The organism is Pelomonas lactea (assembly GCF_043555885.1).
GTDB lineage: Bacteria > Pseudomonadota > Gammaproteobacteria > Burkholderiales > Burkholderiaceae_C > Pelomonas > Pelomonas lactea.
Map to the genome: position 1 here is coordinate 675,043 of NZ_JBIGHX010000001.1, position 109,388 is coordinate 784,430.

General features: G+C 71.7%; 107 protein-coding genes, 1 pseudogene and 1 riboswitch (1 of these 109 running past the window's edge). Of the genes and pseudogenes, 70 read left to right on the top strand and 38 right to left on the bottom strand.

Translation table 11 applies throughout. The features are described from left to right. The first annotated feature begins 114 nt into the window (after positions 1-114). The gene (locus ACG04Q_RS02970; RefSeq protein WP_394509328.1) at positions 115-633 is read left to right on the top strand and encodes a hypothetical protein; all 519 of its coding nucleotides are present in this window, start codon (positions 115-117) and stop codon (positions 631-633) included. 232 nt (positions 634-865) lie between these two features. Here the strand turns inward: ACG04Q_RS02970 and ACG04Q_RS02975 are convergent, their stop codons facing one another. Beyond that, positions 866-1,822, bottom strand: a complete 957-nt coding sequence (locus ACG04Q_RS02975; RefSeq protein ID WP_394509329.1) for a LysR family transcriptional regulator — start codon at positions 1,820-1,822, stop codon at positions 866-868. A 9-nt stretch (positions 1,823-1,831) separates the two neighbouring features. Then, positions 1,832-3,307 carry a M20 family metallopeptidase gene (locus ACG04Q_RS02980; RefSeq protein ID WP_394509330.1) on the bottom strand — a complete coding sequence of 492 codons (1,476 nt, stop codon included), beginning with the start codon at positions 3,305-3,307 and terminating at the stop codon, positions 1,832-1,834. An 80-nt stretch (positions 3,308-3,387) separates the two neighbouring features. Here ACG04Q_RS02980 and ACG04Q_RS02985 point away from each other — a divergent pair, with 80 nt between their 5' ends. The 4 genes from ACG04Q_RS02985 to ACG04Q_RS03000 all read left to right on the top strand — a co-directional run bounded on the left by ACG04Q_RS02985 (position 3,388) and on the right by ACG04Q_RS03000 (position 8,640). Then, positions 3,388-5,163, top strand: a complete 1,776-nt coding sequence (locus tag ACG04Q_RS02985; protein WP_394509331.1) for a GGDEF domain-containing protein — start codon at positions 3,388-3,390, stop codon at positions 5,161-5,163. Positions 5,164-5,243: 80 nt separating this feature from the next. Next, entirely contained in the window at positions 5,244-6,578 is a 1,335-nt protein-coding gene (locus ACG04Q_RS02990) for a hypothetical protein (RefSeq protein WP_394509332.1), read from the top strand. After that, complete coding sequence (locus tag ACG04Q_RS02995) at positions 6,578-8,368, top strand: MORN repeat-containing protein (protein WP_394509333.1); 1,791 nt, start codon at positions 6,578-6,580, stop codon at positions 8,366-8,368. Before ACG04Q_RS02990 ends, ACG04Q_RS02995 begins: the two co-directional genes overlap by 1 nt. A gap of 77 nt (positions 8,369-8,445) precedes the next feature. Then, positions 8,446-8,640 carry a hypothetical protein gene (locus tag ACG04Q_RS03000; protein ID WP_394509334.1) on the top strand — a complete coding sequence of 65 codons (195 nt, stop codon included), beginning with the start codon at positions 8,446-8,448 and terminating at the stop codon, positions 8,638-8,640. Between the two features lie 160 nt (positions 8,641-8,800). On the opposite strand, the gene metW is transcribed toward ACG04Q_RS03000, so the two are convergent. From metW to ACG04Q_RS03015, 3 genes are all read right to left on the bottom strand, one after another. Further along, the gene (metW, locus tag ACG04Q_RS03005; RefSeq protein WP_394509335.1) at positions 8,801-9,376 is read right to left on the bottom strand and encodes a methionine biosynthesis protein MetW; all 576 of its coding nucleotides are present in this window, start codon (positions 9,374-9,376) and stop codon (positions 8,801-8,803) included. Beyond that, the gene (gene metX / locus ACG04Q_RS03010) at positions 9,373-10,548 is read right to left on the bottom strand and encodes a homoserine O-succinyltransferase MetX (RefSeq protein WP_394509336.1); all 1,176 of its coding nucleotides are present in this window, start codon (positions 10,546-10,548) and stop codon (positions 9,373-9,375) included. The genes metW and metX overlap by 4 nt, the downstream gene beginning before the upstream one ends. Positions 10,549-10,596: 48 nt before the next feature. After that, positions 10,597-10,672, bottom strand: a riboswitch (SAM riboswitch). A 235-nt stretch (positions 10,673-10,907) separates the two neighbouring features. Then, positions 10,908-12,467: a methyl-accepting chemotaxis protein gene (locus ACG04Q_RS03015; RefSeq protein ID WP_394509338.1), complete on the bottom strand. Its 1,560-nt coding sequence runs from the start codon at positions 12,465-12,467 to the stop codon at positions 10,908-10,910. 109 nt (positions 12,468-12,576) lie between these two features. Between ACG04Q_RS03015 and ACG04Q_RS03020 the strand changes: the two genes are divergently transcribed. From ACG04Q_RS03020 to ACG04Q_RS03035, 4 genes and pseudogenes are all read left to right on the top strand, one after another. Next, positions 12,577-13,206 carry a TetR/AcrR family transcriptional regulator gene (locus tag ACG04Q_RS03020; RefSeq protein WP_394509339.1) on the top strand — a complete coding sequence of 210 codons (630 nt, stop codon included), beginning with the start codon at positions 12,577-12,579 and terminating at the stop codon, positions 13,204-13,206. A gap of 11 nt (positions 13,207-13,217) precedes the next feature. Further along, entirely contained in the window at positions 13,218-14,162 is a 945-nt protein-coding gene (locus ACG04Q_RS03025; RefSeq protein WP_394509340.1) for an HlyD family secretion protein, read from the top strand. A gap of 68 nt (positions 14,163-14,230) precedes the next feature. Continuing rightward, positions 14,231-14,977: pseudogene (gene ccmA / locus ACG04Q_RS03030) on the top strand (heme ABC exporter ATP-binding protein CcmA); the annotation flags it as partial. A gap of 80 nt (positions 14,978-15,057) precedes the next feature. Further along, positions 15,058-16,185 (top strand): ABC transporter permease, encoded by a 1,128-nt coding sequence (locus ACG04Q_RS03035; RefSeq protein ID WP_394509670.1) that lies wholly within the window; start codon positions 15,058-15,060, stop codon positions 16,183-16,185. Between the two features lie 17 nt (positions 16,186-16,202). Here the strand turns inward: ACG04Q_RS03035 and ACG04Q_RS03040 are convergent, their stop codons facing one another. Continuing rightward, a complete protein-coding gene (locus ACG04Q_RS03040) occupies positions 16,203-16,823 on the bottom strand; it encodes a glutathione S-transferase (protein ID WP_394509341.1) in 621 nt (206 codons plus the stop codon). Positions 16,824-16,865: 42 nt separating this feature from the next. On the opposite strand from ACG04Q_RS03040, the gene ACG04Q_RS03045 reads away from it, so the two are divergent. Further along, positions 16,866-17,345, top strand: coding sequence for a hypothetical protein (locus tag ACG04Q_RS03045; RefSeq protein ID WP_394509342.1), 480 nt, complete (start codon positions 16,866-16,868; stop codon positions 17,343-17,345). Positions 17,346-17,371: 26 nt separating this feature from the next. On the opposite strand, the gene ACG04Q_RS03050 is transcribed toward ACG04Q_RS03045, so the two are convergent. Both ACG04Q_RS03050 and ACG04Q_RS03055 read right to left on the bottom strand, forming a co-directional pair. Then, positions 17,372-18,760 carry an amidase gene (locus tag ACG04Q_RS03050; protein ID WP_394509671.1) on the bottom strand — a complete coding sequence of 463 codons (1,389 nt, stop codon included), beginning with the start codon at positions 18,758-18,760 and terminating at the stop codon, positions 17,372-17,374. Continuing rightward, entirely contained in the window at positions 18,760-19,302 is a 543-nt protein-coding gene (locus ACG04Q_RS03055; protein WP_394509343.1) for a peroxiredoxin, read from the bottom strand. Before ACG04Q_RS03055 ends, ACG04Q_RS03050 begins: the two co-directional genes overlap by 1 nt. A gap of 96 nt (positions 19,303-19,398) precedes the next feature. Between ACG04Q_RS03055 and ACG04Q_RS03060 the strand changes: the two genes are divergently transcribed. Then, positions 19,399-20,259, top strand: coding sequence for a hypothetical protein (locus tag ACG04Q_RS03060; protein ID WP_394509344.1), 861 nt, complete (start codon positions 19,399-19,401; stop codon positions 20,257-20,259). On the opposite strand, the gene ACG04Q_RS03065 is transcribed toward ACG04Q_RS03060, so the two are convergent. The 3 genes from ACG04Q_RS03065 to bufA2 form a co-directional block, all read right to left on the bottom strand. Next, positions 20,241-21,026, bottom strand: a complete 786-nt coding sequence (locus ACG04Q_RS03065; protein WP_394509345.1) for an HvfC/BufC family peptide modification chaperone — start codon at positions 21,024-21,026, stop codon at positions 20,241-20,243. The genes ACG04Q_RS03060 and ACG04Q_RS03065 overlap by 19 nt on opposite strands. Next, positions 21,023-21,841, bottom strand: a complete 819-nt coding sequence (bufB, locus tag ACG04Q_RS03070; RefSeq protein ID WP_394509346.1) for an MNIO family bufferin maturase — start codon at positions 21,839-21,841, stop codon at positions 21,023-21,025. Before bufB ends, ACG04Q_RS03065 begins: the two co-directional genes overlap by 4 nt. 200 nt (positions 21,842-22,041) lie before the next feature. Beyond that, positions 22,042-22,296 carry a BufA2 family periplasmic bufferin-type metallophore gene (gene bufA2, locus ACG04Q_RS03075; RefSeq protein WP_394509347.1) on the bottom strand — a complete coding sequence of 85 codons (255 nt, stop codon included), beginning with the start codon at positions 22,294-22,296 and terminating at the stop codon, positions 22,042-22,044. A 224-nt stretch (positions 22,297-22,520) separates the two neighbouring features. Between bufA2 and ACG04Q_RS03080 the strand changes: the two genes are divergently transcribed. The 4 genes from ACG04Q_RS03080 (at position 22,521) to ACG04Q_RS03095 (ending at position 27,137) form a co-directional block, all read left to right on the top strand. Beyond that, positions 22,521-23,402 carry an N-acetylmuramic acid 6-phosphate etherase gene (locus ACG04Q_RS03080; protein WP_394509348.1) on the top strand — a complete coding sequence of 294 codons (882 nt, stop codon included), beginning with the start codon at positions 22,521-22,523 and terminating at the stop codon, positions 23,400-23,402. Positions 23,403-23,515: 113 nt separating this feature from the next. Further along, positions 23,516-24,751, top strand: coding sequence for an MFS transporter (locus ACG04Q_RS03085; RefSeq protein WP_394509672.1), 1,236 nt, complete (start codon positions 23,516-23,518; stop codon positions 24,749-24,751). Continuing rightward, positions 24,748-25,881, top strand: a complete 1,134-nt coding sequence (locus tag ACG04Q_RS03090; protein WP_394509349.1) for an acyltransferase family protein — start codon at positions 24,748-24,750, stop codon at positions 25,879-25,881. The genes ACG04Q_RS03085 and ACG04Q_RS03090 overlap by 4 nt, the downstream gene beginning before the upstream one ends. Further along, positions 25,878-27,137, top strand: coding sequence for a glycoside hydrolase family 10-like protein (locus tag ACG04Q_RS03095; RefSeq protein ID WP_394509350.1), 1,260 nt, complete (start codon positions 25,878-25,880; stop codon positions 27,135-27,137). Before ACG04Q_RS03090 ends, ACG04Q_RS03095 begins: the two co-directional genes overlap by 4 nt. 10 nt (positions 27,138-27,147) lie before the next feature. Here ACG04Q_RS03095 and ACG04Q_RS03100 read toward each other — a convergent pair whose 3' ends face one another. Beyond that, positions 27,148-28,926 carry a S8 family peptidase gene (locus ACG04Q_RS03100; RefSeq protein ID WP_394509351.1) on the bottom strand — a complete coding sequence of 593 codons (1,779 nt, stop codon included), beginning with the start codon at positions 28,924-28,926 and terminating at the stop codon, positions 27,148-27,150. A gap of 88 nt (positions 28,927-29,014) precedes the next feature. Then, positions 29,015-29,956, bottom strand: a complete 942-nt coding sequence (locus ACG04Q_RS03105) for a LysR family transcriptional regulator (protein ID WP_394509352.1) — start codon at positions 29,954-29,956, stop codon at positions 29,015-29,017. A 75-nt stretch (positions 29,957-30,031) separates the two neighbouring features. Here ACG04Q_RS03105 and ACG04Q_RS03110 point away from each other — a divergent pair, with 75 nt between their 5' ends. Then, entirely contained in the window at positions 30,032-30,988 is a 957-nt protein-coding gene (locus tag ACG04Q_RS03110) for a sodium-dependent bicarbonate transport family permease (RefSeq protein ID WP_394509353.1), read from the top strand. A 48-nt stretch (positions 30,989-31,036) separates the two neighbouring features. Here the strand turns inward: ACG04Q_RS03110 and exaC are convergent, their stop codons facing one another. Further along, positions 31,037-32,560, bottom strand: a complete 1,524-nt coding sequence (gene exaC, locus ACG04Q_RS03115; protein WP_394509354.1) for an acetaldehyde dehydrogenase ExaC — start codon at positions 32,558-32,560, stop codon at positions 31,037-31,039. Between the two features lie 305 nt (positions 32,561-32,865). On the opposite strand from exaC, the gene ACG04Q_RS03120 reads away from it, so the two are divergent. From ACG04Q_RS03120 to ACG04Q_RS03160, 9 genes are all read left to right on the top strand, one after another. Then, on the top strand, positions 32,866-34,893 hold the full coding sequence (locus ACG04Q_RS03120) for a sigma-54-dependent Fis family transcriptional regulator (RefSeq protein ID WP_394509355.1): 2,028 nt from the start codon (positions 32,866-32,868) through the stop codon (positions 34,891-34,893). A 202-nt stretch (positions 34,894-35,095) separates the two neighbouring features. Continuing rightward, the gene (locus ACG04Q_RS03125) at positions 35,096-35,671 is read left to right on the top strand and encodes a hypothetical protein (RefSeq protein WP_394509356.1); all 576 of its coding nucleotides are present in this window, start codon (positions 35,096-35,098) and stop codon (positions 35,669-35,671) included. Between the two features lie 167 nt (positions 35,672-35,838). Then, on the top strand, positions 35,839-36,366 hold the full coding sequence (locus tag ACG04Q_RS03130; RefSeq protein ID WP_394509357.1) for an LURP-one-related/scramblase family protein: 528 nt from the start codon (positions 35,839-35,841) through the stop codon (positions 36,364-36,366). 20 nt (positions 36,367-36,386) lie between these two features. Beyond that, entirely contained in the window at positions 36,387-36,695 is a 309-nt protein-coding gene (locus tag ACG04Q_RS03135; protein ID WP_394509358.1) for an HNH endonuclease, read from the top strand. Between the two features lie 165 nt (positions 36,696-36,860). Next, positions 36,861-37,256: a response regulator gene (locus ACG04Q_RS03140; RefSeq protein WP_394509359.1), complete on the top strand. Its 396-nt coding sequence runs from the start codon at positions 36,861-36,863 to the stop codon at positions 37,254-37,256. Continuing rightward, a complete protein-coding gene (locus ACG04Q_RS03145; RefSeq protein WP_394509360.1) occupies positions 37,253-38,167 on the top strand; it encodes a transporter substrate-binding domain-containing protein in 915 nt (304 codons plus the stop codon). Before ACG04Q_RS03140 ends, ACG04Q_RS03145 begins: the two co-directional genes overlap by 4 nt. After that, positions 38,164-39,828 carry a sensor histidine kinase gene (locus tag ACG04Q_RS03150; protein WP_394509361.1) on the top strand — a complete coding sequence of 555 codons (1,665 nt, stop codon included), beginning with the start codon at positions 38,164-38,166 and terminating at the stop codon, positions 39,826-39,828. Before ACG04Q_RS03145 ends, ACG04Q_RS03150 begins: the two co-directional genes overlap by 4 nt. 132 nt (positions 39,829-39,960) lie before the next feature. Beyond that, a complete protein-coding gene (locus tag ACG04Q_RS03155) occupies positions 39,961-40,626 on the top strand; it encodes a type 1 glutamine amidotransferase domain-containing protein (RefSeq protein ID WP_394509362.1) in 666 nt (221 codons plus the stop codon). A gap of 30 nt (positions 40,627-40,656) precedes the next feature. Beyond that, a complete protein-coding gene (locus ACG04Q_RS03160) occupies positions 40,657-41,928 on the top strand; it encodes a phospholipase D-like domain-containing protein (RefSeq protein ID WP_394509363.1) in 1,272 nt (423 codons plus the stop codon). Positions 41,929-42,003: 75 nt separating this feature from the next. Here the strand turns inward: ACG04Q_RS03160 and ACG04Q_RS03165 are convergent, their stop codons facing one another. Then, positions 42,004-43,266 carry a diguanylate cyclase domain-containing protein gene (locus ACG04Q_RS03165; RefSeq protein ID WP_394509364.1) on the bottom strand — a complete coding sequence of 421 codons (1,263 nt, stop codon included), beginning with the start codon at positions 43,264-43,266 and terminating at the stop codon, positions 42,004-42,006. A gap of 146 nt (positions 43,267-43,412) precedes the next feature. On the opposite strand from ACG04Q_RS03165, the gene ACG04Q_RS03170 reads away from it, so the two are divergent. From ACG04Q_RS03170 to infA, 7 genes are all read left to right on the top strand, one after another. Beyond that, a complete protein-coding gene (locus tag ACG04Q_RS03170; RefSeq protein ID WP_394509365.1) occupies positions 43,413-43,724 on the top strand; it encodes a DUF1330 domain-containing protein in 312 nt (103 codons plus the stop codon). Next, positions 43,721-44,893, top strand: coding sequence for a serine hydrolase domain-containing protein (locus ACG04Q_RS03175; RefSeq protein ID WP_394509366.1), 1,173 nt, complete (start codon positions 43,721-43,723; stop codon positions 44,891-44,893). Before ACG04Q_RS03170 ends, ACG04Q_RS03175 begins: the two co-directional genes overlap by 4 nt. Before the next feature lie 230 nt (positions 44,894-45,123). Beyond that, on the top strand, positions 45,124-46,443 hold the full coding sequence (locus ACG04Q_RS03180; protein ID WP_394509367.1) for an MFS transporter: 1,320 nt from the start codon (positions 45,124-45,126) through the stop codon (positions 46,441-46,443). 88 nt (positions 46,444-46,531) lie between these two features. Next, positions 46,532-47,008: a DUF1203 domain-containing protein gene (locus ACG04Q_RS03185; RefSeq protein ID WP_394509368.1), complete on the top strand. Its 477-nt coding sequence runs from the start codon at positions 46,532-46,534 to the stop codon at positions 47,006-47,008. 278 nt (positions 47,009-47,286) lie between these two features. Further along, positions 47,287-47,493 carry a cold-shock protein gene (locus ACG04Q_RS03190; RefSeq protein WP_394509673.1) on the top strand — a complete coding sequence of 69 codons (207 nt, stop codon included), beginning with the start codon at positions 47,287-47,289 and terminating at the stop codon, positions 47,491-47,493. Positions 47,494-47,560: 67 nt separating this feature from the next. After that, positions 47,561-47,779: a hypothetical protein gene (locus tag ACG04Q_RS03195; protein WP_394509369.1), complete on the top strand. Its 219-nt coding sequence runs from the start codon at positions 47,561-47,563 to the stop codon at positions 47,777-47,779. 61 nt (positions 47,780-47,840) lie between these two features. After that, the gene (infA, locus tag ACG04Q_RS03200) at positions 47,841-48,086 is read left to right on the top strand and encodes a translation initiation factor IF-1 (RefSeq protein WP_394509370.1); all 246 of its coding nucleotides are present in this window, start codon (positions 47,841-47,843) and stop codon (positions 48,084-48,086) included. Positions 48,087-48,156: 70 nt separating this feature from the next. On the opposite strand, the gene ACG04Q_RS03205 is transcribed toward infA, so the two are convergent. Both ACG04Q_RS03205 and dmeF read right to left on the bottom strand, forming a co-directional pair. Beyond that, complete coding sequence (locus ACG04Q_RS03205) at positions 48,157-49,251, bottom strand: threonine aldolase family protein (RefSeq protein WP_394509371.1); 1,095 nt, start codon at positions 49,249-49,251, stop codon at positions 48,157-48,159. 20 nt (positions 49,252-49,271) lie between these two features. Beyond that, positions 49,272-50,228, bottom strand: coding sequence for a CDF family Co(II)/Ni(II) efflux transporter DmeF (dmeF, locus tag ACG04Q_RS03210; RefSeq protein ID WP_394509372.1), 957 nt, complete (start codon positions 50,226-50,228; stop codon positions 49,272-49,274). A gap of 130 nt (positions 50,229-50,358) precedes the next feature. Between dmeF and ACG04Q_RS03215 the strand changes: the two genes are divergently transcribed. From ACG04Q_RS03215 to ACG04Q_RS03245, 7 genes are all read left to right on the top strand, one after another. Next, complete coding sequence (locus tag ACG04Q_RS03215) at positions 50,359-51,036, top strand: DUF3348 family protein (RefSeq protein WP_394509373.1); 678 nt, start codon at positions 50,359-50,361, stop codon at positions 51,034-51,036. Then, positions 51,033-53,738, top strand: coding sequence for a coiled-coil domain-containing protein (locus ACG04Q_RS03220; RefSeq protein WP_394509374.1), 2,706 nt, complete (start codon positions 51,033-51,035; stop codon positions 53,736-53,738). The genes ACG04Q_RS03215 and ACG04Q_RS03220 overlap by 4 nt, the downstream gene beginning before the upstream one ends. Further along, complete coding sequence (locus tag ACG04Q_RS03225; protein ID WP_394509375.1) at positions 53,731-54,372, top strand: OmpA family protein; 642 nt, start codon at positions 53,731-53,733, stop codon at positions 54,370-54,372. The genes ACG04Q_RS03220 and ACG04Q_RS03225 overlap by 8 nt, the downstream gene beginning before the upstream one ends. Before the next feature lie 2 nt (positions 54,373-54,374). Next, entirely contained in the window at positions 54,375-54,926 is a 552-nt protein-coding gene (locus tag ACG04Q_RS03230; RefSeq protein ID WP_394509376.1) for a DUF2894 domain-containing protein, read from the top strand. Positions 54,927-55,191: 265 nt separating this feature from the next. Continuing rightward, a complete protein-coding gene (locus ACG04Q_RS03235; RefSeq protein ID WP_394509377.1) occupies positions 55,192-56,025 on the top strand; it encodes a pectate lyase in 834 nt (277 codons plus the stop codon). Beyond that, on the top strand, positions 56,025-56,924 hold the full coding sequence (locus ACG04Q_RS03240; protein WP_394509378.1) for a hypothetical protein: 900 nt from the start codon (positions 56,025-56,027) through the stop codon (positions 56,922-56,924). The genes ACG04Q_RS03235 and ACG04Q_RS03240 overlap by 1 nt, the downstream gene beginning before the upstream one ends. 75 nt (positions 56,925-56,999) lie before the next feature. Next, the gene (locus ACG04Q_RS03245) at positions 57,000-57,809 is read left to right on the top strand and encodes a hypothetical protein (RefSeq protein ID WP_394509379.1); all 810 of its coding nucleotides are present in this window, start codon (positions 57,000-57,002) and stop codon (positions 57,807-57,809) included. 4 nt (positions 57,810-57,813) lie between these two features. Here the strand turns inward: ACG04Q_RS03245 and ACG04Q_RS03250 are convergent, their stop codons facing one another. Beyond that, entirely contained in the window at positions 57,814-58,227 is a 414-nt protein-coding gene (locus tag ACG04Q_RS03250) for a GNAT family N-acetyltransferase (protein WP_394509380.1), read from the bottom strand. A 139-nt stretch (positions 58,228-58,366) separates the two neighbouring features. Here ACG04Q_RS03250 and ACG04Q_RS03255 point away from each other — a divergent pair, with 139 nt between their 5' ends. The 5 genes from ACG04Q_RS03255 (at position 58,367) to ACG04Q_RS03275 (ending at position 63,407) form a co-directional block, all read left to right on the top strand. After that, entirely contained in the window at positions 58,367-59,299 is a 933-nt protein-coding gene (locus tag ACG04Q_RS03255; RefSeq protein ID WP_394509381.1) for an N-acetylmuramoyl-L-alanine amidase, read from the top strand. Continuing rightward, a complete protein-coding gene (locus tag ACG04Q_RS03260) occupies positions 59,299-60,312 on the top strand; it encodes an ABC transporter permease (RefSeq protein WP_394509382.1) in 1,014 nt (337 codons plus the stop codon). The genes ACG04Q_RS03255 and ACG04Q_RS03260 overlap by 1 nt, the downstream gene beginning before the upstream one ends. Further along, a complete protein-coding gene (locus ACG04Q_RS03265; RefSeq protein ID WP_394509383.1) occupies positions 60,312-61,205 on the top strand; it encodes an ABC transporter permease subunit in 894 nt (297 codons plus the stop codon). Before ACG04Q_RS03260 ends, ACG04Q_RS03265 begins: the two co-directional genes overlap by 1 nt. Before the next feature lie 308 nt (positions 61,206-61,513). Beyond that, positions 61,514-62,464, top strand: a complete 951-nt coding sequence (locus ACG04Q_RS03270; protein ID WP_394509384.1) for an ABC transporter ATP-binding protein — start codon at positions 61,514-61,516, stop codon at positions 62,462-62,464. Further along, positions 62,457-63,407: a peptide ABC transporter ATP-binding protein gene (locus ACG04Q_RS03275; RefSeq protein WP_394509385.1), complete on the top strand. Its 951-nt coding sequence runs from the start codon at positions 62,457-62,459 to the stop codon at positions 63,405-63,407. Before ACG04Q_RS03270 ends, ACG04Q_RS03275 begins: the two co-directional genes overlap by 8 nt. 19 nt (positions 63,408-63,426) lie before the next feature. On the opposite strand, the gene ACG04Q_RS03280 is transcribed toward ACG04Q_RS03275, so the two are convergent. The 3 genes from ACG04Q_RS03280 to ACG04Q_RS03290 all read right to left on the bottom strand — a co-directional run bounded on the left by ACG04Q_RS03280 (position 63,427) and on the right by ACG04Q_RS03290 (position 65,567). After that, positions 63,427-63,678 carry a glycine zipper domain-containing protein gene (locus ACG04Q_RS03280; protein WP_394509386.1) on the bottom strand — a complete coding sequence of 84 codons (252 nt, stop codon included), beginning with the start codon at positions 63,676-63,678 and terminating at the stop codon, positions 63,427-63,429. Positions 63,679-63,838: 160 nt separating this feature from the next. Further along, entirely contained in the window at positions 63,839-64,138 is a 300-nt protein-coding gene (locus ACG04Q_RS03285; RefSeq protein WP_394509387.1) for a PsiF family protein, read from the bottom strand. A gap of 82 nt (positions 64,139-64,220) precedes the next feature. Beyond that, entirely contained in the window at positions 64,221-65,567 is a 1,347-nt protein-coding gene (locus tag ACG04Q_RS03290; RefSeq protein WP_394509388.1) for a serine/threonine-protein kinase, read from the bottom strand. Positions 65,568-65,597: 30 nt separating this feature from the next. On the opposite strand from ACG04Q_RS03290, the gene ACG04Q_RS03295 reads away from it, so the two are divergent. From ACG04Q_RS03295 to ACG04Q_RS03335, 9 genes are all read left to right on the top strand, one after another. Next, positions 65,598-65,996, top strand: coding sequence for a VOC family protein (locus ACG04Q_RS03295; protein ID WP_394509389.1), 399 nt, complete (start codon positions 65,598-65,600; stop codon positions 65,994-65,996). Positions 65,997-66,050: 54 nt separating this feature from the next. Beyond that, positions 66,051-67,754 (top strand): arginine--tRNA ligase, encoded by a 1,704-nt coding sequence (argS, locus tag ACG04Q_RS03300; RefSeq protein WP_394509390.1) that lies wholly within the window; start codon positions 66,051-66,053, stop codon positions 67,752-67,754. Next, positions 67,751-68,425, top strand: a complete 675-nt coding sequence (locus tag ACG04Q_RS03305) for an SPOR domain-containing protein (RefSeq protein ID WP_394509391.1) — start codon at positions 67,751-67,753, stop codon at positions 68,423-68,425. The genes argS and ACG04Q_RS03305 overlap by 4 nt, the downstream gene beginning before the upstream one ends. A gap of 26 nt (positions 68,426-68,451) precedes the next feature. Beyond that, positions 68,452-69,114: a thiol:disulfide interchange protein DsbA/DsbL gene (locus tag ACG04Q_RS03310; protein ID WP_394509392.1), complete on the top strand. Its 663-nt coding sequence runs from the start codon at positions 68,452-68,454 to the stop codon at positions 69,112-69,114. Beyond that, complete coding sequence (locus tag ACG04Q_RS03315) at positions 69,111-69,773, top strand: thiol:disulfide interchange protein DsbA/DsbL (RefSeq protein ID WP_394509393.1); 663 nt, start codon at positions 69,111-69,113, stop codon at positions 69,771-69,773. The genes ACG04Q_RS03310 and ACG04Q_RS03315 overlap by 4 nt, the downstream gene beginning before the upstream one ends. Positions 69,774-69,818: 45 nt before the next feature. Further along, on the top strand, positions 69,819-70,421 hold the full coding sequence (gene lptA, locus ACG04Q_RS03320) for a lipopolysaccharide transport periplasmic protein LptA (RefSeq protein WP_394509394.1): 603 nt from the start codon (positions 69,819-69,821) through the stop codon (positions 70,419-70,421). Continuing rightward, a complete protein-coding gene (lptB, locus tag ACG04Q_RS03325) occupies positions 70,421-71,176 on the top strand; it encodes an LPS export ABC transporter ATP-binding protein (RefSeq protein WP_394509395.1) in 756 nt (251 codons plus the stop codon). Before lptA ends, lptB begins: the two co-directional genes overlap by 1 nt. Before the next feature lie 154 nt (positions 71,177-71,330). Continuing rightward, positions 71,331-72,824, top strand: coding sequence for an RNA polymerase factor sigma-54 (locus ACG04Q_RS03330; protein ID WP_394509396.1), 1,494 nt, complete (start codon positions 71,331-71,333; stop codon positions 72,822-72,824). An 8-nt stretch (positions 72,825-72,832) separates the two neighbouring features. After that, a complete protein-coding gene (locus ACG04Q_RS03335) occupies positions 72,833-73,330 on the top strand; it encodes a hypothetical protein (RefSeq protein WP_394509397.1) in 498 nt (165 codons plus the stop codon). 2 nt (positions 73,331-73,332) lie between these two features. Here the strand turns inward: ACG04Q_RS03335 and ACG04Q_RS03340 are convergent, their stop codons facing one another. After that, positions 73,333-74,169: an AraC family transcriptional regulator gene (locus tag ACG04Q_RS03340; protein WP_394509398.1), complete on the bottom strand. Its 837-nt coding sequence runs from the start codon at positions 74,167-74,169 to the stop codon at positions 73,333-73,335. 125 nt (positions 74,170-74,294) lie between these two features. Here ACG04Q_RS03340 and ACG04Q_RS03345 point away from each other — a divergent pair, with 125 nt between their 5' ends. Both ACG04Q_RS03345 and ACG04Q_RS03350 read left to right on the top strand, forming a co-directional pair. Further along, positions 74,295-74,657, top strand: coding sequence for a DUF4148 domain-containing protein (locus ACG04Q_RS03345; RefSeq protein ID WP_394509400.1), 363 nt, complete (start codon positions 74,295-74,297; stop codon positions 74,655-74,657). Positions 74,658-74,699: 42 nt separating this feature from the next. Then, positions 74,700-75,638 (top strand): alpha/beta fold hydrolase, encoded by a 939-nt coding sequence (locus tag ACG04Q_RS03350; RefSeq protein ID WP_394509401.1) that lies wholly within the window; start codon positions 74,700-74,702, stop codon positions 75,636-75,638. A 37-nt stretch (positions 75,639-75,675) separates the two neighbouring features. On the opposite strand, the gene ACG04Q_RS03355 is transcribed toward ACG04Q_RS03350, so the two are convergent. Beyond that, positions 75,676-76,545, bottom strand: a complete 870-nt coding sequence (locus ACG04Q_RS03355; protein WP_394509402.1) for an alpha/beta hydrolase — start codon at positions 76,543-76,545, stop codon at positions 75,676-75,678. A gap of 67 nt (positions 76,546-76,612) precedes the next feature. Here ACG04Q_RS03355 and ACG04Q_RS03360 point away from each other — a divergent pair, with 67 nt between their 5' ends. The 3 genes from ACG04Q_RS03360 to ACG04Q_RS03370 are packed head-to-tail and all read left to right on the top strand — an operon-like array spanning position 76,613 to position 78,901. Then, entirely contained in the window at positions 76,613-77,098 is a 486-nt protein-coding gene (locus tag ACG04Q_RS03360) for a hypothetical protein (RefSeq protein WP_394509403.1), read from the top strand. A 26-nt stretch (positions 77,099-77,124) separates the two neighbouring features. Beyond that, positions 77,125-78,405 (top strand): THUMP domain-containing class I SAM-dependent RNA methyltransferase, encoded by a 1,281-nt coding sequence (locus ACG04Q_RS03365; RefSeq protein ID WP_394509404.1) that lies wholly within the window; start codon positions 77,125-77,127, stop codon positions 78,403-78,405. Continuing rightward, complete coding sequence (locus ACG04Q_RS03370; protein WP_394509405.1) at positions 78,395-78,901, top strand: hypothetical protein; 507 nt, start codon at positions 78,395-78,397, stop codon at positions 78,899-78,901. Before ACG04Q_RS03365 ends, ACG04Q_RS03370 begins: the two co-directional genes overlap by 11 nt. On the opposite strand, the gene ACG04Q_RS03375 is transcribed toward ACG04Q_RS03370, so the two are convergent. The 5 genes from ACG04Q_RS03375 to ACG04Q_RS03395 all read right to left on the bottom strand — a co-directional run bounded on the left by ACG04Q_RS03375 (position 78,883) and on the right by ACG04Q_RS03395 (position 82,708). Then, positions 78,883-80,046 carry an MFS transporter gene (locus tag ACG04Q_RS03375; protein WP_394509406.1) on the bottom strand — a complete coding sequence of 388 codons (1,164 nt, stop codon included), beginning with the start codon at positions 80,044-80,046 and terminating at the stop codon, positions 78,883-78,885. The two genes, ACG04Q_RS03370 and ACG04Q_RS03375, sit on opposite strands and share 19 nt — an antisense overlap. Next, positions 80,043-80,705 carry a 16S rRNA (uracil(1498)-N(3))-methyltransferase gene (locus ACG04Q_RS03380; protein WP_394509407.1) on the bottom strand — a complete coding sequence of 221 codons (663 nt, stop codon included), beginning with the start codon at positions 80,703-80,705 and terminating at the stop codon, positions 80,043-80,045. The genes ACG04Q_RS03375 and ACG04Q_RS03380 overlap by 4 nt, the downstream gene beginning before the upstream one ends. A 206-nt stretch (positions 80,706-80,911) precedes the next feature. After that, a complete protein-coding gene (locus ACG04Q_RS03385) occupies positions 80,912-81,148 on the bottom strand; it encodes a hypothetical protein (protein WP_056266878.1) in 237 nt (78 codons plus the stop codon). Between the two features lie 94 nt (positions 81,149-81,242). Continuing rightward, a complete protein-coding gene (locus ACG04Q_RS03390) occupies positions 81,243-81,992 on the bottom strand; it encodes an enoyl-CoA hydratase/isomerase family protein (protein ID WP_394509408.1) in 750 nt (249 codons plus the stop codon). Further along, a complete protein-coding gene (locus tag ACG04Q_RS03395; RefSeq protein ID WP_394509409.1) occupies positions 81,989-82,708 on the bottom strand; it encodes a hypothetical protein in 720 nt (239 codons plus the stop codon). Before ACG04Q_RS03395 ends, ACG04Q_RS03390 begins: the two co-directional genes overlap by 4 nt. Positions 82,709-82,773: 65 nt before the next feature. On the opposite strand from ACG04Q_RS03395, the gene ACG04Q_RS03400 reads away from it, so the two are divergent. Further along, positions 82,774-84,435 carry an alkaline phosphatase family protein gene (locus ACG04Q_RS03400; protein WP_394509410.1) on the top strand — a complete coding sequence of 554 codons (1,662 nt, stop codon included), beginning with the start codon at positions 82,774-82,776 and terminating at the stop codon, positions 84,433-84,435. Here the strand turns inward: ACG04Q_RS03400 and ACG04Q_RS03405 are convergent. Beyond that, entirely contained in the window at positions 84,410-85,051 is a 642-nt protein-coding gene (locus ACG04Q_RS03405; protein ID WP_394509411.1) for a hypothetical protein, read from the bottom strand. The two genes, ACG04Q_RS03400 and ACG04Q_RS03405, sit on opposite strands and share 26 nt — an antisense overlap. A gap of 25 nt (positions 85,052-85,076) precedes the next feature. Beyond that, a complete protein-coding gene (locus ACG04Q_RS03410; protein WP_394509412.1) occupies positions 85,077-85,874 on the bottom strand; it encodes a head GIN domain-containing protein in 798 nt (265 codons plus the stop codon). A 128-nt stretch (positions 85,875-86,002) separates the two neighbouring features. Between ACG04Q_RS03410 and ypfJ the strand changes: the two genes are divergently transcribed. The 5 genes from ypfJ to ACG04Q_RS03435 all read left to right on the top strand — a co-directional run bounded on the left by ypfJ (position 86,003) and on the right by ACG04Q_RS03435 (position 90,020). Then, entirely contained in the window at positions 86,003-86,875 is an 873-nt protein-coding gene (ypfJ, locus tag ACG04Q_RS03415; RefSeq protein WP_394509413.1) for a KPN_02809 family neutral zinc metallopeptidase, read from the top strand. A gap of 163 nt (positions 86,876-87,038) precedes the next feature. After that, complete coding sequence (locus ACG04Q_RS03420; RefSeq protein WP_394509414.1) at positions 87,039-87,692, top strand: hypothetical protein; 654 nt, start codon at positions 87,039-87,041, stop codon at positions 87,690-87,692. A 5-nt stretch (positions 87,693-87,697) separates the two neighbouring features. Continuing rightward, on the top strand, positions 87,698-88,024 hold the full coding sequence (locus ACG04Q_RS03425; RefSeq protein WP_394509415.1) for a hypothetical protein: 327 nt from the start codon (positions 87,698-87,700) through the stop codon (positions 88,022-88,024). After that, positions 88,021-88,938 carry an HprK-related kinase A gene (locus tag ACG04Q_RS03430; RefSeq protein ID WP_394509416.1) on the top strand — a complete coding sequence of 306 codons (918 nt, stop codon included), beginning with the start codon at positions 88,021-88,023 and terminating at the stop codon, positions 88,936-88,938. Before ACG04Q_RS03425 ends, ACG04Q_RS03430 begins: the two co-directional genes overlap by 4 nt. Then, positions 88,935-90,020 carry a nucleotidyltransferase domain-containing protein gene (locus ACG04Q_RS03435; protein WP_394509417.1) on the top strand — a complete coding sequence of 362 codons (1,086 nt, stop codon included), beginning with the start codon at positions 88,935-88,937 and terminating at the stop codon, positions 90,018-90,020. Before ACG04Q_RS03430 ends, ACG04Q_RS03435 begins: the two co-directional genes overlap by 4 nt. Positions 90,021-90,070: 50 nt before the next feature. On the opposite strand, the gene ACG04Q_RS03440 is transcribed toward ACG04Q_RS03435, so the two are convergent. Then, complete coding sequence (locus tag ACG04Q_RS03440) at positions 90,071-90,298, bottom strand: hypothetical protein (RefSeq protein WP_394509418.1); 228 nt, start codon at positions 90,296-90,298, stop codon at positions 90,071-90,073. Between the two features lie 292 nt (positions 90,299-90,590). Here ACG04Q_RS03440 and ACG04Q_RS03445 point away from each other — a divergent pair, with 292 nt between their 5' ends. Further along, complete coding sequence (locus tag ACG04Q_RS03445; RefSeq protein WP_394509419.1) at positions 90,591-90,764, top strand: hypothetical protein; 174 nt, start codon at positions 90,591-90,593, stop codon at positions 90,762-90,764. Here ACG04Q_RS03445 and ACG04Q_RS03450 read toward each other — a convergent pair whose 3' ends face one another. Beyond that, a complete protein-coding gene (locus ACG04Q_RS03450; RefSeq protein ID WP_394509420.1) occupies positions 90,765-91,670 on the bottom strand; it encodes a LysR family transcriptional regulator ArgP in 906 nt (301 codons plus the stop codon). It abuts the gene before it with no gap. Between the two features lie 74 nt (positions 91,671-91,744). Between ACG04Q_RS03450 and ACG04Q_RS03455 the strand changes: the two genes are divergently transcribed. Further along, positions 91,745-92,380 carry a LysE/ArgO family amino acid transporter gene (locus ACG04Q_RS03455; RefSeq protein ID WP_394509421.1) on the top strand — a complete coding sequence of 212 codons (636 nt, stop codon included), beginning with the start codon at positions 91,745-91,747 and terminating at the stop codon, positions 92,378-92,380. A 7-nt stretch (positions 92,381-92,387) separates the two neighbouring features. Then, positions 92,388-93,662: a D-amino acid dehydrogenase gene (locus ACG04Q_RS03460; RefSeq protein ID WP_394509422.1), complete on the top strand. Its 1,275-nt coding sequence runs from the start codon at positions 92,388-92,390 to the stop codon at positions 93,660-93,662. On the opposite strand, the gene prsT is transcribed toward ACG04Q_RS03460, so the two are convergent. After that, the gene (gene prsT / locus ACG04Q_RS03465; protein ID WP_394509423.1) at positions 93,663-96,449 is read right to left on the bottom strand and encodes an XrtA/PEP-CTERM system TPR-repeat protein PrsT; all 2,787 of its coding nucleotides are present in this window, start codon (positions 96,447-96,449) and stop codon (positions 93,663-93,665) included. An 83-nt stretch (positions 96,450-96,532) separates the two neighbouring features. On the opposite strand from prsT, the gene ACG04Q_RS03470 reads away from it, so the two are divergent. Next, positions 96,533-97,819, top strand: coding sequence for a heat-shock protein (locus ACG04Q_RS03470; protein WP_394509424.1), 1,287 nt, complete (start codon positions 96,533-96,535; stop codon positions 97,817-97,819). 58 nt (positions 97,820-97,877) lie between these two features. Next, positions 97,878-100,280, top strand: coding sequence for a S9 family peptidase (locus ACG04Q_RS03475; protein WP_394509425.1), 2,403 nt, complete (start codon positions 97,878-97,880; stop codon positions 100,278-100,280). 39 nt (positions 100,281-100,319) lie between these two features. On the opposite strand, the gene ACG04Q_RS03480 is transcribed toward ACG04Q_RS03475, so the two are convergent. Further along, positions 100,320-100,976, bottom strand: coding sequence for a YecA/YgfB family protein (locus tag ACG04Q_RS03480; protein ID WP_394509426.1), 657 nt, complete (start codon positions 100,974-100,976; stop codon positions 100,320-100,322). A 224-nt stretch (positions 100,977-101,200) separates the two neighbouring features. Between ACG04Q_RS03480 and ACG04Q_RS03485 the strand changes: the two genes are divergently transcribed. After that, on the top strand, positions 101,201-103,372 hold the full coding sequence (locus ACG04Q_RS03485; RefSeq protein WP_394509427.1) for a putative bifunctional diguanylate cyclase/phosphodiesterase: 2,172 nt from the start codon (positions 101,201-101,203) through the stop codon (positions 103,370-103,372). On the opposite strand, the gene gshA is transcribed toward ACG04Q_RS03485, so the two are convergent. The 4 genes from gshA to ACG04Q_RS03505 form a co-directional block, all read right to left on the bottom strand. After that, on the bottom strand, positions 103,342-104,835 hold the full coding sequence (gene gshA / locus ACG04Q_RS03490) for a glutamate--cysteine ligase (protein ID WP_394509428.1): 1,494 nt from the start codon (positions 104,833-104,835) through the stop codon (positions 103,342-103,344). The two genes, ACG04Q_RS03485 and gshA, sit on opposite strands and share 31 nt — an antisense overlap. Positions 104,836-104,879: 44 nt before the next feature. Then, positions 104,880-106,541 carry a SulP family inorganic anion transporter gene (locus tag ACG04Q_RS03495; protein WP_394509429.1) on the bottom strand — a complete coding sequence of 554 codons (1,662 nt, stop codon included), beginning with the start codon at positions 106,539-106,541 and terminating at the stop codon, positions 104,880-104,882. A gap of 156 nt (positions 106,542-106,697) precedes the next feature. Next, positions 106,698-107,846, bottom strand: coding sequence for a Bug family tripartite tricarboxylate transporter substrate binding protein (locus ACG04Q_RS03500; protein ID WP_394509430.1), 1,149 nt, complete (start codon positions 107,844-107,846; stop codon positions 106,698-106,700). After that, positions 107,843-109,388, bottom strand: the 3' portion of a protein-coding gene (locus ACG04Q_RS03505) for a diguanylate cyclase (protein WP_394509431.1). The gene runs 464 nt beyond the window's last position; 1,546 of the gene's 2,010 nt are visible here — the last part of the coding sequence; the start codon falls outside the window, past its right edge; the stop codon is at positions 107,843-107,845. Before ACG04Q_RS03505 ends, ACG04Q_RS03500 begins: the two co-directional genes overlap by 4 nt.

Sequence of the window (109,388 nt, forward strand, 5' to 3'; positions counted from 1 at the left end):
GGCGCGGCACGGGCGGCAAGGAGGCGCGAAGTCAGAGGGTTGCCGAGGCCGGCTTCTTAAAATCGATTATCCACGAGGGCCCCTCTCCCCTCCTCTGTCTTCCCCTTGCCTGCCATGACATCCCCGACCGACGACGCCGACCAGGCCATGCGCACCGCCTGCGCCGCACTGCGCGAGCAGCCGCCCGCCCTGCTGCCCCCCGAACCGGCCGCGCTGGCCGCGGGCCTGGCCCGCATCGCCGATGCCGGGCTGGACGTGGTGCTGCAGCGCCTCGTGGCCGACGCACCGACCGGCAGCGTCACCGACGCCCTCGCCACGCTGCTGCGCCCGCCGGAGCAGGCCTGGGACGAGGCGCAGGAGATCGACTGGGCGGTGCGCCACTGGCAGGCCTGCCGCGCCGCGGAGCAGCTGGACGAAGAGCTGGCCGCCGACTTCGGCGAGTACTGGCGGCGGCTGGAGTGGAGCGCGCTGCGGCAGCACCTGGTGCTGCTGGGCCAGGGCCATGCGGAGGAACGCCGGCTGCTGGCCCGCATCGCCAAGACGTCGGCGCGCTATGTCGCCCTCGGGTTCCTGAAGCGGGCGATGGAGGCGCGCCATCCGGAGTTCTTCGACCTGGGCTTCAGCTTGAGGTAGCGCCGCGCGAGGCCGCACGGGCCGGCGCCGGGCCGCCCCAAGCCGGCCCGTCTGGCGATGTGCTTGCGGCTCGATGCCGCAAGCATCGCCGTCCCCTCGGGGGCTGAGGCCGGGCACGGCAAGTCCTGTGGACTTGCCGTGCCTGCCGAAGAGCAGCCGTTCCGTCGGCTGCGCGGTCTGCAAGACCGACCAGCCGGGCCCGCGTTCAGCGGCGCCAGGCTGGGCGAGGGGCTCAAGGACAGGTCGCGCACCCGGCCGCCACCAGCCACGGGTCCTTGTCCTCGCCGCCGAAGATCTCCAGCAGGAAGTCCAGGAAGGCGCGCGTGCGCGCCGGCACGTATTTGCGCGTCGGCATGCCGGCCCACAGCGTGGTGCCGAACAGCCGCCACTGCGGCATGACACGCTCCAGCGCCTGCTCCAGCAGCGCGTCTTCCACCATGAAGCTGGGCAGGCCGGCGATGCCCAGGCCGTGCAGCGCGGCGGCGTAGTTGGTGTCCATGTGCGTCGTCGACAGCGTCGCGCGGTGGGGTGACATGGGCAGCGTGATCTCCTCGCCCCCTTTGCTGGGGTCGCCGCGCTGCAGCGTCAGGCCGCGCATCATCGCGGGCGTCGGCGGCACCAGCGCGTCGTGCTGCTTGAGCTCGTGCGGGTGCTGCGGCCGGCCGCGCTGGTCCAGGTAGTCGGGCGACGCACAGAGGATGAACTCGCTGCGCGCCAGCCGCCGGGCAATGAACTCGCCGTCGGGCGCTTCGCGGGTCAGGAAGATGGTCAGGTCGTAGCTGTCGTCCACCGTGTCCACCGGGCCGGGCGACGTGATCTCCAGCGTCACGGCCGGGTAGTCGCGGTGGAAGCGCGGCAGGTGCTTGGCGAGCTGGTGCACGGCGATGGCTGGCGGGCACAGCACGCGCAGCAGGCCGCGCACCTCCTGCGTGGCGGAGGCTGCCAGCGCCGCCGCCTCGTCCACGTCGGCCAGGATGCGCCGCGCGCGCTCCAGATACGCCTCGCCGATCTCCGTCAGCGCGAGGCGCCGCGTCGTGCGGTTCAGCAGCCGCGTGCCGAGGTGCTCCTCCAGTTCGGCCACCAGCCGGGTCACGACGGCGGGCGCCAGGTCCAGCGCCCGCGCCGCGGCGGCGAAGCTGCCCTCGTCGATGACGCGGACAAAGACCTTGATGGCGCGCAGCTGGTCCATTCGTTCAGTTCAGGGGTGAGCCGCCATCACCTGCGCGACCGCCGCCGTCAACCGCTTGCCGTACGGCACGTGCAGGAACTCGTTGGGGCCGTGCGCGTTGCTCTTGGGGCCCAGCACGCCGCAGACCATCATCTGCGCGGCCGGGAAGCCCTTCTGCAGCATGCTCATCAGCGGGATGGTGCCGCCCTGCCCGATGTAGCCCACCGGCGCGCCGAAGTGGGCCTGGCTGGCATCGTTCAGCGCCTGGCTGAGCCAGGGCGAGAGGTCCGGCGTGTTCCAGCCCGTCGCGCCGTAGGCACCGGCGCGGCCGTCGGGCACGAAGCTGACCTTGGCGTTGTAGGGCGCGTTGTCTTCCAGCAGCGTCTTCAGTTCCAGCGCGGCGGCGTTGCCGTCGACCAGCGGCGGCAGGCGCAGGCTCAGCTTGAAGGCCGTGTACGGGCGCAGCACGTTGCCGGCGTTCTTCAACTCGGGGAAGCCGTCGACGCCGACGACCGACAGCGTCGGCCGCCACGTGCGGTTCAGCAGCACCTCCACCGGGTCGGTCGTCACGGGCAGCACCGGGCCGCCATCGGCGCCGCAGGCCCAGGGCATGCGCTTGTAGACCTCGTCCTTCAGGATGGCCGCCGTCGCACGCGCCTGCTCCAGCCGCGCGCCGGGGATCTCGCAGTGGAAGCTCTCCGGCAGCAGCCGGCCGGTCTTGCTGTCTTCCAGCCGGTCCAGCACCTGGCGCAGGATGCGGAAGCTCGACGGCACGGCGCCCGACGCGTCGCCGCTGTGGATGCCTTCCGTCAGCACTTCCACCTTCAGCACGCCCGACACCATGCCGCGCAGCGACGTGGTGAGCCACAGCTGCTCGTAGTTGCCGGCGCCCGAGTCCAGGCAGACTACCAGCGACACATTGCCCAGGCGGGGGCGCAGCACGTCCAGGTAGGCCGGCAGGTCGAAGGAGCCCGATTCCTCGCAGGTCTCGATGAGGCCCACGCAGCGCGGGCGCGGGATGCCCTGCTTGTCCAGCGCCATGATGGCCGTCAGCGACGCGTAGATCGCGTAGCCGTCGTCCGCACCGCCGCGGCCGTACAGCAGGCCGTTCTCGTACTTGGGCGTCCAAGGCCCCAAGTCGCTGCGCCAGCCGCTGAACTCGGGCTGCTTGTCCAGGTGGCCGTACAGCACGATGGTGTCGTCCGAGCCCGCCTTGGTGCCGGGCACCTCGAAAAAGATGACCGGCGTGCGGCCGGGGATGCGCACCACCTCCAGCTTCAGGCCGGCCACCTTCTGCGCCTCCACCCAGGCGGCGGCCTGGGTCAGCACCCGCTCGATGTGGCCGTTGGCCGCCCAGTCGGCGTCGAACATGGGGCTCTTGGCGGGGATGGCGATGTAGTCGGTCAGCGCAGGGACGATCTCGTCGTCCCAGACCTGAGCGGCAAACGTGCCGAGCGCGGTGGCCTCATCGGCTTGCAGCGGCAGCTGGGGATCTCGTGCATTCATGGCGGAACTCCTGTGTCGGCGCTTGTGGCGCCCGGAGGCCAGTTTAGGCGCTCCCATAATGGGCTGTTACACCTCGACCCATGCGCCTGACCCGCCTGTTCCTGCTGACGACCGGCCTGCTGCTGGCGCTTGTCTCCTCGCTGTTGCTGCGCTCCATCTGGACGGACGGGCGACAGGTGGCGGCGGCGGAGCTGGGGCTGGCGGCCATGCAGCGGGCCTACCTGGCCATGAAGGTGGCCGAGAAGGCCTCGGCCGAGCGGGGGCCCACCATCCCGGTGCTGAACGACACCGAGCCCGCCGCCCCCGCCAAGCGCGCGCGGCTGCAGGAGTTCCGCCGCGCCACGGACGCGGCCTTCGACGAGGCGCTGACGGCGCTGGCCGACTCCAGCGATGCCGCCTCGCTGTCCACGCTGGGCCAGCTGCAGAAGGCTCAACGCGAGCTGGCCCGTGCCCGCGTGGAGGTCGACCGCGTCGCCGCCCTGCCCCACGCCCAGCGCAGCGCACCGGGACAGCGGCTGACGCGCGCGCCCATCGACCTGATGTTCGCCGTCATCGACACGGTGCTGGCCGGCGTCACCACGCAATCGGCGGCCGCCGAGACGGTGTACCCCGAGCTGTCCATGCCGCTGGTCGGCGCACGCTATGCGGCCGAGCTGCGCGAGTACGCCGGCCGGCTGGGCTCGCAGTTCACGACGCCGCTGGCCACCGGGCAGCCGCCGGGCCGCGAGGAACAGCGCGAGATCCCGCTGCTGACCGGTCGGATCGAGCAGCTGCGCAAGCTCATCGCGCTGCAGGCACGGGCGGGCCACACCCCCGCGCCGCTGCTGGCGGCCATCGCCGACATGGAGGCGCAGTACTTCGCGGTCAGCCTGCCCTTCATCGAGCAGATCGCCGAACGCGGCATCGCCGGCCGCCCCTACGGCCTGGACTCCGCCGAGTTCGTCGCCCGCTACGTGCCGCCCATGAAGAGCATCGTGGCGCTGCGCGACGCACTGTTCGCTGCCGCGCGTGACAGCGCCACCCAGCGCGTCGCGGAGGCCCGCCAGCGCATGGCCATCAACGCCGCCCTGGGGCTGGCGGTACTGTGCATCGAGCTGACCGTGTTCCTGTTGATCCGCCACCGCGTGCTGCTGCCGCTGCTGCGCAGCACGCAGGCCATGAACGCCGTGATGCGCGGCGAGGTGGTGCAGCCCGCAGCCAACCCCGCCACCCTGCTGCGCACCGACGAGATCGGCGACATGGCCCGGGCGGTCAGCGCGCTGCAGGAGGCCACCCAGCACGGCCGCGCGCTGGAGGCCGAGCGCGAGCAGCTCATCGCCCAGCTGCGCCAGGCCAGCGACACCGACTTCCTGACCGGCCTGCTCAACCGCCGCGCGTTCACCGAACAGGCCGCGCGGTTGATCGCCCAGGCCCGCCGCCATGGCTGGCCGGTGGCCCTGATCGTGTTCGACATGGACCACTTCAAGCGCATCAACGACGAGCACGGCCACCCGGCCGGCGATGCCGTGCTGCTCGCCACCGCGGAGATCGCACGCGGCCAGGTGCGCCAGGGCGAGCTGCTGGCCCGCCACGGCGGTGAGGAGTTCATCCTGCTGGCTGTGGGCTGCCGGCCCGACGAGGCCCGTCAGCTGGCCGAGCGGCTGCGCCAGGCCCTGGCCGCACACCCGGTACCCCTGCCCGACGGCGCACCGCTGCGGGTCACCGCCAGCTTCGGGCTGGCATGGGTGGAGGCACGCCAGCCGGTCGAGCTGGACGAGCTGTACCGCAACGCCGACCGGGCGCTCTACCACGCCAAGTCAACCGGGCGCAACCGCATCTGTAGCCACGACGAGCTGCGATCTCCTACGCCGGATTGAGTACACCGGCACGCGACGGCGAAGCCTGATCGGGGAAAACGACGGCCCGACCGCCCGGACGCTGCACGTAGGCTCGCCGCATGCGTTCACTCCTGCTGTTGTTCGTCACGCTGCTGCTGACCGGCTGCGCCTCCGGCCCCAAGTTCACCGTCGACGACGGCCGCAAGGTCAACGAGGACCTGCTGACCGGCATGCGCGCCTATGGCGCGGGCGAGCGACTGATCCGCCCGGCCATCGCCCGCAGCGCGGCGCTGAAGGACAACGAGTGCGACAAGCAGTGGGAGCTGCCCTTCGCGGTGGCGACCAGCGCCGGCTGGGATGAGAACGACCGCGTCGCCTGGGTGCGCTCGCTGCAGGTGGACGAGCGGCTGACCGTCATCGCCGCAACAGCCGACTCGCCGCTGCCCATGGGCACGCGGATCAACCGCATCGGCGACCGCGCCAGCGACGACGGCGAGAAGCTGCTGGAATGGCTGGCCGAGGTGCGCGACGCCGGCAAGCCGTTCAACGTCGGCACCGCGGCGGGCAAGACGGTGCAGATCCGGCCGTTCGAAGTCTGCCGCGGCTACACGCGCTTCGCGCCGCCCAACACGCCGCAGATGCAGGACTACCACTGGCTGCTCAGCCTGCATCCGCTGGAGGTGACGCGCGCCGAGCCCACGCCCGACGAGGCGTTGTGGATGGTGCTGTGGACGCAGGGCCTGTCGGAAGAAGGCGGCGCGCGCATGAAGACCTACCACTACGCGGTCAAGATCGCCGGCACGCTCTACAACCTGGCCACGCTGGCCTCGGGCGTCAAGGCCGCCGCGCTGGCGGCCGACGCGGCCATCTCGGCCGCCAAGAGCGCCGCCGCCAACGTCGCCAGCGACTTCCTGAAGCAGCAGCTCATTGACCAGGGCCGCGCGCTGGCCGCGCAGAAGATCCGCGAAGGCCTGGTGGACGCCGCCCAGCAGCTGACGCGCCAGCAGGTGCTCAACGTCATGCAGGCCGCCGCCGCCAACCGCGGGTCGCTGGGCGGCATCTCGCGCATCGCGGCCACCGCGTTCGAGAAGGCCGACGCCTGGGCCTTCACGCGCATGGCCGCCCTGGGCGCGCCGCCGCTGGCCGGTTTCACGCTGCACCAGAAGCTCATCGAGCGCAGCCTGGCGCAGAACGCGATGCTGTTCGACGCCGACCGCCTCACCGCGCTGAACAAGGTGGCCGCCGCGCGCGGCTTCGAGCGCGAGGTGACCGCCATCCTGGGCGGCTTCCGCGCCGACGCGCTGGTGGCCGAGATCGGCGCCATGCCGCTGGCCTCCACGCAGGCCAGCTTCTCGTTCGACAGCCCCGACGACCCCGGCGCCGGCCGCTTCTCGCGCGGCCTGGTCGACGCGATGCTGGAGATGCCGGCCGAGTCCGGTGCACGCCGGAAATGATGAAGTTCGCCCTCACCCTCTGCCTGGCGCTGCTCGCCCTCACCCCGGCCCACGCGCAGACCCCGCCCGAGCCGGCGGCTTCGGCAGCCTCCGCGCCCGACGCGGCTGCCTCGGCGCCCGAGCCCGCCGCGTCCATGCCCGAACCCGCGCCGGCACCGCCGCCGCCCAGCTGCGCGCAGCTGACCAGCCGCGCGCTGTCCGCCGACCTGAAGGCCGCGACGGCGCAGTCGCAGAACCAGCCGCTGCAGACCCAGGTCAAGCTCTACGACGAGGCCGTGGCGCAGTGGGGCGCAGCCATCGCCACCTGCGACGGCCGCGCCCGCGAGCGCGCGCAGCGCAACCTGGCCGACAGCCAGAAAGCCCACGACGCGCTGACCGAGAAGCTGCAGGCCGGCAGCCAGTGCGAGAGCGCCCACCGCGACGCCGGCGCGCTGCAGGAACTGGCACGCACCGCGTTCAGCGAACGCCGCTTCGGCGATGCCGCCAGCCTCTACCGCAAGGCCGAGGGCATGTGGGACCTGGCCGTGGAGCAGTGCAAGGGCAGCCAGCAGGACGTCGCCCAGCGCCGCCGCGAGCAGAGCGAGATCGACGGCCACAACGCCGAGTTCTGCGCACCGCCTTTCGAGCGGGCGCGCGAGTTCTCCAGCAAGTTGCGCAACAGCGCCGCCGCGCTGCCGCTGGCCGAGCGCCAGACGCAGAGCCAGATCGGCGAGACGCTGTGGCGCGACACCGCCGCCCAGTGCAAGGGCGGCGCGCAGGAACTGGCCATGAACAACGCGCTGGCGCTGGCCCGCGAACGCGGCACGCCGTGGGTGTCCACGCCGCTGCCCGGCGCGCCGCCGGTGGCCAAGGCCGCTCCCGCACCCGCCACGGCCGCAGCCGCCGCGGCCAAGCCGGCCAGCAACGCGCCGGCCCCCACGGCCAGGCCGGCGGCGGCACCTGCCGCTGCAGCGGCCACCACGGCTGCCGCCGTCGCGACGGCCCCGCTGCGCCAGGCGGCGGCCACGCCCATCGCGCCATTGACAACGCCGCCCACGGCCACCGCCCCGGCGCCAGAACCCAAGCTGTTCGACCGCACGGCCGGCGACACACGCTACGTCGGCCAGTTCGTGCGCAACGACGACGACACCGTCAGCGGCACGGGCCGCGTCGAATGGAAGAACGGTGACGTCTACGAAGGCCCGCTGGTGCGCAGCCAGCGCCACGGCGTCGGCGAGATCCGCTGGGCCAACGGCCAGCGCTACAAGGGCGACTGGGTGACCGACCGCGCCACCGGCCGCGGCCTGATGGCGTTCGCCAACGGCAACCAGTTCGAAGGCACGCTGGTGGACGGCCAGCCCGAGGGCGAGGGCAAGATGACGTACGCGTCCGGCGACGTCTACACCGGCCAGATCAAGCAAGGCCTGCCGCACGGCCGTGGCAGCTACGCCTGGGTCAGCGGCCAGCGCTACGAAGGCGACTGGGTGGACGACAAGCCGCAGGGCATGGGCAAGATGCGCTTTGCCAACGGCAACCAGTACGAGGGCCAGCTCAGCGCCGGCCTGCCGCACGGCAAGGGCCGCATGGTGTTCCCCAGCGGCGACATCTACGAAGGCGAATTCGAGGTCGGCAAGGCGCACGGCCAGGGCAAGTACGCCTGGAAGACCGGGGAGCGCTACGAGGGCGCCTGGTCCCGCGGGCTCAAACATGGTGCCGGCACTTTCCACTGGCCCACCGGCGACCGCTGGGAGGGCGTGTTCAAGGACGACGAGCGCACCGACGACGGTCACATCATCCGCAAGGGCAGCTGAAGTCGGCGACGCAACAACCCGACGACCGCGCGCAAGCTTCAGCCGGGATACTGCTCACATCTGTGAAGGACACCGCCATGAAGACCCTGCTCACCACCGCCGCCCTTGCCCTCGCCTTCCTGGCCGCCCCGGCCGAGGCCCGTGTCGCCAAGCATCAGGACAAGCCCCACGCCAGCGCCACCGTCAAGGCCAAGGCCGCCAAGACGGGCAAGAAGGCCGGCGCCAAGGCCAAGCACAAGAAGTCGGGCAAGAAGGCCCACCGCAAGGGCTGACCCCGCGCCGCCCGCAGCCGCGGGCCGAGCGCCAGGCCGCTCCCAAGCCGGCCCGTCTGGCGATGTGCAAGCGGCTCAATGCCGCTTGCATCGCCGTCCCCTCGGGGGACCGATCAGACTTGCCGGCGTTCAGCCGGAGCAAGGCTGAGCGAGGGGCTCACTACTCCCTTTCGAACTTGAACACCGCCACGCTGGCCATCAGGTTGGGCAGCGTGCGCCGCACCTCGCCGTTCTGCAGGCCGAAGCTGTCGAGGATCTTGAGCCGGTTCTTGCGCGCCAGCACGCCGAAGTCGGCGAACGTGCCGACGCGGATGTTGGGCGTGTCATACCACTCGTAGGGCAGCGCCCGCGTCACCGGCATGCGGCCGAACAGCACCTGCAGCCGGTTGGGCCAGTGGGCGAAGTTCGGGAAGCTGACGATGCCCATCTTGCCGACACGTGCCGTCTCCTTGAGCATGGCCTCGGCATTGCGCAGGTGCTGCAACGTCTCCAGTTGCAGCACCACGTCGAAGCTCTGGTCCTCGAAGATGGACAGGCCCTCCTCCAGGTTGCGCTGGATGACGTTGACGCCGCGCTTCACGCAGGCCAGCAGGTTGGCGTCGTCCAGCTCCACGCCGTAGCCCGTGCAGCCCTTGTGCTTGATGAGGTGCTCCAGCAGCTCGCCCGTGCCGCAGCCCAGGTCCAGCACGCGCGAGCCGGGCGGCACGAGGGCCGCAATCGCCGGATCGAAGCTCATACGGCCACCCCCTGCAGCTGCACCAGCCGCGCCGCCGGGCACAGGTTGCCGGCGACGCGCTCGAAGTAGGCGCGCAGCACGCCGTGGTAGCGCGCGTCGTCCAGCAGGAAGGCGTCGTGGCCGTGCGGCGCATCGATCTCCGCGTAGGACACGTCCAGCCGGTTGTCCAGCAATGCCTTGACGATCTCGCGCGAGCGCTGCGGCGAGAAGCGCCAGTCGGTCGTGAAGCTGGCGACGAGGAACTTGGCCTTGGCCGCGGCGAACGCGCGCGTCAGGTCGCCACCATGCGCGGCGGCCGGGTCGAAGTAGTCCAGCGCGCGGGTGATGAGCAGATAGGTGTTGGCGTCGAAGTAGTCGCTGAACTTGTCGCCCTGGTAGCGCAGGTAGCTCTCGATCTGGAACTCGATGTCCTGCGTCGTGTAGCCCAGCTCGCCGGTCTTGAGCTCGCGGCCGAACTTCTCGGCCATGACGTCGTCGCTGAGGTAGGTGATGTGGCCGATCATGCGCGCCACGCGCAGGCCACGCTTGGGCACCACGCCGTGCTCGTAGAAGTGACCGCCGTGGAAATCGGGGTCCGTCACGATGGCGCGGCGCGCCACCTCGTTGAAGGCGATGTTCTGCGCCGACAGGTTGGGCGCCGTCGCAATGGCGATGCAGTGCGCCAACCGGTCGGGGTAGCGCAACGCCCAGTCCAGCGCCTGCATGCCGCCCAAGCTGCCGCCCAGCACCGCCGCCAGCTTCAGGATGCCGAAGCGCTCGACGACGCGGGCTTGCGCGTCCACCCAGTCGTGCACGGTGACGACGGGGAAGTCCGCGCCCCAGGCTTTGCCGGTCGCCGGGTTGATGTGCATGGGCCCCGTGGAGCCGAAGCAGGAGCCCAGGTTGTTGACGCCGATGACGAAGAACTTGTCGGTGTCCAGCGGCTTGCCCGGGCCGATGAGGTTGTCCCACCAGCCCTCGCTCTTGGCCTGGCCGGCGTAGGTGCCGGCGACGTGGTGGCTGGCGTTCAGCGCATGGCACACCAGCACCGCGTTGCTGCGCTCGGCGTTGAGCTGGCCATAGGTCTCGACCATGAGGTCGTAGGGCCCGAAGCTGGCGCCGCTGCGCAGCTTGAGCGGCTCGTCGAAATGGAAAGTCTGCGGCGACACGTCGCCGACGCTACGGCCCGTCATGGCCCACTCCAGAAAAGAAAAAACCGGCGCCACTTTTGCGGGACGCCGGTTGATTCTTGAGCGCCCTGTTTAGCGGCATTTGTAGAGCGCCCGCAATCCGGAACAAATCGGCGCTGATGAATTGTATGCCCCTCGCCTGGTCATGCCGCGCTGAACGCGCGCATGACCAGTCGGGACCGCTCTGCGACCAGTGGCCGCAGAGCTTCGGCAGGCACAGGCCGTCCACTGGACGCCCTGTGTCCGGCCTCAGCCCCCGAGGGGACGGCGATGCACGCGGCATTGAGCCGCATGCACATCGCCTGAGGGCCGGCTTGGGGCGGCCCGGCGCTCGGCCCGCGAACGCACGACGCCAGCCGAGTTCAGAACCTGAACTGCGCCACCGCCCCCGTCAGCAGCTGCAGCTGCTGGCGCAGGCTGTCGGCCGCCGCGGCAGACTCTTCCACGAGCGCGGCGTTCTGCTGCGTCATGTGATCCAGCTGCGTGATGGCGCCGTTGACCTGGCCGATGCGTGCGCTCTGGTCGGCCGCGCCCTCGGCCACCTCGCCGATCATGTCGCTCACCTTCTGCACGTTCTGCACGATCTCCTGCATCGTCATGCCCGCGTGCTCCACCAGCCGCGAACCCGCCTCGGCGCGCTCCACGCTGGTCGAGATCAGCGTCTTGATCTCGCGCGCGGCACCCGCCGAGCGCTGGGCCAGCGCCCGCACCTCGCTGGCGACGACGGCGAAGCCGCGCCCCTGCTCGCCCGCGCGCGCCGCCTCGACGGCCGCGTTCAGCGCCAGGATGTTGGTCTGGAACGCGATGCTGTCGATGAGGCCCACGATGTCGCCGATGCGGCGCGAGCTGTCGTTGATCTGGTCCATCGTGGTGACGACCTCGGCCACCTCCTGGCCGCCGCGGCGCGCCACCTCGGCGGCACCTTCGGCCAGCTGGCGCGCCTTGCCGGCCGCATCGGCGCCGTGGCGCACGCCGCTGGTCAGGTCTTCCATGGAGCTGGTGGTCTGCTGCAGGCTGGACGCGGCCTGCTCGGTGCGCTGGCTCAGGTCCTGATTGCCCGACGCCACCTCGCTGCTGGCCGTCTCGATGCTCTGCGCCGACTCCTTCACCTGGCGCACCAGATCGCGCAGGCTGGCCTGCATCGCGTCCAGCGCACGCAGCAGGTCCGACGCCTCGTCGCGCCCGACGATGCGGATGCTGTTGTTCAGGTCACCGCTGGCGATGGACTGGGCCACCGTACCCGCGTAGCGCATGGGGCTGGTGATGGTGGCTGAGTTGATCAGCGTCAGCGGCACCACCAGCACCATCACAACGGCCAGCACTGCCGCCGAGCGCCAGCCGATGCGCGCCATCTCGGCACTGAACGCTTCCTCCACGGCCTTGGCCTGCTGGTCCACCAGGACCGCCAGCCGCTCCACGCGCTTCTCGATCTCGCCCATCGCTGCCTTGGGCCGGTTCAGCATGCGGTCGGCCACCTTGGCCGTGTCGAAGCCACCGGACTCGATCTGGCTGAGCACCGGCAGCGCGCCGGCCCGGTAGTCCTGCAGAAACTTCAGCGCCTCGGTGGCCAGCGCCTTGTTGTCGTCCTGCTTGCCCCCCTGCAGCCCCTCCAGGCCCTTGGCCAGCCGCTCGGCCGCCGCGTTCCAGCGCTGGCGGTACTGCTTGACCTGGTCGGGGTCTTCGTAGGCGATGACCATCTGCTTCTCCTCCAGCCGCACCTCCGCCAGCGCCTGACGGATGCCGCTGAGCTGCTGCAGGTCGCGCATGCCGTGCGTCGTCACGTCGACGTTCAGCGCCGCCAGCGCCCGCCCGCCCAGCAGGCCCGTCAGGCCCAACGCCGCAAACATCACCAGCACCATCGCGATGGCGCCGTGCATGCGGGTTCGGATGGTGAAGCTGCGCATCCAGGTGGCCAGGTCCATCGCTTTTCTCCTCATTGGTGTGGCAGCCATGCTAGTGAAGCGCCCGGTGATGGCAAGCGGCTTTTGCCACGGCTTGCGGTTACTGAACGACTGACCAATAATTCAACCCATGCCACGTCCCAGCCAGGATCAAGACCAGGCACTGCTCGCCGCCGGTGCCGTGCTGTACCCGCAGCTGGGCTGCGCCGGGCTGTCGGTGCGTCGCGTCGCCGAAGCGGCGGGCGTGAACCCGGCCATGGTTCACTACCACTTCGGCAGCAAGGACGCCTTCCTGCGCGCGCTGCTGCAGCAGCACTACGAAGCCATGTTCGGCACCCTGCAACTGCACAGCCAGGGCGAGGCCGACGTGATGGCGCGCCTGGCGGCGGCGCTGCTGGGCGTGGCGCGCTTCGTGCGCACGCACCGGCCGCTGGTGGCCCGCGTGTGGGCCGACGCCCAGGCGGGCGAGGCCGTGGCGCAGGACTTCCTGCGCGCCAACACGCCGCGCCACCTCGGCGTGCTGATGGCTCTGCTGCAGGAGGCCGAAGCCCGGGGCCGGCTGCCGCCGCAGCCGCTGATGACGCGCTTCACCTTCCTCGTCGGCGCCGTCGTTGCGCCGCTGATCCTGGCCGGCGGCATGCAGGCCATCGGCGCCGTGCCACCGCCCATGCAGGCGCTGGTGGACGGCGATGTGCTGTCCGACGCCGCGGTGCAGCGGCGTATCGACTGGGCCCTGCTGGGGCTGGCCAGCGGGGTATGAAGGAGACGCCCATGAGACTCGCCCTCGCAGTGGCTGCGGCCGCGCTCCTGGCCGCCTGCAGCCCGCCGAATCCCACGGCATGGACGGGTTATGCCGAAGCCGAGCCGGTCTACATCGCGCCGCCCGTGTCCGGGCGCTTGGCCACGCTGCCGGTCCGGGCCGGCGAGGCGGTCGCGGCCGGCCAGCCGCTGTTCGAGCTGGACGCCACGCCCGAGCTGGCCGCCGATGCCGAGGCCGCCGCCCGCGCCCTCGGTGCGCAGGCCCAGGCACGGGATGCCGACAAGGGCCGCCGCGCGCCCGAGCTGGCGGTCACCCGTGCGCAGCTGGAGCAGGCCCGCGCCGCCGAGCGCCTGGCCGGGCTGGACCTGGCCCGCCAGCAGCAGCTGATGGCGCAGGGCTTCGTGGCCCAGGCCCGCGTGGACGACGCCGCCGCGGCGCGCGCCCAGGCACAGGCCCGCGTGGCCGAGCTGGAGGCCGCGCTGCAGGTGGGCCGGCTGCCGGCCCGCGACGACGCCCGCAGCGCCGCGCGCGCGCTGGCCGAAGCGGCCGAGAGCAGCCGCGTGCAAACGGCCTGGCGCGTGGAGCAGAAGCGCCAGACGGCACCCATGCCGGCCCGCGTGCAGGACGTCTTCCTGCGGCCGGGCGAATGGGTGGCCGCCGGCCAGCCGGTGCTGGCGCTGCTGCCGCCGGCCCACCGCAAGGCGCGCTTCTACGTGCCGCAGTCGGCCGTCGGCGGCCTGAAGCTGGACGCGCCCGTGCAGCTGCGCTGCGACGGCTGCGGCGCCGCCATTCCCGCGCGCATCAGCTTCATCGCGGCGGGGCCGGAGTACACGCCACCCGTCATCTACTCCAACCAGCAGCGCGACAAGCTGGTGTTCCTCGTCGAGGCGCGGCCGGTGAAGGCCGAGGACGCGGAGCGGCTGCATCCCGGGCAGCCGCTGGACGTGTCCAAATGACAAGCCCCCCGCCCAGCCCCGCCCCGCTGGACGCGGGCGCGCCTGGTCGGTCCCCCGAGGGGGCGGCGATGCTTGCCGGATCAACCGGCAAGCACATCGCCCCGCGGGCCGGCTTGGGACGGCCCGGCGCTCGGCCCGACGATGAACCCGCGACGCCGCCCGCCATCGACGTGAAGGGGCTGAGCAAGTCCTACGCCGGCCGCACGGTCGTCGACAACGTCGACCTGCAGGTCGCCACCGGCCGCATCGTCGGCTTCCTGGGCCCCAACGGCAGCGGCAAGACCACGTCGCTGCGCATGCTGTGCGGGCTGCTGACGCCGGACGCCGGCGCGGGCCGCGTGCTGGGGCTGGACTTCCGCCGCCAGGCCGCCGACGTGAAGCGCCAGGTGGGCTACATGACGCAGAAGTTCGGCCTCTACGAAGACCTGTCGATCCGCGAGAACATGGACTTCATCGCGCGGCTGTTCTCCATGCCGGAGCGCCGCCAGGCCGTGGACGGCGCGCTGGCGCGCCTGGGCCTGACGACGCGCGAGCGGCAGCTGGCCGGCTCGCTGTCCGGCGGCTGGAAGCAGCGGCTGGCGCTGGCGGCCTGCCTGCTGCACCGGCCCAGGCTGCTGCTGCTGGACGAGCCCACCGCCGGCGTGGACCCCAAGGCGCGGCGCGAGTTCTGGGACCAGCTGCACGAGCTGGCACAGGAGGGCATCACGGTGCTCGTCTCCACGCACTACATGGACGAGGCGCAGCGCTGCGACGAGCTGGTCTACATCGCCTACGGCCGCGTGCTGGCGCGCGGCACGGCGGCGTCCGTCATCGCCGGCGCCGGCGCGCACGACCTGGAGGACGCGTTCGTGCGGCTCGTCGCCCAGGCCACCGACAACTTCGGGGCTCACGCGTGATGCAGGCGCTGGCGCGAACTTTCGCCATCGCACTGAAGGAAGTGCAGCAGATGCTGCGCGACCGGCTCACGTTCGCGATGGCGGCGGGCGTGCCCATCCTGCAGCTCATCCTGTTCGGCTACGCGATCAACACCGACCCCAGGGGCCTGCCCACCGCCATCGTCAGCCAGGACACCAGCCCGATGGCGCGCAGCCTCGTCGCGGCGCTGCAGACCAGCGGCTACTTCCGCGTCGTCGAGACGGGCCTGTCCGAAGCGCGCGGCGACGAGCTGCTGCAGCGCGGCGACATCCAGTTCCTCGTCGTCGTGCCGGACCGCTTCGGCGCCCGCGTCGTGCGCGGCGAGCGGCCCGCCGTACTGATCGCCGCCGACGCCACCGACCCCTCCGCCGGCAGCAACGCGATGGCCGCGCTCAGCCAGCTGGGCCAGACGGCGCTGAACCGCGACCTGCGCGGCGTGCTGGCCGCACACGCGCCGGCGCCGCCGCCGTTCGAGGTGCGCGTACAGCGCCGCTACAACCCCGAGGGCCTGAGCCGCTACAACATCGTGCCGGGGCTGGTGGGCACCATCCTGACGATGACCATGGTGATGCTGACCGCGCTGGCCATGACGCGCGAGCGCGAGCGCGGCACGATGGAGAACCTGCTGGCCACGCCGGTGCGGCCCATCGAGGTCATGGTTGGCAAGATCCTGCCCTACGTCGTGCTGGGCTATGTGCAGCTGGGCGTCATCCTAGGCGCGGCCTTCCTGCTGTTCGACGTGCCCATGGTGGGCAGCGCCCCGCTGCTGCTGGCGATGATCGGCGTCTTCATGCTGGCCAACCTGGGCGTGGGCTTCACGTTCTCCACGCTGGCGCGCAACCAGCTGCAGGCGCTGCAGCTGACGTTCTTCTTCTTCCTGCCCAGCATGCTGCTGTCGGGCTTCATGTTCCCGTTCCGCGGCATGCCCGCATGGGCGCAGTGGCTGGGCGAGGCACTGCCGCTGACGCATTTCCTGCGCATCGTGCGCGGCGTCATGCTGAAGGGCTCGGGCGCCGCCGAGCTGCTGCCGGAGCTGTGGCCCATGCTGGCCTTCCTGGCCGTGGCCGGCGGCGTGGCGCTGGCGCGCTATCGGCAGACGCTGGACTGACAGTGTGAGAACGCCGCTCAAGGCCAGTGGCGCTGGAACACCGCGGCGACGTCCGGGTGCTGCTCCACGCGCAGCAGCTGCGCATGGAACGCCGGCCGCTGCGCCTGCAGGTGCGCCCGCGCGCCGGACCACTTGGACACCACCGTCGCCAGCAGCTCCAGCGCACCCGGCGAGCCCGCGTCGAAGCCGATGCCGAACTCGTCGGCGAAGGTCTGCCAGTGCAGGTGCAGCCGCGCCCGCGTGCCGGCGCGGATGCACTCCTTCATCGCGTCGTCGCAGGGCTCGCACCAGCGCTCCGGATAGTCGATGACGCTGATGGCCGCGTAGCAGTTGGCGGCGATGTAGACCAGCCCGCGCACGGCCCGCGCGCGTGCGCTCGCGTCCGCCGGCAGCAGCAAGCCCGGCGGCACCGTCAGGCCCAGGTGGATGAGGATGGCGGCGCTTTCCGTCAGCACGGTGCCATCGGCCAGCACCAGCGTCGGGATCTGCCCCAGCGGGTTCACGCGCAGCAGCTCATCCAGGCCGGGGCCGGGCGTCCAGGAGGCGGCGTCCACCGCCGTGAAGGCCAGGCCCGCGCGGGCCAGCGCGGCCTCGATGGCGGCGGCGCCGGAACCCTTGCAGCCGAACAAGGTCAACATGATCCTGACTCCTTCGTCGAGCGTGCAAAATCGTCGCACATCATGAGCCCCGCCCCCTCGCTGCCACCCCTGCGCCGCCCGCCGCCCCGACCCAGCTTCGGCCGCGTCATCGTCGGCGTGCAGGGCCGCGTGATGATGTCCATCGCCGAAGGCCCGTTCGACGCCGAGTTGATGGCAGCCACCAAACGCGCCATCGCGCTGGCCGGCAAGCGGCTGCCGGCGGACCGGCGCTTCGGCGACCTGCTGGAGATCCGCGGCAGCCTGCGCATGGACGCCGACGCGCTGGCCCAGCTGCGCGCCAGCATCGAGAGCTTCTCCAAGCGCGGCATCGTCGCCATCTCCACGGTCTTCCTCGTGCCGCCGGGCCTGCCGGGCATCGAGCGCCTCCCGGCGCTGATGGACATCTGGCGCGCCAGCCGACCGGTGCGCCGCGCCGACAACTTCGATGCGGCCTGGGCGCTGGTCAACGCCGATCTGAAGGCCGCCGGCCTGCCACCACAGGCACCGCCCCCGCGGCCTTGAGCGGCTCCCGGCCGCGCCCGGCCTCTTCAGGCGCCGTCGAGGGGCCAGGGCCGCTGCGCGGGCCGCAGCTGCTCCCACAGCGCGCCCAGCGCCAGCACGCCGGCGTCGTCGAAGCGGCGACCGATGATCTGCAGGCCGATGGGCAGGGGTTGAGGGCCCGCCGACGTGTAGCCGGCGTTGATGGCCAGCGCCGGTTGTTCGCTCATGTTGAACGGCAGCGTGAACGCGATGTGCTCGAACGGCCGGGCCGGGTCGTGCAGCGGGCTGGCCTGATGAGCCGGGTAGGCCGCCATGGGCGACACCGGCGACAGCACGAAATTGAACGGTTCGCAGGCCGCGTTGGCGGCCTCGCGCAGCGCCTGCATCTGGCTGTAGCCGTGGAAGACCGTCGCGCCGTCGTAGCCAGCGGCGGGCGCCACCCAGTCGAGGATGTAGGGCAGCACGCGCCCGCGCTGCGCGGCCGGCAGCGCCGAGATGTCCAGCCACGAGCGCATGCGCCAGAAGCGGTCGATGCCGTCGGCCATGTCGCGCGTCGTGAAGCCGGCCAGCGGTTCGACGACGGCGCCGGCCTGCTCGAAGGCGCGCGCAGCGGCCGTGATGGCGGCGGCCACCTCGGGCTGCACGGCGTCGCCCCAGCCGGCGTCCAGCATCAGGCCGATGCGCAGGCCGCGCACGTTCAGCGGCCGCGGGGCCACGTCGCCGGGCGGCAGCTGCGTCGGGTCGCGTGCGTCCGGCTGCGCGAGCACGGCCAGCATCGCGGCGGCATCGGCCACGCTGCGCGTCAGCGGGCCGGCCACTCGGCCGGCATAGCCCGGCTTGATGGGCACGCGGCCGTGGCTGGGCTTCAGGCCGACCAGGCCGCACCAGCCCGCCGGCAGCCGGATGGAGCCGCCGATGTCGGTGCCCAGGTGCAGCGGACCGTAGCCGGCGGCAGCCGCGGCGGCCGCGCCGGCGCTGGAGCCGCCGGGCGTCAGCGTGGTGTCCCACGGGTTGCGCGCCGGCTCGGCGTAGAGGCTGCTCAGCCCCGAGCTCAGCATGCCGTAGTCGGGCATGGTGGTGCGCGCCCACGCGATGGCGCCGGCCTCGCGCAGCCGCGCGGCGGGCGGGGCCTCGAAGCCGGCCACCGCGTCCTCGGGCGTGGCGGCCGTGCCCAGCCGGTAGGCGGCGCCGGGCACGGCGATGTTTTCCTTCAGCGTGACGGGCGCGCCGTCCAGCGCCCGCGGCGTGCCGGCCCGCCAGCGGGCCTCGCTGGCGCGGGCGGCGGCCAGCGCCCCGTCGGCGTCCACCGCGCTCAGCGCATGCAGTTGGCCTTCGCGCGCATCGGCGTGCGCGAGCACCGCCCGCACCACGTCCACCGGCGACAGCGAGCCGCGGCGGTACGCCGCCAGCAGCTCGGCAACCGACAGCGCGGCGATCACTTCTTCAGCTTCTCGGCGGCCTTCAGCATCGCGTCGATGTGGCCGTCGGGGCTCATGCTGGCGTGCACGGCGGCGACCTTGCCGTCGGGCGAGATCAGGTAGGACACGCGGTCGGCCATGGTGCCGGGCACCATCTTGAGCTCGACGTCATAGGCCTTGATGACCTTGCCCGCAGCATCGGCGCCGACGGCGAACTTGCTGCGGCAGGCCTCGACGCTGAACTTCTTCAGCGTGTCGATGTTGTCGTTGGACAGGCCGATGACGGTGGTGTTGAGCGCCTTGAACTTGTCGGTCGCCTCGGCGAACTGGTGGGCCTCGACCGTGCAGCCGCTGGTGAAGGCCTTGGGGTAGAAGTACACGACGACCGGGCCCTGCTTCAGCGCCTCAGCGAGCTTGAACTTGAAGGGCTGGCCGCCGACGGCGGCGTCGGTGCTGAAGTCGGGCGCGGGGGCGCCGACGGTCAGCGCGGCGTGGGCGGGCAGCGCCAGGCCCAGCAGCAGCGGCAGGGCAAGGAGCAGGCGGGCGGGGGACGTCAACATAACGACTCCAAAAGGTGAACAGTCACATCGGGCTGCCACAAGGCAGCCACCGGCGGGCGCCTAGTATCCGCGGCGGTGAATTCCGAGGTGCCCGACATGACTTCTCCCCGCCACGGCCTGCCGCCGTTGCTGGCCCTGCTCACCCTCGCCGGCTGCGGCGGCAGCAGCCCGACGCCAGACATTGGCGGCGCCATCGGGGACGCGCTGATCTGCGGCCTGCGCAACTGCACCGAATCCGCGACGCTGAATGTCGACGAGATCAGCCCGCGCTTCACGGCGATGCAGGCGGCCGGCGATGGCCACATCGTCGTGGAGGGCGACCTGGGCAAGTCCGCCAACGTGCTGACCACGGTGCTGATCGCGCCCGACGAGCGGCTGAGCGCGTCCGTCGATGGCGGCACCGAGGTCACGCTCGCGAGCCCGGACGGCAAGCGCCTCAACTACGCGGCCCGCATCGCCGCCGCCGGCGAGCAGCCGGTGGTGCGCGTGGTGTTCACGCGCGGCGGCACGCGGCATGTCAGCCAGGTCACGCTGCCGGCCGGCTTCACGGTGCTGCAGCCCACCGGCAGCCCGCTGCTGACGCGCTCCGGTGCCGCGCTGCCGGTGCGGCTGAGCCAGGCCACGGTGGGCGCCGCCAGTGCCTCGGCCAGCGGCAACTGCAGCCGCAGCGACGGCAGTAGCTTCGAGCTCAAAGGCACGTCGCTGGGCGCCCGCACCGAAACCAGCGTGGCCGGCGGCTACCGGCTGGAGCCGGCGGCGGTGGACGACAGCCTGAACGCGGCGAGCCGCAACGCGAACAACAACGACGCGCGCACGCCGGCCGTCACGCGCTGCGACCTGGTCGTCACGTGGACCGCGAAGGCCACGGGCAGCGTCGCGCCGACGATGAACGGCCACGGCAGCCTCACGGGGCTGCGCACCGCCTCGCACCCGCTGAGCTACGACGCGCGGCTCTGAAGCAGGCCGTCGGCCAGCCAGCGCTGCAGCAGGCCGATGACCGCTGGCGCCGCGGCGTCGGCGTCGCCCAGCTGAGCGGCGGCGGCCTCGCACAGCGCGGCGAACGGCTCGCCCCGCGCCACCGCGTCCAGCAACGCGGCCTCCAGCGGCTCCAGCGAGCGCCAGCGCGTTTCGCCGGCCTGGCGCCAGGCCAGCAGCACGTGGTCGTGCGGCAGGGGCTCGGGCAGATCAGGTTGATCATCGCCGGACTCGGGGGCCCACTCGCGCAGCACGCGCCAGGCGGGCTCGACGGCATGCGCCAGCGCCACGCGCCGCGCGCTGGGCTGCAGCTGCAGCACGAGGCCAGCCCAGTCGTCGGGTGTCAGCGCGGCGAGGGCCGCGCTGTCCAGCAGCGGCGCGTCGGCCGCATCGAAGGCGCCGCGCAGCGCCCAGTCCATGCGGGCGATGTCGACGAGGCTGGCATGCGGCACGAGGTCGTCGCCGGCCCGGGCCATGAAGTCGGCCAGTGCGTCGCCGAACCAGCGGATGGACGGATGCCGGCTGGGGTGGGCGGCGAGGTAGGCCCGGCCCAGCGCGTCGAAGGCGTCGTCGCCCAGCGCGCGGGCCAGCACGGTGAAGTTGTCGGCCAGCGCCGCGACGAGGCGGGCGCGGTAGGCATGGCGGTAGACCTCCAGGCCCAGCGCGAAATCGCCGGCCAGCAGGCCCGTGGCGTCGCCGTCGTCGCGGATGGCGGCGGCCAGCTGGCGCTGTTGCTGCGAGACGCTCATGCCGACGCCAGCCGCCGCGCGACGGCGAGTTCATCCAGCAGCTCGGGCAGCGGCGGGATGTGGTCGTCGCGCTCGATCATCGTGGGCACGGCGCCGAAGCGCTGCAGCGCGTGGCCGTACAGCGCCCAGACCTCGGGCCGCACGGGGTGGTCATGCGTGTCGATGACGATGTCGCCGCGGTCCTCGTGGCCGGCGAGGTGGATCTGCGCGACGCACCCGACGGGGAGGGCGTTCAGGTAGTCCAGCGGGTCGAAGCCGTGGTTGCGGCCGGACACGTAGACGTTGTTGACGTCCAGCAGCAGCCGCGCGCCGGTGGCGGCCAGCAGCTGCGCGATGAAGTCCCACTCGGTCATCTCGTCGGCCGCGAATCGCACGTAGCTGGACACGTTCTCGATGACCAGCGGCCGGCCCAGCAGGTCTTGCACCTGCGCGATGCGGCCGCCGACGTGGTCCAGCGCCGCGCGCGTCAGCGGCACGGGCAGCAGGTCGTGCAGCTGGCTGTGCGCGTCGGCGCTCCAGCACAGGTGGTCGGACACCCAGCCCGGTTGCAGCCGGTCGGCCAGCGCCTTGATGTCGCGCAGATAGGCCAGGTCCAGCGGCTCGGGCCCGGCGACGGACAGCGACACGCCGTGCATGACCAGCGGGTAGTCGGCGCGGATGCACTCCAGATGCGCCAGCGGCGGGCCGCCGGGCACGAGGTAGTTCTCGGAAATGATCTCCAGCCAGTCGGGCCGCACGGCGGCATCGATGCCGGCCTCGAAGGCGGCGTAATGCTCGGTGCGCAGGCCGAGGCCGAAGCCTTGAATCTTGGTCATCGTCAGAAGGGAAAACGGTGCGGCGCCGCAGGCGCCCGCACCTCATCCAGCATCAGCCGTGGAACTGGCTTTGCCAGGCCACTCAGTGCTGCCAAGGCCAGCGGCCTTGTCCTTCGCCAGGCACAAACAGTCCTCAGGACTGTTTGTGTCCGGGCTCAGCCCCCTTGAGGGGGAGGCGCGTCAAGCGCCTCGGGGGTGGGTCACTTTTCCACCTTGCCGCCGGCCTTGGTGCACTCGTCGGCCGACTTCTTGCTGACCCAGCCCTGGCCCTTGCAGCCGTTGTGGCCCTTGCACTCGCTCTTGGCGGTCTTGCACTCGGAGGTGCCCTTGCAGCTGTTCACACCGGAACACTTGACCATGCCGTCGGCGGCCAGCGCCGTGGTGGGCACGGCGGTGGCGAACAGGGCGGCAGCGGCGGCGGCAATGCCCAGGCCGGTCTTCAGGGATGCGTTCATGGGGAGTCTCCAAAAAGGAAAGAGTGGTTGAGATCGGGTTCACCACAGGTCGGCGCCGGAAGGCCCGGCATCAACTTGCCAGCGTCCGTCGGGGGCCCTGCCCTACTCCTTACAGCCGACGCGCAGATTCTGATTACCCGGCGTTATGGCTGCAATGGCGCGTGGCATTCGTCATGGTCGGAGGTGAGCCGCTAGAGTCCCGAGGCTTAGCGCCCCCATTCCCCATGCTGAACACCGAAACCCCGAGCACCCGGCATCCCGACCTGGACACCTACGCCACACCGGCGCTGCTGGATGCCTTCATCGACGACCAGACCGCCGCCGTCGCCGCCGTCAAGGCCGCCGCGCCGCAGCTCGCCGCGGCCGTGGACGCCGCGCTGCCGCGCATCCGCGCCGGCGGCCGGCTGCTGTACGCGGGGGCCGGCACCTCGGGCCGCCTGGGCGTGCTGGACAGCGTGGAGCTGTACCCCACCTTCTCGTGGCCGCGCGAACGGGCGGTGGCCGTCATCGCCGGCGGCCAGGGCGCGATGTTCGTCGCCGTCGAAGGCGCCGAGGACGACCGCCTGCAGGGCGCCGCCGACCTCGCCGCGCTGAAGCCCGGCCCCAATGACGTGGCGCTGCTGCTGGCCGCATCGGGCGGCACGCCCTACGTGCTGGGCGCCATCCAGGCCGCGCGGGACGCCGGCGCGCTGACCATCGGCATCGCCAACAACCCCGGCGCGCCGGTCGCGCAGCAGGCCGAGATCGGCGTCATCCTGGACACCGGCGCCGAGGTCATCTCCGGCAGCACGCGGCTGAAGGCCGGCACTGCGCAGAAGATCGCGCTCAACACGTTCTCGTCGGCGCTGATGGTCAAGCTGAACAAGGTGTACGGCAACCTGATGGTGGACCTGAAGGCCACCAACGCCAAGCTCGTGAAGCGGGCGCTGGCGCTGACGGTGCGCGCGTCGGGCGCGACCGAGGCAGACGCCGAGGCCGCGCTGGCGCAGTGCGACCACCATGTGAAGACGGCGCTGGTGATGTTGAAGCGCGGTGTGGGCGCTGACGAGGCACGGGCGCTGCTGGACGCGGCGGACGGCAGCGTGAGCCGGGCACTGGCCGTATGACCGAAGGGGCCGCAGCGCCGGGCCGTCCCAAGCAAGGCCCTATCCCCTCGGGGGATCGACCGCCGTACCCGGCGGGCGAGGGGCAGACATCCCCGTGGGCGTGGATACCCACGCTGTACTTCGGGCAAGGCATCCCCTACGTCGTCGTGATGACCTTGTCGGTCGTCATGTACAAGAACCTCGGCATCTCCAACACCGACATCGCGCTCTACACCAGCTGGCTGTACCTGCCCTGGGTCATCAAGCCGCTGTGGTCGCCGCTGGCCGAGCTGTTCGGCACCAAGCGCGCGTGGGTCACGGTGCTGCAGTTCTTCATCGGCGCGGCGCTGGCCGGCGTGGCGCTGACGCTGCCCGGCGAGCGTGCGTTCCAGATGACGCTGGCGGTGTTCTGGCTGATGGCGTTCGCGTCGGCGTCGCACGACATCGCGGCCGACGGCTTCTACATGCTGGCGCTGCCGCAGCACAGCCAGGCCGCCTTCGTCGGCGTGCGCTCCACGTTCTACCGCCTCGCCAACATCGGCGGCCAGGGTGGGCTGGTGTACCTGGCCGGTGAGCTGACCGAGCGCACCGGCAGCGTCGTGCAGGCCTGGGCCTGGGTGTTCTGGCTGCTGGGCGGGCTGTTCGTCGCGCTGGCGCTGTGGCATGCGTTCGCGCTGCCCCGGCCCGCGGCGGACGTGCGCGGCGTGGGCAGCTCCGCGGCGCGCGGGCTGGTGGCGGAGTTCTTCGCCGTGTTCGCGAGCTACTTCAGCAAGCCCGGCATCCTCGTCACGCTGGGCTTTCTGCTGCTGTACCGCTTCCCCGAGGCGCAGCTGCTGAAGCTGGCCACGCCCTTCCTGCTGGACCCCGTCAGCGACGGCGGCCTGGGCCTGTCGACCAAGGCCGTCGGCATTGCCTACGGCACCGTGGGCCTGACGGCACTGACGCTGGGCGGGCTGTGTGGCGGCTGGGTCATCTCCAAGGTGGGCCTGAAGAAGGCGCTGTGGCCGCTGGTGGCCGCCATGCATGTGCCCAACGTCGCCTTCCTCGTGCTGGCGCTGACGCACCCGACCAGCCTGGCCGTCATAAGCGCGGCGCTGGCCGTCGAGCAGTTCGGCTATGGCCTGGGGTTCACGGCCTATCTGATGTACATGATCCACGTGGCCGATGGCCCGCAGAAGACAGCTCATTACGCGATCTGCACCGGCTTCATGGCGCTGGGCATGATGATCCCCGGCATGTGGAGCGGCTGGCTGCAGGACCACCTCGGCTACGTGCCGTTCTTCGCGTGGGTGCTGGTGGCCACGGTGCCCAGCGTCGTGATGGCGGCGCTCATCAAGATCCCCGACGGCTTCGGGAAGAAGGTCGAGTGAACGGCCGCGTCCTCAGCCTGGATGCGTTCCGCGGCTTCGCCATGGGGGCGATGCTGCTCGTCAACAACCCGGGCGACTGGGGCCATGTCTACGCGCCGCTGCTGCACGCCCCATGGCACGGCTGGACGTTCACGGACTGGGTGTTCCCGTTCTTCGTCTTCATCAGCGGCATGGCGATGACGATCAGCCTCGCCCGCCGCGCGCAGGCCGGCGCCGACAAGACCGCGCTGCTGCTCGCCACATCGCGCCGCGCCGCGCTCATCATCGGCATCGGCCTGCTGCTGAACTTCATCCCCAGCTTCGACCTCGCCACGCTGCGCCTCCCCGGCGTGCTGCAGCGCCTGGGCCTGTGCACGCTGCTGGCCGCACCCATCGTGCTGTGGTGCGGCGCGCGCGGCGTGGCGCTGTGGGCGCTGGGGCTGATGGCCGTCTACTCGGTCATCCAGCTGGGCCTGCCGGTGCCGGATGCCGACGGCGTCGTCCACGTGGGCCTGCTGGAACCCGGCAAGGATGCCGGCGCGTGGCTGGACCGGCTGCTGATGGACGGCCACCTGTGGAAGCAGGCGAAGACCTGGGACCCCGAGGGCCTGCTCTCCACGCTGCCGGCCGTCGCGTCGCAGCTGCTGGGTGTGCTGGCGGGCTATGTGCTCGCGTCTCGCCGGCAACCCGCCGAGAAGGCCATGACCTGGGTCATCGCCGGCCTGGCCTCGCTGTGGCTGGGCCAGGTGCTGCACGCGTGGCTGATGCCCATCAACAAGTCGCTGTGGACGCCGTCGTTCGTGTTCACGATGGCCGGCTGGGCCTGCCTGGTGTTCGCCGTCTTCTACTGGCTGCTGGACGCGATGCCCCAGCCGCTGGCCCGCGCGCGCTGGGCACGCTGGCTGCACCCGCTGGTGGTGTTCGGCATGAACGCGCTGTTCCTGTTCGTGCTGTCGGGGCTCGTCGCCAAGCTGCTCCACACGGTCACGCTGGCCGACGGCCGCAGCCTGGGCCGGCACCTGTACCAACCCCTGCTCGACACGGGCCTCGCGCCCGTCAACGCGTCGCTGCTGCATGCGATCGCCTTCGTGCTCGTCATGTATGCCGTGGCGTGGTTCATGCACCGCCAACACTGGTTCATCAAGCTATGAAGCGCCGCGACCTCCTCAGCCTCGCCAGCCTGCCGCTGCTGGGCGCCTGCGCCACGCCGCCCGCGCCGCCGCCCGCCCCGCCGGGCGACACACCGGCAGATCCCTTACCCGCGGCCAGCGCCGTGGCTGCCCCACCCGCCGTGCCGCCGCGCGAGTGGCGCGCCGCCTGGGTGGCCACCGTCGCCAACATCGACTGGCCCAGCAAAAAGGGCCTCAGCGCCGAGGCCCAGCAGGCCGAGATCCGCGCGCTGTGCGACACGGCGCAGCGCATCGGCCTGAACGCGCTGATCCTGCAGGTGCGCCCCGGTGCCGATGCGATCTACGAATCGAACCTGGAGCCGTGGAGCGAGTACCTCACCGGCACGCAGGGCCGGCACCCGGGCTATGACCCGCTGGCCGTCTGGCTGGCCGAGGCGCGGCTGCGCGGGCTGGAGCTGCATGCCTGGCTCAACCCCTACCGCGCGCGGCACAGCACGGCCAAGTCCGCACCGGCGGCCACGCACCTGAGCCGCACGCAGCCCGACTGGGTGAAGCGTTATGGCGACCAGCTGTGGATAGACCCCGGCGAGCCCGCCGCCGCCGAGCACACGCTGGCCGTCGTGCGCGACCTGCTGAGCCGCTACGCGGTGGACGGCATCCACATCGACGACTACTTCTACCCCTACCCGGTGCAGGACGCGGCGAAGAACGACGTCGACTTCCCCGACGAGCCCAGCTGGCAGAAGTACCTCGCCGGCGGCGGCAGCCTGGCGCGCGCCGACTGGCGCCGCTACAGCGTGAACCGCCTCGTGCAGCGGCTGTACGCGGTGGCCCACGAAACGCGGCCCGGCACCCGCGTGGGCATCAGCCCCTTCGGCCTGCCGCGGCCGGACCTGCGGCCCGCCGGCATCACCGGCTTCAGCCAGTACGACAAGCTGTACGCCGACGTGGAGCTGTGGCTGCGCGAGGGCTGGCTGGACTACCTCGCGCCGCAGCTCTATTGGCCGCGGGCGCAAGCGGCGCAGGCCTTCGACGTGCTGCTGCAGTCGTGGCAGGCGCTGAACCCGCTGGACCGGCCGCTGCACCCGGGGCTGTTCACCAGCCGCATCGACAGCACGCCGCAGAGCTGGCAGCCCGACGAGGTCCTGGGCCAGATCGACAGCATCCGCCGGCTGGCGCCGGGCAGCGGCCACATCCACTTCAGCCTCGTCGCGCTGGCGCAGAACCGCAAGGGCATTGCGGACGCGCTGCGCACGGGGCCGTACGCAGCGCGCTGACGCGGAGTCGTCAGAAGGGATTGCGGGTCAGCTTCAGCTCGTAGGCCTTGTCGCCGGAGCCCAGCATCAGCGTCGTCTTGCCCTTCACACGCACGTACAGCGCCTGCGTCTTGCCCGACTTGTTGTAGTAGTTGATCTCGGGCTTGTTGTTGATGAGCGTGGACTTGGCCAGCACCTTGCCGGTGGCGTCCAGCAGCTCCAGCGACGCGCTGAAGTTGAAGTCCATCGCCAGCACCACGATGTTGGTGGACAGGCCCTGGCCGGCCGGCAGGTTCAGCGAGTACACGTCCACCTGCTCCGGGTAGGCCGCCTGCAGCGTGCCGATGACGCGAGCCGGGAACACGTTCAGGTACTGCGCGGTGGCGGCGGTGTCGTTGGGCTCGCGCTCGGCGCGGAAGCCGCGCGCGGCGATGACGGCGGCCTCGGCGTCGACGATGCCCGTGCCGCAGCCGCTGCAGCTGCCGGGGAAGCTGCGTGCCGTGGCCTTCATCAGGTAGGCCGTGTCGGACGGCATGATCAGGCTGTTGCTGGCCGTCATCAGCGCCGCCACGCCGGCCACGTGCGGCGCGGCCATGGACGTGCCCATCATGCCGGCCAGCGCGTCGGCGCCGGGCCCGGCCGTGCCCATGTTGGACAGCGACCAGACCAGGTTGTCCTTGTCACCGCCGGGCGCGGCGATGTCCACGCCGCTGCCGAAGTTGGAGTAGCTGGCGCGGGCGCCGGCACGGGTGGTGGCGGCCACGGCCATCACGCCCTTGCAGTTGGCGGGCGCGTGGTTGGACACGTCCTCCTCGTCGTTGCCCGCGGCCACCACGATGAGGGCGCCCTGCTTGCGGGCGTAGTCGATGGCCGACTGGTAGGTGCTGCCGCAGCTGTGCTGGCCACCCAGCGACAGGTTCAGGATGAGCGCCGGGTTGGGGTTCTTGGGCAGGTTGCCGACGCTGCCGCCGACGGCCCAGACGATGCCATCGGCCACGTCGGACTCGGCGCCGCCACACTTGCCCAGCACGCGCACCGGCACGATCTTGGCCTTGGGCGCCACGCCGCTGACCCACATGCCGTTGTTGCCCACGGCCGCGATGGTGCCGGCCACGTGGGTGCCGTGCCAGCTGCTGGCCTCGGCGGGCTCGAATAGGCCGCAGTCGCCGGCGGCCACGTTGTCGCCGGGGTCGCTGGCGTCGCTGTCGCGGCCGCCGCCGTCGCCGGCGCGGGTGCTGTCGCTGATGAGGTCGTAGCCGGGCAGCAGGTTGCCGACGAGGTCGGCATGCGGGCGCACGCCGGTGTCCAGCACGGCCACGCGTTCGCCGAAGCCCTGGCTCAGGTCCCAGGCCTTCTGGATGTTGATGCCGCCCGTGCCGCTGACGAAATCCCACTGCAGGTCCCAGCGGCCGTCGTTGGGCGTGAAGCTGGCCCGCGCCACATGGTCGATCTGCACCGACTCGATGCTGGGGTCGGACAGCTGGATGTCGCGCGCCAGCTGCACCAGATCGCGCGCCGGCACGCGGCGGTCCAGGCGGATGACGCGGCGGCCGAAGGCGCTCTCGCGGTCGAAGGCCACGCGCTGGCCGCGCGCCTCGGTCATCGCGCGGAAGCCCTGCACGGCGGCCTTGGCGGCCACCGGCGTGCGGCTGCCGTCCTTGAACTTGATGATGAGGCCGGCGGCCAACGGCTCGGCCGGGGCGCGGCGCGCCTGCGGCGCAGGCTGGATCAGCTGGGCCTGTGCCAGCGTGCTGGCGCTCAGCAGCGCGGCGGTGGCGATCAGGGTCAGGGTGTGGCGGGTCGAGGTCATGAAGGGCTCCGTGTCGAAAGAGCCTTCATGCTCGGCAGCCCGCGTTGCAGCGCCGCTTCAGCGCGGCCGCGGTTGCGTTTCGTTTGTTTCAGCGCGGCACGGCGCGCACGCGCAGCCGGGCGCGCAGGTCGTCCAGCAGCGTGCGCGCGGGCAGCGACAGCGCGCGGTCCTGCCGCCACACCAGCACCCACTGCCGCCGCAGCGGGAAGCCCGCCACCGGCAGCACCGCCAGCCCCTCGCCCGCCGGCTCGGCCGCCAGCGTGTGGCGGGACAGCAGCGCCAGCCCCAGCCCCGCGCGCACCGCGTGCTTGACGGCCTCGTTGCTGCCCAGCGCCATGCGTGGCGCCCAGTTGATGCCGCGCTCGGCCAGCGCCTCCTCCAGCACGGCCCGCGTGCCCGAGCCGGTCTCGCGCACCAGCAGCGGCTGGTCCACCAGGTCCTGCAGCCGCAGGCGCCGCCGCGCGGCGAGCGGGTGGTCCAGCGCGGCGATGAACACCAGCGGGTTCTCCAGGAACGGCCAGCGCGCCAGCGGCAGGTGGGTGGGTGGCCGCATCATCGCGGCCAGCTCGTCGTCGCCACGCTCCAGCCTTGCGACGACGGCGTCGCGGTTCTCCACCGCCAGCTCGATGCGGATGCCCGGGTACTGCCGCGCGAACGGGCCCAGCAGGTCGGGCAGGAAGTACTCGGTCGTCGTCACCGCGGCGATGCGCAGCCGCCCCTGGCGCAAGCCCTGCAGCGCGGCGGCGTCTTCTTCGAACTGCTGCCAGCGCTCGGCCATGTCGCGCACGGTGGTGGCCAGCTGCTCCGCCACCGCGGTGGGCACCAGGCCGCGGCCCTGCGGCTCGAACAGCACCAGGCCCAGGCTGGCCGCCAGCTCCTTGAGCTGCGTGGACACGGTCGGCTGCGCCAGGTGCAGCGCTCGCGCAGCACGACCCACGCCGCCCAGGCGCACGGTGGCTTCCAGGCTGCGCAGCTGCGGCCAGCTGGCCCGCCACGCCTTGTCCAGCCCCGGTGGCGGCGCATCACGCATTGGCGAATCCGATCAATGGCATCGACATAAATCAATTGTGCATATCAACTGGCCTGCGCACCATCGCGCCCCGTCATGCAGAACTTCCTCGATCCCGCCATCCTCTTCTTCGTCTTCGGCCTGCTGGCCGGGGCCCTCAAGTCCAACCTGGAGATCCCGGCGCCCATCGCGCGCTTCCTGTCGCTGTACCTGCTGATGGCGCTGGGCCTGAAAGGCGGCTTCGCGCTGGCGAAGTCGGGCCTCACCGCCGAGGTGGCGGTGAGCCTGGCCTGCGCGCTGCTGCTGGCCGTCGTGGTGCCGGCGCTGGGCTACCTGCTGCTGCGGCGCATGGTGTCGCGCTTCGACGCGGCGGCCATCGCGGCCACCTATGGCTCGGTCAGCGCGGTCACCTTCATCACCGCCACGCAGTACCTGGGCAACCAGGGCGTCGAGTTCGGCGGCCACATGGCCGCGGCCATGGCGCTGATGGAGTCACCCGCCATCGTGATGGCCGTGGTGCTGGCCAACCTGGCCCGCAAGCGGGAGGGCAGCACGGCGCATTCGCACAGCCTGAAGGCGGTGCTGCACGAGTCCCTCACCGACGGCGCGCAGCTGCTGCTCATCGGCGCGATGGCCGTGGGCCTGATCACCGGCGCCTCGGGGGAGGCCGTGATGAAGCCCTTCGCCGGCGACCTGTTCAAGGGGATGCTGGCCTTCTTCCTGCTGGACATGGGCCTGCTGGCCGCGCGCAACCTGGGCTCGCTGCGCGGCGAGTCGCCACGGCTGCTGGCCTACGCGCTGCTGGCACCGCCGGCCCACGCCGGCCTGGCGCTGGCACTGGCCTGGGCCTGCAGGCTGTCGGTGGGCAACGGCGCGCTGCTGATGGTGCTGGCGGCCAGCGCGTCCTACATCGCCGTGCCGGCGGTGGTGCGCATCGCCATCCCCGAGGCGCGGCCGGCGCTGTACTTCGGCATGTCGCTGGGGCTGACCTTCCCGCTGAACATCCTGGTGGGCATCCCGGCCTACACCGCAGTGGCGCAACGGGTGCTGTGATGACAAGGGGCCGCCGCGGCGGCCCCTGTCAGCCAGCGCAAAGGCCGGTCAGAAGAAACCCAGCGCGTTGGGCGAGTAGCTCACGAGCAGGTTCTTGGTCTGCTGGTAGTGGTCCAGCATGTCCTTGTGCGTCTCGCGGCCGATGCCCGATTCCTTGTAGCCGCCGAAGGCTGCGTGCGCCGGGTAGGCGTGGTAGCAGTTGGTCCACACGCGGCCGGCCTGGATGGCGCGGCCCAGCCGGTAGGCGCGGCTGCCGTCGCGCGTCCACACACCGGCGCCCAGGCCGTAGGGCGTGTCGTTGGCGATCTGCAGCGCCTCGGCCTCGGTCTTGAACGTCGTCACCGCCAGCACGGGGCCGAAGATCTCCTCGCGGAAGATGCGCATGTTGTTGTGGCCCTGGAACAGCGTGGGCTGGATGTAGTAGCCGCCGGCCAGGTCGCCGCCCAGCTGCGCGCGGCTGCCGCCGGCCAGCACCTTGGCGCCCTCTTCCTTGCCCAGCGCCAGGTAGGTCTCGATCTTGTCCATCTGCATGGCCGAGGCCTGCGCGCCCATCATGGTGTCGGTGTCCAGCGGGTTGCCCTGCTTGATGGCCGCCACGCGCTTGAGCGCACGCTCCATGAACCTGTCGAAGATGTTTTCCTGGATCAGCGCGCGGCTGGGGCAGGTGCACACCTCGCCCTGGTTGAACGCGAACAGCACCAGGCCCTCGATGGCCTTGTCGAGGAAGGCGTCGTCCTCGGCCATCACGTCGTCGAAGAACAGGTTGGGGCTCTTGCCGCCCAGCTCCAGCGTGGCCGGGATCAGGTTGGCCGCCGCCGCCTGCGCGATGACCTTGCCGGTGGCCGTGCTGCCCGTGAACGCGATCTTGGCGATGCGCTTGCTCGTCGCCAGCGGCGTGCCGGCCTCGCGGCCGAAGCCGTTGACGATGTTCAGCACGCCCGGCGGCAGCAGGTCGGCGATCAGCTCGGCGAACAGCAGGATGCCGATGGGCGTGCTCTCCGCGGGCTTGAGCACCACGCAGTTGCCCGCCCCCAGCGCCGGCGCCAGCTTCCAGGCCGCCATCAGCAGCGGGAAGTTCCACGGAATGATCTGGCCCACGACGCCCAGCGGCTCGTGGAAGTGGTACGCGATGGTGTGCCCGTCGATCTCGCTGAGCGCGCCCTCCTGCGCGCGCACGCAGCCGGCGAAGTAGCGGAAGTGGTCCACCGCCAGCGGGATGTCGGCATTCAGCGTCTCGCGGATGGGCTTGCCGTTGTCCACCGTCTCGGCGTAGGCCAGCAGCTCCAGGTTCTGCTCGATGCGGTCGGCGATCTTCAGCAGCACGTTGGCCCGCTCGGCCGGCGGCGTGGCGGCCCAGCCGGCGGCCGCCGCGTGGGCGGCGTCCAGCGCCCGCTCCACGTCGGCGGCGCCCGAGCGGGCGGCCTGGGTGTAGACCTTGCCGTTGATCGGCGAGATCACGTCGAAGTACTGGCCCTCCACCGGCGGCTGGAACTTGCCGGCTATGAAGTTGTCGTAGCGGGGCTTGTAGGCGATCTTGGCGCCAGCGGCGCCGGGGGCGGCGTAAACGGTCATGGGGCTTGTCTCCGGTGAAAGGTGGGCCCGGCTCGGACAGGCCGGGTCGCCCCGCTCAGCGCAAAGCGCATGCCAGCGCCGCTTGCGCCGGCCGCGCCGCCCGCCGGCGCAAAACCGGCCCCGGCGCCGGCCGGACTGTCACGAAATGGCACACCCGCGCCGGCACACCGTGCCAAACCGGCACAACCGCTTGACGCGCGGCGGCGTCAGGCTAGCGTCCGGCAGGCCGGGCATGCTGGCCCGGCACCGCAGAGCGCCCCAAGGCGCCACCCGGCCCCCATACGGGCCGCACCGGAGACAACGCCATGCCCGCATCCCAGGCCCCCACGCCGCCCGACCGCATCCGCCAGGCCCGCCGCCAGTGGCTGGACACCGGCACCGTCGCCGGTGGCCTGCTCAATGGCCCGCTGCAGGCCAGCTGGGCGCGCTGCCGCGACCACTTCGGCCTCGCCCCCGAAGGCCGCCCCCAGGGCGCGCCGCACGCCAGCGCCGCCCAGCTGGCGCGCGCGCTGGAGCACCGCCACACGCTGATGGCCCACGCCCAGCCCGTGATGGCCTTCCTGCACGACCAGGTGCAGGGCAGCGACAGCCTCGTGCTGCTGGCCGACGCCCACGGCCTGCTGCTGCACGCCAGCGGCGACGCCCCGTTTGCCGACCGCGCCGCCCGCGTCGCGCTGCGCCCCGGCGCGCTGTGGAGCGAGCAATGGCGGGGCACCAACGCCATCGGCACCGCGCTGGCCGAGGGCCAGCCGCTCGTCGTGCACGCCGGCGAGCACTACCTGTCGCGCAACGGCTTCCTGACCTGCGCCGCCGCGCCCATCGCCGACCCCGCCGGCCAGCTGCTGGGCGTGCTGGACATCTCCGGCGACCGCCGCGGCTACCACCGCCACACGCTGGCGCTGGCCCGCAGCGGCGCCCGCATGATCGAGCACCAGCTCTTCACCGCCCGCCACGCCGCCGGCCTGCACCTGCGGCTGCACACCCAGGCCGAGGGCCTGGGCACCGTCACCGAAGGCCTGCTGGCCGTCAGCGAGGACGGCTGGGTGACCGGCGCCAACACCGCCGCGCTGGACCTGCTGGGCCTGGCCCGCCACGACATCGGCGCCGCCACCGTGGAGCGTGCGCTGGGGCTGGACGTGCGCGCGCTGCTGGCCCTGGGCGCCACGCCGCGCCTGCTGCCGCGCGGCGGCGGCAGCGCGCCGCTGTGGCTGCGCGTGGAACGCGGCCAGACGCTGCGCCACGGCGTGGCGCTGTCCACGCCCGCGGTCGCCCCGGCCCGCGCCCCGGCCCCCGCTTCACCGGCCGCCGCGCCCGCGCTGCGCCCCCCACCCGCCGGCGCCCCGGCCGACGCCCTCGCGGCGCTCGACACCGGCGACGCCGCGCTGCGCACCGCGCTGGACCGCGCCCGCCGCGTGCTCGACAAGCCCGCCATCCCGCTGCTGCTGCACGGCGAAACCGGCACGGGGAAAGACGTGCTCGCCCGCGCGCTGCACGCCAGCAGCGCCCGCCGCGCCCAGCCCTTCGTCGCCGTGAACTGCGCCGCGCTGCCCGAGACGCTGATCGAGGCCGAACTCTTCGGCTACCGCCCCGGCGCCTTCACCGGCGCCAGCCGCCAGGGCGCGCCCGGCCGCCTGCGCGAGGCGCACGGCGGCACGCTGCTGCTGGACGAGATCGGCGACATGCCGCTGGCCATGCAGGCCCGGCTGCTGCGCGTGCTGGAAGAACGCACCGTCACGCCACTGGGCGGCGGCACCGCCGTGCCGGTGGACTTCCGGCTGATCTGCGCCAGCCACCGCCGGCTGGCCGACGAAGTGGCGGCGGGCCGCTTCCGCGAAGACCTGTACTACCGCCTCGCCGGCCTGACGCTGACGCTGCCGCCGCTGCGCGAGCGCAGCGACCTGGCGGCGCTGGTGGCCAAGCTGCTGCAGGCCGAGGCGCCGGCGCGGGCGCTGCGGGTGGACGACGCCGTGATGGCCTTGTTCAGCCGCTACCGCTGGCCGGGTAATGTGCGGCAGCTGGCGAATGTGGTGCGGACGGGTGTCGCGCTGCTGGAGGACGGCGAGGACATGCTGACGCCGAGCCACCTCGGAGATGAACTGCGCACGACGCTGGAGCGCTCTGCCCTACCGACGCCAGCGCCCACCGACGCTGCTTCAGGCGGCGGCGACCTGCGCCAACTCGCCGACATGCGCATCAGCGAAACGCTGTCCGCCGTTGGCGGCAATGTGTCGGAGGCGGCGAGGCGGCTGGGTGTCAGTAGGAATACGCTGTACCGACGGATGCGGCGATCCGGGAAGGACATCAAACATCAGTTTTACGCAACCTATCCCTGATCGCAATTGATCTAACCATGAAGCCAGACTTGCGCAATGACAACCCGCTGCATGAAAAGCGGTCGCTGCGACAACACAATCCTTAGCGACGATGGGCAAGGCCCATCTGTCCCTAATACGTGTGGCTACACGTGCTTCCAGCGCATGACCGAGCGGTAACAAACCACTAGACTGCTAACTTCAGTCCTTAGCGGAGACATCCATGTCAGCAATGATGAAGACCGTGGCCACAGTGTTCTATTGGGCGAGTGGATCTGCGGGTGGAAAAGGGCTAGGACATATGGCAGTCAAACTTGCCAATGGCGCTTATGTATCTCATTTTCCAGACAAGACTTCAACCGCCATTACACTGAGTCGGCGCAACGACATTCCAGGCCTCAAAGGTGTAAATGTTGTCGTTCAACGCTTTGGAAGCGACAGACACCGGACATTGGAAGCAGACCTAGAGCATTTCGGTTCGTGCACTGGAACAATGGAACTTCCGGCATTTTTCATAAATATTCTCATGCAGGAATTCGCCAAGGGGCGAATGCTTGCAACAGGGGATGCGGAAGGCATTGTCGAAGGCCCCATGCCTTATTATCAATTGGCAGACAGCACTGTCGGCAAGAAAGACCGGTCACAGTGCACAACCACAACAGCCATGCTGCTTTCCACCGGGGTTCCCGGAACGCACAAAAGATACCTCAGAGCAATTCAGAATCAATTCCAACCGGATGCGTTGTGGAAAGCGCTGAACGAAATCAAGAAAAACGCAGAAAAATCACTTGAAGAGTAGGCAAACGGATCCGGGTTAATTCTCAGATATAAACCCTCGGCGAGCAAGCGACTCAGAATCACCCATGACCGCCACCGGCGCTTCTAACCCCCGATGCGCTGCTCGTTGGAGTCGCGGACTCGACCCAACTTACTGAATTGCCACGACTCCTGCGTCCTCCTGCCCCCATGCCTCGCCACCTCAGCGTCGCCACCCAACTTCTGTCCCTGAAAGAGCGCTTCAAGATCCGCGAGGAGCGCGGCGACGGCAGCGAGCCGCGGGAGTTGTATGACTGCACCTGGCGCTTTGCGTGGTTCCGCGAGGTGTGGGTGCTGACGGCCGCGGGCGGGGCCGAGACGGTGATGCGGCGGCGCATCCTGAGCTGGGTGCCGCGGTGGGACATCAGCTCGCCGCTCGGGGCCTTCACGCTGTGTCAGCGCGTGTTCACGCTGCGGCGCACGCTGGTGGTGGAAGGCGGGCCGTTTGACGGCGCCACGTTCACCGGCAACTTCATCGACATGTCGTTCCGCGTGGAGCACCGCGGCCAGCTGCTGGCCACGGCGCAGGGCAAGTGGCTGACGCTGCGCAACCGCCACCTCGTGGAGCTGCTGAGCGACGACCCCGCCGTGGAGACGCTGGTGGCCCTGCTGATGGCGCGGCTGATGATCGACCAGGCGGCGCAGTCGCAAGGCTCGGCCGCCGGCGCGGGCGATTGAGGCAGCCTGGCGCGCACCGCATGGCCCCGCCCGAGCCCGTCATCTCCGTCATCTGCCCGCTGTGCGAGCGCCCCATCCCGCCCGCGCAGCGGGACGCGCATCACCTCGTGCCCAAGAGCTGCGGCGGGCGGCAGACGGCGTACCTGCACCGGGTGTGCCACCGGCAGATCCATGCGCTGCTGACCGAGGCGGAGCTGGCGCGGCAGTACGCGACGGTGGAGGCGCTGCTGGCGCACCCGCCGCTCCGCGCGTTCGTGGACTGGGTGCGCACCAAGCCCGACGACTTCTTCGTCGCCACGCGCAAGAGCGCGCGGGTGCGGCGGCGCTGAACGGCAGGCCGGCGCGCCTGCACCCGCGCTGCCGGTCGGCAGCCTCACTCACGCCCCCTGCACCGGCGCGCCGCTTGAGCCGCTGACGCATCCGTCAAGCGCACCCACGCAACGCCCTGCTGGCTACACTCAATTGCCGCGTAAGCACTCCCGGACCGACTGGCGATGACCATTCCCGTGCTGCTCGTCGATGACAGCGAGTTCGATCGCACCTACACCGGCATCATGCTGGACCGCACGGGGCTGCCGTGGGCGGTGCAGGAATGCGAGTCGGGGCCCGAGGCGCTGGACGTCATTGCGCAGGCGCCCGGCCGCGTGGGGCTCATCCTGCTGGACGTCAACATGCCGGGGATGAACGGTTTCGAGTTCATCGCGGCGTTCGAGCGCCTGCCCGCGGACGTCCGCGGTGCCACCGAGATCGTCGTGCTCAGCAGCTCGCCGCTGGACAGCGAGCGTCGCCAGGCGCTGGCGCATGCGGTGGTGAAGGACTATCTCGTCAAGCCGTTGACGCAGGCCCAGGCGCAGCGCCTGGGGCAACGCCAGGGGCTCGCCTCGGCATGACGGCCGGGCGCCGGCGCCTGCTGCTCGCCGCACTGGCGCTGGGCGCGCTGCCACCCGCCCAGGCGGCGCCCCCGGAGATCGTGCGCTTCGCGCCGGAGCGCGACTACGGCCCCTTCGTGTTCGCCGACGACCAGGGCCAGGTGAAGGGCCTGTCGGTGGACCTGCTCGCCCGCCTCGCGCCCGCGGCCGGGTTGCAGCTGCAGACGCTGCCGCCCGCCCCCCTGGCCCAGCAGCTGGCGCTGTTGCGCGCCGGCGGGGCCGACCTGGTGTCTTCACTGCGGCCCACGCCCGAGCGGGCCGAGTACCTGGCGTTCACCCGCCCCTACGTGAACGTGCCCGCCATCCTGGTGGTGCGCGGCACCGACGCCGGTGTTCCCCAGCGTGCCGACGGCCGGGCGGCGCTGCAGCAGCTGGCGGGCAGGGCCGTGGCGGTCGGTGCGGGCTATGCCGTGGAAGGGTTCGCGCGTGAGCGCTTTCCGCAGGTGGCCTGGGCGCCCGTGCCCGACGACGTGCAGGCGCTGCAGGGCGTGCGGGACGGACGCTTTCACGCCGCCGTGGTGGACGCCGCCAGCGCCGCCTTCATCACCCAGCGCCACCGCATGGGCACGCTGAGCTCGGCAGGCCCGGTCGGCTTCGACTACGCGCTCAGCCTGGCCGTGCCCAAGGCGCGGGCTGATCTGGTGCAGCGGCTGGACGACGCCATCGTCGCGCTGCCACTGCAGGAGCGCAGCGAGATCCAGCAGCGCTGGATGGGGCCGCTGAGCGGCAGCGCGCTGATGCAGCCGCCCTGGCACCGCATGGCCGGCTGGGCCGCCGCGTGGCTCGCCGCCGCCGCGTTGCTGCTGGGCGTGCTGTGGCACCGGCGCCGGCGGCGGGCCGCCCGCGAAGCCGATCCGCCCACGCTGACATGACGGCCACCCACCCGCCCGCGCCACCCACGCCCGGCACGCGCACCCCCGAGGCCTGGCTGGCGCGTCTGCCGCTCACGCCGCTGGCCGTGGGCCTGGCGCTGGCCTACGCGCTGGCGGCCGTGCTGTCGCTGCAACTGTCCCGCCAGCCCGGCAGCGTGGCCTCCGTCTGGTACGCCAACGCGCTGGCCGTGGCCGCGCTGGCCCACCGCCCCCACAGGGACTGGCCGTCCTTGCTGGCCGCGACGACGCTGGCCATCACGGCCGCCAATGCGCTGTGGGGCGACCCGCTGCTGCCGGCGCTGGCCTTCACGCCGGCCAACCTGGCCGAGATCAGCGTCGCGGCCGCGGCCCTGCGCCACGCGGGGCTGCAGCGCACGGGCATCGACTCCGCCCCCACGCTGGGCAAGGCCTTGCTGCTGGCGGCGCTGGCCGCCCCGCTGGCCGGCGCCGCCGTGGCGATGCTGACCGTGGGGCCGCTCATGGGCCAGAGCCTCGGCGCGCTGGGGCTGCAGTGGCTGGAGGGTGCCTCCATCGGCGCGCTTTCCACACTGCCGCTCGCGCTGCTGCTGGCGGGCGAGGGGCCGGCGCCGCTGCGGCAGCTCGCGGGTCAAGTGCTGGCCTGGGCGCTGCTGTGCGCGGCCATCGGCATCACGCTGCTGGCGGCCGGTTGGTTGCCGTATCCCATGGTGTACGCCACGCTGCCGCTGATTGCCGCCGCCGTGATGCTGCCGCTGGCCGGCGCCTATGTGCTGACGCTGGCCGTCTCCGTCACGCTGGTGGCCGCGCTCGGCAGCGGCCTGCTGCCCGCACCGCCGCTCAGCGCGGCCTGGCAGCAGGTGTTCATCTACATCGCCATCGCCGCGGCACTGCTGCCCGGCCAGCTGCTGGCCGCCACGCTGCAGGCGCTGCGGCGCAGCCAGCAGCGCCTGGCCCAGCACACCGAGGCGCTGAAGCGCGCCAACGACGGGCTGGAGCAGTTCGTGCGCTTCTCGGCCCATGACCTGCGCGAGCCGCTCAACACCATCGCCGGCTTCGGCGGCCTGCTGAGCGACGAAGCCACGGCGCTGGACCCCACCGCCCGCCAGCACCTGGCGCTGATGCTGCGCGGCACCGAGCGCATGCGCACGCTGCTGGACGACATGCTGGCCTACGCGCAGCTGCGGCAGCACGAGGCCCCGACGATGACGCGCGTCGACCTCGACCGGGCGCTGCAGGCCGCACGGGACGCCCTGGCACAGCAGATCGAGAAAAGCGGGGCGCGCATCACCACCGCGCCGCTGGGCGGCGTGACCGGCCACCCGGCCATGCTGCAGTTGCTGCTGCAGAACCTGCTGAGCAACGCGCTCAAGTTCGTCGAAGCCGGCAAGGCCCCCGACGTGGCGTTCAGCGCTTTCGACGACGGCCCTGACCGCGTGCTGCAGGTGCGCGACCACGGCATCGGCATCAGCGCCGAAGGCGCCGCCCGCCTGTTCAAGCCCTTTCAGCGCCTGCACACCCGGCGCCGTTACGAAGGCTCCGGCCTGGGCCTGGCCCTGGTGCGCAGCATCGTGGACGTGCACGGCGGCAGCATCAGCGTGGCCCCGGCAGAGGGCGGGGGGAGCTGCTTCACGGTGAGGCTGCCAAACGGGCGTGGGCTGGACGCGCCCCGTCGAGTGGACTGATTCACGGCGACGGGGGTTCCCGGCCCGCGCAACCAGCGCCGCCGCACGCTGCCACGGCGCCCCCGCTGACAGCCAGGGCGCCGGCGCCTGCCTAGAGTGCCAGCAGCCGATTCACCCGCCGAGGATCTCACCATGCATGCCCTGTTCGTCACCACCAGTGCCAGCCAGCTGGCGCCCGACCATCCGACCGGCCTGTGGCTGGAGGAGTTCGCCGTGCCCTACATGGCCGTGACGGCGGCCGGCATCGCGGTCACCGTGGCGTCGCCCCGCGGCGGCGCCGTGCCGCTGGACCCGAAGACCGCGCCGGACGACGAGCAGCGCCAGCGCTGGCAGCCCGCGCTGCAGGCGCTGCAGCACAGCGTGCCGCTGGCCGACGTGGCGGCGCAGACCTTCGACGCGCTGTTCCTGCCCGGCGGCCACGGCCCGATGGTGGACCTGGCGCATGACGCCACGCTGCACGCGCTGATCGCCCGCCACGACGCGGCCGGCAAGCTCATCGCCGCGGTGTGCCACGGCCCCGCGGGGCTGATCCACGCGCGGCGCGCCGACGGCCAGCCCTTCCTGCAGGGCCGGCGCGTGACGGGCTTCACCAACGCGGAGGAGTTCCTGGCGCGGCTGAAGGACGTGGTGCCCTTCCTGCTGGAGGACGAGATGAAGGCGCGCGGCGCCGACTTCCATTCCGCGCTGCTGCCGCTGCTCAGCCATGTGGAGGAGGACGGCAACCTCATCACCGGGCAGAACCCGCGCTCCAGCGAGGACGTGGCGGCGCTGCTGGTGAAGCGGCTGACGGCGCGTTGACGCGCGCGGGCCCCCATGGCGCGCCGCAAGATGGCTAGCGGGCTGCTGGTGCTGGCCACGGCGGCGGTCACGCTGCTGGCGGTGCTGCTGTTCCAGAACCTGTCGTCGGCCGAGAAGAAGATCGACGAGAAGCTGCCGCGCCTGTACGAGACGGACGACGCCGAGTTCCGCCGCTCGCTCAGCGCGCTGCTGGGGCCGCCGCTGGTGGAGGGCAACCAGGTGGAGACGCTGCTGAACGGCGACCAGATCTTCCCGGCCATGCTGGCCGCCATCCGCTCGGCGCACAAGACGGTCAACTTCGAGACCTACATCTACTGGTCGGGCAGCATCGGGCGCGAGTTCGTGGACGCGCTGACCGAGCGCGCACGCGCCGGCGTGAAGGTGAACGTGCTGCTGGACTGGGTGGGCAGCATGAAGATGGACACCGCGCTGCTGGACGAGATGAAGGCCGCCGGCGTGGCCTGCGAGCGTTTCCACGAGCCGCGCTTCGCCCACTGGGGCCGCCTGAACAACCGCACGCACCGCAAACTGCTGGTGGTGGACGGGCGCACCGGCTTCACCGGCGGCGTGGGCATTGCCGACCACTGGCGCGGCCAGGCGCGCCACCCGGGCGAATGGCGCGACACGCACTACCGCGTGACCGGCCCCGTGGTGGCGCAGATGCAGTCGGTGTTCCTCGACAACTGGATGCGCGCCACCGGCGAGGTGCTGCACGGCGAGGCCTATTTCCCGGCGCTGGCGCCGGCGGGCCCGCACATGGCGCAGATGTTCAGCAGCTCGCCCAGCGGCGGCAGCGAGAGCATGCACCTGATGTACCTGCTGGCCATCACCGCGGCGCGCCAGCGCATCGACCTGGCCAACTCCTACTTCGTGCCGGACGACCTGACCATCCGCACGCTGGTGGACGCCGCGCGGCGCGGCGTGAAGGTGCGCATCCTGACGCCCAGCGGCCACATCGACTCCGAGACGGTGCGCAAGGCCTCGCGCAGCAGCTGGGGCCCGATGCTGGAGGCCGGCATCGAGTTCGCCGAGTACCAGCCGACGATGTTCCATGTGAAGGGGCTGGTGGTGGACGGGCTGTTCGCGTCGGTCGGCTCCACGAACTTCGACAACCGCTCCTTCCGCCTGAACGACGAGGCCAACCTGAACGTGATGAGCACCGCGTTCGGCCGCGAGCAGCAGGCGGTGTTCGAGGCGGACTGGGCCCGCGCCCGGCCCGTCACGCTGCAGCAATGGCGCGACCGCCCGCGCACCGAGCGGCTGTGGGAGGCCGCCGCCCGCCTGCTGCGCACCCAGCTCTGACCGCCAACCACGCCCGGCGTGCCCGCGCCCCACCGTTGCGCGGCGGCCCGCCCTGGGCCTGACGACCGGCCGCGGTCAGCGCGCGGCCTTGGCGCGGTACATGGCCTGGTCGGCGCGCGCCAGCACGGCGTCGGGCTGGTCGTCCTGCGGCCCGAACACGGCCACGCCGATGCTGGCCGAGCCGTCGTGCAGCACGCGCTGCTCGCCACCGTCCGGGCCGGGCAGCCGCAGCTCGTAGGGCAGGGACAGGCACTCGCGCAGCTTGCCCGCGACGCGCTCGGCCTGGTGGGCGGCGTCGCCGGGGTCGGCCGGCAGCGGCGTCAGCATGACGACGAACTCGTCGCCGCCCAGCCGCATCACCGAGTCGGACGCCCGCACCGCGGCCTGCAGCCGCTGCGCCACGGCCAGCAGCAGCGCGTCGCCGGCCGCGTGGCCGTGGGTGTCGTTCAGCGGCTTGAAGCGGTCCAGGTCGATGAACAGCACGGCGCCGTGCAGGCCTGTGCGCGGGCCCTGGTTCACCGCCATGCGCAGGCGGTCGTCCAGCAGCCGGCGGTTGGGCAGGCCGGTGAGCGCGTCCACGAAGGCCAGCTGCCGCACCTGCTCCTCCAGCTCCTTGCGCAGCGTCACGTCGTTGATGGTGTTGATGGTGGCGGGGCGCCCCTGCCAGTCGATCAGCGAGCCACCCATCTCCAGCCAGCGCACGCCGCGGGTGCGCGTCTTCACGCGGTACTCGTAGCGCGTGGGCAGCGGCACGCCGGCCAGGCGCTTGCGGTGGTTGCTCATCACGAGCTCGTGGTCGTCCTCGAAGATGAAGTCGAGGAAGGGCCGCCCCAGCAACTGCTCCTCGGGGAAGCCGACGAACTCGCACAGATGGCGGTTGACGAAGCAGAAGCGGCCGTCCTGCACCACGGCCACGCCTTCGCTGGCGGTCTCGCCCAGCTCCAGGTAGCGGCGCTCGCTGTGCTGCAGCCGCTCCTGCAGCAGCTGCTGCTCGGAGACGTCGCGGGCCAGCACCCAGCGCCCGCCGGCCCCGGGCAGCGGCTGGGCGGCCAGCACCACGTGGCGCGGCGGCCGGCCCTGGCGCTGCAGCAGCGTCTGGCAGCCCGGCCGCCCGTCGGCCAACGCCTGCGCCAGCGCCTGGCGGGCCTCGGCGTCCAGCAGGCGGCTCACAGGCTGGCCCAGCAGCGCGTCGGGCGCCCAGCCGGTCAGCTCGGCGGCCGTGGCCGAGACCTGGCGCAGCACGCCGGCCTCGTCTTCCTGCCACCAGAGTTCGTGGCTGTGCGCCAGCAGCGCAGCCGGCGGTGCGACGGCCCGCTGGGCTTCGTCGTGTTGGCTCATTCCCCCCTCCTTCACGGCCACCCCAGGCCTCGTCGGGCCCGGTTGCGGTGTGCCGGGGGGCAGTGTGCCGCAAGACCTGGCACCGATCGCGGTCGGATGCCACGCCATGCGCTACAACCTGGGTTTCGCCACTGCCGCCCCAAGACATGCCCAAGGCCTACTGGATTGCCCGCGTCGACGTTGCCGACGCCGAGACCTACAAGCTCTACGTCCAGCGCAACGACGCCATCTTTGCCCGTTTCGGCGGCCGCTTCCTGGTGCGCGCCGGGCAGTTCGAGAGCCTCGAAGGCACAAGCCGCAGCCGCAACGTGGTCATCGAGTTCCCCAGCTACGAGGTGGCGCTGGCCTGCTACCGCTCGCCCGAGTACGCGGCACAGATCGCGCTGCGCCAGTCGGCCGCCGAGGCGGACGTCGTCATCGTCGAGGGCTACGACGGGCCGCAGCCCGGCGAACGGTGACGCCGCGCTGGCGACGGCGCCCCGGCCTGGCCGCGCTGCTGCTGGCGGGTCTCACGGCGGCGCACGCCCAGCCCGCGGGCAACGAAGCCACAACATCACGGCTGGACCGGCTGCGCCCGCTGCTGGCAAGCGCACCGCTGCCCGGCGGCTGCGTGGCGCGCACCCGCGGCAGCACGGTGGAGCTGCAGCACGCCTTCGGCCACGCCGATGTCGTCGCGCAGCGGCCCTACACGGTGGACACCTGGCAGCCGGTGGGCTCGGTCAGCAAGACCGTCATCGGGCTGACGCTGGCCCAGGCGGCCGAGCGCGGCCTGGTGGACCTGGACGCGCCGGTGTCGCGCTGGCTGGGCTGGCCGCTGAAGCACCCGGCCGCACCGGGCGCCGCCATCACGCTGCGCCAGCTCGCCCGGCACACGGCCGGCGTGGTGGACAGTGACGCCGGCTACCAGCAGGCCGCCTACGAGCGCCGCCGCGCCGACCCGCAGCGCCCGCGGCAGGCGCTGGGCGACTACCTGGCCGCCTACCTGCGCCCCGGTGGCCGGCTCTACCAGCGCGCGCATTTCTCCGATGCGCCGCCGGGCACGCGGTTCCAGTACAGCAACGTCGGTTCGGCGCTGGCGGCCCACGTGCTGGCGCGCGCCAGCGGGCAGTCGTTCGAGCGCCTGTCCACCGAGCAGGTGCTGCAGCCTCTGGGCCTGCGGGACAGCGCCTGGTTCATGCCCGCCAGCCGCCTGGCGCAGGCGGCGACGCTGTACGACGCCGAGCGCCGCGCGGTGCCGCCTTTTCTGCTCGCGACCTATCCGGACGGCGGCCTGCGCAGCACCTGCGGTGACCTCACCCGGCTGCTGCAAGGCTGGGCGGCGGCGCTGGACGGCCAGGCCCCCGCGCCGCTGACGGCCACGGCGCTGCGCGCGGCGATGGTGCCGCAGTTCCCGCCCGGCCAGGCCCCCGCCGGGCTGAACACGCGCGAGCCCAACCAGGGCCTGTTCTTCGCCATCCGCAAGGACGGCAGCGTGGGCCACACGGGCAGCGACGACGGCGTGACCGTCTTCCTGTTCCTGGACCCCGTCACCCGCGTCGGCCGGCTGTTGATGACCAACATCGACATCGGCGCCGACCCGCAGCTGCCGCCGGTCGCCGCAGCCATCTGGCAGGCGCTGGGCGACTGACGCCGCGCCGCAGCCGCCAACCCGGGCCCTCCCCGCGTAACCCTGGATGAGCCACGGGCGGTTACGCGCCTAGCATGTCGCCACGCTCGCCGCGCCCGCCTCCGGGCGGCGGGGTGAAGCGACTCCCCGGGCGCTGTCGCGGTCCAGGATGACAACGCTGTCCATCCGCTTGGAGACAACGCCGCGCCGTCCACCCGGGGCCCAGAACTATTTCAGCCAGTTTCATCCGCATGAGCACCCCATCACCGCGCATCCGCAACCCCTGGGCCTGGGTCCCGTCGTCCTACCTCGCGGAGGGCATCCCATTCGCGATGGTCATCTGGGTGGCCGGCACGATGTTCAAGGACCTGGGCCACAGCGACGGCGAGATCACGCTGGCCACGGCCAGCATCGGCATCGCCTGGTCGCTCAAGCCGCTGTGGGCCGCGTTCCTGGACATGTTCAAGACGAAGAAGTTCTTCGTGCTGTGGATGGAGGCGCTGATGGCGCTGCTGCTGTGCGGCATTGCCGTGGCACTGCCGCTGCCCAACTACTTCCAGATCACCATCGCCGTGCTGTGGGTGATGGCGTTCGCGTCGGCCACGCAGGACATCTGCGTGGACGGCATCTACATCACGTCGCTGGACGAGAAAGGCCTGGCGAAGTACATCGGCGTGCAGGGCGTGTTCTGGAACGTCGGCCGGCTGTTCGGCACGGCGCTGGTGGTGTGGCTGGCCGGCTCGCTGAAGGAGGACCACCACCTCAGCACGACGGCCGCGTGGAGCTGGGCGCTGGGCATGTCCGGCGCGACGCTGGCGCTGCTGGCCGCCTACCACTGGTTCTTCCTGCCCACCGGCAGCCTGGGCGAGCGGCCCGAGAGCGTCAAGGCGGCTTTCCGCACCTTCGGCGAGGCCGTCGTCGACTTCTTCAAGAAGGACAGCATCTGGGGCATGCTGCTGTTCGTCTTCCTGTACCGCAGCTCCGAGGGGCTGCTGCTGATCGAGGGCCCGCTGTTCCTGCAGGCCTCGCCCGACGCCGGCGGCGTGGGCCTGTCGCTGAAGGACAAGGGCCTCATCGACGGCACCATCGCCACCGTCGTCAGCCTGGGCGCGGGCCTGCTGGGCGGCGCCTTCATGGCCAAGTACGGCCTGAACCGCCGCACGCTGGTGTTCATGGCGCTGTGCCTGAACATCCCGCACGTCTGCTTCGTCGTGCTGTCGCAGCTGGCCGGGCCGGGGCACTCGCTGAGCTTCTGGACGGTGGCCAGCCTCGTCACGCTGGAGAAGTTCGGCTACAGCTTCGGCTTCGTCGCCAACATGCTGTACATGATGCAGCAGATCTCGCCGGGCAAGTTCCACATGACGCACTACGCGTTCGCGAACTCCATCATGAACCTGACGCTGGTGCCCACGCAGATGGTGTCGGGGCCGCTGGCCGACCACTTCGGCTACAAGACCTACTTCATCATCGTCATGGTGGCGGCCATCCCGTCGGTGCTGGGCGCGATGTTCGCGCCCTTCCCGCGCAAGCCCGACAACGGCCAGCCGCACGGCGGCCCGGCGCGGCACTGATTTCCATGTCCGTTCCCGGCCAGCGCGCCGGGCGCGGCGCTGCTGCAATGCGGGCCATTCCCCAAGCCCTCCCCAAGGAGCCCGCCCCATGCAGACCGCACCGACCCTCCTCGTCCGAGGCATTCCCACCGCCCACGCGCACGCGCTGCGCCAGGGCGGCCCCGACGCCCACGGCCAGGCACCGCTGGCCCAGCCGTCCAGCGGCCTGGGCAACCCGTGCCGGCACTGCCTGCAGCTGATCGCCGAGGGCGACACCAAGCTGGTGCTGGCCTACCGGCCGTTCGATGCCGCCCAGCCCTATGCCGAGACCGGCCCCATCTTCCTGCACCAGGCCGGCTGCGAGCGCTACGAGGCCAACGCGCTGCCCGCCTGGTTCGCCCACCTGACGCCGGCGCTGGTGCGCGGCTACGACGCGCGCGACTGGATCGTCTACGAGACCGGCCGCGTCGTGCCGGGTGCCGAACTGGCCCAGGCCTGCCGCGACATCCTGGCCCGCGAAGACGTGGCCTACGTGCACATCCGCTCGAAGTTCAACTGCTTCCAGTGCCGCGTCGAGCGCGCCTGACGCGCCGCGGCGGCCGCCTGCGTGCGGCAATCCCGGAACGATGCCCCTGGCCGCATGCGGCATTTACGCGGCGGGCGGTACAATACGGGCCATAGATTCGCGCAAGACCGTTTTCTCAAGGTCTTCTTGCAGCCCCGCTGGCCACCCTCTGGCCCGTTCTCGCGAGCGGCTCGCTTCAACAACTCCCGGTGAGTGTTCTTGAGTGTCTCTGTCTCCGCACGGCAATGTCGCCGGCGGAGTTGTCTTCCATTCCAAAAATTAAAGGAAACACCATGAACATCGAAACCGGCACCGTGAAGTGGTTCGACGACGGCAAGGGCTTTGGCTTCATCACGCCTGACGGCGGCGGCAAGGACCTGTTCGCCCACCACAGCGAAATCAAGAACGGCGGCGGCTTCCGCTCGCTGGCCGAAGGCGCCAAGGTGGAGTTCGAGACCAAGCAGGGCCCCAAGGGCCTGCAGGCGTCGAACATCCGTTCGCTCTGAGGCGCCACAGCGCGCCTCCACCCGCGCGGCCCCACAAAGGCCCCGCGGTCAACACCAGAAGAAGAAAATGAACAACAACAAGAACATCGAAGTGGGACGCTACGTCGTCTCTCCCATGACCCAGGCCCGGAACGGCGGCGGCTTCGACGCCCTCGTGTCCATCCGCTCCGGCCAGGGCATGTCCAGCGTGGACCGCGTCATGCAGTTCACGCCCTGTTTCAGCAGCCGTCAGGCCGCGCTGCGCTACGCCAGGACGCAAGGAATGGCCTGGGCGCATTGCCATTGACACCCGTGCGCGGCCCCTGGCCGCGCCGATTCGTACAACCTATCGCACTAGGAGCTCACACTTGGCCAAGGAAGAACTGATCGAAATGCACGGCGTCGTTGACGAAATCCTGCCGGACTCGCGCTTTCGCGTGACGCTGACGAACGGCCACAAGGTCATCGCCTACACCGGCGGCAAGATGCGCAAGCACCACATCCGCATCCTGGCCGGCGACAACGTGTCGCTGGAGATGTCGCCCTACGACCTGAGCAAGGGTCGCATCACGTTCCGCCACCTGGCCAACCGCGGCCCCGCGCCGACGCGTTGATCGCCAGCGGCTGAACTGCAGCGGCCGCCTCGCCCCATGCCGGGGCCGGGCGGCCGTTTGTCTTTTCGGCTCAACTCATGGCCGCGCGCAGCGCCTGCAGCGCATCGGCATCGGCCCAGCCGTCGGCCGCGTCGCCGATGACGACCTCCACCATCGCGCCACCCGCCAGCAGGTGCGACGCGACCGCCCGCGCGCCCAGCCAGAAGCCGTCCCGCGCGGCGATGGCCAGCAGGCCTTCGCGCAGCGCGTCAGGCGCGGCGGGCAGGTGCAGCTGGAAGGCGTTGACCTGCGGCACGTCCGGCGCGACGCGCCAGCCGGGCTCGGCGGCCAGCAGCGCCGCCAGCGCCTGTGCCCGCGCGCGGTAGGCCGGCATGCGCGGCAGCTGCGTGCGCAGGCCCTGCAGCGCGCCCAGCACGAACGGCGCCTGCGTGTAGACGTTGCCGGCCAGCCGCGTCTGCCACGGCGCCGTGGCGGCGATGAACTCCGCGCTGCCCGCCAGCACGCAGCCGGCCAGGCCGCCCAGGCCCTTGTAGAACGACACGTAGACCGAGTCCGCCAGCGCGGCGATGTCGGCCAGCGGGCGGCCATAGTGGGCCGCCGCCTCCCACAGCCGGGCGCCGTCGAAGTGCAGCGGGATGCGCGCGGCCCGGCAGGCGTGGCTGATGTTGACCAGGCCCTCCCAGGTCGGCAGCCGGTAGCCGCCGCGGCGCAGCGGCAGTTCGACGCAGAAGACGGCCGGATGCTCCGGCTCGGCCATCAGGTCCTCGATGTCGGACGGATGGTCCGGGTGGCCGATGCGCAGCCCGCGCAGCCCCATCAGCTGCTCGAACGCCTCGGCCTCATCGATGGCGATGTGGCTCTGCGGATGCAGCGCCACCGGCCCGTCCCCGCCGCCGCAGTGCACGCGCAGCGCCGCCAGCTGCGCCGCCACGCCCTTGTGGAAGTAACGCGCCGCCGGCTTGCCCAGCAGCGCGGCCACCTGCGCCTCCAGCGCCTGCACGGCCTCGCCCTGGCCGTAGACGTCCAGCGGCAATGCCGCCTCGGGCACGTCGGCCAGCGCGAGCAGCGCCTCGCGCATGGACCGCAGCGGCCGGTGGCCGCTCAGCCAGCGGGTGCAGCGGTTGCGCAGCTCGATGTCGGCGTCGGGCGAGGTGGTGGCGGGCATGGCGGTCAGCAGCGGTGGAGTCAGCAGCGGTGGATCTCGATGGTGGCGTGCGCGATCTCCTCGTGCACGGCCAGCCACTCTCGCACCTGCGTGGGCGTGAGCTGCTCGTCGTGCGTGACCAGCGTCAGCGCGCAGGCATAGGCGCCCCGGCCGACGCGCCACACGTGCAGGTCGGCGATGGCCGCCTCGCCGGCCGCGCCGCGCTCGGCGATGACCTCGCGGATCTCGTCGACGACGGGATGGTCCATCTCGCGGTCCAGCAGCACGACGGCGGTGTCGCGGACCAGCCCCTTGGCCCACAGCGCGACGATGAGGGCGCCCACGATGCCCATGACCGGGTCCAGCCAGCTCCAGCCCAGCCACCAGCCGCCCGCCAGCGCCGCGATGGCGGCCACCGACGTGGCCGCGTCGGCGACGACGTGCAGGTAGGCGGACTTCAGGTTGAGGTCGTGGTGATGGTGGTGGTGGTGGTGGTCGCCATGGTCGTGCTCATGACCGTGGCCATGATCGTGCCCGTGGTGGTGGGCGTCGCCCAGGATGAAGGCGCAGACGAGGTTCACGACCAGGCCGAGAACGGCCACCGTCATGGCCTCCGGGTAGTGGATGGCCTCGGGCTTGAGCAGCCGCTCCACCGAGCCCCACAGCATCAGCGCGACGACGCCCAGCAGCACGATGGCGCTGGCGAAGCCGCCCAGGATCTCGATCTTCCAGGTGCCGAAGGCGTAGCGCGAGTCGCTGGCGTGGCGGCGCGCGGCGGCGTAGGCGGCCACGCTCAGGCCAATGGCGATGGCGTGGCTGCTCATGTGGAAGCCGTCGGCCAGCAGCGCCATGGAGTTGTAGAACCAGCCCGCGGCGATCTCGACGACCATCATCGCGGCGGTGATCCACAGCACGCGCCGCGTGCCGCGCTCGCCGGCCGCGTTGCCGGTGTCGAAGACATGGTCGTGCCGCCAGGCGGCGAGGTCGTGGGTGTGCATCTTGGGGTTGCGGCCTGCTGGAACCGCGGCATTCTGCGCCCCGCGCGTGACGGCCCCGGGGCGCTGCCACGGGGCTTCACTAAAATCTCGCCCTTTTTGCTCGCGCGCCCGCGTGAGCGACACGCCCGTCATGCACGCCCTCCAGACGCAGCCCCTCGCCCCCGAGCCCCTGGCCCGGCTGCTGCTGCAATGGGGCGTCGCGCCGGTGGTGGCGCCGCCTGTCGCCGAGCGGCTGGGCGGCTCGCTGGGCTGGGCGGACGCCATCGGGCTGTCGCAGGTGCTGGCCACCGCGCCAGCCAGCGGCGTCAACGCGGCGGCCTGGCGCGAGGCGCAGGACTGGGCCGCCGCCGCGCTGGACCGCCTGCAGGCCGACCTGGCCAACGCATTCGACGACGCGCTGCTGGCGCTGGATGCCGCCGAGCCGGCACCCGAGGGTGTGCCGCTGCCGGACCTGCTCGCGCCGTTCCGCCTGCACCACGCGCAGCAGCAACGCGCCATGGCCGCCCGCGTCGCCACGCTGCGCGAGCGGCTGCGCGGCCGGCTGGCCGAGGCATCCGGCGCGCTGGCGCGGCTGGCGCAGCTGGACGCCGTGTTCGACCACACCGTCGCCGCGCAGGAGAAGCAGGCGCTGGCCGGCCTGCCCGCGCTGCTGACGCGCCGCGCCGAACTCCACCACACCGCCGACCCGCGCCGCTGGCGCCAACGCTTCTGGGCCGACCTGCAGCGCGCGCTGCGGGCCGAGCTGGACCTCCGACTTCAACCGGTGCACGGGCTCATCGAGGCCCTGCACGCAGCCGACTCCCGATGAACCGCTTCCTGCACGCCCTCTACCCCCTCGCGCTGGCCGCCGGCCTGGCCGGCATTGCCGGCGCCGCGCTGGCGGCCGCCCGCCACCACCCGGTGGCGCTGGCGATGACGCTGCTGATCGCGGCCTTCTTCGCCGTCGGCGTGTGGGAGCTGACCGCCTGGCGCCGCGCCAGCCGCGCACTGGGCGCCGCGCTGGACGGCGACGACTTCCTGGCCGCACTGCCCGAGTCGCTGCGCGCGGCCGTGCAGCAGCGGCTGGACGGCCTGCGCGTGGCGTTGCCGGGGCTGTCGCTGGCGCCGGCGCTGGCGGGCCTGCTGGTGCTGCTGGGCATGCTGGGCACGTTCATCGGCCTGGTCATCACGCTGGGCAGCACGGCCAGCGCTTTAGGCGCGTCGGCCGACCTGGCCGCGCTGCGCACCGCCCTGGGCGCGCCCGTGCAGGGCCTGGGCCTGGCCTTCAGCGCCAGCGTGGCCGGCGTGACCGGCTCGGCCATGCTGGGCCTGATGGTGGCGCTGGCGCGGCGCGAGCGCGCGGCCGTCGTCGCGCGGCTGGACACGGCGCTGCTGGGCAAGCTGCGCCCGCTGACGGCCGCGCACCGCCGCGCGCTGGAGCAGGCCGCCGCCGAAGCTGCCGCCGCTGAAGACGCCAAGAGGAACCAGCGCGAACTCGTCGCCCAGCTGCAGCAGTTCGCGGAAGCGATGGCCGACCGCCTCGTCGCGCAGAACGACCGCTTCCACGCCGAGACCAGCCAGTCCTACGAGAAGCTGGCCGCCAGCGTGGACACGACGCTGCGCACCAGCCTGACCGAGGCCGCCCGCCTGGCCGGCGCCGCCATCCAGCCCGCGGCCGAAGCCGCGATGGCCGGCATCGCCCGCGAGGCCGCGGCGCTGCACGAGCGCGTCGGCACGCAGGTGGGCGAGCAGCTGGCGGCGCTGGGCGCGCGCTTCGAGGCGGGCGTCGCGCAGATCGCGCAGCACGGCGAAGCCGCCGCACAGGCGCAGGCCGCGGGCCTGGCCCGCCAGCGCGAGGCCGCGCTGCAGCTGCTGGCCGACACCAGCGCCACGACGCAACAGGCGGTGGACCGCCTGGCCGAGCGCTGGGCCGCCGAGGCGCAGGCGCTGCTGGCCGCGCAGGCCCAGGCCGACACCGCCCGCGCCGACGCGCTGGACGCGCAGGTCCAGGCGCTGGCTGCGCAGCGCGCCGCCGCGCAGCAGGCCATGGCCGACACGGCCGAGCGCTTCGCGGCACAGACCCAGCAACTGCTGGACCGCGTGGCCGACGCCCAGGCCCGCCACGCCGCGCAGCAGGCACAACTTGACGCGCAACGCCGCGACGAAGCCCGCGCGGAGGCCGACGCGCTCAACACACAGCGCGCCGCCAACGAGCAGCTGCTGGCCGCCCAGCGCGAGGCCGCGCAACAGCTGCTGGCCGACAGCGGTGAGCGCGCGCAGAACGCGCTGACCGCGCTGACCACCGGCTTCGCGGCGCAGACCCAGGATTTGCTGGACCGCATCGCCGACACGCAGACCCGCCACGCCGCGCTGCATGCCGAGCTGGATGCGCAGCGCCGCGCCGAGGCCCGCGCCGACGCCGAGGCGCTCAGCGCACAACGCGCCGCCAACGAGCAGCTGCTGCTCGCCCAGCGCGAGGCCGCGCAGCAGCTGCTGGCCGCCAGCGGCCAGCGCGCGCAGGACGCGCTGACCGAGCTGACCGCCGGCTTCGCCGCACAGACGCAGGCCGCCGTGACGGCGCTGGCCGAGGCGCACACGCAGCTGCAGTCTGCCCACGCGGCCAACGACGCCGAACGGCTGGCCGCCTGGCGCGCCGAGTTGCAGGCGGCCGGCAGCACGCAGCTGGCACAGCAGCAGCAGCTGGCCGACGGCCTGCTGCGGCACACGCGCGAGCTGGTGGCCCAGACCGAGGCCCAGGCGAAGACGACGCTCAGCGAGGCCGGCGCGCTGCTGCAGGCCGCCGGCGAGGCGCCGCGCGCCGCCGTCGAGGTGGTCGCCGCGCTGCGCGAGCAGCTGGCGCAGAGCCAGGCGCAGGACCGCGCCGCGCTGGCCGAGCGCGCCGAGCTGATGCAGACGGTGTCGACGCTGCTGGCCTCGCTGCAGCAGGCCGCGGGCGAGCAGCGCGCCGCGCTGGACGCGCTGCTGCAAGGCGCGTCGGGGCGTGTGGATGCGCTGATCGTCGGCACATCGGCGCAGATGGAGGCGCTGCTGGGTGGCGCGTCGGCCAAGGTGGACGAGCTGCTGCAGGGCGCGTCCGCGCAGGTCGGCACGCTGCTGGGCGGCACCGCCACGCAGGTGCAGACGCTGCTGGCCGGCACGGCCACGCAGGTGAGCACGCTGATGGATGGCTCGGCCACGCAGCTGGCCTCGCTGGGCGAGCGCTTCACGGAGCAGGCCGGCGCGACGGGTCAGACGCTGGCAGAGGCTGCCACCACCATCGCCGCCAGCGCCGCCGAGATGGGCAGCCTGGGCGAGGGCTTCGGCGCCGCTGTCGAGCAGTACCAGGGCGCCAACGCGCAGCTGGTGCAGCACCTGGCCGCACTGGAGGAGCGCTTGGGCAGCGCGATGACGCGCAGCGACGAGCAGCTGGGCTACTACGTCGCCCAGGCGCGCGAGGTCATCGACCTGTGCCTGGGTTCGCAGAAGGCCGTGCTGGACGCGCTGCAGAACACGGCGGCCGCGCATGGATGAGCCGCTGGAGATCGAGCAGGAAGGCGTCGGCACGCCCGCATGGGCGGCCTTCGGCGACCTGATGGCCGGCGTGCTGGGCGCCTTCGTGCTGGTGCTGGCCGCCGCGCTGGTGGGCCAGCTGGACCTGGCCAACCAGCTCAAGGCCGAGGTGGAGCAGCGCCAGGCCGAGCAGGCGCGCCGCGAGGCGCTGGAGCGCGCGCTGGCCGGCCCGCTGGCGGACGGGCGCATCACGCTGATCGAAGGCCGCATCGGCATCAGCGGCGCGGTGCTGTTCGCCATCGGCTCGGACCAGCTGCATGCCGACGGCCGCGCCCTCATCAAGAGCCTGGCCGTGCCGCTGCGCACCTACCTGACGCAACGCGACGAGATCCTGATGGTCAGCGGCTTCACCGATGACCGCGGCGTCACGACGGCCAAGTTCACCGACAACTGGGAGCTGTCGGCCCACCGCGCGCTGACGGTCACGCGCGCGCTGATGGCCGAGGGGCTGCCGCCCGACGCCGTGTTCGCCGCCGCCTTCGGGCCGCAGCAGCCGGTGGCGTCCAACGACGACGCGTCGGGCCGCGCGCTGAACCGGCGCGTCGAGATCGCCCCCACGCCGCGCCCCAAGCGCGCGGCGGCCTCCGCCCCCTGACGATGGACGACGCGCTGCTGGACCCGCTCGCCTGGCTGCAGGCCCGCGCCGAGGCCGACCCGGTGCGGCTGCGCGTGCTGCAAGGCCTGGCACGGCGCGCGGCCGCGCAGACGGGCGCGCTGCGCGAGCGGCTGGTGGCCCGGCTGGTGCAGCGCGCCGGCGCCGCCCCGGTGCCGCTGCCGGCCCGGCCCGCAGCCCCCCCGGCCAGCCCGCTGGCCACGCTGGTGGCCGGACTGCAGGCCGCCGGCCCCGAGCTGCGCAACGTGGCCGTGCACCGCCGCACCTGGGGCGCGCTGCGTGTGCAGCGGCGGCTGGCCGAGGTCAGCGCGCCGGTGCCCGAGCACCTGGGCCCGCTGAACAGCCAGGTGCTGGTGGCGCGTGCGCTGCAGCAGTTGCAGGGCCTGGCACCCGACTACCTGCAGCGCCTGCTGACGCAGTTGGACACGCTGGCCGCACTGGCGCCGCTGGCCGCGGCCGCCGAGGTCGACAAGACGCCCAAGTCACCCAAACCCGCCAGACCGCCCGCCAGGAAGGCCGCGCCGCGCAAGCGCTGACTCCGCCCAGCGGCGCCCGCCACCGGAAGCAGCCTCAGGAAATCACTTATTGGAACGATGTTCCAAAAGAATGAAAGTCCGTTCCGTTTGGTGCAATACACCGTTTTGGACTTCACGACCGTCAATGACTGACGGGCCGGAGCCGCAGTTGAACTCCCCCGCCCTGCCCTTGCCTGTTGGATTCCTCCAGGACGCTTTGCCGTTGCGCTGACGCCCCGCAGCCGGGCCCCGGCTGCGCATCAACAGCAAAGACTGGAGACAAGGAATGAACGGTTCTGTGATGGCGCGCCTGTGGCGCGGTCTTGTGGCCCTGGCCCTCGTGGCCGCCGCCGGCGGTGCCGCCGCGGCACCCGGTGTTCGCACCGTGCCGGCCTGCACCAAGGTCAACGTCAGCACCACCATCGACGTGCCCGCCGGCACGACCTGGGACGGCGTGGCCAAGTACGGCAAATGGGTGTGCCTGGTGGGCACGGCGTCCAACATGAAGGGCACGCAAAGCGAGAGCCAGATCCCGATGTTCAAGCTGAACAACGGCGCGACGGTGAAAAACGTCGTCATCGGCGACGGCTCGCTCGGCAGCGGCACCAACCTGGCCGCCGGTGGCGCCGACGGCGTGCACTGCTACGGCGTCTGCAACATCACCAACGTCTACTGGGCCGACGTCGGCGAGGACGGCGCCACCGTGAAGAAGCTCAGCGGTGTGACCAGCAAGCTGACCATCAGCGGCGGTGCGGCCTTCAAGGCGGCCGACAAGCTGTTCCAGCACAACGGCGACGGCACGCTGGTCATCACCGACTTCTACGCCGACAACATCGGCAAGCTCTACCGCTCCTGCGGCAACTGCTCCACGCAGTACGCACGCAAGGTGACCGTGACGGGTGTTCGCCTGGGCACGGTCAACGCGGCCGGCATCGGCGTGAACAGCAGCTACGACAGCAAGTCCGGCATCGCCGGCCAGTACGACGTGGCCACCATCACCGACCTCGTCTACGGCGGCTCCAAGACCAAGTGCGAAGGCTTCGTGGGCACGGGCTCGGGCAACGAGCCGGTGAAAGACACCAACGCCAGCAACATCGCGCGCGCCTGCGTGTTCAAGTGATGACCGCCCGCCCGCTGGCCTGGCTGATGGCGACGGCAGCGGCCGGGCTGGGCGCGCTGGCGCTGGGCCCGGCCGCCGAGTCGCCACCCGCCGAGCCGGCGGCGGCTGCAGCGCTGCCGGCCCCGGCGCGGCTGCACGTGTTCAGGCCCGCCGCAGCGGCGACGGCGGCACCCGCCATCGAGCGCGACGTCGACTTGCAGGCCCGCGTGCGCGAGCTGCTGGCGCGCGACCCGCAGGCCGCACTGCTCCCGCTGGAAGCGCTGGCGCGGCGCCGGCCCGACCTGGCGCTGCCGCTGTACGAGCAACTGCTGGCCCGCTGGGCCGGGCAACGCCTGCACGCCCAGGCCGTGCTGGCGCTGGCCGGCGCGCCACTGGACGCCGACACGCGCGAGCGGCTGCTGCAGCCCCTGCTGGCCCAGTGGGCCGAAACCGCCCCCGACCAGGCCGCGCGCTGGGCCCTCGCCACGCCCGGCCAGACCGTGCTGCTGGCACCGCTGCACGACCGCTGGCTGCAACAGGATGCGCGCTCGGCCACCGTGTTTGCCAGCATGCTGCCGCCGGGCGAGTCGCGCCGCGCGCTGCTGGATGAGAGCCTGTCGCGCTGGACCGCGCAGGACGGCGCCGCCGCGCGCGACTGGCTGCGCTCGCAGGGCCCGCAGCCCGAGCTGGACGAAGCCATCGCCCGCCACGCCAGCGCCGACGAACTGGCACGCCAGGCGCCGTTCGAGGCCATGGACCTGGTCGCCCGCATCACGTCGCCCGAGCGCCGCTGGCAGGCCTGGCAGGCGCTGGCGCAAAGCCTGCACGACATCGACCCGGCCCAGGTGGGTCCGCTGCTGGCCCGCGCGCCGGGGCTGTGGCCGGCGGAGCGCGAGCGGCTGCTGGGCGAGCTGCGCTGACGCGCTGCATCCGCGGGATGTCGCGCCGCGGCGGCGCCCGCCACACTGCGCGGCTGCGCAACCGCCGATGTCCGCATGAGCACCGTCCCGCCCCCCGATGACATCGCACGTCCGCGCCGCGCCATGCGCGGCAAGGGCGCCGGCACGGCACCCGACCGCATCACCCCGCAGGACTGGGCGCTCGCCATCATCGGCGGGCTGTTCACGCTGGCCGGCCTGCTCATCCTCCGCAACGACTTCAACACCGGCATCGTCACGCTGGCGCTGTTCGGGCTGTGCTTCGTGCACGCCGTCGGCGTCATCGTGCGCAAGCGCCGGCTGCAGCGCCAGCAGGCCGGGGCGGTCACGGCGTCGGTCACCGGCGGCGTGCCGCTGCGGCAATCGCGCGCGCGCATGCTGCTGCTGGCCGGCGCGCTGCTGGCCATCGGCGCCACGCATGCCGCCTTCACGACCCACCCGGTGCAGATCGGCATCGGCTGGCTGCTGCTGGCCGTCGGCGGCGTCATGCTGCTGGGGCTGCTGTCGGGCCGGCTGTATACCGGCTACCTGCAGTTCGACCCCGACGGCCTGAGCCTGGGCGACCGGCACGGTCGGGCCCACGTGCCGTGGGACGCGATCACCGGCATCGCGCGCACCGACCTGCACACCCACCCGCTCGTCCTCGTGAGCGTCGACGCGGGCGCCGTCCAGGCCCTGCCCGCCACCCACGGCCCGCGGCTGATGAAGCAGATGGGCCGCACGCACGGCCAGTTCGGCGCCGACTTTGCCATCATGACGACGGCCTACGGCATCGACGCGCCGGTGCTGCTGGCCGCGCTGCGGCGCTATGCCACGCAGCCGGCCGCACGCCAGGAACTGCAGCGCCCGCCCCGGCTGCGCGGCTGACGCGTCAGGCGGCGGGCCGCTTCCAGGCCATGCCCAGCGTGGCCGGCGCCGTCGGCACGAAGCCAAACTGCGCGTACAGCGCATCGGCCGGCACGTCGGCCAGCAGGCTCACGTAGCCGCCCTCGGGCACGTGCTCGCGCAGCCACGCGGCGATCTCGGCCATCAGCCGCTTGCCCAGCCCCTGGCCCTGGTGCGCGGGCAGCACGGCGATGTCGACGACCTGGAAGGCCGTGCCGCCATCGCCGATGACGCGGCCCATGCCGACGGGCTCGCCGTCGTGCAGCAGCTGCACCGCGAACAGCGTGTTGGGCAGGCCGCGCGCGGCGGCCTCGGCGGACTTGGGGCTCAGGCCCGAGGCCACGCGCAGGTGGCGGTAGGTGTCGGCCGAGGGCGTGGCGTGCAGCATCGTGTAGGTCATGCCCCATTCTGGCCAGCGCGCAGGCCATGGCCTGCGGTCATACCTGCATGGCGCTTCGACATGGCTGCTGCGGCTTGACCCTCGGTCGGCGGGCGCGGGGGCGCTGCAACAATCCGGGCCTGGCCACGCCCGCCCCCGCATGAAGTTCACCTCCGCCCTCACCGCCGCCCTGGCCCTGCTGCTCAGCGCCTGCGCCAGCGTCGCACCGCCGCAGCAGCCGCCCCAGCCCGCCACGCCCGCGCCTGCCGCCACGTCCCCGGTGGCCGCGCCGCCGGGCATCACCGTGCGCGCGCCGCGCATCGACCGCAGCTACACGTCGCAGAACCAGGACAGCCGCGCGCTCTACATCGTGCTGCACTACACCGTCATCGACTGGGAGAAGTCGCTGAAGGTGCTGACGACCGGCGGCCAGGTGTCGGCCCACTACCTGGTGCGCGACAACCCGGTGGCCAGCTACGCGCTGGTGGACGAGAACCGCCGCGCCTGGCATGCCGGCGCCAGCTTCTGGGCCGGCAACACCAACCTGAACTCGGCGTCCATCGGCATCGAGATCGTCAACGCCGGCTACACCGACACGCCGGCCGGCCGCGTCTACGCGCCGTTCCCGCCGGCGCAGGTGGAGGAAGTCATCGCGCTGGTGCGCGACATCCAGCAGCGCCACAACGTGCGGCCCGAACGCATCATCGGCCACGCCGACATCGCGCCCGGCCGCAAGCAGGACCCCGGCCCCATGTTCCCGTGGAAGCAGCTGGCCAACGCCGGGCTCATCCCGTGGCCCGACGGCCCGTCGGTGGCCGTCAAGCAGCTGGAGCACGAGGTGGCACCGCGCGACGTGGCCTGGCTGCAGGACCGCCTCGCGCGTATCGGCTACAACGTGTCGCGCTCCGGCCAGCTGGACACGCTGACCAAGGAAGTCGTCGCCACCTTCCAGATGAAGTACCGGCCACGCGACATCTCCGGCACCGTGGACGCCGAGACGGCCGCGCTCATCGACGTGGCGTCCACGCCCGCGCTGATGCGGGTGGCCGGCGCCGCCGAGGGCGAAACGCGTCCCTACACCTCGCGCTGGTGATGCTGGGCTTCCTGCTCAAGCGCCTGGCCACGCTGGTGCCGACGTTGATCGGCATCACGCTGGTCGCGTTCAGCCTGATCCGCCTGGTGCCCGGCGACCCCATCGAAGTGATGATGGGCGAACGCCAGCTGGACGCCGAGACGCACGCCGCGCTCGTCAAGCGCATGGGGCTGGACCAGCCGCTGCCCGTGCAGTACGCGGACTACGTCGGCAAGCTGCTCAAGGGCGACCTGGGCGAGAGCCTGGTGAGCCGCGAGCCGGTCAGCCGTGAGTTCGTCGCGCTGTTCCCCGCCACCGTCGAGCTGGCCACCGCGGCGCTGGTCTTCGCGGTGGGCTTCGGGCTGCTGCTGGGCGTCAGCGCCGGCCTGAAGCGTGGCTCGCTGCTGGACCAGGGCGTCATGGGGCTGGCGACCGTGGGCTACTCCATGCCGGTGTTCTGGTGGGGGCTGATCCTCATCATGTTCTTCAGCGTGCAGCTGGGCTGGACGCCGGTCAGCGGCCGCATCGGCATCGAGTACGACCCGGTGCGCGTGACCGGCTTCATGCTCATCGACGCGGCGCTGAGCGACGAGGAAGGCGCGTTCAAGTCGGCGTTGATGCACCTCGTACTGCCGGCGCTGGTGCTGGGCACCAGCACGCTGGCGGTGGTGGCGCGCATGACGCGCTCGTCGATGCTGGAGGTGCTGCGCGAGGACTACGTGCGCACGGCCCGCGCCAAGGGCCTGTCGCCCACGCGCGTGGTGGTGGTGCATGCGCTGCGCAACGCGCTGATCCCGGTGCTGACGGTGGTAGGCCTGCAGACCGGCAGCCTGCTGGCGGGCGCGGTGCTGACCGAGACGATCTTCAGCTGGCCCGGCATCGGCAAGTGGCTGATCGACTCCATCGCGCGGCGCGACTATCCCGTCGTGCAGGCCGGCATCCTGATCTCGGCGCTGACCTTCATCGGCGTGAACCTCGTCGTGGATGTGTTGTATGGCGTGGTGAATCCGCGCATCCGCGGAGGCGGTCACTGATGAGCGCCGTGCTGATCGAACAACAACCGCCCGGCCCGCTGCGCGAGTTCTGGCAGGGCTTCACCGCCAACCGCGGTGCGTTTGTCGCGCTGGTCGTCTTCGCGCTGATCGCCCTGGCGTCGCTGTTCGCGCCGCTGTTCGCGCCGCACGATCCCATCGAGCAGTACCGCGACTTCATGCTGACGCCGCCCGTCTGGGCCGAGGGCGGCAGCACGCGCTTCCTGCTGGGCACCGACGAACTGGGCCGCGACATGCTGAGCCGGCTGCTCTACGGCGGCCGCGTGTCGCTGGGCATCGGCCTCGCGGCAGTGGCGCTGTCGCTGCTGCCGGGCGTGCTGCTGGGGCTGCTGGCGGCGTTCTTCCAGCGCTGGCTGTCGCCGGCCATCATGCGCGTGATGGACATCGTGCTGGCGCTGCCGGCGCTGCTGCTGGCCATCTGCGTCATCACCATCCTGGGCCCCGGCCTCGTCAACACGGTCATCGCCATCGCCATCGGCGCGCTGCCGGGCTATGTGCGGCTGACGCGCGCCGCGGCGCTGGCCGAGATCGGCCGCGACTACGTGACCGCCAGCCGCGTGGCCGGCGCCGGCGTGTGGCGGCTGATGTTCATCACCGTGCTGCCCAACTGCATGGCGCCGCTGATCGTCAACGCGACTTTGAGCTTTTCATCGGCGATCCTGGAGACGGCGGGCCTGGGCTTCCTGGGCCTGGGCGTGCAGGCGCCCACGCCGGAGTGGGGCACGATGCTGTCGGCCGCGCGGGACTACATCACGCGCGCGTCGTGGGTGGTCACGCTGCCGGGGCTGACGATCCTCGTCACCGTGCTGGCCATCAACCTGATGGGCGACGGGTTGCGCGATGCGCTGGACCCGAAGTTGAAGAAGGTGGCTTGAATGACTGCCAGGCCCGCAAGCCGTTCGCCACGAGGTATTCCTCTTCCCCCCTTGAGCACCGCCGGGAAACGCAAGGCCCGAAGCCCGCGAGCGCAGCTCGCCTCAAGGACTGACTCGCGACGACTGTCTGAGCAGAGCGTAGCGGCGCGAGTTCGGCGCGGGGCTTCGGGCCTTGCGTTTGCCGGGAACCCCGAAGGGGCGGTGCGGTCGGGGGTCGTTTCTTTGGTTACTTTCTTGTCGACACAAGAAAGTGACTCGCCCGCGGGGGCGAACTCCCCGCTGGGCCTGGCCATCAACACAAAGCAGCGATGAGCCTCCTCCACATCAAGAATCTCCGCGTCAGCTTCGGCCAATTCCCCGCCGTCGACGGCGTCGACCTGCAACTTGACCCAGGCGAACTGCTGGGCATCGTCGGCGAATCCGGCTCCGGCAAGTCCGTCGGCATGCTCGCGCTGATGGGCCTCATCGACGCCCCCGGCAAGGTGACGGCCGACGCCATCGAGTTCCAGGGCCGCGACCTGCTCAAGCTCTCGCCGAAAGAGCGACGCCAACTCATCGGCCGCGACGTCGCCATGGTGTTCCAGGACGCGCTGACCAGCCTCAACCCCAGCTACACCGTCGGCGCGCAGATCGCCGAGGTGCTGAAGACCCACCTGGGCCTGAGCGGCAAGGCGGCCAGGCAACGGGTCATCGAACTGCTGGAGCAGGTCGAGATCCCCGACGCCGCCAACCGCGCCGACGCCTACCCGCACCAGCTCTCCGGCGGCATGAACCAGCGCGTGATGATCGCGATGGCCATCGCCTGCTCGCCCAAGCTGCTGATCGCCGACGAGCCAACGACGGCGCTGGACGTGACCATCCAGGCCCAGATCATGGCGCTGCTGCTGAGGCTGCAGCGCGAGCAGGGCATGGGGCTCATCATGATCACGCACGACCTCGCGGTGGTGGCCGAGATGGCCCAGCGCGTCGCCGTCATGTACGCCGGCCAGATCGTCGAGACCGGCCCGGTGCCCGACCTGTTCGACGCGCCGCGCCACCCGTACACGAACGCGCTGCTGGCCGCGATTCCCGAGCACAACCGCGGCGCCAAGCGGCTGTCCGCGCTGGCCGGCATCGTCCCGGGCGCGCTGGACCGGCCCGCCGGCTGCCTGCTGTCGCCGCGCTGCCCGCGCGTGCAGCCGCGCTGCGTGGCTGAGCGGCCCGCGCTGGAGGCCGGCGTGCGCTGCTTCTACCCGGTCGAGGAGGTCGCGCATGTCTGAGCTCCTCCTCCAGGCGCAGGACCTGACCCGCCACTACAGCGTCAGCCGCGGCCTGTTCAAGCCGAAGGCGACGGTGAAGGCGCTGAACGGCGTCAGCTTCACGCTCGCCCCGAGAAAAACACTCGCCGTCGTTGGCGAGTCCGGCTGCGGCAAGAGCACGCTGGCCCGGCAGCTGACGCTGATCGAGCCGCCCACGCGCGGCACGCTGAAGATCCGCGGCGTCGACACCGCGGGCGCCGACGTGAAAGCGCTGCGCCGCGACGTGCAGATGGTGTTCCAGAACCCGTTCGCGTCGCTGAACCCGCGCAAGACCATCGCGACGACGCTGGCAGAGCCGCTGCTCATCAACACGCCGCTGTCCGCCGCCGAGCGGCAGGAGCGCGTCGAGGCGCTGGCCACCAAGGTGGGCCTGCGGCCCGAGCACCTGCGCCGCTACCCGCACATGTTCTCGGGCGGCCAGCGCCAGCGCATCGCGATCGCGCGGGCCATGATCCTGAACCCGGGCATCGTCGTCGCCGACGAGCCGGTCTCGGCGCTGGACGTCTCCATCCAGGCGCAGATCCTGAACCTGTTCATGGACCTGCAGGACGAGTTCGGCACCGGCTACGTGTTCATCTCGCACAACCTGTCGGTCGTGGAGCATGTGGCGGACGAGGTGATGGTGATGTACCTCGGCGCGGCCGTCGAAGTCGGCGACAAGCGCACGCTGTTCGCGTCACCGCTGCACCCCTACACGCGGGCGCTGATGAGCGCGACGCCGGCGCTGCGAAAGGCCGACCGGCGCGAGCGCATCGTCATCCACGGCGAGCTGCCCAGCCCGCTGAACCCGCCGACGGGCTGCGCCTTCCACAAGCGCTGCCCGCTGGCGCTGCCGCGCTGCGCGCAGGACACCCCGCAGCTGCGCGACGTCGACGGCCGGCGCGTGGCCTGCCACGTGGTCTGAGTACGGCCGGGCCGCGGCCTCAGTGGCCGCGCTTCTTCGAGACTTCGTTGCCGACGACGCCGCCGGCTGCGGCGCCAATGGCCGCGCCCGCGGTCGTGCCGGTCACCGCGCCGCCGATGACGGCACCAGCCGTGGCGCCGACGACGGTGCTGGTTTCACGTGGCGACATGCCGGCGCAGGCGGTCAGCGCCAGCGTGGCGGCCGCGGCCAGCGAAACGACGGTGACGCGCCAGTAGACGGCGCCGGATTGGGAAGTGAGGGGGGCGTTCATGGTCGGGCTCCTGGTGATGGACTTGCCATGACGCCACTGTGAGCGCCGCGCAACCCGCCCGGGGCCGGCCGCCGGCGCACGCCCGTGTCGGACGAAATCCCGGCCCACGCTCGGAAAAAAAGCCACCCGCGGGTGGCTGCTCCGGTGGGTCAGCGCCGGCTCACTTGGGCGCCGAGGCGGCGTCGGCCGTGCACTTCTTGATGTGGGCCTTGGCGGCCGCGCCGTGCAGCTTCTTGTCGGCAGCGGACTTCTCGCAGGCGGCATTGGCCGGCGCGGCGTCGGCGGCGCCCTTGGCGGACAGGCACTCCTTCATGAAGGCCTTGCGCTCGTCGCCCTTCTTGTCACCGGCGTCCTTGTTGCAGGTCGCCATCTTGGATTGCTGCGCGGTGGGCGCCTTGTCGGCGGCCTGCACGCCCAAGGCGGCGAAACCGAGCGCGATGGCGAGGGTGAAGCGTTTCATCGGGGAACTCCTTCCTGGGGGAAATTGAGGGTGCCGGGTCATTCAAGCACGGCACCGTGACGCTGCCAAGCGGGCCGGGCCCTCACAGGATGCGTCGCGGATGCGCCAACGCCTCGTGCGCGGCATGCAGCCGGCGCACCAGCACGCGGATGAAGGCGCGGTCGAAGCGGTGCTGGCACTCGGGGCTGAGCTGGCCCAGCGTCTCGGGCTCGAAGCAGATGGTCGTGCACTCCTGCGTGACCTTGATGTCGGTGCTGTGCTTGCGCAGGTCGGGGTTGGGCGCCAGGTAGGCCATCTCGCCCACCGACGTGCCCTGCCCCAGCGTGGCGACGAGCCGGTTCTCGCGGTGCACGTTGACCTCGCCGCGCGCAATGATGTGGAAGCTGCTGCCCTCCTGGCCGCGCCGGAACAGCGCATGGCCTACGGGATAGCGCCGCCAGCGCGCGCGCCGCACCACCTCCCACAGCTGCACGTCGCCGAACTCGGCGAAGAACTCCAGCGCCCGCAGCATGTTGAAGCGCTCCGAGTCGCGCACCTCGCCCAGCCGGTTCATCGGGATCTGCTGGCTGGACACCAGGCTGGAGAGCGCCTGCGCGAAGCTGTCCCAGTCGGGGAAGCGCTCGTGCGGCGCCTTGGCCAGCGCGCGCTGCACGACGGCGTCCAGCGCCTCGCTGACGCCCTCGCGCTGGCCCATGAGTGGCAGCGGCGCCTGATGGTAGATCTGGTGCATCAGCGCCATCTGGTGCGGCGCGTCGAACGGCGGGCGGCCGCCGATGAGGTGGTAAAGCACGGCGCCCAGCGCGTAGATGTCGGCGCGGCAGTCCACGTCGCCGCCCTCGATCTGCTCGGGCGGCATGTAGGCCAGCGAGCCGACGCGGTGGATCTGCGTGGAGTCGGCATGCAGGTTCAGCGCCGAGCCGAAGTCGCTGACCTTCACGTCGACGACCTGGCCCGAGCCGTCCAGCACGGCCAGCAGGTTGGCCGGCTTCACGTCGCGGTGGATCAGCCCCTGGCGGAACACATAGCCCAGCGCCATGGCGCACTTGAAGGCCACTTCGACGATCTGGTCCAGCGGCAGCAGCCGGTCGCTGCGGCAGAAATGCTTCAGCGTGACGCCGGGCACGTACTCCATGACGAGGTACGGCGACGCGTCCTCGGCCACGGCGTCCAGGATGGCGACGACGTTGGGATGGTGCAGCCGCCCGGCCAGCGCGGCCTCGGCGCTGAAGAAGCGGTTGCTGAAGTCGCTGCTGGGCGCGTCGGGCACCGGGGCCCAGCTGCGCATGCGCTTGACGGCGACCTCCTGGTTCTGGAACGGGTCACGGGCCAGGAAGACATCGCTGGTCGCGCCCTCGCCCAGGCGGCGGAGCACCTGGTAGCGGCCGATGTGGGAAGGCAGGTCGTCTGCGGAAGCGCTCACGCAGGGCATGATACGGGCCGCCCCTGGAGGTGCAGCCCCTTGTTCTCCCATGTCTTTGTCGCCACAAACGACTTCGAGCGCGCCCTGGCGTTCTACCGCCCGCTGATGGCGCTGCTGGGTGTGGCCGAACGCTTCTGCGACCCGTCCAGGCCCTGGGCCGGCTGGCAGAGCACCCCCGGCCCGCGCCCGCTGCTGGTGCTGGGCCGGCCGTTCGACGGCGGCCCGCACGCGCCCGGCAACGGCCAGATGGTGGCGCTGCTGGCTGCCAGTCGCGCGCTGGTGGACCAGGCGCACGCCACCGCGCTGGCCTGTGGCGGCACCTGCGAAGGCCCGCCCGGGCTGCGGCCGCAGTACCACGCGCACTATTACGGCGCCTATTTCCGCGACCCGGACGGCAACAAGCTGTGCGTCGCGTGTCACGAAGCGACGGCCGGATGAGTCGGCGCGCCGGGCGGCCCGTGCGTTCAGGGCGTGCCTCCTAAAATCGCCGCCATGATCCAAGCCAAGCAGGCGCTGCTCGCCGCACTCGCCGACTCCCTCCAGGAAATCGCCCCCGGCTCGAACGCGCCGGCGGCCTTCGAATCCCCCAAGCAGGCCGCCCACGGCGACTTCGCCTGCACGGCCGCCATGCAGCTGGCCAAGCCGCTGAAGGCCAACCCGCGCGAGCTGGCCACGCGCCTGATCGCCGCGCTCGAAGCCAAGCCGGCCTTCCAGCAATGGGTGCAGTCGCTGGAGATCGCCGGCCCCGGCTTCATCAACATCCGCCTGAAGCCCGCCGCCAAGCAGGCCGTCGTCGCCGAGGTGCTGGCCGCCGCCGACAAGTTCGGCCATCGCGCCGCCACGGGCAAGCATGTGATGGTGGAATTCGTCTCGGCCAACCCGACCGGCCCGCTGCACGTGGGCCATGCCCGCCAGGCCGCTCTAGGCGACTCGCTGTGCTCGGTGTTCGAGAGCCAGGGCCACGACGTGACCCGCGAGTTCTATTACAACGACGCCGGCGTGCAGATCGCGACGCTGGCCAACTCCACGCAGATGCGGCTGAAGGGCTTCAAGCCGGGTGACGCCGAGTGGCCCGAGGCCGCCTACAACGGCGATTACATCCAGGACATCGCCGACGCCTTCCTCAAGAAGGAAACCGTCAAGGCCGATGACCGCGAGTTCACCGCCTCGGGCGACGTGAAGGACCTCGATGGCATCCGCCAGTTCGCCGTGGCCTACCTGCGCCATGAGCAGGACCTGGACCTGCAGGCCTTCGGCCTGAAGTTCGACAGCTACTTCCTGGAGAGCAGCGTCTACGCCGGCGGCCAGCTGGAGAAGACCGTCGAGCGGCTGGTGGCCAGCGGCAAGACCTACGAGGAAGGTGGCGCGCTGTGGCTGCGCACCACCGACTACGGCGACGACAAGGACCGCGTCATGCGCAAGAAGGAAGGTGGCTTCACCTACTTCGTGCCCGACGTGGCCTACCACATCAACAAGTTCGAGCGCGGCTACACGCAGTGCATCAACATCCAGGGCACGGACCACCACGGCACCATCGCCCGCGTGCGCGCCGGCCTGCAGGCCGTGGACCTGGGCATCCCGCAAGGCTTCCCGGACTACGTGCTGCACAAGATGGTCACGGTCATGAAGGGCGGCGAGGAGGTCAAGATCTCCAAGCGCGCCGGCTCCTACGTGACGCTGCGCGACCTGATCGACTGGACCAGCCGCGACGCGGTGCGCTTCTTCCTCATCAGCCGCAAGGCCGACACCGAGTTCGTGTTCGACATCGACCTGGCCCTGAAGCAGAACGACGAGAACCCGGTGTTCTACGTGCAGTACGCGCATGCGCGCATCTGCTCGGTCATCCGCAAGTGGGGCGGCGACCTGTCCACGCCGGCCGACCTGAGCCTGCTGACCGCGCCGACGGAAGAGGCGCTGATGCTCAAGCTCGCCGCCTACCCCGACATGCTCAGCGCCGCCGCCGCCGGCCTGGCGCCGCACGACATCGCGTTCTACGCCCGCGACCTGGCCGGCGCCTACCACGCCTACTACGCCGCCGAGCGCGTGCTGGACCAGGCCCCCGAACTGACCCGCGCCCGCGTGGCGCTGCTGGCAGCCACCCGCCAGGTGCTGGCCAACGCCTTGGGCATGCTGGGCGTCAGCGCGCCCGAGCAGATGAGCCGCGACATCGCTGAAACCACCCCGGAGACCGAATGAGTTCTGCATCCAAGCCCGCTGGCCAGAAGAACCAGAAGGGCGGCTTCGTCCTGGGCCTCATCGTCGGCCTGCTCGTCGGCCTGGCCGTCGCGCTGGGCGTAGCGCTGTACATCACCAAGGTGCCCATCCCGTTCGTCAACAAGGTGCCGCAGCGCACCGCCGAGCAGGACGCCGCCGAGGCCGAGCGCAACAGGAACTGGGACCCCAACGCGCCGCTGGCCGGCAAGGGCGCCCGCAGCGCCAGCGGCGTGGTGGCCGCGCCGCCCGCGGTGACCGCGCCGCCGCCGGCCACCACCAGCGCCAGCGCCGCCGTGGCTGCGGCCAGCGCCGCCGCCGCGCTGCCGCCGGTCACGACGGCCCAGCCCAAGCCGGTGGCCCCCAAGGCCGACGCGCCTGCCTCCGCGCCGGCGCCCGCCGCCGCCGCGGGCGCCGATGCCTATGTCTACTTCGTGCAGGCCGGCGCGTTCACGCGCCCGGAAGAGGCCGAGGCCCAGAAGGCCAAGCTGGCCATCCAGGGCTTCACCGCCAAGGTCATGGAGCGCGAGCAGAACGGCCGCACCGTCTACCGCGTACGCCTGGGGCCCAACGACACGCGCGAGGCCGCCGAAGACCTGCAACGCAAGATTGAGGGGGCTGGCTTCGAGGCCAACCTCGTTCGTGTACAACGCTGAATCCCTGCCCCGAGGACTTTGACGCCATGAAGCGCCGCGACTTCTCCGCCCTGCTCGCCACCACGCCGCTCGCCGGCGCCGCCGGCACCGCGCTCGCCCAGGGCGGCCCTGTGGAGGGCCGCCACTACACGGTGGTATCGCCGGCCCTGCCGACGCCGCCGGGCAAGATCGAACTCATCGAGTTCTTCTGGTACGGCTGCCCGCACTGCTACGCGTTCGAGCCGCTGGTGGAGAACTGGAGCCGCCAGCTGCCGGCCGACGTCAGCTTCCGCAAGGCCCACGTGGCCTTCCGCGCCAACCTGAAGCCGCACCAGCGCATGTTCTACGCGCTGGAGGCGCTGGGCAAGGAAGTGCAGGCCCGGCCGGCCATCTTCGCGGCCATCCACCAGCAAGGCCAGATGCTGGACGATCCCAAGAGCCAGGCCAAGTTCCTGAGCAACCTGGGCGTGGACCCGGCCAAGTACCAGGACGCCTACAACTCCTTCGGCGTGCAGAACAAGTGCACGCAGGCCGACAAGCTGTCCGATGCCTACCGCATCGACGGCGTGCCCAGCCTGGGCATCGGCGGCCGCTTCCTGACCTCGCCGGCCCTGGCCGGCGCCGGCCAGCGCCTGCCCGAGCAAGAGTCCGGCCAGCGCGCACTGCAGTACACCGAGTTCCTCCTCCAGCGCGTGCGCAACAAGACATGAAACGACGTGACGTTACCTTCGCGCTGGCCGCCACCGGCCTGGCTGCCACGGTGCCTGCCGCCTTTGCCCAGGGCGGGCCGGTGGAGGGCCGCCAGTACGTGCGCCTGGGCCAGGCCCTGCCCGGCACGCCGGGCAAGGTGGAGGTCATCGAGTTCTTCTTCTACAAGTGCCCGCACTGCTTCGCGTTCGACCCGCTGCTGGAGGCCTGGCTGCACCAGTTGCCGGCGGACGTGGCATTCCGCCGCGTGCCGGTGGGCCAGCAGGCGATGCTGAAGCTGCACGCGCGCATGTATTACGCGCTGGAAGCCATGGGCGCACTGACGCCGCAGGTGCATGCCGGCATCTTCAACGCCTTCCACCGCGCAGGCATGGACGCCAATGACGAGGCGGCCGTCGTCGCGCTGGTCGGCAAGCTGGGCGTGGACACGCCCAAGTTCAAGGCCGCGTTCTCTTCCTTCGGCGTGAACGGCAAACTGGCCCAGGGCCAGAAGCTGGCCGAGCTGGCAGGCGTGGACGGCGTGCCGGCGCTGGTCGTCGGCGGACGCTTCCGCACCGCGCCCAGCATGGTCGGCTCGCCAGGCCAGAGCGAGGCGGCCCAAGGCCAGCAGGCGCTGGCTGTGGCAGATTTCCTGATCAGGTTGTCGCGAGGGAAAGGCTGAGGCCGGTTTCAGGCCCATAGAATGGCCTGCAACTTCCGTGCCGCCATGCTGTCCCGCCTACCCCTGCTGCTCCTCGCACTCGCTGCCTGCGCCGCCCACGCGGAGAAGGGCGACCGCACCAAGCCCATGATCTTCACGTCCGACCAGCGCGGCTCGGTCGACGGCGTGAACCAGCGCACCGAACTGCAGGGCAACGTCGTCATCACCCAGGGCAGCCTGGTGCTGCGCGCCGAGAAGGTGGACGTGCGCGAGACCCGCGACGGCTACATCCAGGCCTACGCCAATGGCGCCACCGGCAAGCCGGTCACGTTCCGCCAGGGGCAGGACAAGCCCGGCGAGTCCATCGAGGGCGTGGCCGACCAGCTGGAATACGACACCCGCACCGAGACCATCCGCTTCATCGGCAGCGCCACGATGCGCCGCATGCGCGGCAGCACGGTCACCAACGAAGTGTCTGGCGCCGTCATCCTGTACGACAGCCGCAGCGAGGTGTTCACGCTGGAAGCCGGCAACACGTCGCCCAACCCCAGCGGCCGCACCCGCATCGTCATCATGCCGCCCGCCCAGCCGGACGACCCGGCGTCGGCGCCGGCCTCCGGCCTGCCGCTGAAGCCGTCCACGACGCTGACGCCGGGCAAGGCCTCGTGATGGCGCAGGCCTGCACGAGCCGGCTCGAAGCCGAGGGCCTGGCCAAGAGCTACGGCGTCCGCAAGGTCGTCAAGAACGTGCATGTGCGCGTCGACTGCGGCGAAGTCGTCGGCCTGCTGGGCCCCAACGGCGCCGGCAAGACGACCAGCTTCTACATGATCGTGGGCCTGGTGCGCTCCGACGCCGGCGTCATCCGCATCGACGGCGCCGAGGTGCAGCGCCAGCCCATCCATGCCCGCGCGCGGCTGGGCCTGTCCTACCTGCCGCAGGAAGCATCCATCTTCCGCAAGCTGACCGTGGAGCAGAACATCCGCGCGGTGCTGGAGCTGCAGCAGGACGAGCGCGGCAAGCCGCTGTCCCGCGCACGCATCGATGAGCTGCTGAACGGCCTGCTGCACGACCTGTCCATCGACGGCCTGCGCGACAGCCCGGCGCCGGCGCTGTCGGGCGGCGAGCGCCGCCGCGTCGAGATCGCCCGGGCGCTGGCAACGCAGCCGCGCTTCATCCTGCTGGACGAGCCGTTCGCCGGCGTGGACCCCATCGCCGTGCTGGAGATCCAGCGCATCATCGGCTTCCTGAAGGCCCGAGGCATCGGCGTGCTGATCACGGACCACAACGTCCGCGAGACGCTGGGCATCTGCGACCGCGCCTACATCATCAGCGAGGGCGCCGTGCTGGCAGAAGGCACGCCGGACGAGATCGTGGCCAACGCCGATGTGCGCAAGGTGTACCTCGGCGAAAATTTCCGGATGTAGGGATGGTGAGCCGCTCGCCCATCCTCGCGGCGCTGAACGCGCGCGACTCCGGTCGGTCCCCCGAGGGGACGGCGATGCTCACGGCATTGAGCCGCTCGCACATCGCCTGCGGGCCGGCTTGGGAGCGGCCCGGCGCCGGTCCGCGGGTCACACCATGAAACAGACCCTCCAGGTCCGCCTCAGTCAGCACTTGGCGCTGACGCCCCAGCTGCAGCAATCCATCCGGCTGCTACAGCTGTCGACGCTGGAGCTGCACCAGGAGGTCGAGCAGATGCTGGCCGCCAACCCGCTGCTGGAGGCCGAGGAAGAGTTCACCGTCAGCGCGCCGGAGCTGGCCACCAATGCGCCGGCCGAGACCGGCACGGAGGCGTCGGCGGGGGAGTCCGAGGGTGGCGAGGCCGCCGAGCTCAGCGGCGAGGACTTCGGCGGCACCGAGCGCGAGGACTGGGAGAACGGCACCGAGCGCGACGACTTCGACGGCATCCGCGAGCTGCCCAGCAGCAGCCCGTCCAGCGGCGACGACGACGGCGAACGCGAGAGCCAGGAGTCCGCCGAGACGACGCTGGCCGAGCATCTGGCACAGCAGCTGGCCGGCCTGAGCCTGTCGGCCGCCGACCGCGCGGCGCTGCACGTCGTCATCGAGTCGCTGAACGAGGACGGCTACCTTGAGGACCCGCTGGAGGACATCGCCGCCGCGCTGGCCGGCGACGACGAAGAGGGCCGCGAGGAGCTGCTGGACCACCTGCGCATCGCGCTGCGCCTGCTGCAGAGCCTGGACCCGGCCGGCATCGGCGCGCGCGACCTGTCCGAATGCCTGGTGCTGCAGCTGCGCGCCCGGCCCAAGAGCCCGGCGCAGGCCATCGCGCTGCTGATCTGCAAGAGTCATCTGGAGCTGCTGGCGCGCCGCGACATGCGCCGGCTGATGGCCGAGACCGGCGCCGACGAGGCCTTGCTGCGCGAGGCGCAGGCCCTCATCACGCGGCTGGAGCCCAAGCCGGGCCGCCGCTTCGCGCAGAGCGCGGCTGCGGCCATCGTGCCCGACGTCATCGTGCGCAAGGTGGGCCGCGAGTTCCGCGTCATGCTCAACCCCGAGGTGGCGCCCAAGCTGCGCATCAACGAGCTCTACGCCAACGCGCTGCGCGCCACGCGCGGCGGCATCAGCAACTCGCCGCTGGGCGGGCAGCTGCAGGAGGCGCGCTGGTTCATCAAGAACATCCAGCAGCGCTTCGACACCATCCTGCGCGTCAGCCAGGCCATCGTGGAGCGCCAGCGCGGCTTCTTCACGCACGGCGAGCTGGCCATGAAGCCGCTGGTGCTGCGCGAGATCGCCGACGAGCTGGGCCTGCACGAGTCCACCATCTCGCGCGTGACGACGGCCAAGTACATGGCGACGAGCTGGGGCACCTTCGAGCTGAAGTACTTCTTCGGCTCGGGGCTGAGCACCGAGGCCGGCGGCGAGGCGTCCAGCACCGCGGTGCGCGCGCTGATCAAGCAGTTCGTCGCCGCCGAGGACATCAAGAAGCCGCTGTCCGACAGCGCGCTCGCGGCGATGCTGGAGGAACAGGGCATCCAGTGCGCCCGCCGCACGGTGGCCAAGTACCGCGAAGGCATGAAGATCGCGCCGGCGAATCTGCGCAAGGCGTTGTAGGAGCCTGCATGCGAATCAGGCGGACTGTTGTCGCGCTGGCGCTGCACTCCCTGGCCGGCCACGCGATGGCGCATTCGGACACGATCCTCCAGCTGTCTTCCGACGGTCATATCCGCGGGCTTCCGCCTCGATATGCATCGGCGAGCCTCAAGATCGAGTTCGCAAACCAGGCGTCCGGCAGGCCCACGAAGATGACGTTCATCTCCGCCGGCAAGCAAACCATCATCGAGCGCTGCCTGCTTGAACGGCTGCCCGCCGGTTCATGGCGCCAGATGTCGCTGTCGGGCTCCTGGTATCACGACAGCGAGACCCTGCCTCCGTACGTCAGCGTCCAGTTCAACACGCCGGCGCAGCCGCAGGACCTGCCGCACCCGCTCGGGATCTCGTTCCTGTTCAGCTTGCGGGATGCAAGACTGATCGTGGCGCAGGAGGCTTTGCCCACCACCAGCAAGGGCGAGGTGAACCTCAGCCCTGTTCGACTGCGGGCCGGTTGTCCCGCCAAGTAGCCTCAGCCCGGCAGTTGTTCCGCCTTGCGCCACTCCCTCGGCGACTGCCCCGTGTGTGCGCGGAACGCGCGTGACAGCGCCGCCTCGCCGCCGTAGCCCACGTCCATCGCGATGTGCTTGAGCGAGCGGCCCTCGCGCAGCCCTTTCTGCGCCAGGCCGATGCGCCAGCGCTGCAGGTAGACGCCCGGCGTGCAGCCGACGACGTCGCGGAAGCTGTTGGCGAACACGGTGCGCGACATGCCCGCCGCCGCCGCCAGCTCCTCCAGCGGCCAGTCGCGCTGCGGCGCCTCGTGCAGGGCCACCAGCGCGCCGCGCAGCTTGGGGTGCGACAGCCCGGCCAGCATGCCGGACTCGACCCGGCCCTGCGCCATCAGCTCGCGCAGCACCCAGATCAGCAGCACCTCGAACAGCCGGTCCAGCATCAGCTGGCGGCCGCAATACGTCGCCTCGGCCTCGGCGAACAGCTGCGCCAGCACCGGCGCGCAGCCGGGCACCGACGCCAGCGGCAGGCACACCCAGGCCGGCAGCGCCGCGGCGATGGGATGGCCGGCACCGCCGTCGAAGGCCATGTGGGCGCACAGGAACTCGGCACCGCAGGCCGGGTCCGTCACGAAGCGGTGGGCCAGCGGGCGCGGGTAGAGCAGCAGGCTGGGCTCGGTGATGCGCAGCGGCTCGGGCACGCCGTCATGGTGGACGGCCACGTCGCCCGACCGGATCAGGTGCAGCTGGCCGCGCCCGGCCTGTGGCACCAGGCTGTTGACGCCGCACAGCGCGCCGGTCTGGAAGGTCTCGGCGCGCACGGCGAAGTGCGTGAACAGGGCGGCAAGTCGGTCGGCCATGATCGGTACCAGATGCAAAGTTAAACGTACTTTATGGCATCTCAGGTACGCCCGTCGTCGGCACAGTTCATCCCTGTCGCAAGACAGATCCACCGCCCCCCACCGACACCTTCCAGGAGCCTGCCATGACCCGCCAACCCCGCTTCAACCGCGCCGTCCTCCAACTGCTGTTCGCCGCCGCTGCCGTCACGGCCGGCGCGTCCGCCCAGGCGCAATCCTTCGTGTCCGACCCCGAGTCGGGCTACAGCGTCAGCGTGCAGTCCACCGTGTCGCGCGCCGAGGTGCTGGCCGAGCTGAAGGTCTACCAGGAGTCGGGCCTGGCCGCCGCCGAGCGCGTGGCCAGCGAGACCGGCGCGTGGAACAGCCCCGCGCTGCAGGCCGCCCGCCAGCGCTACGGCGTGCTGCGCCACGGTGAGCGCTATGCCGCCCTCGTGGCCGAGTACGCCGCCCGCCGCGGCGAGCCCGTCCGCCCGGCCAGCAAGGCCTGATCGCCCTCCCCGCAGAACTCTCACCCCCAAGGAAAGCCCGCCATGTCCGCCTTCACCCGCCTCGCCCTCGCCGCCACCATCGCCGTCGGTGGCTTTGCCGTCCAGACCCAGGCTGCCGCCGCCACGCCCACCGCCGCCACCGCGGTCGCCAGCCAGTACGTGGCCGCCGCCGACGGCACGCCGCTGTACGTCAAGGACTGGGGCCCGAAGAACGGCCCGGTCGTCGTCTTCAGTCACGGCTGGCCGCTGAGCTCGGACAGCTGGGAGTCGCAGATGCAGTTCCTGGCCGAGCGCGGCTTTCGCGTCATCGCCCATGACCGCCGTGGCCACGGCCGCTCCGGCCAGCCCTGGGCCGGCAACACGATGGACCAGTACGCCGACGACCTCGACGCCGTGCTGCGCGCCAAGGGCGTGAAGCGCGCGACGCTGGTGGGCTTCTCCACCGGCGGCGGCGAGGTGGCCCGCTACATCGGCCGCCACGGCACGGCGCGCGTCGCCAAGGTCGTGCTGGTGGGCGCCGTGACGCCCATCATGGGCGCCAGCGCCACCCACCCCGAGGGCGTACCCGAGGCCGTGTTCGACAGCCTGCGCAAGGCCTCCCTCGACAACCGCGCCCAGCTCTACAAGGACATTGCCAACGGCCCGTTCTTCGGCTTCAACCGCCAGGGCGCCAAGGTCTCGGCCGGCCAGGCCGACAGCTTCTACGTGCAGGGCATGCAGGCCGGCGCCAAGGCCACCTACGACAGCATCGAGGCCTTCTTCCACTCCGACTTCCGCGAAGACTTGAAGAAGGTGAACGTGCCGGCGCTGGTCATCCACGGCGCCGACGACCAGATCGTGCCCATCGAGACGACCGGCCGCGCGACGGCCAAGCTGGTCAAGGGCGCACGCCTCATCGAGTACGCCGGCGGCCCGCACGGCATCACCGACACGCACAAGGACCGCCTGAACCAGGATCTGCTGGACTTCGTCAGCCAGTAAGCCCGCAGGCGCCGCCCGGCCCGACGCCGGGCGGCGTTCAGTCCTTGGAGGGGCCGCGCTCCGGCGCCAGCGGTGCGAACACGAAGCGCATGCCGCGCGTGTAGCTCTCGGCCTTGGTGCCGGCGTGGCGCTCGCCATCGATGGTGCGGTTCTCGTACACCAGCTCGGGGTGCTTCAGCGTCGGCAGCAGCGCCTGGTAGCGCTGGATGCCGGCCAGGAAGCCGGGCCACTCGTTCTCCGCACCGGTCACGTACAGCCGCGCCGCGATGGGCTTGCCCGTCGCGGCGTAGGCCTTGGCCTGGCCGATGATCCAGTCGCCGCCCACCACCACCGCCGGGCTGGCCGCGATGTAGCCCTTGAACAGCGCCGGCTTGGCGTACATCGCATGCAGCGTGAACAGCCCGCCCAGCGAGCTGCCGGCGAGGTAGCGCTGCGCCGGGTCGGCGCGGTACTCGCGCTCCAGCAGCGGGAAGATGTCTTTCTCCAGCGACGCGATGAACTTGTCGGCATTGCCGGTGCCGAACGCCAGCGGCCCCAGCTTCACCGGCGACAGCTCCCAGCCGCGCAGCTCGCCGTAGTCCAGGTTGTCGCCCGCGTAGCCCAGGCCCACAGTGATGAACTCGGGCACGACCTTGTCGTAGGCCAGGTTGTTGTATGACGCGACGACGGTGGCGAAGTCCCAGTAGCCGTCGGTCACGTACAGCACCGGGTAGCGCCGCCGGGGCTCCTTGGCGAACGAGCCCGGCAGGTGGATGTGCAGCTGGTAGGTCCGCCCGTCGGCGTTCTTCGGCAGCGCACGCAGCTGGGTGTTCGGGATCGTGTGCGCGGGGTAGACCGGCGCCGGGTCGGCGGCCTGCGCCTGCAGCGCACCGAACAGGAAGGCCAGGGACAGGACGAATCGCTTCATGGCGTAGACGGTCGGTGGACGTTGATGGCAGCGTTGTCAGTTTAGGGTGACGACAATGCCGCGCCATATGTGGAAACTCACCCTGGGCCCGAGCCTGTTCCTGCTGCTGGCACACCTCATCGGCCTGTCCTTCACCTCCCCGGTCGCCAACGCCGCGGCGGTCTTGATCGGTGCGGCGATCTCCGTTGCGGCGCTGATCCGGTGGATCGCGCGCGGCATTGCACAGCGGTGGCTGCGCTGGATCCTTCAGGCCGGCCTCGGGCTGGCAGCGCTCGTCGGCGCCGCGGTGGCCTTGCTCGGCCTCCTGCTGGGCGGCACGCTGGGCCGGCCGGACTACGAGGGGTATCTGGGCGACGCCATCTGCCGCGGCTGGAGCTATGGCGACGCCACCGTGTCCGTCCAGGACGAGCGCACCGAGATCGCGCTGTACCGGTCGCTGGGCCCGCTGCTGGAATGGCGGGTCGCACGCCGCTCGTGGCAGGGCGAATCAGGCGAGCCGTTCGATGAATTCTGGACCGAGTGCGACAAGCTGGCCGGACGGCATGGCGGTTGACGCGGCCTGACAGCGACAATTGCGCGGTGAGCCTGCCCAACAAGTTATCCCTTTTCGTGTCCTGCCCCGGTGGCGTCGAACCGCTGCTGGAGGCCGAGCTGAAACGCTTCCTGCCGCCCGGCGTGCGCAGCAAGGTGGAGGCGCTGCGCGGCGGCTGCGGCGTGCTCGGCACGGCCGAGGACGTCATGCGCATCAACCTCGAAAGCCGGCTGGCGCAGCGCGTGCTCGTCGAGATCGTCGAGGGCCCCTACCGCCACGAGGACGACCTCTACTCGCTGGCCCGCCGCGTCGACTGGCGCGACTGGCTGACGCCCAAGCACACGCTGCGCATCGACACCACCGCGCAACGCTCGCCGCTGAAGAGCCTGAACTTCGCCGCGCTGCGCATCAAGGACGCCATCTGCGACCAGCTCCGCGAGCACACCGGCGAGCGCCCCAGTGTCGACACGCAGCGACCCGACCTGCCCGTCGTGCTGCACGTGGGCCCCGAGCGCGCGGCGATCTACGTCGACACCTCCGGCGAGCCGCTGTTCAAGCGCGGCTGGCGCATCGACAAGGGCGACGCCCCGCTGAAGGAGACGCTGGCCGCCGCGATGCTGGCCGCCGCCGGCTGGCGTGGCACGCCCGAGGAAGGCGGCGCGCTGCACGACCCCTGCTGCGGCTCCGGCACCATCCCCATCGAGGCCGCGCTGATCGCCTGCGATTCGGCGCCCGGCCTGCAGCGCCGCTTCGCGTTCGAGCACCAGTTGCCCTTCTCCACCGGCGCCATGAAGCAGGCCTGGGGCGAGATGGCGCAGGCCGCCCGCGCCCGCATCCACGCGCCGGCCGTGCCCATCTACGCCAGCGACGTGGCCTTCCGCATGGTCGACTTCGCGCGCCGCAACGCCGAGCGCGCCGGCGTGGCGCAGTACATCCAGTTCAACGGCGGCGATGCGCTGGAGCGCCCGGCGCCGCAGCTGCCCGACGGCATGCCCGGCGCCATCGTCATGAACCCGCCCTACGGCGAGCGCATCGAGGTGCGCGGCAAGGCGGCGATGACGCGGGACGCGCGCGGCTCCGAGGAGCTGGATGCCGGCGACGACTTCTTCCCGCGCCTGGCCGCGCACTGGAAGCGCCAGTACACCGGCAACCCCGCTGGCTGGACCGCCTGGATGCTGACGCCCGACATGAAGCTGCCCAGCAAGATGCGCCTGAAGGAAAGCCGCCGCGTGCCGATGTGGAACGGCCCCATCGAATGCCGGCTGTTCCGCTTCGACCTCGTCAAGGGCTCGGCGCGCAAGCCAGCCGCGGAAGACGGTGCGGCGTGAGCTGATCGCCGCCGCGCTGGCGCTGCTGTGCGCCGGCACGGCCCGGGCCGACGGCTGCACGCTGGTGTTCGGCCAGGGCCGCAACGCGACGCAGCCCGGCGGCCCGGACTGGGACGACCTGAACCAGCGCTTCAACGCCGCCGTCGCCGACACGCTGCAGGCCGACGGCCGCAGCGCCCACGCGCTGGACGCCTCCACCCGCCAGATCAACCCGCAGGCCGCCGGCCGCGCACTGCTGGCCGAGGCCGACAGGCTGGGCTGCCGCACGCTGGTGGAAACCACCGTCTTCGACGACGCCGGCACGCTGGTGCTGCGGCTGCGTGCCTACCCGCTGCTGCCGCAGTTGGGCGACGGCGCCGCCATCGTGGGCCTGCGCATAGGCGCGCCGCTGTTCGTCACGCAGCGCGACCTGGCACCCGCGGCCGTGCAACGCATCAAGCCCGAGCTGCTGGCCGCGCAGATGGCGGCCGAGTACCTTCAGCACGACCGACGCTGACGCCAGCCCAGCCACGCCAGCGCCGCCGCGCACAGGAAGATGGGCACCAGGCTGGCCAGGTTCATCCACTGCCAGCCGCCGGTCGTCACCAGCGCGCCGGACGAGAACGACGTGACGGTCATGGTCGCGTAGACGCCCGTGTCCATCAGCCCCTGCGCGCGCGTCTTCTCCTCGGGCCGGTAGGCCTGCGTGAACAGCGTCGTGCCGCCGATGTAGAGGAAGTTCCAGCCCACGCCCAGCAGCAGCAGCGCGCCGAGGAAATGCGGCAGGTCCTGCCCGCTGAGCGCGAACGCCACGCAGCCCGCGTTCAGCAGCACGCCCATCCACATGACCGGCTGCACGCCGATGCGCTTGATCAGCGGCCCGGTGAAGAAGCTGGGCACGAACATGCCCAGCACATGCCATTGCAGCACCAGCCCGGCGTCGCCGAACGGCAGCCCGCACTGCCCCATCGCGATGGGCGTGGCCGCCATCAGCAGGTTCATGACGCCGTAACCCAGCGCACTCGCCGCCAGCGCGACGAGGAACACCGGCTGGCGCACCAGCTCCGCGCCCGGCCGCCCGCCCGCGCCAGGCGCCGGCCGCGCCAGCGGCGGAAAGTCGATCAGCGAGATCAGCGCCAGCCCGGCCAGCGCCACGCCGATCAGCAGCAGGTAGGCGCCGGCGAACGGCACCGTCAGCAGGTACTGGCTCTCGCGCGCCAGCAGCGGCCCGATGACCGCGCCCAGGCAGCCACCGCCCAGCACCCACGAGATGGCGGCCTCGCGGCTCTCCGGCGCCACCAGCTCGGTGGCGGCGAAGCGGTACAGCGCCGCGTTGGCCGTGTAGTAACCGGCGATCAACGTCGCCAGCACCACGCCCCAGAACTGCTGGTGCAGCACGCTGACGAAGGCCATCGTGCAGCTGAACAGCGCCACGCCCAGCCCGATCTGGAAGGCACGCCGGCGCCCGAAGCGCAGCTGGTGCCGCCCCACGAGGCGCGCCGTCAGCGCGCCGCCGGCCACGTAGGCGCAGATGGGCAGCGTGGCCATCCACGGCCGCGGGGCCAACGCCAGGCCGACGAGGCCGTTGATGGCCATGAAGCAGATGTTGTTGGTGAGGAACAGGCCCTGGGCCAGCACCAGCAGGGCCAGGCGCTTGTTCAAGACAAGGCCAGCCAGGACAGCACCGCCAGCGGCGCCGTGTCGGCCCGCAGGATGCGCGGGCCCAGTGTCACGGCCGCGAAGCCGCGGGCACGCGCGGCGTCTTCCTCCGCGTCGCTCAGGCCGCCCTCGGGGCCACTCAGGAACAGCGCACGCGGCTGAGGCAACGCCCCCAGCGGCGCCGCCGCCCGCGGGCTCAGCAGGCCGCGCCACTCGTCATCGCCGGGCGCCGGCAGCGCGGCCAGCCAGGCGGTCAGCGGCTGCACGGGTTCAACGCGCAGCGGCACCGTGCGCCCGCTCTGCTCGGCCGCCGCGATGGCCACGCCCTGCCAGTGCGCGCGCTTCTTGTCGGCGCGCTCGCCGGCCAGGCGCAACACCGAGCGCTCGCCCACCAGCGGCTGCAGCGCCACGGCGCCCAGCTCGGTGGCCTTCTCGACGAGGAAGTCCATGCGGTCGTTGGCCGGCATGACGACGGCCAGCGTCACCGCACGCCCCAGCTCGCGCTGAGGCCGCTCGGCGTCGATGAGATTCACGCGCACCTCGCTGCGCCCCATCGCCGTCACCTCGGCCCGCCATTCCGGGCCGCTGCCGTCGAACAGCGTCAGCGCATCCCCCGGCTGCAGCCGCAGCACCTGCACATGGCGTGCAGCACCCGCCGGCAAGACAAGCTCGCCGGGTTGAGCAATGGGGGTATCAACAAAAAAACGAGGCACGTGGGTAACGGCGGATTTCCGGGCCGAGCGCCGGGCCGCTCCCAAGCCGGCCCGCTGGGCGATGTGCGGGCGGCTCAATGCCGCACGCATCGCCGTCCCCTCGGGGGACCGACTGGGCTCGCCCGCGTTCAGCGGCGCGAGTCCAGGCGAGGGGCCTACTTCGCTGCGATCTGCGCGTCCAGCTCCTTGCAGGACGGCGAGCACACCGGCTGGGACTTGCCCAGCAGCTTCTTGGACTTCAGCATCGCGCGCGGGCGGTGCTTGCCGCAGAGGAAGCAGGACATCGTCGCTGCGCCGAAGGAGGAGGTCGCCGCGAAGGGCGAGCCCGGGGCTTTGGAGCGGTAGCGCAGACCATCCGCTTCGATGGTGGTCTTGGTGGTTTCTTTGGCCACGCTGGTCCTGTCGAAGAGTTGTAAGTGGGGAACGCCGGGCAGGCGCTGGGGCCCTGTATTTTCCACCATGTCGGCAGACCCCGGCCTAGGGCTTTCAACACCCCTTGAATTTGGCCGTTCTTTTTTCGGCCCAGGCAGCCTGCCCTTCGGCCAGATCGCGCGAGTCGCGGGCCGTCAGGATGTCGGCCGCAAGCCGCTGTTCATCGAGCCTGCCGCCCGCGATGGCGTTGAGATGCTGCTTCATCGGCAGCAGCGCCAGCGGCGCCATGGCCAGCAGTTCGGCCGTCAGCGCGGCGAGTGCCGCATCCAGCGTGTCGACGTCGGGCAGCAGCTGGTCCAGGTAGCCGCAGGCCAGCAGCGCGGGCGCGTCCAGCGTGCGGCCGGCCAGCAGCACCTGCTTGGCCGTGGCCAGGCCCAGCCGGCTGACGAAGCGCTTCAGCCCGCCCGCGTAGAAGTGCAGGCCGATGCGCGCCGCCGGCACGAACATCTCCACGGCCGGTGCGCCGAGGCGGAAGTCGCAGGCCAGCGCGAGGTCCGCCGCGCCGCCGTAGACGCCGCCATGCAGCCGCGCGACGGTGATGGGCCGCGCGGCCTCCAGCGCGTCGGCCAGCTCGCCAAAGCGCGCGCCGGCGTCCACGCTGCCCAGCGCGCCCAGGTCAAAGCCGCTGCAGAAATGCCGGCCCTCACCTGCCAGCACCAGCACACGCACGGCGGCGTTCGCATTGATCGCTTCGATGAAGCCGCGCAACGTGGCGAGGTCGTCCACGCTGAGCCGGTTGGCCTGCCGCGGGCGGCGCAGCATGATGCGGGCGACGCCGCCCTCCACCGTCAGCAGCGGGCTCACGCGCGCCGCCTCGCGACGCGGTTGCGCAACGCGTAGCCGTCGTTCAGCCGCGCGAACGTCGCGCTGCGCTCGGCCTCGGCCAGCTCGCGCAGCGCCTGGGCCTGGCTGGGGCGCAGCCGGGTGTCCTGATGCAGCACCAGCTCGGCGATCAGCACCCAGTCCGCCTCCAGTTCGGCCGGCCAGACCCTGGCCTCAGGCGGCAGTTGTGCGAGCAGCTGGTGCAGCGCGCCAAAGGCCGTCTCGGCCGCCGTCAGCGTGGCCAGCTCCGGCCAGCGCCCCAGCACCGGCGCGTCCAGGCGCTGCGGCGGCCACAGCGCGCACAACCACTGTGGCGCGTGGTTCTCGACGACGGGCCGCCCGGCATGGCCCGTCACGAGTTCGGAGGTCGCGCCGCGCACGCGGCGCACCACCGCCGTCCAGGCCCGCGGCTCCCAGGCCGTCAGCAGTTGCGCCGGGCGGTCGGCGCGCGGCACGGGCAGGCTGATGCGCGGGATGTCGTTGACGGGCGGCGGTGGGGCCACGTGTGGCAGCTCGATGTCCTCGACATCCTGCATCGCATAGCCCCGCGCCTGCAGCCGCGCGCGCTTGGTGGCGTCGATGCTGGCGCGGCCGGCATCCAGCAGCCGGCCCAGGTCCAGTTCATCCAGCGGCGGCGGCGCGGGCGCGCGCCAGCCGTCCAGGACGCGGGCGGGGTCGAAATCGTCGGTCTTGGCCATGGCGATGCTGGCGGGCATTGTGACGACGTAAGCTCCCATCCCCGATCCCCTGTTGTGAACCCGCCATGTCGATGCACACCCGCCGCCGCCTGCTGGGGCTGGCCCTGGCCTCCGCCACCCTTGCCGCCTGCACGACGACACCCACCGCGCCAGCGGCACCGTCACCCAAGCTGCTGGTGCTGGTGGTCATCGACGGCCTGCCCATGCGCCAGGTCACCGGCTACCGCGACCAGCTCGCGCCCGACGGCTTCGCGCGCTTCCTGGAACGCGGCCGCTGGTTCTCGGACGCCCACTACGGCCACGGCCACACGGTGACGGCGGCCGGCCACTCGGTGATGCTGAGCGGCGCCTACCCGCAGCGCAGCGGCATCATCAGCAACGAATGGCGCGACCCGGCCACCGGCGCCCCGGTCTACAACACCGGCGACGCGGCCTACACCTACCTCGACAACCCGACGGCGCCGCTGTCCGGCACCAGCCCGCGCAGCCTCAAGGTCGAGACGCTGGGCGACGTGCTGCGCACGCGCTCGCCCGAGTCCAAGGTCATCGGCATCTCCGGCAAGGACCGCGGCGCCATCCTGCCGGCCGGCCACAAAGGCACGGCCTACATGTACATGGGCGAGACGGGCCAGTTCTCGTCCAGCACCTACTACATGACGGCGCTGCCGGCCTGGGTGAAGGACTTCAATGCCGGCAAGCCGGCCGACGCGTTCTTCAAGAAGACCTGGGCGCCGCTGCTGCCGGAATCGGCCTACGCCCGCTCCGTGCCGGACGGCCAGACCTGGCAGGTCGCCAGCGGCAACGGCAACCGCCTGCCGGCCGTCATGGGCGACAAGATGGACGCCCCCGGCCCACGCTTCTATGGCAACCTGCTGGCTTCGCCCTTCGGCGACGAGCTGACGCTGGCCTTCGCGCGCGCCGCCGTCACGAACGAGCAGCTGGGACAGCGCGGCGTGCAGGACATCCTGTCGGTCAGCCTGTCCAGCCATGACTACGTCAACCACGCCTTCGGCCCCGAGTCGCGCCTGTCGCACGACCACACGCTGCACCTGGACCGCCACCTGCAGGCCTTCTTCCAGTTCCTCGACAAGGAGGTGGGCGCCGGCAACTACGTGCTGGCGCTGACGGCCGACCACGGCTTCACCGACACACCCGAGTGGGCCGCCACCCAAGGCCGCGACGCCGGCCGCTTCGCGTCGGCGCCGTCGCTGGCGCTGGTCAACGCCGCGCTGTCCGCCAAATTCGGCGTCGACAAGCTGGCCCGCGACTTCTCCGCCGCCGGCCTGCTGCTGAACGAGCCACTGGCGGCCGAACGCGGCCTGAAGTTCGCCGACGTGCAGGCCGCCGCCCGCGACGAGCTGCTGAAGCTGCCCGGCGTGGAGGCCGTCTTCACGCGCGAACAGCTGCTGGGCAGCGACACGACCACGCCCTACCTGGCGCAGATGCGCAAGTCCTTCGACCCGACACGCGCCGCCCAGCTGCAGATCGTGCTCAAGCCCAACTGGATCCACAGCTACCGCCCCGGCGGCAGCAGCCACGGCAGCCCGCACCGCTACGACACGCATGTGCCGCTGCTGTTCTGGGGCCCGACCTACGTCGGGCAGGGTGAAGAGAAGGCCCGCGTGGAGATCGCCGACCTAGCGCCCACGCTGGCCGGCGTCGCCGGCCTGCCCGCACCCGCGCAGGCCCAGGGCCGCGACCTCAGGCTCGCGCCAGCAGCTCGCTAGCCGACTCGCCCCACTGCGCCTCGGTGAGGCGCAGGCCGCCGAGGCGCCCGCACAGCGCCGCCGCCTGCGCCGGCCCGGTGGACGGGAGCATCAGCAGCAGCCGCCCGTCCGCCAGCCGCGCGCAGCCGTCGTCGCCACGGATCAGTGACAGCAAGGCCTGGTCTGGCACGCCGGGCGCCGTCGTCGCCACGCACAGCGGCCAGGCGCGCGAATCGCTCAGCAGCGACTGCAGCAGCGCCAGGCCGGCCACCGCGTCCAGCACCTGCCCGGCCGCCGGCCGCGGCCGCGCCAGCGCGCTGATGTCCACGCCCGTGCAGACGCGGCCGCCGTCCGGCGTCGCCTGCTCCACCCACCAGAGCCGGCGGCCATCGCGCCAGGCCTGCTCATAGCCCGAGCGCGCCGCCCGCACCCGGCGCCCCGGCGGGTCCACCGGCCCGACGCCCGCAGCCAGCGCAGCGGTGGCCATCGCCTCGCGCGTCGGCGCGTCCTGCTCACCCAACGCCCATGCGGCGCGGTAGGCCGCGTTGGCCTGGCACAGCCGGCCCTCGGCATCGAACCGCGCCAACAGCACCGGGCCGTCGGCCAGCGCCTGCCACCAGAAATCGCTTGAAGTCACCCGGGCATTGGAACCCAGCCCGCCGTCAGCGGCGGTGGATTTCGCCCGAGCCCGTGACGCTTTGGCGCAACTGCGGCCGGCCGGCGTAGCTGAGGTCGCCCGATCCGCTCAACCGCGCATCCAGCTGCTCGGTGACGCCCAGCGACACGTCGCCCGAGCCATGCAGCTCGACCCGCGCCGCGCGGCCGGACAGCGCCGTGGCGTCCACATCGCCCGACCCGTGGATCTTCCACTGCTGCTGCTCGGCCCGGCCGGCCACGCGCACGTCGCCGGAGCCGTGGATGTCGACATTCAGCTCCTTCAGCTCCACCAGCCCCAGCGCCACGTCGCCCGAGCCGTCGACGCGCAGCGCCAGCCGGTCGGCCTTGAAACGCTCCGCGGACAGATCGCCGGAACCGTTGATCGTCACCGCCTGCAACGCACGGGCATCGACGCGCACCGTCGGCGACAACCGCGTCGTGAACCCCGCGTCGCGCTTCAGGCGCACGACCAGCGTGTCACCCTCCACAACCGTCTCCACCAGCGGCTCGATGTTGTCGTCGGCGACGACGGTGGCCTGGTCGCTGCCCGCCTGGGTCAGGCGCACATCGAAGGGACCGTCGATGCGTAGGCTGGTGAACGCCGCCAGCGCCCGCGGCTTCTCGACCTTGACGCCCGAACCCCGGATGCGGTGCTTGCCGCTGCCGTACTCGATGGGGCCGCTGAGGCGGGCCGTCCAGCCGTCGGCCTCCTTCTTGATGTGCAGGTGCCAGTCGTTGTCGCCGGCCAGCGCGGTGCCGCAGGCCAGCGTGGCGCTCAGGATCAGCAGGGCAAGCTTCTTCATCTCGGGACTCCGTGTTCTGCGATGCGGCGGCAGTGTGGCCAGCCCGCGCCTGCGCCGCCCGCACCGCGCGACGAACTGCAGCGCCGCGGGAATGGGCCGTAGGATGGGCCGATTGCCAGGAGAACCGCATGAAGTGGGAAGGCCAGCGCGAGAGCGAGAACGTGGAAGACGCCCGGGGCGGCAGCGGAAGAGGTGGGCTTCCCATCGGTGGCCGCGGCCTGGGGCTGGGCGGCATCGTCATCGCGCTGCTGGCGTCGTGGGTGCTGGGCGTCAACCCGCTGACGGTGCTGGGGCTGCTCAGCGGCGGCGGGGGCGGTGCGCCGGTGCAGGCGCCGGCCGGGGACTCGGGGGCCAACGACCCCGGCTACGTCTTCGTCAAGCGCGTGCTGGGCAGCACCGAGGACGTCTGGGGCGCCTACTTCCAGCGCAGCGGCCAGCAATACGCCGCACCGAAGCTGCGCGTCTTCCGCGGCAGCGAACCCACCGCCTGCGGCCGCGGCGAGGCCGCCATGGGGCCGTTCTACTGCCCGGCCGACCGCAAGGTCTACATCGACCTCGGCTTCTACGACACGCTGCGCGACCGCCTCGGCGCCCCGGGCGACTTCGCCCAGGCCTACGTCATCGCGCACGAGGTGGGCCACCACCTGCAGAACCTGATGGGCACCAGCGAGAAGCTGGACCGCGCCCGGGGCCGGGTGTCCGAACGCGAGATGAACGCGATGAGCGTGCGGCTGGAACTGCAGGCCGACTGCTATGCCGGCGTCTGGGCGCGCCTGTCCCAGCAGACCCAGGGCTGGCGGCTGGAGCCCGGCGACGTCGAGGAGGCGCTGAACGCGGCCACCCAGATCGGCGACGACACGCTGCAAAAGCGCAGCCAGGGCACGGTCGTGCCCGAGAGCTTCACCCACGGCAGCAGCGCCCAGCGCGTGCGCTGGTTCCGCCGCGGCCTGGATGCCGGCGAACTGCGGGCCTGTGACACCTTTTCGTCAGCCGCGCTCTGAACCCCCAAATAACCCCGAAAATCGCCCACCCAATCAAGGGGGCGACCGACATCGTCCCACCGGCTTTGTGTGAAACACTTCCACCCAAACTGCTGAGTGCCGCGTCCTCCCGGTCGTCGCCCGCCATCCCCAGAGAGCAAATCGGTTCCACGAGGCCCTTGTCATGAGTGAACACCATCCCCACGACCCGCAGCACACGCCCGAGCAACCGGCGGCTGTGGCCGTGCGTGGTGTTTCCCAGACTCGCCGCAACCTGCTGCGTGCCGGCGCCATCGGTGCCCCGGCGCTGGTGACGCTGAAGCCCGCCTCGGTGGTGGCCTGCTCCTGCAAGCTGCCGTCCGGCTTCTCGGTGTCAGGCAACCTCAGCCGCGGCCCCAAGACCTGCGCCGACCCGTCGGAAACCGCTTCCATCTGGCGGCCGCGCGTCACAGCGGTGCAGATCGGCAAGGACAGCTACGGCAACCCCGTCTACGAATACCGCTACCGGACCAAGAACAGCACCGTCCTGACCATCCACAAGGGCACGGCGCTGGCGGCAACGCTCGGCGTGAAGACCGGCAGCTACGGCGGCACGGTCGTCAGCGACTGGATGGCCGCGGCCGACGACAGCGACACCGGCCTGTTCATGGCCTGCTACGTGACCGCCTGGGCGCATGCCAACGGTTCCAATTTCCCGCTCAAGGAAACACTGCGCGACATGTGGAACGCGGCCGTCATCGACGGCACGGGGTACGTGGTGCCCAATCAGTCCAAGAAGTGGAACAAGGCGCAGGTCATCGGCTACTTGAGGTTCCTGAGCGGCCTGCAGCCCCTCTGAGCCCCATGTCCGCGGGCGACGCCGCGAGAGCCGAAGCCGGCTGGATTGCCAGCACCTCTGCACTGAACCTGCTGTTCCGGGAGTTCCCGGACGGCGCGGTGTGCTTTGACCCGGACACCACCGAGACCCGCCTGCTGGCGCCGCTGACGCGCTTTCTGCTGGAGTGCCTGGTCGACGCCAGCCCCCGGGCGGTGGCGAAGACGCGGCTGGTCAGCCATGTGCTGTCGGTCGACGAGTCCGGCGCCGATCCGCTGGTCGCGGCCGACGCCGTCGATGCGGCGCTGGCCGAGCTGGCCCAGGCCGGCCTGGCGCATCCCGGCGAGGCCGCTTGAAGCGCCTGAAGGATCTCCATCCCGCCGAGAGCCGGGCCCGGCTGACCGGCCCGGGCCTGCGCCTGGTGACGGGGCCTTTCAACTGCTCGTTGCGGACTGACGTCAGCGGCATCACCGGTGAACTGCTGACGCTGTACGGCGAACACGCACTGGCGCCAGAAGGCGACATGATCGATTTCCATGTGGAGGTGTCGTCCGCCCCCGGCCTGCGCCGCTGGCTGCGCCCACAGGCGCGGTTTCTCGCCGACGGCGTCACGCCGTTCACGCCGCTGCCGCGCGCCCAGGCGCTGCCCATGCTGGAGTGGGGGCTGAACTGGTGCGTGACAGCCTACAGCCATCACCTGCTCGTGTTGCATGCCGCCTGCGTGGCGCGCGACGGCCGGGCCGTCATCCTGCCGGCGCCGCCTGGCTCGGGCAAGAGCACCCTGTGCGCGGCGCTGGTCAACCGCGGCTGGCAACTGCTCAGCGACGAGCTGACGCTGGTGGATTTCGACGGCAGCCGCGTCTGGGGGTTGGCGCGCCCGGTCAACCTGAAGAACGCGTCCATCGACGTCATCCGCCGATTCGCGCCGCAAGCCTTCATGACGCGGCCGGTGCACGACACGACCAAGGGCACTGTGGCCCTGATGGCGCCGCCCGCGGCCAGCGTGCACGCCGGCACGCGCCCGGCCGTCCCCTGCTGGATGGTGCTGCCGAAATACCAGGCCGGCGCCGCGGCGACACTCGAGCCCATGCCTCGCGGACATGCCTTCCTGCAGATCGCCGACAACGCGATGAACTATGCCGTCCTCGGCCGCCAGGGCTTCGAGGCGGTCGGCGAACTGACGGCGCGTTGCGACCATTTCAGCTTCCGCTATGGGCAGTTGGACGACGCCATGCGGGTCTTCGACGAGCTGGCGCGCAGTCACCCATGACGCTGCCGCTGCTGACCCGGGTGCTGCGCGATGGCCGCGCAGCGGACGAACTGACCCTGCCCGACTGGGATTTGCTGGTCCGCCAGGCACGGCACGCGAATCTGCTCGGACGCCTGCACCACCACCTCGCCGGCCACGGCGTCTGCGTGCCCGAGCGGCCCGCCCGGCACCTGCAGTCGGCTGCGACGATGGCGGCCCGACAACACCTGTCGGTGCGCTACGAGGTGGCCCAACTGCAGCGCGTGCTGCGCCCCCTGCGGGAACCGCTGATCCTGCTCAAGGGCGCGGCCTATGTGATGGCCGGTTTGCCTGCGGCCAGCGGTCGCGTGTTCTCCGACGTGGACATCCTGCTGCCACGCCAGGTGCTGGACGAGGCCGAGTCCCTGCTGACGCTGAACGGCTGGACCGGCGACAAGCTCGACGCCTACGACCAGCGCTACTACCGCCGCTGGATGCACGAGCTGCCGCCGTTGGTCCACCTGTTCCGCGGCAGCGCGCTGGACGTGCACCACACGCTGCTGCCGCCCACCAGCCGCAGCCACGTCGACACGGCCGCGCTGCTGCGCGACAGCGTCGAACTGCCAGAGGTGCCGGGCGTGCGCGTGCTGTGCCCGGTGGACATGGTGCTGCACAGCGCCGCCCATCTCTTCCACGAAGGCGAGCCCGACAACCTGTTGCGCGACCTCAGCGACCTCGACCTGCTGATGCGGCACTTCTCCACTGCGGCGGGTTTCTGGCCGCAGCTGCTGGCCCGCGCCCACGCGCACGGGCTGGAGCAGCCGCTGCGCCTGGCGCTGCGCCATTGCAATCGCGTGCTGCTGACGCCGATCCCGGCCGACGTGCTGGTGTCCAGCGGCGCAGCGCTGACGCCGACGTGGCGCGCCCGCCTGCTGGACTTCATCTACGAGCGCACGCTGCGCCCCCAGCATGCCAGCACGGCCAACGCGTGGACCGCCTGGTGCAATCGCGCGCTCTACATCCGGGCGCACAGCCTGCGGATGCCGTTGCCGCTGCTGGCCTACCACCTGCTGCACAAGGCGCTGCGGCCACCTAGAACCGAGGCGCTAGAAGGCCGCCCCTAGCAGGCGCGTCCGAGCCATTGCTCAGCGCCAGCCGGTGCAGACCGACGGCGTCAGGCGGTGCGCCGGGACAGCCAGCTCAGCGGCGAATCCTGCGCAACGGCGGCACGGCCGGACTGCGATTCCAGGAAGTCGGTTTGCGGCTGGCTGCGGTATTCGCTGATGCCACCGCCATCGAGGCAGGCATCCAGGCCGAAGGCGGTACCCAGGTCGGCCGGGTCCGGCTCGCTGCGAACGGCAGCGTCACGGCGGAAAAAACGCAGCGCTGGTACGAATCGCATGACAGGCCTCTTTGCGTGGTGAGCCGACAACCACATCGACTCAGTGCAGCCAGTGTGAGGGATTCGTGTGACAACCGATCGGCGCAGGTGTCAGTAAATATTGCCCCAGCTCCAAATACCACACGTTCAGGGTGGGTCCAGGCCCAATGGCCATCGGGGTTTGTGGCTGATTCGCATCACCGGCTGAGCGTTGCGTGATTGCAAATGAAGCGCGCCTCCCCAACTGTATCGATCCAAACCGGTGCGGATACGCGTAAGCTGCGCGGTCTTTTGGAAGTTCGGGCTTTCCCGCATGACGTTTACCGCACTGAGATGGATCGCCAACGGCTTGATCGGCTTCGTCGTCGCCGGCACGCTGTGGGTCGCGCATGCCGTACAACCCGGCGCCATCACGCCCGATGCACTGCTTGTGTCCCAGGCCGTGGCCGCACCGGCCGACGGTGCTTCGGCGCCGCAGCGCCGCTGATCACGCGAGTGCCCGGCGGGCACCTTCCGCCAGCGCCTGGCCAATCTGATCCAGCAGGGCGCCACGCCCCTGCAACTGCCACTGGTGCCAGTAGAGCGCCACGTCGACGCCGATGTCCGGCTTGAGCACCACCAGGCGACCTGATGCCACCAGCGGGCGCACCTGGATCTCGGGCGCCACGCCTACGCCCCAGCCCATGACGGCGGCACTCACATAGGCCTCGCTGGACGGCACGAAGCGCTCGCGCAGCCGCGGCGCGCGCACGCCAAAGGCCTGGGCCACCCACTGCACCTGACTGTCGTCCTTGCGGTTGAAGACGAGGAAGGGCGTGTCGGCGAAGTTGCCGGCGTGCAGCCCCTCCGGCAGTTGCGCCGCCAGAAAGCCCGGGCTGGCCACCGCCACGTAGCGCATCACGCCCAGCGGCTGCACGCGGCAGCCCTGCAGCGCCTCGGCCACCGTGGACACGCAGCCCAGCACCGCGCCCTGGCGCAGGCTGTCGTGGGTGAAGTCCTGGTCGTCGACGACGATTTCCAGCCCGTAGCCCTCGCGCAGCCCCTGCTGCACCAGCGCATCCAGGGCCGGCAACACCCACGTGGCCAGGCTGTCGGCGTTGACGGCGATGGCCAGCCGCGACTGCGGCGCGACGCGCTCGCCCAGTTCCCGGGCCACGTCCACGCGCAGCGCCTGCAACTGGCGGGCGAAGCGCAGCAGCACCTTGCCGGCCTCGGTCAGACGCAGCGGCCGGGAACGCACGACCAGCGGCTGGCCCACCTGCGCCTCCAGCGTGCGTAGCCGCTGCGACACGGCGCTCTGCGTGATGGACAGGCGCTGCGCGGCGCGCTCGAAGCCCTGCTCGTCGGCCAGCGCGGCCAGGCAGTCCAACGCGGCAGGATCGAAATCGCTCATAAGTTCATCTAATGTAGATCGAATAATATGAATCCAGCTTCTTGAATTCGTGGCCGCTCCGCAGAATGACGCGGATGCCCGCCTCGCTCGCCACCGCCACCGCGCCTGCCGTCTTCGCGCAGGGCTGGGCCATGGGCGCCGGGCTCATCCTGGCCATCGGCGCGCAGAACGCGCTGGTGCTGCGACAAGGGCTGAAACGCGAGCATGTGGGCGCCGTCGTCGCCGTGTGCACGCTGTCGGACTGGCTGCTGATCGCGCTGGGCGTGTTCGGCCTGGGCGCGCTGATCCAGGGCAGCCCGCTGCTGCTGGAGGCCTTCCGCTTCGGCGGCGCGGCCTTCTTGCTGGGCTATGCCGTGCTGGCCGCCCAGCGCGCCTGGCGTCCGTCTCAAGGCCTGTCGGCGGCCGGCCAGGCCACCAGCCTGGGCGCCACGCTGTCGGCAGCCTTCGCCTTCACCTATCTGAACCCGCACGTCTACCTGGACACCGTCGTGCTGCTGGGCGGGCTGGGCGCGCGCCAGCCGCCGGAGCTGCGCGCCGCGTTCGCGGCCGGTGCCTGCGTCGCGTCGGCGATGTGGTTTGGCCTGCTGGGTTTTGGTGCGGCCGCCGCAGCGCCGAAGCTGCAGAACGCCCACACCTGGCGGGTCCTCGACGGGCTGGTCGCTTTGCTGATGGCCGGCCTGGGTTTACAACTCCTCCTGCAACCGCTCTAGGCCGCTCATGAAGATCGTTGTCCTCGGCGCCGGCATCATCGGCATCGCCACCGCCTGGTATCTGCTCGACGAAGGTCACGACGTCATCGTCATCGACCGCCAGCGCGACGCCGCGCTGGAAACCAGCTTCGCCAACGGCGCGCAGATCTCGGTGAGCTTCTGCGAGCCCTGGGCCAACGCCGGTGCGCCGTTCAAGGTGGCCAAGTGGCTGCTGCGCGACGACTCGCCGCTGCTGTTCCGCCCGCGGCTGGACCCCAACCAGTGGCGCTGGGGCCTGGCCTTCCTGGCGCAGTGCACCACCGCGGCGTTCGAGCGCAACGTGGAGGAGCTGGTGCAGCTGGGCCGCTACTCGCACGAGTCGCTGAAGGCCCTGGTGGCCAGCACCGGCATCGAGTACGACCGGCTGGAGCGCGGCATCCTGCACTTCTTCTCCACCCAGGAAGACTTCGACGCCGGCGCGGCGGGCGCCGAGATCATGCGCCGCCACGGCGTGGACCGCCGCGTGCTGAACCGCGACGAGGTGCTCAAGGTGGAGCCGGCGCTGGCCGCATTCGGCTCGCGCGTGGCCGGCGGCACGTTCACGCCCAGCGACGAGAGCGGCGACGCCAAGGTCTTCACGCAGAAGCTGGCGGCGCTGTGCGCGGCGCGCGGCGCGCAGTTCCTGTACGAGCACGACATCCTGGCGCTGCAGCGCGCCGGTGACGACATCGAGGCCGTGCAGATCGCCGACGTGCGCAGCGGCGAGCGCAAGACCGTGAAGGCCGATGCCTTCGTCGCGGCGATGGGTTCGTACACGCCCGAGCTGGTGCGGCCGCTGGGCGAGCACCTGAACATCTACCCGGCCAAGGGCTACTCGGCGACGCTGCGGCTGAAGAGGCCTGAAGCCGCCAGCGTCGTCAGCCTGCTGGACGACAGCCGCAAGATCGCGATCTCGCGGCTGGGCGACCACATCCGCATCGCCGGCACGGCCGAGCTGTCGGGGTTCGACCTGAACCTGGACTCGCCGACGGCCCGCGTGCGCTGCGCGGCGCTGGTGAAGCGCTACGAGGAGCTGTTCCCCGGCGTGGCGGACACCTCCGAGCCCAACTACTGGACCGGTCTGCGGCCCAGCACGCCCACCAACATTCCCTACATCGGCCGCAGCCGCCGCGCGCGCAACCTGTGGCTGAACGCCGGCCACGGCACGCTGGGCTGGACGCACGGCGCCGGCTCGGGCCGGGCGATGGCCGAACTCATCGCCGGACGCAAGCCCGACATGCAGTTCGGCTTCTACAACGCCTGATCAGAGCGTCTTCAGCAGCGCCTCGACCTGGGACTGCTGCGGGAACTTCTTGCCCAGCTTCGCCAGGCTCTCCAGCTCCGCCTTGGCGGCCGGCTTGTTGCCGGACTGGATCAGGATCTGCGCCAGGTTGAGCCGGAACGACAGCTCATCGGGCTGGTCGGCGATGAGCTGGCGCTGCAGGCTGACGGCCTTGTCGAACTGCTTGTCACCCGCCAGCACGGTGGCGTAGGTGTCGCGCAGCGCGGCGTCATCGGGGCGCAGCTTGAGGCCGCGCTCGGCCAGCTCACGAGCGCCAGGCTTGCCGACCTTGCTGCGCAGCCAGGCGACGTTGTTGATCAGCGGCACGGCGTCCGGGTAGCGCTTGAGCAGCGCCTCGTAGCGGGCCAGCGCGCCGTCGAAGTCGCCACGGGCCAGCGTCACGTCGGCCACTGCGGTCGCGAACGAGGTGTCCTGCGGGTGGGTGGCCAGCCACTGCGTCTCGAAGGCCAGCGCCTCGTCGCGCTTCTTGCTGGCCAGCAGCAGCGCGAACAGGCGCGGCGCGGCGTCGCCCGGCTCGGGCAGCGCGACGGCCTTGCGCAGCAGCGCCAGCGCGACGTCGGGATGCTGGCGGTGCAGCTCCAGGTCGGATTCGACGACCAGCGAGTACGCCTCCTGCGGGTACTTCTTCTGGCGCTCGCGCAGCGCGGCCTGGGCCTCGTCCAGCCGGCCCTGGCGCATCGCGAGCTGGATCAGCAGGCGCTGCGCCGTGACGGAACCCGGCTCGGCCTCCAGCGCGCGCTTGACCTCGCGCTCGGCGGCGGCGTAGTCCTTGTCGACGAAGCGCAGCTGCGCCAGGCCCAGGTAGCCGTGCGCGCGCGCGGGCGCCAGCGCGGTCAGGCGCGAATAGGTCTTGGCGGCCTGGGCCTTGTCGCCCGAGGCCAGCTGCGTGCGCGCCAGGCGCTCCAGCAGGTCGGGGTTCAGCGGCTGCGCGGCCGTGGCTTCCTGCGCGGCCTGCGCGGCGGCAGGGACGTTGCCCAGGCGCAGCTGGTGGTCGATCAGCGCCAGGCGCAGCGCGGCTTCGTTGGGCTCCTCGCGCACCGCCGTGTTCAGCACCTCCGTCACGCGCTCGGCGGGCGCATGCGTCTGCAGCAGCAGCTCGGCCAGCGCCAGGCGGGCCTGCGCCGAATGCTGCTGGTTGGCGACGAAGGCCTCCAGCCGCTTGACGGCCGCTTCCGTGCGGCTGGCCTGCAGGTCGATGGCCACCAGGCCCAGCGCGGCCGGCAGGTAGCCGGCGTCGGCCTTCAGCGCGGCCTCGAAGGCCGCCTGCGCGCCGGCCACGTCCTTGCGCACCAGCAGGATGCGGCCACGCAGCGCCGGCGGCACGGGGCTGTCCTTCATCTTGGGCGCCAGCTTGTCGAGCGCGGCCAGCGCGGCCGGGAAGTCCTGGCGGCGCATCAGCGAATTGACCAGCATCAGGTCGTAGTTGCTGCCGCTGTCCTTGGCGGCCAGCTCGCGCAGCTGGTTGAGCGCCGCGTCGGCCTTGGCGCGTCCGCCGCCACCGGGCGAGACGGCATCGCGGGCAATGGCGGTCAGCGCCAGTGCGGCCTGGGTCTTGGCGTCGTCGGGGCGCAGCTTGGCGGCGGCGGCGAAGGCACGGTCGGCGCCCTCGAAATTGCCCTGCATCAGCTGCGCCTTGCCGGCCAGCAGCAGCGTCTCGGCATCGGCCTTGCCGCTGTCCAGCACCGGGCGCAGCGTCTCCAGCGTCTTGGCGGGCGAGCGGCCCTGCAGCTGCAGGCCGGCGTACTGGCGGCGCAGGCCGCCGTCCTCGGGCGCCAGCTTGAGCGCCTGGTTGAGCAGGTTCTCGGCGTCGGCCAGTTGACCCAGCTGCTGGTGCGCGCCGGCGGCCAGGCGCAGCAGCGGCAGGTAGTTGGGCATCAGCTTGAGCAGCGGCAGCGCCAGCTCGCGGGCCTTGGCGGCATCGTTCTTTGCCAGCGCCAGCTGCGCCTGCAGGAAGCGGCCCTGCGGCTTCTTGGCCAGCGCGGGCGGCATGCCTTCAATGAGCTTGGCGGCCTCGTCCAGCTGCTGGCGGCCGAACGCCAGCCGCACCAGCAGGGAGCGGGCGTCGTAGTTGCCGGGGTCCAGGTCCAGCACGCGCTTGAGCAGCGGCTCGGCCTCGTCCGGCTTGCCGCGGGCCAGCAGCACCTCGGCCTTGAGCTGCACGGCCTTGACGACCTTGGGCGAACGGAACAGCAGCTCGTCCAGCTGCGCGACGGCTTCGTCGGCGAAGCCACCCGCCAGCTTGGTACGCGCGCTGACGATGACGGCGCCCTCGTCCTGCGGCGCCAGCTGCAGCGCCTTCACGGCGGCGGCCTTGGCCTCGGTCAGGTTGCCCTGCGTCAGGTAGGCCATCGACAGCTGCTGCAGCAGCGTGGACATGGCCTTGGGGTCGGCCAGGCTCTGCTCGCCGAACTCGCTGATGAGCTTGCGCGCCTGGCCCGACTGCAGCAGCGTCTGCGCCAGCAGCGGCGCCAGCTCGTCGCGCGGCGCGCCGAGGTCCCAGGCGCGGCGCAGCTCGATCTCGGCGCCGGCCATGTCACCCGCTTCCAGCAGCGACTTGCCCAGCAGGTGGCGGCCGGTGGCGTTCTCGGGGTTCTTCTGGAGCAGGTTCTTCAGCTCGATGACGGCACCGGCCGCATCCTTCTGCTCGATGCGCTTCTGGGCAGCAGCGAGCAGCTCCTGCTCCGAGCGTTGGCTGCAGCCGGCCAGGGCGGCGGTCAGCAGGATCAGGGCGAAATGGCGCGTCTTCATCATGTCTCCGTGAACAGGCGCGCGATTGTGTTCCTAGAATCCGCGCCCCTTGTCAGGACTGGCCCCAGGGCCGGTAATTCACCATGTCTGCCGCGCCTCCCTTCTGCGCCATCGACTTCGGCACGTCCAATTCCGCCGTCGCCATCCCCGGCGCCGATGGCGCCATGCGGCTCATCGAGCTGGAGCCCGGCCAGCGCACCATGCCCACGGCCGTCTTCTACTTTGCCGAGGGCCGGCACGACGCCGACGGCCCGCCGCGCGCCTTCGGCCGCGCCGCCGTGGCCGCCTACGTGGAAGGCCACGACGGCCGGCTGATGCGCTCGATGAAGAGCATCCTCGGCTCGGCGCTCATCGACCAGACCACCGACGTTGGCGGCGGCCGCGGCGCCAAGTACGCCGACATCGTGTCGGGCTACCTGAAGCGCCTGCGCCGCCTGGCCGGCGAGCCCACGCGGGTGGTGCTGGGGCGGCCGGTGTTTTTCGTCGACGGCGAGCCCGAGCGCGACGCGACCGCGCAGGCGCAGCTGGAGGCCTGCGCGCGCGCCGTGGGCTTCACGGACGTGCACTTCCAGTACGAGCCCATCGCCGCCGCGTTCGACTTCGAGCAGCAGGCCATCCGCGAAGGCCGCGGCGAGCAGATCGTGCTGGTGGCCGACATCGGCGGCGGCACCAGCGACTTTTCCCTCGTGCGCGTGGGCCCCGAGCGCGTGCAGCGGCTGGCACGGCGCGACGACATCCTGGCCAGCCACGGCGTACACATCGCCGGCACGGACTTCGACCGCCACATCGAGCTGGCCGGCCTGCTGCCCGAGTTCGGCTACCGCGCCACCGGCCCCAGCGGGCGGGAGATACCCAGCGGCATTTACTTCGACCTCGCCACCTGGCACCTCATCAACACCTGCTACTCGCCGCTGCGCGTGGCCGAGTGGCGCAACATGAAGAGCTGGTTCAACGACGTGCGCCAGCACGCGCGGCTGATGACGGTGCTGGAGGAGCGCCTGGGCCACGAGCTGGCCGCGCGCGCCGAGGGCGCCAAGATCGCCGTCTCCGGCGGCGCCGACACGACGGTGGACCTCTCCCACGTCGAGACCGGCCTGGTGCTGCCGCTCAGCGAGAAGACCGCCGTGGACGCGCTGCGCGCCGACCTGGACCGCATCATCGCCACGGCCCACGAGACCGTGGCGCTGGCGGGCCTGAAGCCCGAGCAGGTCGACGCGCTGTACTTCACCGGCGGCTCCACCGGCCTGCGCCTGCTGGTTGACGGCATGGCGGCGGGCTTCCCCGGCGCGGCGCGCGTCACGGGCGACCGCTTCGCGTCGGTGGCGACGGGGCTGGGGCTGCACGCACAGCGGCTGTTCGGCAGCGCCTGAGCGCCGCGCACCGGCGCTGGTAGGCTGCGCGGCTTCGCCTCACCCGAACGCGCACCTCATGTTGAAAGCCCTCACCTGGGCCGCCGCCGCCCTGGCCGCCACCGCGGCCCACGCGGCCGAACCCGCCACCTACCAGCAGCCCTCGGCCGAGATCCGCGCCGTGCTGGACGCCCCGCCACTGCCCGGCCACGCGCTGTCGCCCGACCAGCGCACCCTCGCCAGCGTCGGCGTGCGGCGCTACCGCGGCGTGGCCGAGCTGGCGCGACCGGTGCTGCGCCTGGCCGGCCTGCGCATCGACGCGGCCGCCAGCAGCCCGCAGCTGACCGGTCACATCGAGTCCATCACGCTGCGCGAGCTGGCCAACCCCGGCGCGCCGGAGCGCATCGTCAAGCTGCCGGCCGGCGGCAGCTTCTCGGCGCTGCGCTGGTCGCCCGACAGCCGGCGCTTCCTGCTGAACCGCCGCACCGCCAGCGCCACCGAGCTGTGGGTGGGCGACGCCGCCACCGGCCAGGTGCGCCCCGTCAAGGGCGTGAAGCTCAACACCGTCCTCGGCACGTCGGTCGCCTGGATCGGCGCTGACGAGATCGTCGCGCTGACCGTGCCCGAGCGCCGCGGCCCCGCGCCGGTGTTCGACGCGCCCAGCGGGCCTGCCATCCAGGAATCCATGGGCCGCACGTCGCCCGAGCGCACGCTGCAGGACCTGCTGAAGAACGCCCAGGACGAGGCGCTGTTCGTGCACCACGCGACGTCCGCGCTGCGCCGCATCCAGCTGGCCACCGGCGCGTCGCGCGAGATCGGCACGCCGGGGCTCTACGCCGACCTCGAGGTCGTCGGCCAGCACGGCACGCTGCTGACCGAACGCCTGGTGCCGCCGTTCAGCTACCAGGTCACCTGGCAGGACTTCGCCCGCCAGGTCGAGCTGCGTGATGCCAAGGGCCAGCTGCTGCGCGACCTGGGCACCGTCAAGCTCAAGGAAGGCGTGCCGGTGGAAGGCGTCATCACCGGCCCGCGCAACTTCAGCAGCTCGCCGCAGGCCGACGGCGCCGTCTACTGGGTGGAAGCGCTGGACGGTGGCGACCAGCGCAACAAGGTGCCCCAGCGCGACCGGCTCATGCGCCTGGACCCGCCCTACCAGGGCGAGGCCCGCGAGGTGCACCGCACGGCCGGCCGGCTGAGCAGCCTGCTGTTCGTCGAAGGCAGCGCGCGCGCGCTGGTGACCGACTTCGACCGCGACCGCCTGTGGGTGACGACCGACCTGCTCGCGCTGGACGGCGCCGCCACCCCGCAGCGCCTGCAGGACCGCTCCTGGCGCGACCGCTACAACGACCCCGGCCAGCCGCTGCTGCGCCTGCTGCCCAACGGCCGCAACGTCGCCCGCGTGGACGGCGGCGACCGCCTGCTGTTCGCCGGCGCCGGCGCCAGCAAGGACGGCGACCTGCCGTTCATCGACAGCGTCAGCCTCAAGGAAGGCAAGCCCACGCGGCTGTTCCGCTCGGGCACCACGCACTACGAGCGCCCGATCACGCTGCTGGCCGACGGCCGCCTGCTGACCAGCCGCGAGAGCGCCACCGAGCCGCCCAACCTCGTGCTGCGCAGCGGCGACGGCTTCGCGCAGATGCAGCCCGTCACGCGCAACACCGACCCCACGCCGCAGCTGCGCGCCCTCAAGCGCGAGCTGGTGAAGTTCAAGCGCGCCGACGGCGTGGAGCTGTCGTTCTGGATGTACCTGCCGCCCGACCACCAGCCCGGCCAGCGCCGCCCGACGCTGGTGTGGGCCTACCCGCTGGAGTTCACCGACGCGTCCACGGCGGGCCAGGTCAGCGGCTCCGGCAGCCGCTTCGTGCAGCTGGCCGGCACCAGCCCGGTCATGATGGCGCTGGACGGCTACGTGGTGCTGATGGACGCGACGATGCCCGTCGTCGGCGACCCCAAGACCGTCAACGACAGCTTCGTCGAGCAGATCACCGCCAACGCCAAGGCCATCATCGACAAGGCGGCCGAGCTGGGCGTCAGCGACCCGCAGCAGATGGTGGTGGGCGGCCACAGCTACGGCGCCTTCATGACGGCCAACCTGCTGGCCCACACCGACCTGTTCAAGGCCGGCATCGCGCGCAGCGGCGCCTACAACCGCACGCTGACGCCGTTCGGCTTCCAGAGCGAGCGCCGCACCTACTGGGAGGCGCAGGACGTCTACCTGAAGCTGTCGCCGTTCAACTACGCCGACAAGCTCAAGGAGCCGCTGCTGCTGATCCACGGCGAGAGTGACGACAACCCCGGCACCTTCCCCATCCAGTCGGCGCGCTTCTACCAGGCGCTGGCCGGCACCGGCGGCCAGGTGCGCTACGTGGTGCTGCCGCACGAGTCGCACGGCTACTCGGCGCGCGAGTCCATCGGCCACACGCTGTGGGAGATGAGCACCTGGATGAAGCGGCAGACGGCCGACCCCAAGGCGCCCCGCTGAACGCGGGCACCTCGCGTCGGCCCAGGCAGCCCCGGCGCCTCAGCGGCGGGGCGGCGCGGTCCGGCGCCGTTGCGCCGGGTGCGGCGCGGGACGCGCCCCGGGCCGGGCCGTGGGCTTCAGGGGCCGCGACACATCCGCCAGCATCAGCACCGCGCTGACGAGGCCTTCGACGGCCTCCTCAAGATCCGCCGGCGGCTCCAGCGACTCGATCTCCTCCAGCAGCGCGTCAGCGTCTTCCAGATCGTCCGGGTCCAGGTGCAGGTAGATCGCCGCCAGCGGCTCCAGCAGCGGCTCCTCGGGCAACTGCATCAGCGCGGGATGCGCATCCAGCGCATGCGCAAAGCCGGCCACCCAGGGCAGCACGGTTTCGCTGGGGTCGTCGCTCTCGTCGAGCTCGAAGATCCACGGGTCGAACCACTGCCGGCCGGCAATCGCCACGTTCAGCTCCTTGTGGCGACGGCGCAGCAGGGCCAGCAACTCGTCGTTCACACGGGCTGGCGTGGGCCGGCCCTCGCTGTCGAGGATGGGCGGCAGCCAGGCCGACAAGGGCACGGCCTCGGGCTGCAGCAGCACGCCGCACAGATAACCGTCCACCATGCTGACGTCCAGCGGCTCCAGCGGCGCGGGCAGCGCGTCCAGCAGCGCCTGCAGGTGCTCCAGGTCGGTTTCGGAGAGGGATTCGGCGGCGGGTTTCATCGTCGGATTATCGACAGCTCGCCGTGAATAGTGCCCGCCCGCACGGCGGGGCGGCGCCTACAGTGGACCTTCCCAACGACGCCCTCCCCTCGAGGGCTTGCAGACCCGGCAGCACAGCTGACCGGGTCTTTTTTTGCGCCTGAATCGGGGTGGCCGTGAAGGCTGCCGCACCGGCGCCCGGGCCACGGCGCGCCAGGCTTGCGCATACCTTGCATACTGGTCCGATGCCCGTTGCCGACCTCGCGCTGCGCTTCGACCCCGGGGTCGTGGTGCTGTCCTACCTGACCGCCGCCTTCGCCTCCTACGTGGCACTGGACCTGGCGCAGCGGGTGCGCACGCCGGACGCGCAGACCGCCAAGGTCTGGTGGTTCGCCGGCTCGCTGTCCATGGGCAGCGGCATCTGGGCGATGCACTTCATCGGCATGCTGGCGCTGAAGCTGCCGTTCGCGACCGGCTACGACAAGGCCATCACGGCGCTGAGCTGGCTGGCGGCGGTGGCCGTGTCGGCCATCGCACTGCGCGTGGCGGCGCTGGACCGGCTGACGGTGAAGCGGCTCACGCTGGGCGCCGTCAGCATGGGCGCCGGCATCTGCGGCATGCACTACACCGGCATGGCGGCACTGGTGCTGGCCCCGGGCATCCGCTGGCACTGGGGTCTGGTGGCCGCCTCCGCCGGCGTGGCCACCGGCGCGGCGGCGGCGGCGCTGATCATCTTCTTCTGGCTGCGCCGGCTGTCCGCCGCGCAGGCCCGGCAGGGCCAGCTGGCCGCGGCGCTGGTCATGGGCGCGGCCGTGGCGGGCATGCACTACACCGGCATGGCCGCTGCCGGCATCGCCGAGGGCAGCGTGTGCCTCAGCACCAACGGGCTGCGCGGCGACAACCTGGCCGCGCTGGTGGCCAGCGCCACGCTGGCGCTGCTGCTGCTGACGCTGTTCACGTCACTGCTGGACACCCGGCTGCGGCGCCGCGCCGCGGGCCTGCAGCAGTCCCTGCACGAGGCGACAACGGAGCTGGCCGAACAGGCGTTGCGCGACCCGCTGACCGGCCTGTCCAACCGCCAGCTGCTGGACGACCGCATCAGCCACGCGATTGCGCGCGGCCGGCGCGACGGCACCGGCGTGGCGGTGCTGATGCTGAACCTGGACGGCTTCAAGCCCGTCAACGATTCCTTCGGCCACGCCGCGGGCGACGCCGTGCTGCGCGAGGTGGCGGCGCGGCTGCAGGCGCAGGCGCGCGGCCACGACACGCTGGCCCGGCTGGGTGCCGATGAATTCGTCGTGCTGCTGGAGGGCGAGGCCGGCGAGGCGACGCTGGCGCAGATCGCACAGCGGCTGCTGGACGCGCTGGCCGAGCCCATGGCCACCGGCACCGGCGAGGCCAGCCAGCCGCTGCGGCTGTCGGCCTCCATCGGCATCGCGGTGCACAGCGGCAGCGACATCGCCAGCCGCATCCTCATCGGCCAGGCCGACTCGGCCGCGCAGTCGGTCAAGCGCAGCGGCGGCAACGGCTTCGCGTTCTTCGAGGCGCACATGCAGGACGGCGTGCGCGACCAGCTGGAGCTGGCCCGCGACCTGCGCGCAGCGCTGGAGGCCGGCGGGGCGGGCCTGGCGCTGCACTACCAGCCCAAGGTGGCCGGCGACACGGCCCGCGTGCTGGGCGTGGAGGCGCTGCTGCGCTGGCAGCACCCACGGCGCGGTCCGGTCAGCCCCGGCGCCTTCATCCCGGTGGCGGAGCGCTTCGGGCTCATCATCGCGCTGGGCGACTGGGTCATCGACGAGGCCTGCCGCCAGATCGCCGACTGGCGCGGCCAGGGCCTCAAGCTGCGCGTCGCGATCAACCTGTCGGTGCAGCAGCTGCGCCAGCCCGAGGCGCTGCTGCAGCGGTTGCAGCAGGCGCTGGCGCGCCACCAGCTGACCGCGGCGCAGCTGAGCTGCGAGATCACCGAGTCTGTCGCGATGGCGGACGCCGCCGCCACCGAGCGCGTGCTGCAGCGGCTGGGCGCGCTGGGCGTGAGCCTGTCCATCGACGACTTCGGCACCGGCTACTCCAGCCTGGCCTATCTGCGCCGTCTGCCGGTGTCGCAGCTGAAGATCGACCGCAGCTTCATCCAGGACCTGGAGACCAGCGCCGACGCACGCGCCATCGTCAAGGCCGTCATCGAGCTGGCCCATGCCCTGAGCCTGGAGGTGGTGGCCGAGGGCGTGGAGACGGAAGGCCAGGCCGCCGTGCTGCGCGCCAAGCGCTGCGACAAGCTGCAGGGCTTCCTGTTCGCGCGGCCCATGCCGGCCCAGGAGCTGGCGCAGTGGGCGCTGCGCTCGCAGCAGCCCGATGCCCGGCAGGACTTCAGCGACTCCGTCTTTGACGATCAGATGGTCATGCGCTCCGGCGCAACGTAGAAGCGCCGGAAGGTCTCGAAGTCCAGTGTGTCGGCCCGCTCGATGCGCGCCTGCTCGGCCAGCGACTCGGCGGCCATCGCCTCGAAGCGCCGCTGCAGGGCGTCCGGGAACGGCAATGCCAGCAGCGCGGCGCGGGTGGCGTCGCTCTGGCGGCGGATGAAGCCGACGTGGCTGTCGTCGAAGTCCTGCGCCATGACGGCCAGCACGCGCGCCGACGGGCACAGCTCAGGCCGGCGCAGCCGCTCGGCCACGCGGGCCAGCGCGTCACGGTAGGCGCTGCCGCCGTGTGCCGCGTCCAGCGCCACGGCCTGGGTCGCGCAACCGGCCAGGATCTGCGCCGCCCAGTCGGCCAACGCGCGCTCGCCGCCCTGCCAGTGCTCCAGCACCAGGCCCGGCTCGCGGCCACGCGCGGCCACCGCATGCTGGTTGCGCGCGTTGGCGGCGATCTCGTCCGGCGTGTCGTCGGGGCTGTCGCTGTGCAGGCAGTGCAGCAGGAAGGCGTCGAGCACGCGGATCGCGTCGGCGCCGATGCCCACGGGCTCGAACGGGTCCAGGTCCATCAGCCGCACCTCGATGTACTCGACGCCGCGCTCGCGCAGCGCGTGCAGCGGCCGCTCGCCGGAGCGGATCACGCGCTTGGCGCGGATGGTGCTGTAGAACTCGTTCTCGATCTGCAGCAGGCTGGTGGACAGCTGGTTGTAGTCGCCGCCCGGCGTCTGCACGCCGATGGCCTCGTAGGCCGGGTAGGGGCGCGACAGCGCGTCCTGCAGCGAGCGGGCATAGCTCTCCAGGCAGTTGTAGCTGACCGAGATGCTGGACTGCGCATCGCTCTGGTAGCCCAGCCGCCCCATGCGCAGCGACGTGGCGTGCGGCAGGTACAGCGTGTGGTCGGCCAGGCGCTGCAGGCCGTGGTCGCGGCCATGCACGAAGCTGTCGCACAGCGCCGGGCTGGCGCCGAACAGGTACAGCAGCAGCCAACCCTCGCGGCGGAAGTTGCGGATGGCGCCGAAATAGCCCTCGGTGGACACGCCCGGCAGCGACCAGTTGTAGTGGATGCCCGAGATGGTCTGCATGCGCCGGCCGTAGCGCTGACCCAGGCCCATGCGGTACACGCTCTTGGCGCGGCCCACATTGCTGCTGCCGTAGCGGCCGATGGGGATGGTCTCGTCGGCCGGCAGCCCGCAGGGCATGGAGCTGACCCACAGCCGCTCGTCGGCGAGGGCCCGGTAGACGGCCTGGTGGATCTCGGTGAGTTCCTGCAGGCAGTTCTCCACACCGGCGTGAACGCCGGTGATGAGTTCCAGCTGCGACTCGCTGTAGTCCGTCGTGATGTGCGGGTGCGTCAGCGCCGAACCCAGTGCGGCGGGGTGCGGCGTCAGCGCCAGGCCGCCCCCGGGCAGGGCGCGCAGGCTCTCTTTCTCGATGCCACGGCGGATGCCGAGCAAGGTCTCTTTGTCGTTCATGGCGTCTCGAGCGCTAATTGGCCCAAGACGGTAGCAGAACAGCGCTACAGCTGCCCGGGGGCGTCGTGGTCGGCCAGACTGGGCCTCAGGTCATGTTGGCCGGCCTGGATGCCCTCGTGGTGGCTGAGGTAGAGCGACACGTCGTAGCGCTCCAGCCAGCCGACGGCCTTCAGCCGGTCCAGCACGGGCCCCTTGACCTCGGAGAACTCCAGCCGCAGCCCCTCGGCCTGCAGCGCCGCGTGCAGCTCCTGCAGCGCGGTCAGCCCCGACACGTCGATGTGGTTGACCGGCGCCATCAGCATCAGCACGCGCCGGGGCTCGCCGACGCTGGCGCGGTGCGCGCGCACGTGGGCCAGCACCACGTCGGCCAGCCCGCGGGCATTCGTGAACACCAGGCTCTCGTCGATACGCAGACCCACCACCTCGGGCTGGCACTCGACGGCATGGCGCTCGAGGTTGCGGTAATGCTGGGTGCCCGGCACGCGGCCGATGCGCGCCACATGCGGCTGCGCGGTGCGCTGGATCAGCAGCGCGATGGAGCCCACCACGCCGATGGCCAGCGCCGCGCCCACGCTCCACAGCAGCACGGCCGCCGTGACGGCCGCCATCAGCAACCCCTCGGCCCGTGCATAGCGCCAGGCCTCGCGGTAGTGGCGCGCCGTGAAGCCGCCCAGCACGGCGACGACGATGGTGGCCGCCAGCACCGGCTTGGGCAGATGCGCCAGCGGCCCGGCCAGCATCAGCATGGCCAGGCCCATGAAGCCGGCGACGAACACCAGCGCCCAGCGGCTCTGCGAGCCGGCCTCGTGCAGCAGGATGCTGCGCGAGAAGCTGCCCGCCACCGGCATGCCGCCGGTCAGCGACGCGACGACGTTGGCCGCCGCCAGCCCGCGCAGCTCCGCGGCCGGCAGCACCTTCTCGCCGCGCCGCTGTGCCAGCGACTCGGACACCGCCAGGCTGGACACGAAGGCCATCAACGCGACCAGCGCGGCGGATGGCAGCAACTGCAGCCACAGCGCCGCGTCCAGTGACGGCAGCGCCAGCGGCAATGCCAGCTGCGGCAGCGCGCCCACCTGGGCCACGCCGTCGGCCGCCGGCGTCAGGGCCGACAGCCCCATCGCCGCCACCAGCAGCAGCAGCGGCGCCAGGCGCGCCAGCGTGCGCGAGCCGGCGCGGCGCGACAGCAGCAGCAGACCGATGGCGGCCACGCCCCAGGCCAGGCTCAGCGGCTTCACGCCCGCCTGCGCGGTGGCCAGCGCCAGACCCGGCAGCGTGGCGCCGGTGGCCGCGCTGCCCAGCAGCACCGGCACCTGGCTGGCCGCGATCATCAGCGTGGCGCCGTTCTCGAAGCCGCGCAGCGCCGGCACCGACAGCAGGCTGGACAGCGCGTCCAGCCGCAGCAGCGCCGCCAGCGCCAGCAGCCCGCCTACCTCGGCGGCCAGCACCAGCGCGCCGGCTTCGGCGCTGACGCCGGCCGGCAGCCCGGCCAGCGCCTGCGCGATCATCAGCGCCAGCACGGCCACCGGCCCCAGGCCCAGCACCGGGCTGGAGCCTAAAGCGGCGTAGGCCAGCAGCGGCAGCAGGCTGGCGTACAGCCCGGTCTGCGGCGGCAGGCCGGCCAGCATCGCGTAGGCCAGGCTCTGCGGAATCAGCAGCACGGCGACAACGGCTCCGGCGATCAGGTCGGCGCGCCAGGTCGCTCTCATGTCAAGCATTTCCTGCGGGCCGAGCGCCGGGCCGCTCCCAAGCCGGCCCGCGCTGGCGATGTGCTCGCGGCTCGATGCCGCGGGCATCGCCGCCCCCTCGGGGGGCCGACCAGACTCGCTCGCGTTCAGCGACGCGAGGTTGGGCGAGGGGCATCTTCATCGGTCGACCTTGACGCCGGAGACCTGGATGACGCGCGCCCACTTGGTGGTCTCCGCCGAGATCAGCGCCGCGAACTCCGCGCCGCCGCTGCCATGCACCAGCATGCCGCGCGCCGTCAGCCGCTCGCGCAGCGCGGGCGCGGCCAGCGCGGCCACGCAGTCGCGCTGCAGCCGCGCCAGCGGTTCGGCGGCGAGGCTGCCGGGCGCGAACAGGCCGATCCAGGCGCTGGCCTCGTAACCCTTCAGCGCCAGGCCACCGGCCTCGTCGATGGTGGGCAGGTCCGGCAGGCTGGGGCTGCGGCGCGCGCTGGTGACGGCCAGCGGCAGCAGCCGGCCGGCGCGGATCTGCGGCAGCGCCGACGGCAGCACGTCGAACATCAGGTCCATGTTGCCGGCGATGACGTCCTGCTGCGCCGACGCGGCGCTGCGGTAGGGGAAGTGCAGCATGTAGGTCTGCGTCAGCCGCTTGAACAGCTCGCCGGCCAGGTGCGTGGGGTTGCCGTTGCCGCTGGACGCGAAGTGCAGCCGCCCCGGCTGCGACGTGGCGGCGTGCACCAGGTCGGTCAGCCGCCGCACGCCCAGCGACTGCGCGACCGCCGGGTTCATCACCAGCACCAGCGGCACCGTCGCGACCAGGCACACGGGCGCGAAGTCCTTCACCGCGTCGTACGGCAGACGGCGCGACAGCAGCGGGTTCAGCACATGCGTGCCCAGGCTGCCCATCAACAGCGTGTGGCTGTCACCGGCGGCCGCCACCGCCGCGGCGCCGATGTTGCCGTCGGCACCGGGGCGGTTGTCGACGGCGACGGGCTGGCCCAGGCTCTTCTGGAGATCGGGCGCCATCAGCCGCGTGGCCTGGTCCGCCGCGCCGCCGACCGGGTGCGGCACGACGATGCGCAGCGGCCGGGACGGCCAGGCTGGCTGGGCCCACGCACCGGGGCTGGCGAGGCAAAGCAGCAACGCGCGCCGTTGCCACTGCGGGCCGAGCGCCCGCCCCCCCCACACCGGCCCGCGCTGGCGATGTGCTTGCGGCTCGATGCCACAAACATCGCCGTCCGCTCGGCGACTGCCGAAGGGCGGCGGCTCAAGCCGCAGCGCGGCCCGCAAGGCCGGCCAGGGCACGCCATGCACGCGGGGCTTCTTCATGCCGGGCCCACCAGCACGTTGAGCCGCACCTGCCCCTGCTGGCAGGCGGCGTCGAAGTCCTGCAGGATGGCGGCCAGCGTGTCCGCGTCGGGTGCCTCGACGGCGGCGATGCCGACGCCACGGTTGCGGCCCTCGGCCTTGGCCTTGTAGAGCACCATGTCGGCCCAGTTGACGGCCTGTTCCCAGTGCAGGCGCAGTGCGGCGCCAGCGGTGCCGCCCAGCGGGAAGCTGGCGAAGCCGATGCTGGCCGTGATGCGCAGCATGCCATCGGGCGTCGCGATGGGCGGGCCGCCGATGCCGTGCAGGATGCGCGCGGCCATCTGCGCCAGATCGTCGGCCGCGAGCTCGGGCGCGTAGACGAGGAACTCCTCGCCACCCCAGCGCACGACGAGGTCGGTATCGCGCACCGCGGCGCGGATGCGCCGGCCAACTTCGACGATGACGGCATCGCCGGCCGCGTGGCCATGCTGGTCGTTGACGTTCTTGAAGTGGTCGATGTCGATCATCATCAGCACGCCACGGAAGCCCGCGGCGCCGCCGTCTCGGGCGCGGGCGTCCATGACGGCCAGGAAGTGGCGGCGGTTGGACAGGTCGGTCAGCGGGTCGCGCTCGCTCTGCGCACGCAGCAGATGCTGGTTGGCTCTCAGGCGCGCCTGCGCGCGGCGCATGCGCAGCAGTGTCACGCCCACCAGCGCCATGGACAGCAGCAGCAGCGCGCCGATGGCCAGCCCCAGCTGCTGCACCAGACGGCCATTGGCCAGCTGCTGGTCCTTCAACTGGCCGTCGCGGGCCAGCAGCTCCAGGTCGCGCTGCTTGGCGGCGGTGTCGTACTTGCGGCGCAGCTCCTCCAGCGCGCTGGCGCGGTTGCGCTCGTTGGTGCGCGCGGTCAGCTCGCGCTCGGCGTGGTAGGCGGCCAGCGCTTCCTTGTGCTGGCCGGCCTCGGCCCAGGTGTCGCCCAGCTCGCGCAGCTCGCGGGCGCGCGGCACGAGGTCGGCAGGGTCGGTCGCGAACTCCGCCACCTTGGCGAGCTCGTGACGCGCCGCCTCGAACTGGCGCAGCTTGATGTGCGTGACGGCCAGGTTGTGGTGCAGGTTGCGCTCCAGCAGCTTGTCGTGGAAGCGCTGCAGCACCGGCAGCGCGCGCTGGGCCGTGGCCAGAGCCTCCTTCAGCTGGCCCAGGTGCATGTAGGTGTCGACCAGGTTGGAGCGCAGCTGCGCCGCCAGATGTGGCGCCTCGGCCTGCTCGGCCAGCTCCAGCCCGGCCTCCAGCGCGGCGCGGGCGGCCGGCACGTCGCGCGAGCGGCGCTCCACGACGGCCTCGTAATTGCGCACGCGCGCGCCGGCCACCAGGTCGCCCTGCGCCTCGGCATGCGCGGCGCGGATCTCGGCGCGCGCCGCGTCGAGCTGGTCCTGCTGCTGCAGCACGCTGGCCAGCAGGCCCAGGCTGAGGGCGGCCAGGTGGCGGTCGCCACCCAGCCGCGCCAGCGCCAGCGCACGCCGCGCGCCGTTCTCGGCGTCGACGAACGCCCCCTGCCCGGCCTGC

Excerpts from the sequence above, each read along its gene's own strand:
- ACG04Q_RS02970 (WP_394509328.1), top strand. The coding sequence starts at position 115 with ATGACATCCCCGACCGACGACGCCGACCAGGCCATGCGCACCGCCTGC.
- ACG04Q_RS02975 (WP_394509329.1), bottom strand. The coding sequence starts at position 1,822 with ATGGACCAGCTGCGCGCCATCAAGGTCTTTGTCCGCGTCATCGACGAG.
- ACG04Q_RS02980 (WP_394509330.1), bottom strand. The coding sequence starts at position 3,307 with ATGAATGCACGAGATCCCCAGCTGCCGCTGCAAGCCGATGAGGCCACC.
- ACG04Q_RS02985 (WP_394509331.1), top strand. The coding sequence starts at position 3,388 with ATGCGCCTGACCCGCCTGTTCCTGCTGACGACCGGCCTGCTGCTGGCG.
- ACG04Q_RS02990 (WP_394509332.1), top strand. The coding sequence starts at position 5,244 with ATGCGTTCACTCCTGCTGTTGTTCGTCACGCTGCTGCTGACCGGCTGC.
- ACG04Q_RS02995 (WP_394509333.1), top strand. The coding sequence starts at position 6,578 with ATGAAGTTCGCCCTCACCCTCTGCCTGGCGCTGCTCGCCCTCACCCCG.
- ACG04Q_RS03000 (WP_394509334.1), top strand. The coding sequence starts at position 8,446 with ATGAAGACCCTGCTCACCACCGCCGCCCTTGCCCTCGCCTTCCTGGCC.
- metW (WP_394509335.1), bottom strand. The coding sequence starts at position 9,376 with ATGAGCTTCGATCCGGCGATTGCGGCCCTCGTGCCGCCCGGCTCGCGC.
- metX (WP_394509336.1), bottom strand. The coding sequence starts at position 10,548 with ATGACGGGCCGTAGCGTCGGCGACGTGTCGCCGCAGACTTTCCATTTC.
- ACG04Q_RS03015 (WP_394509338.1), bottom strand. The coding sequence starts at position 12,467 with ATGGACCTGGCCACCTGGATGCGCAGCTTCACCATCCGAACCCGCATG.
- ACG04Q_RS03020 (WP_394509339.1), top strand. The coding sequence starts at position 12,577 with ATGCCACGTCCCAGCCAGGATCAAGACCAGGCACTGCTCGCCGCCGGT.
- ACG04Q_RS03025 (WP_394509340.1), top strand. The coding sequence starts at position 13,218 with ATGAGACTCGCCCTCGCAGTGGCTGCGGCCGCGCTCCTGGCCGCCTGC.
- ACG04Q_RS03035 (WP_394509670.1), top strand. The coding sequence starts at position 15,058 with ATGCAGGCGCTGGCGCGAACTTTCGCCATCGCACTGAAGGAAGTGCAG.
- ACG04Q_RS03040 (WP_394509341.1), bottom strand. The coding sequence starts at position 16,823 with ATGTTGACCTTGTTCGGCTGCAAGGGTTCCGGCGCCGCCGCCATCGAG.
- ACG04Q_RS03045 (WP_394509342.1), top strand. The coding sequence starts at position 16,866 with ATGAGCCCCGCCCCCTCGCTGCCACCCCTGCGCCGCCCGCCGCCCCGA.
- ACG04Q_RS03055 (WP_394509343.1), bottom strand. The coding sequence starts at position 19,302 with ATGTTGACGTCCCCCGCCCGCCTGCTCCTTGCCCTGCCGCTGCTGCTG.
- ACG04Q_RS03060 (WP_394509344.1), top strand. The coding sequence starts at position 19,399 with ATGACTTCTCCCCGCCACGGCCTGCCGCCGTTGCTGGCCCTGCTCACC.
- ACG04Q_RS03065 (WP_394509345.1), bottom strand. The coding sequence starts at position 21,026 with ATGAGCGTCTCGCAGCAACAGCGCCAGCTGGCCGCCGCCATCCGCGAC.
- bufB (WP_394509346.1), bottom strand. The coding sequence starts at position 21,841 with ATGACCAAGATTCAAGGCTTCGGCCTCGGCCTGCGCACCGAGCATTAC.
- bufA2 (WP_394509347.1), bottom strand. The coding sequence starts at position 22,296 with ATGAACGCATCCCTGAAGACCGGCCTGGGCATTGCCGCCGCCGCTGCC.
- ACG04Q_RS03080 (WP_394509348.1), top strand. The coding sequence starts at position 22,521 with ATGCTGAACACCGAAACCCCGAGCACCCGGCATCCCGACCTGGACACC.
- ACG04Q_RS03095 (WP_394509350.1), top strand. The coding sequence starts at position 25,878 with ATGAAGCGCCGCGACCTCCTCAGCCTCGCCAGCCTGCCGCTGCTGGGC.
- ACG04Q_RS03100 (WP_394509351.1), bottom strand. The coding sequence starts at position 28,926 with ATGACCTCGACCCGCCACACCCTGACCCTGATCGCCACCGCCGCGCTG.
- ACG04Q_RS03105 (WP_394509352.1), bottom strand. The coding sequence starts at position 29,956 with ATGCGTGATGCGCCGCCACCGGGGCTGGACAAGGCGTGGCGGGCCAGC.
- ACG04Q_RS03110 (WP_394509353.1), top strand. The coding sequence starts at position 30,032 with ATGCAGAACTTCCTCGATCCCGCCATCCTCTTCTTCGTCTTCGGCCTG.
- exaC (WP_394509354.1), bottom strand. The coding sequence starts at position 32,560 with ATGACCGTTTACGCCGCCCCCGGCGCCGCTGGCGCCAAGATCGCCTAC.
- ACG04Q_RS03120 (WP_394509355.1), top strand. The coding sequence starts at position 32,866 with ATGCCCGCATCCCAGGCCCCCACGCCGCCCGACCGCATCCGCCAGGCC.
- ACG04Q_RS03125 (WP_394509356.1), top strand. The coding sequence starts at position 35,096 with ATGTCAGCAATGATGAAGACCGTGGCCACAGTGTTCTATTGGGCGAGT.
- ACG04Q_RS03130 (WP_394509357.1), top strand. The coding sequence starts at position 35,839 with ATGCCTCGCCACCTCAGCGTCGCCACCCAACTTCTGTCCCTGAAAGAG.
- ACG04Q_RS03135 (WP_394509358.1), top strand. The coding sequence starts at position 36,387 with ATGGCCCCGCCCGAGCCCGTCATCTCCGTCATCTGCCCGCTGTGCGAG.
- ACG04Q_RS03140 (WP_394509359.1), top strand. The coding sequence starts at position 36,861 with ATGACCATTCCCGTGCTGCTCGTCGATGACAGCGAGTTCGATCGCACC.
- ACG04Q_RS03145 (WP_394509360.1), top strand. The coding sequence starts at position 37,253 with ATGACGGCCGGGCGCCGGCGCCTGCTGCTCGCCGCACTGGCGCTGGGC.
- ACG04Q_RS03150 (WP_394509361.1), top strand. The coding sequence starts at position 38,164 with ATGACGGCCACCCACCCGCCCGCGCCACCCACGCCCGGCACGCGCACC.
- ACG04Q_RS03155 (WP_394509362.1), top strand. The coding sequence starts at position 39,961 with ATGCATGCCCTGTTCGTCACCACCAGTGCCAGCCAGCTGGCGCCCGAC.
- ACG04Q_RS03160 (WP_394509363.1), top strand. The coding sequence starts at position 40,657 with ATGGCTAGCGGGCTGCTGGTGCTGGCCACGGCGGCGGTCACGCTGCTG.
- ACG04Q_RS03165 (WP_394509364.1), bottom strand. The coding sequence starts at position 43,266 with ATGAGCCAACACGACGAAGCCCAGCGGGCCGTCGCACCGCCGGCTGCG.
- ACG04Q_RS03170 (WP_394509365.1), top strand. The coding sequence starts at position 43,413 with ATGCCCAAGGCCTACTGGATTGCCCGCGTCGACGTTGCCGACGCCGAG.
- ACG04Q_RS03180 (WP_394509367.1), top strand. The coding sequence starts at position 45,124 with ATGAGCACCCCATCACCGCGCATCCGCAACCCCTGGGCCTGGGTCCCG.
- ACG04Q_RS03185 (WP_394509368.1), top strand. The coding sequence starts at position 46,532 with ATGCAGACCGCACCGACCCTCCTCGTCCGAGGCATTCCCACCGCCCAC.
- ACG04Q_RS03195 (WP_394509369.1), top strand. The coding sequence starts at position 47,561 with ATGAACAACAACAAGAACATCGAAGTGGGACGCTACGTCGTCTCTCCC.
- ACG04Q_RS03205 (WP_394509371.1), bottom strand. The coding sequence starts at position 49,251 with ATGCCCGCCACCACCTCGCCCGACGCCGACATCGAGCTGCGCAACCGC.
- dmeF (WP_394509372.1), bottom strand. The coding sequence starts at position 50,228 with ATGCACACCCACGACCTCGCCGCCTGGCGGCACGACCATGTCTTCGAC.
- ACG04Q_RS03215 (WP_394509373.1), top strand. The coding sequence starts at position 50,359 with ATGCACGCCCTCCAGACGCAGCCCCTCGCCCCCGAGCCCCTGGCCCGG.
- ACG04Q_RS03220 (WP_394509374.1), top strand. The coding sequence starts at position 51,033 with ATGAACCGCTTCCTGCACGCCCTCTACCCCCTCGCGCTGGCCGCCGGC.
- ACG04Q_RS03225 (WP_394509375.1), top strand. The coding sequence starts at position 53,731 with ATGGATGAGCCGCTGGAGATCGAGCAGGAAGGCGTCGGCACGCCCGCA.
- ACG04Q_RS03230 (WP_394509376.1), top strand. The coding sequence starts at position 54,375 with ATGGACGACGCGCTGCTGGACCCGCTCGCCTGGCTGCAGGCCCGCGCC.
- ACG04Q_RS03235 (WP_394509377.1), top strand. The coding sequence starts at position 55,192 with ATGAACGGTTCTGTGATGGCGCGCCTGTGGCGCGGTCTTGTGGCCCTG.
- ACG04Q_RS03240 (WP_394509378.1), top strand. The coding sequence starts at position 56,025 with ATGACCGCCCGCCCGCTGGCCTGGCTGATGGCGACGGCAGCGGCCGGG.
- ACG04Q_RS03245 (WP_394509379.1), top strand. The coding sequence starts at position 57,000 with ATGAGCACCGTCCCGCCCCCCGATGACATCGCACGTCCGCGCCGCGCC.
- ACG04Q_RS03250 (WP_394509380.1), bottom strand. The coding sequence starts at position 58,227 with ATGACCTACACGATGCTGCACGCCACGCCCTCGGCCGACACCTACCGC.
- ACG04Q_RS03255 (WP_394509381.1), top strand. The coding sequence starts at position 58,367 with ATGAAGTTCACCTCCGCCCTCACCGCCGCCCTGGCCCTGCTGCTCAGC.
- ACG04Q_RS03260 (WP_394509382.1), top strand. The coding sequence starts at position 59,299 with ATGCTGGGCTTCCTGCTCAAGCGCCTGGCCACGCTGGTGCCGACGTTG.
- ACG04Q_RS03265 (WP_394509383.1), top strand. The coding sequence starts at position 60,312 with ATGAGCGCCGTGCTGATCGAACAACAACCGCCCGGCCCGCTGCGCGAG.
- ACG04Q_RS03270 (WP_394509384.1), top strand. The coding sequence starts at position 61,514 with ATGAGCCTCCTCCACATCAAGAATCTCCGCGTCAGCTTCGGCCAATTC.
- ACG04Q_RS03275 (WP_394509385.1), top strand. The coding sequence starts at position 62,457 with ATGTCTGAGCTCCTCCTCCAGGCGCAGGACCTGACCCGCCACTACAGC.
- ACG04Q_RS03280 (WP_394509386.1), bottom strand. The coding sequence starts at position 63,678 with ATGAACGCCCCCCTCACTTCCCAATCCGGCGCCGTCTACTGGCGCGTC.
- ACG04Q_RS03285 (WP_394509387.1), bottom strand. The coding sequence starts at position 64,138 with ATGAAACGCTTCACCCTCGCCATCGCGCTCGGTTTCGCCGCCTTGGGC.
- ACG04Q_RS03290 (WP_394509388.1), bottom strand. The coding sequence starts at position 65,567 with ATGCCCTGCGTGAGCGCTTCCGCAGACGACCTGCCTTCCCACATCGGC.
- argS (WP_394509390.1), top strand. The coding sequence starts at position 66,051 with ATGATCCAAGCCAAGCAGGCGCTGCTCGCCGCACTCGCCGACTCCCTC.
- ACG04Q_RS03305 (WP_394509391.1), top strand. The coding sequence starts at position 67,751 with ATGAGTTCTGCATCCAAGCCCGCTGGCCAGAAGAACCAGAAGGGCGGC.
- ACG04Q_RS03310 (WP_394509392.1), top strand. The coding sequence starts at position 68,452 with ATGAAGCGCCGCGACTTCTCCGCCCTGCTCGCCACCACGCCGCTCGCC.
- ACG04Q_RS03315 (WP_394509393.1), top strand. The coding sequence starts at position 69,111 with ATGAAACGACGTGACGTTACCTTCGCGCTGGCCGCCACCGGCCTGGCT.
- lptA (WP_394509394.1), top strand. The coding sequence starts at position 69,819 with ATGCTGTCCCGCCTACCCCTGCTGCTCCTCGCACTCGCTGCCTGCGCC.
- lptB (WP_394509395.1), top strand. The coding sequence starts at position 70,421 with ATGGCGCAGGCCTGCACGAGCCGGCTCGAAGCCGAGGGCCTGGCCAAG.
- ACG04Q_RS03330 (WP_394509396.1), top strand. The coding sequence starts at position 71,331 with ATGAAACAGACCCTCCAGGTCCGCCTCAGTCAGCACTTGGCGCTGACG.
- ACG04Q_RS03335 (WP_394509397.1), top strand. The coding sequence starts at position 72,833 with ATGCGAATCAGGCGGACTGTTGTCGCGCTGGCGCTGCACTCCCTGGCC.
- ACG04Q_RS03340 (WP_394509398.1), bottom strand. The coding sequence starts at position 74,169 with ATGGCCGACCGACTTGCCGCCCTGTTCACGCACTTCGCCGTGCGCGCC.
- ACG04Q_RS03345 (WP_394509400.1), top strand. The coding sequence starts at position 74,295 with ATGACCCGCCAACCCCGCTTCAACCGCGCCGTCCTCCAACTGCTGTTC.
- ACG04Q_RS03350 (WP_394509401.1), top strand. The coding sequence starts at position 74,700 with ATGTCCGCCTTCACCCGCCTCGCCCTCGCCGCCACCATCGCCGTCGGT.
- ACG04Q_RS03355 (WP_394509402.1), bottom strand. The coding sequence starts at position 76,545 with ATGAAGCGATTCGTCCTGTCCCTGGCCTTCCTGTTCGGTGCGCTGCAG.
- ACG04Q_RS03360 (WP_394509403.1), top strand. The coding sequence starts at position 76,613 with ATGTGGAAACTCACCCTGGGCCCGAGCCTGTTCCTGCTGCTGGCACAC.
- ACG04Q_RS03395 (WP_394509409.1), bottom strand. The coding sequence starts at position 82,708 with ATGGCCAAGACCGACGATTTCGACCCCGCCCGCGTCCTGGACGGCTGG.
- ACG04Q_RS03400 (WP_394509410.1), top strand. The coding sequence starts at position 82,774 with ATGTCGATGCACACCCGCCGCCGCCTGCTGGGGCTGGCCCTGGCCTCC.
- ACG04Q_RS03410 (WP_394509412.1), bottom strand. The coding sequence starts at position 85,874 with ATGAAGAAGCTTGCCCTGCTGATCCTGAGCGCCACGCTGGCCTGCGGC.
- ypfJ (WP_394509413.1), top strand. The coding sequence starts at position 86,003 with ATGAAGTGGGAAGGCCAGCGCGAGAGCGAGAACGTGGAAGACGCCCGG.
- ACG04Q_RS03420 (WP_394509414.1), top strand. The coding sequence starts at position 87,039 with ATGAGTGAACACCATCCCCACGACCCGCAGCACACGCCCGAGCAACCG.
- ACG04Q_RS03425 (WP_394509415.1), top strand. The coding sequence starts at position 87,698 with ATGTCCGCGGGCGACGCCGCGAGAGCCGAAGCCGGCTGGATTGCCAGC.
- ACG04Q_RS03435 (WP_394509417.1), top strand. The coding sequence starts at position 88,935 with ATGACGCTGCCGCTGCTGACCCGGGTGCTGCGCGATGGCCGCGCAGCG.
- ACG04Q_RS03440 (WP_394509418.1), bottom strand. The coding sequence starts at position 90,298 with ATGCGATTCGTACCAGCGCTGCGTTTTTTCCGCCGTGACGCTGCCGTT.
- ACG04Q_RS03445 (WP_394509419.1), top strand. The coding sequence starts at position 90,591 with ATGACGTTTACCGCACTGAGATGGATCGCCAACGGCTTGATCGGCTTC.
- ACG04Q_RS03450 (WP_394509420.1), bottom strand. The coding sequence starts at position 91,670 with ATGAGCGATTTCGATCCTGCCGCGTTGGACTGCCTGGCCGCGCTGGCC.
- ACG04Q_RS03455 (WP_394509421.1), top strand. The coding sequence starts at position 91,745 with ATGCCCGCCTCGCTCGCCACCGCCACCGCGCCTGCCGTCTTCGCGCAG.
- ACG04Q_RS03460 (WP_394509422.1), top strand. The coding sequence starts at position 92,388 with ATGAAGATCGTTGTCCTCGGCGCCGGCATCATCGGCATCGCCACCGCC.
- prsT (WP_394509423.1), bottom strand. The coding sequence starts at position 96,449 with ATGAAGACGCGCCATTTCGCCCTGATCCTGCTGACCGCCGCCCTGGCC.
- ACG04Q_RS03470 (WP_394509424.1), top strand. The coding sequence starts at position 96,533 with ATGTCTGCCGCGCCTCCCTTCTGCGCCATCGACTTCGGCACGTCCAAT.
- ACG04Q_RS03475 (WP_394509425.1), top strand. The coding sequence starts at position 97,878 with ATGTTGAAAGCCCTCACCTGGGCCGCCGCCGCCCTGGCCGCCACCGCG.
- ACG04Q_RS03480 (WP_394509426.1), bottom strand. The coding sequence starts at position 100,976 with ATGAAACCCGCCGCCGAATCCCTCTCCGAAACCGACCTGGAGCACCTG.
- ACG04Q_RS03485 (WP_394509427.1), top strand. The coding sequence starts at position 101,201 with ATGCCCGTTGCCGACCTCGCGCTGCGCTTCGACCCCGGGGTCGTGGTG.
- gshA (WP_394509428.1), bottom strand. The coding sequence starts at position 104,835 with ATGAACGACAAAGAGACCTTGCTCGGCATCCGCCGTGGCATCGAGAAA.
- ACG04Q_RS03495 (WP_394509429.1), bottom strand. The coding sequence starts at position 106,541 with ATGAGAGCGACCTGGCGCGCCGACCTGATCGCCGGAGCCGTTGTCGCC.
- ACG04Q_RS03500 (WP_394509430.1), bottom strand. The coding sequence starts at position 107,846 with ATGAAGAAGCCCCGCGTGCATGGCGTGCCCTGGCCGGCCTTGCGGGCC.